The organism is Thalassospira povalilytica (genome assembly GCF_002844235.1).
Classification (GTDB): Bacteria; Pseudomonadota; Alphaproteobacteria; order Rhodospirillales; family Thalassospiraceae; genus Thalassospira; species Thalassospira povalilytica.
Genome location: NZ_PGTS01000002.1, coordinates 692,058 through 807,400 on the forward strand (window position 1 = coordinate 692,058; position 115,343 = coordinate 807,400).

A 115,343-nucleotide genomic window follows, 5' to 3' on the forward strand; every position below is an offset into this window, starting at 1 on the left:
AGCTCGCCGAATCTTCGGCCTTCTATGTTACTGACGGCGTATTGTCCGTTAACGAGAAAGCTCAGTCCCTGATCGATAGCGCACCTGAAGGTCTGTTTGCAGAATTGGCCAACAGTCTTGAAGCGCTTGAAAGCTGGACCGAAGAGAACGTTGACGCATGTGTTCGTGCAACTGCCGAGAAACTTGATCTTAAACTCGGAAAAGTTGCGCAGCCCTTGCGGGCGGTGCTTACCGGTTCCAATTCTTCACCAGGCATCTTCGAAGTAATGATCGTGCTTGGCAAAGAGCAAACGCTGAAACGCATTCGACATTTCGATGCATAACAACAGCGAATTATAAAAAACTAATAGTCTGTTTGCGCTTAATGCGCCGCAGCATTATGCTGCACCCAACTTGAAACCGTGTTCGTTCAAACAGGGAAGGAAAAATAAGTCATGGCTCAGAATTCCAAGACTTCCCACACCGTAACACTGACCGACAATGCCACTGGCAAGTCGTTCGAGATGCCGGTGATTGAGGGTAGCGTAGGCCCGTCTGTTATCGACATTCGCAAGCTGTACGCTGAAACTGGATATTTTACCTATGATCCGGGCTTCACTTCGACCGGCTCCTGCCAGTCCGAGCTGACCTATATTGACGGCGACGTAGGGATCCTGCGCCACCGTGGTTATGCGATTGACGATCTTGCAGAAAACTCCGACTTCCTGGAAGTCTGCCATCTGTTGCTGTACGGGGAACTCCCGAACGCCACCCAGAAGGCACAGTTCGAAAACGACATCACCATGCACACCATGGTGCATGAGCAGATGCGCAATTTCTATAACGGCTTCCGCCGTGACGCGCATCCGATGGCCATCATGTGCGGTGTCGTTGGCGCAATGTCTGCTTTCTATCATGACAGCACCGACATCAATGATCCGCAGCAGCGTCTGATCTCGGCTTATCGCCTGATTGCGAAAATGCCGACCATCGCAGCGATGGCATACAAGTATTCGATCGGTCAGCCGTTCCGTTATCCGAACAACAAGCTGGGCTTTGCTGAAAACTTCCTTCAGATGATGTTTGGCAACCCGTGCGAAGAATACGAAGTCAATCCGGTTCTGGCCAAGGCAATGGATCGTATCCTGATCCTGCATGCCGACCACGAACAGAATGCTTCGACTTCGACCGTGCGTCTTGCCGGTTCTTCGGGTGCGAACCCGTTCGCTTGTATTGCTGCTGGTATCGCGTCCTTGTGGGGCCCGGCACACGGCGGTGCGAACGAAGCGGTTCTGGTGATGCTTAACGAAATCGGCGATGTGAAAAACATTCCGGAATTCGTTGCAAAAGCAAAAGACAAGAACGATCCGTTCCGTCTGATGGGCTTTGGTCACCGCGTCTACAAAAACTACGATCCGCGCGCCAAAGTCATGCAGGAAACCTGCCACGAAGTTCTCAAGGAACTCAACATCAGCGATCCGCTGCTTGACGTTGCTCAGGAACTCGAACGCATTGCACGTGAAGACGAGTACTTCATCGAGAAGAAACTCTATCCGAACGTCGACTTCTATTCGGGCATCATCTTCAAGGCGATGGGTATCCCGGTCAGCATGTTCACCGTGCTGTTCGCGGTTGCACGTACCGTCGGCTGGATCGCCCAGTGGAAAGAAATGATCGAAGATCCGTCGCAGAAAATCGGTCGTCCGCGTCAGCTGTTTACCGGCGTCGCAGAACGTCCGTTCGTTCCGGTCGACAAACGCTAAGTCGTACCGACGACGATCTGAACAAGATCAAAAAAAGGCCCGGAGAAATCCGGGCCTTTTTGCATTTCAATTCAGGTGAACAGGTATTGGATGTTCACCGGATAAACTGTGTTACCAGCTGCCAGTATTTTCCATGCTTACCCATGGTTCGGCCGGCTCAAGGTTGCCGCCCTTCTGAAGGAACTCGATCGAAATTCCGTCAGGCGAACGCACAAACGCCATGCGGCCGTCACGCGGCGGACGGTTAATGGTAACACCGGCATCCATCAGCTTCTGACAGGTCGCATAGATGTCATCGACCTCATAGGCGAGATGGCCGAAATTACGCCCACCGGTATAGCTTTCCGGATCCCAGTTATAGGTCAGTTCGAGTTCCGGGGCCTTGGTTGCCTTGGCACTTTCGATATCAGCCGGCGGAGCCAGATAGATCAGGGTGAAACGCCCCTGCTCGCTCTCGATACGGCGGGTCTCTTTCATGCCAAGTAGATCGCAATAGAATTTCAGCGATTCATCGACATTTTCGACACGCACCATCGTGTGCAAATAACGCATAGCAATGTCTCCGTCATGGATTGATCAATGACCTGAAACTAAATGCATTTCACGACCGATGCCAGTCGTTAGCCATTATTTTTTAGCGATAATTGCCAGAATTTGTTCGGCTGCTTTTTCGCTGGGCGCGCGATCCCCGAAACCAAGCATCTGGCATGCCTCGTCAAATCCGGCCTTTTGCTCCTCATATGCCGGGGTCGCATTCAGCAAATCTTCCAGCGCAGGCAAAATCGCCTTTGCCCGGCATTTGTCTTGAAGAAACTCGGGGATCAATTTCCGCCCCAGGACAAGATTGACAATGGTGACGGTGTCAATCTTGATCAGGCGTTTGGCGATCCAGCCCGTAATCGCATTGACCTGATAGGCAATGACATGCGGCACACCGGCAATCGCCAGCTCCAGCGATACCGTGCCCGATGCGGCAAGGGCACAATTGGCCGCCGCAAACGCATCATGCCGTTCCTGATCGGTCGTAACGACAATCGGCGATAACGGCCAGTCTTGCATTTCGTCGGTTACCGTTTGCGCCACCTTGCTGACCGTCGGCACGACAATGCGGGTATCGGGATATTTTGCAGCGATGGCGTCGATGACCTCTCGGAAAATCGGCAACAGACGCTTTACCTCGGAATTGCGGCTGCCGGGCAATACCGCCAAAAGCCGTTTATCCGCGTCCAGATCGTGTTTGGCCCGAAACCGTTCAGCATTGCCGTCATGACGCTCTTCGACCGCTGAGTGGCCGATAAAGGTGGTTGGAAGACCTTCTTTTTCAAAGTATGGCGGTTCAAACGGCAATAGCGCGAGAAGATGGTCCAGAAATCCGGCAATCTTCTTTGCCCGTCCCTCACGCCAGGCCCACACCGATGGTGCGACATAATGGATCAGGGGAATGCCTTTGCCTTTCAGTTTTTTACCAACGCGAAAACTGAAATCCGGGGCATCTATGGTTACGACGGCGTCGGGCCTTTGTATTTTGGCAAATTCCGCCGTTTGCGATATCCGTTTAAGCAGATGCGGAATATGGGGCACGACCTCGGTCAGTCCCATGACGGACATCTCATTCATCGGAAAAAGGCTTTTAAGGCCCTCGCTTTCCATGCGCGGGCCACCGACGCCGATGAAACGGGCTTCCGGTTCCTGACGTTTAATTGCCGCCATCAGACGCCCGCCCAGCTGATCACCGGATGCCTCGCCCGCAACAAGCATGATTTTAGGCCCGGTTGCCGGGGCATCATCAATCATTTTCGGGGTCCCCGTCATGTTCCGGACGGATGCCGATGACAAACATCCCGAGCCTGTCCGCACGTTCAATCACAGCCGACCGGTCAATGATCATTGTCCCACCAGCCAGAAGCGCAATACCACGCAGGCCTGCCTTGTGGGCTTCTTCCACCGTCGTCAGACCGATGGCCGGAAGATCCAGGCGTTTGTCCTGCTGGGGTTTGGATGATTTGATCAGAACTCCGCCAACGCCGTCACGACGATAATTGGCTGATCGACGCACCATTTCATCCGTGCCCTCGATCGCTTCGAGTGCCAGAACAAGCCCCTGTTGCACGACACATCCCTGCCCGACGTCCGCCTGACCAAGGATCCGGGCAACCCGCAAGCCATGTCTGGCGTCGCTTAATGCCTGATCATCAGGTTTGATGGTGCCAAGAACGCCTTCTGAAACAGCAAGATCTTTCAGAATTTCGTGCGCACCAACCAGTCGAAAGCCCTCGCGTTCAAGCTCCTGACCGACCAGACGCAGCAATCCGTCATCGCCCAGCGCCTTCATGCCGACTTTCATCAAAAGCTTGGCCGCGCGCCAATCAGGCCGAATGGCCGTAAAACTTGGACGGGCGACCTTGCCGGCAAGGACGACATCCTGACAAGCATTGTCACGCATGGCGTCCAGAATCCTGGCAGCAGCCCCCAGTCTTGCCGTGATTCCTGGATATTGGTCGAGTTCGGGGTCATCGGCATGGCGGTCAAGTTTCACAACGAAAACAGCCCGCCCGGCCGTCTGCGCAGCAGAAGCCAAGCGGGCCGGAAGCGCCCCGCCCCCAGCAATAATCCCCAGTTTCGGTAGCGGATTATCCTGCGGAGCTGTCATATTTCGGCGTACACACGGAACGCATGCTTTCCGCTTTGAGGAAGTTGATGATTTCCATCACCGGACCAACGCCTTCGAAGTCTTTGGCAACTTCTTCTACGCGCTCGGCCAGCGTCCCTTCCTGGGCAAACAGCAAACGGTATGCCTTGCGCAGGGAATGGATGGTTTCACGATCAAATCCGCGCCGTTTCAGGCCGACAATGTTCAGGCCCGACAGATAAGCACGGTTACCGATCACCGACCCATAAGGGATCACATCGCTTTCGACACCGGTCATGCCACCAATCATGGCGTGTTTGCCAATGCGCACAAACTGATGAACGGCCGACAATCCGCCAACAATCGCGAAATCTTCAACCACAACATGCCCGGCCAAAGTGCCGTTATTGACCAGAATGCAATGATTTCCAACGTGACAATCATGCCCGACATGGGCCCCGGTCATCAGAAGGCAGTCATCGCCGATGGTGGTCTCCATCCCGCCACCTTCGGTACCGGGATTGAGGGTCGCACCTTCGCGAATTTTCGTGCGTTTTCCGACGATAAGGCGGCTTTGCTCGCCCTTGAACTTCAAGTCCTGCGGCGCATGACCGACCGAAGCAAACGGATAGACTTCGCATTCCTCGCCAAGGGTCGTGTGCCCGGCCATCGCAACATGGCTGTGCAATTTGACACGGTCACCCAAGACAACATTCGGACCAATAACGCAATACGGCCCGATTTCGACATCCTGACCAATCTGCGCGCCATCTTCGACAACGGCGGTTGGATGCACTTTTGACATTATCAGTTATCCCGGATCATCGCGGCGATGGTGGCCTCGGCAACGACCTGACCGTCAACCTTGACCTGGCTTTCGAACTTCCAGACCGGTCCGCGGCTCTGTTTTTTGGTGACATGAATATGCATGACATCACCCGGTGTAACCGGCTTGCGGAAACGGGCGTTATCGATGCTCATGAAATAGACAAGTTTGCCTTCGGCATCCGCACCCAGGGTCTGAACAACCAAAATGGCCGCAGTTTGCGCCATGCTTTCAACGATCAGAACACCCGGCATGATCGGCTGCTGCGGGAAATGACCGGTAAATTGCGGCTCGTTCATCGTTACGTTCTTGATGCCGGTTGCGGATTCACCCTCGGCAATATCGACAACCTTGTCGATCAACAGGAACGGATAACGGTGCGGAATCATTTCCAGAATGCGCTGAATATCAACACTTACCAATTCGGTCATGTGTGTAGCCCTTATTTCTTTTTTCGTATCAGACGGGACAAGGCCACCGTCTGTTTATGATATTCCATGACCGGAACAGCAGGACTTCCGCCAACTGTTTCCCCCGGCCCGATATTTTTCATGACACCCGATTGGGCAGCAACCTTGGCGCCATCGCCAATTTCAAGATGGCCGGTGATCCCGGCCTGCCCGGCAAGAACCACAAAATTGCCAAGCTTGGTCGATCCCGAAATGCCGACCTGGGATACGATAACACATCCCATACCCATTTCGACGTTATGGCCGATTTGCACCAGATTGTCGATACGGCAACCATTGCCGATAACGGTATCCGGGCCCGCACCACGATCAATCGTGGAATTCGACCCGACCTCGACATCATTGCCAATCACTACGCGGCCCAGCTGCGGTACTTTTACGTGCCCTTGCGGGCCCATGGCAAAGCCAAACCCATCCTGACCGATACGCGCACCAGGATAAATCAGGCAAAGATTGCCAATCAGGCTGTGACTGATTGATGCATTTGCCCCGATCCGGCATCCAGCACCAATAACCACACCCTTGCCGATTACCGCATTGGCTTCGATGATGGTTCCATCACCGATTTCACAATTCGCACCGATAACTGCGCCGGCATCGACCTGCACGCCTTTTCCAAGCTTGGCAGACGGGTCAACAACCGCGAATTCGGAAATGGAACCATTTCCGGTCTCGAACGGGTAAAACGCCGTCGCGGCCTTGGCATAGGCACGATATGGATCGTTGGTCGTAAACAGGACCATGTCCTTTGGTGCACGGTCGGCAAACTCGGGCCGGACAAAGCACGCGCCGGCTTTGCTGTTGATAAACGCATCAATGTATTTGCGGTTATCAAAGAAGCTCAGGATCGTGCTGTCGGCATTTTGCAGCGGCGAAACATCATCAAACACGCGGTCGCGATCAGGAGCATTTACAACATCTGCCCCCGTCAGCTCGGCGATTTGCGCGACGCTGAATGGTCCTTTGCGGCTAAAGAAACGGGAATCAGCCATCAGGAGCCTTCCTTGAACTCAACCTTGATCGTCGGCACTTTTTTATTGATCCGGTCAAACACTTCCTTGCTGGCATTCATTGCATTGGCAAAGATAATCACCTGAGCCTGATGCAGGACGAGAGTTGCGCGGCGCTCTTCGGCCAGACCGGCAATAACCTCGTTCAATGCTTTCTGGAAAGTTGCCTGGCTTTCGGCAAGAGCCTGATCAAGTACACGGCTGCGTCCCTGGGCAAACTTCTGGAATGCCGCGACCTTTTGCTGGAACTGCTTTTGCTTTTCCTGATAGACGTCAGCGGCAAGCAAAGTGCGCTGTTGCGCCAGTTGCTTTTCCTCTTCGCGCAGCGCCTGCTGACGCGTTTCGATATCCTGCTGATAGGTTACCTGACGCTCGCGAATTTGCTTTTTGACGTCCTGCATGGCCGATGCTTCACGCATGATGCCCGCATAATCGACAATCATGACCGATGCGACGGTTTCCGGATTTGGCGTTTCTTGCGCCTGGGCCTGCGGAACCATTGCGGCACCAAAAACGAGTGCGGACGCAACGAAAATTTTCTGGAACGACTTTTTCATCATTAGAATCTGGTTCCGAAGTTAAGTCGGAACACTTCCTCTTTGTCGTGGTCTTCTTTCAGGATGGCTTGGGAAAGATCGACACCGATCGGGCCGAACGGCGATTCCCAACCAACACCGACACCGACCGATCCGCGGATGGACCCGGTGTCATAAATTTCACCGGCACGCGCACCGTCAACGCCTTCGGATGAGCCGAAGTCACTGAATACGCGCCCTTTCAGGGCAAACTCGGACGGCAAACCAAGCGGGAAGTCCATCTGAACAGACCCGGTGTAATACATCTTGCCACCAAGGGAGTCACCCGTTGCGATATCACGCGGTCCTACACCGGCGGATTCGAAACCGCGAAGGTTGGAACCACCAACCATAAAGCGCTGGGAAATGCGGGTGTCATCACCGATACCAAAGATATAACCGGTACCGGCACGGGTCGAGAGAACCCATTCGTGCTCACGATCAAGGGGATAGTAATAACCGCCCTCAAGTCGGGTACGGAGATAGGTCTCGTCCCCACCAAGGCCCGCAAAATCGTTGGACAAGCGCCCAAAATAGCCCTCGGTCGGGGCGACGGCGCTGTCACGCTTGTCATAAGTCAGCGTGTGGCCAATTGCGGATTCAACGAACTCAGTTTCTTCTGCCAACAGCAGACGTGATGCTTCATCTTCGTCGATGTCGGAATAGCTGTTTTGCTCAAGCGTGTAGCGGAACGAATGAGACAGGTCTTCGGTATATTTGAAGCCGGCACGAAGGCGTCCACCAGTCTGCTCTTCATCGTACGAGCTTTCGTCCTGGTTATCCTCTTCACGACGATAAACATCGAAACCGGCGGCGACTTCACGATCCAGGAAATAAGGCTCGGTGAAGGACAAATCGATTTGCTGATCCGTGGAACCCAAAGTGAAGTTAAGTCGCAGATCCTGGCCTTTACCAAGAAGGTTGCGTTCACGAATACCCAACTGCCCGAAAGCACCGTTATCCGTGCCGTAACCTGCCCCGATCGAAAATTCGCCGGTCGATTTTTCTTCAACATCGACTTCAAGGATGGTTTGATCCGGCGTCTGGCCCGGAAGGGTTTTGACATCAACCGATTTGAAGAAGTTCAGGTTTTCAATACGCTGCTTTGAACGCTTCATTTTCGAACTGCTGAATGCGTCGCCTTCAACCAGACGGAATTCACGTCGAATAACTTCATCAAGCGTTCTGACGTTGCCGACAACATCAATCCGTTCGACATAGACCTTGGGTCCTTCGGCAATCGTGAAGGTCAGATCAATGGTACCGGTTTCGCGGTTGCGCTGAACACTCGGGCGGATATCAATAAAGGCATAGCCCTGATCGCCGACACTGTTGGTCAATGCATCAACAGCATCATCGACCATGGTCGCGTTATACCATTCGTCTTTTTCGATCTCGATCAATGGCAACAGGGAATCCGCATCGATTTTGTCGATCTGCGATACGATCTTTACATCGCCAAAGCGATATCGCTGTCCCTCACTCACCGTATAGGTGATGAAGAAATCGGAACGATCCGGCGTCAGTTCCGCCACAGATGACAGAACCTGAAAATCGGCATACCCCGCCGACAAATAGAAGCGACGGAGCAATTCACGGTCAAAGGTCACACGATCGGGATCGTAGTTGTCATCGGATGTCAGAATTTTCCACCACGCACTTTCGGTGGTACGGATGACATCGGAAAGCTCACCGTCATCAAACGCCTTATTGCCGACGAAATTGATCTTGCGAACACCGGTTGCTTCACCTTCATCAACTTCAAAGACCAGATCAACGCGGTTCTGGTCGAGTTGAATGACTTTGGGATCGACAGTTGCCGCAAAACGCCCGCTTCGGCGATACAATTCCAGAATACGCTGGACATCTGCCTGAACCTTGGTCCGGGTATAAACAACACGCGGACGCAACTGCAACTCGGCACTGAGAACGTCGTCTTTCAGACGATTGTTACCTTCAAATGCAATGCGGTTGATAATCGGGTTTTCAACAACGTTTACCTTCAACACACCCTGGTTGAAGCTGAACGACACGTCTGCAAACAGACCAGTCGAGAACAATGCCTTGAGGGAATCATTGATCTTGCGGGCGTCATAGGAATCACCGGGCGCAACGGTCAGATACGCGTTGACGGTACCGCTTTCAATTCGATTATTGCCTTCGACCTGAATTTCGCGAATCAGGCCGGAATTCTGTTGGGCATATGCTGCCACCGGAATAACAATTGGCGCTGTACCGCCAAGCAGTGCCGCAGCCAGTGCGGCCGCTTTTACCTTACGCAGCAAGTTAACCCCCCTGTTGCTGTCATTCATTAGCCAGCAAGTCCTTTGAGGAAACTGAAGACACCCAATTGCGTCAAATCGTTCCACGTTGCGAAAATGATTAAGCTGAATACCAAACCAGCGCCGATACGGAAACCATATTCTTGTGCTTTTGCCCCCAATGGCTTACCGCGAATTGCCTCGATCGCGTAAAACACAAGATGCCCGCCATCAAGAACAGGTACCGGCATCAGATTGATTAACCCAAGACTGATTGAAAGATAGCCCATAAAGAACAGAAGAGGTCCCAGGCCCCCTTCGGCCACCTGCCCCGACATCTGTGCAATCCGGATCGGCCCACCAAGCTCGGAGCTATCGCGGTCTCCGCTGATCATTTCACCAAGGGCGGCAAAAGTTTGCGTTGTCAGTGAATAGAATGTCTCAAATGCCCGGCTTACGGCATCGATCACACCGTCCCGACTGGTGTCAAAGGCCCCTGCTGTAATGCCCAAACGCCCAAAGGTCTGAGTTTGACCGTTTTCATCAGCAGTGATTGCCTCGGGCGTTACAGAAAGATCGATCTGCTGGCCATCACGAAGAACCGTAACCGAAAGTGTTTCCGCCGGATGGGCACGAACGATTTCCGACAGCTCAGAGAACCATTGAACGCTTTCACCATCAATCGCCGTGATCTGATCATCACGGAGCAAGCCGGCGGTCGCAGCCGGACTGTCGTCAAGCACATCCCCAACAACCGGCAGCGCGCGCTGCTGGCCAACAGCTGCAAACAAAAATGTAAAGACAACAATGGCAAAGATGAAATTTGCAAACGGCCCGGCGAACACGATGGCTGCGCGTGCAGCAACACTTTTGTGATGGAAGGCGTATTTTTCTTCTTCAGCATTAAGATCATCGCGCTGACCGGCACTTGCCGGGTTCATGTCGCCAAACATCTTCACATAACCGCCAAGCGGGATCAGGCTTACTTTCCAGCGCGTACCTTTTTTATCTTTCCAGCCGAACAATTCCGGCCCGAAACCAATGGAAAATGCTTCGACTCTGACCCCGTTCTTGATGGCGACCCAATAGTGACCGTATTCGTGAACGAACACGAGAACCGACAGAACAAAAAGAAAGGCAAGTAAGGTTTCCATCAAGACGTCCCTTGTCCGGAAAAACCGGAAATTTCAACTTAAACAGCAGCGATACAGGCAGCCGTTTCACGGCGCACCATCGCATCTGTCTCAAACACCTGGTCCAGATCGGTCAATCGATGACTGCCGATCTTGTTCATCACAGTCTCGACAATTCCCGCAACATCCAGGAACCCTATCTGATCGCGCAAGAAGGCCTCAACCGCAACTTCATTTGCGCCGTTCAGGACAGTAGGCAGTGTACCACCTTCCTGCAAGGCCTGGCGTGCCAAACGCAATGCAGGAAAGCGTTCTGTATCCGGTTGTTGGAAGTTCAACCCTCCGATCGTGGCAAAATCAAGACGAGGTACATCGACCTTGATCCTTTCCGGCCATGCCAAGGCATAGGCGATCGGGGTTCGCATATCCGGTGAACCGAGTTGCGCAAGTACCGAACCATCGCAATATTCGACCATACTATGCACAACCGATTGAGGATGAACAACAATTTCGATCTTGTCTTCCGGTACCGGGAAAAGATGCCAGGCTTCGATCAGCTCCAGCCCCTTGTTCATCATCGTCGCAGAGTCGATTGAGATTTTCGCCCCCATATCCCAATTTGGGTGGGCAAGCGCCTGTGCACGGGTCACCGACTTCATGTTGTCTAGGGACCATTCGCGAAACGGTCCGCCAGAAGCCGTCAGCAATATGCGATCAACCTGGTGTTCCGGACGGTCTTCTAGAACCTGGAAAATAGCACTATGTTCCGAATCAACGGGAATGAGTGTCGCACCATGTTGCGCGACTTCTGCCGTCATAAGGGCACCGGCGCAGACAAGGGTTTCCTTGTTGGCCAAACCGACACGTGCCCCGCGCCGGATTGCCGCCAATGTCGGTTTCAAGCCGGCAGCGCCAACAATAGCAGCAATAACAATATCTGACGGGCGTTGAGCGGCATCAATCAGGGCACTTTCACCTGCACCGGCTTCGATACCCGACCCGGCAAGCGCATCGCACAGTTCGTCATAGAGGTCGGGATCGCCAATCACCGCGAATTTTGCCGACAGATCCCTGGCGATTTGCGCCAAGGCCTCAACATTGCGGTGTGCTGTCACTGCATCGACGCTATATTTGTCCGCATGGCTTTTGAGAATATCAACCGTGCTGGTCCCGATTGAACCGGTCACGCCAAAAACACTGACGGATTTCTTCAAACTCATCAAACACCTGTAAAAAAAGCGGTCGCTGGTTCAACCGCCCTATCGCAGCGCAAGCCCTGCGAAACAGATAATAACAAAGGCAACCGGAAATACCGACAGCATCCCGTCAGCGCGATCAAGCAGGCCCCCATGACCCGGGATCAGGTTACTGCTGTCCTTGACTGCGAACCGACGTTTGAGCGCCGATTCACCAAGATCGCCAACCTGTGCGACCACAGCAAGCAACATGCTGACACCAACAATCATCCAATCGATTGCATCGGCACTGAAATAGGTGACAATTGCGCCAATCAAACCCGCACACACCATACCACCAATCAGCCCCGCCCACGTCTTTTTCGGACTGAAACGCGGTGCAAGCTTTGGCCCGCCGATCATCTTTCCAAAAGCGTAGCCCCCCGTATCGGTGGCCCAGACAAGGAAGAACAACCACATGATGGTCAGCAATCCGTCATGATCCTGATTGCGCAACCAAAGTGCCGCCAATGCCGCAAGCGACACATACAGGATACCAAAACCGGCAATGAACCAATTCTTGCCCGACCTGGCAGCGCCAATAATGACGCTGATGGCAAGCGGCATCACGATATATTCTTCCTGGCCGGTCATTTGCATCAACATCGCAACACCAAGTGCTACAGCTGCAACAACCGAAATGCCATTATAGTTTGCCGGCGCGCACATGCGCGACCATTCCCACATCATGCCCGCGCAAAAAGCAAACAGCAGAATATCGAAATATGGTGATCCAAACCACACAGCGGCAACAGCCACCGGGGTCATAACCAGCGCAGAAAGAATGCGCGGTTTCAATCCGGAATTATTATCTTTGAGACGTTCGGTTTCAGATGACTGCACCAAAACGCCGCTCCCGTCCGGCAAAGTTGTCAATGGCTTTTTCCAGATGGTTACGGTCGAAATCCGGCCACAATACGTCTTCGAAAACGAACTCTGTATAGGCGGACTGCCACAAAAGGAAATTGCTGATACGCTGTTCGCCACTGGTCCTGATCAACAAATCAGGATCAGGAATCCCGACTGTGGACAGGTTCTGTTCAATCAGATCTTCGGTAATCGCGTCCGCCGAAATTTCCCCGGATGCGACCTTTTTGGCAATTTCACGCATCGCCTGGGTCAATTCGGCACGCGCGCCATAGCTTAGTGCAATTGTAAGATTAAGCCGCGAATTGCCACTGGTTGCGCTTTCGGCCTTATCAAGCAAAGCACGGATATCATCTGCAAACCGCGACCGGTCACCGATAATCCGGATTTTCACACCATTTTTCTGCAAGGTGGAAAGCTCGCGCTTGATAAACAGGCGCAGCAAGCCCATCAGGTCACTTACTTCACTTTCCGGGCGTTTCCAGTTCTCGGTCGAAAAACCGTACAGCGTCAGATACTCGATACCGAGTTCGACAGATGCCTCGATCGTACGACGCACGGCCTCGACGCCTGCGCGATGCCCCATTGTACGAGGACGCCCGCGGCTACGCGCCCAACGCCCGTTGCCATCCATGATGATGGCAACGTGACGCGGGACAATTTGCGTATCTGACGGTTGGGTTTGCGAAGAAAGCACAGCCATAATCAGACTTGCATGATTTCCTGTTCTTTGTGCGACAGCGCTTCGTCGATCTCGCCGATGACCTTGTCGGTCAGCTTCTGGATCTCTTTTTCTTCGCTGTGCAGCTCGTCTTTGGAAATCTCGCTGTCTTTTTCCCATTTTTTGAGCTGGTCCATACCGTCACGACGGACGTTACGTACGGAAATCTTGGCCTGTTCAGCGTATTTGCCAGCAACTTTGGACAATTCAGCACGACGCTCTTCGTTCAGCGGCGGAATCGGCACGCGCACGAGCGTTCCGTCCGCAGCCGGGTTCAGGCCAAGCCCCGAATCACGAATGGCTTTTTCAACGGATTTGACCATGGTTTTGTCCCATACCTGAACCGAAAGCATACGCGGCTCGGGAACGCTAACAGACGCCACCTGGTTAAGCGGGGTCGGAACGCCATAGGCTTCAACCATGACCGGCTCAAGAAGGCTCACACTGGCACGTCCGGTCCGCAAACCGGTGAATTCCTTGTGCAACACTTCGACAGCCCCTTCCATACGGCGGGACAGGTCCTTTTTTAGGCCAGCAACGTCAGACACGTTCAGTCTCCATTCGAAATAATCGTAAACGTCCCCTTCGCAGTAACAACGTCTGCAAAGGCACCCGGATTATGCAAAGAAAATACGATAACCGGAATATCATTTTCGCGTGCCAAAGAAATAGCCGATGCATCCATCACACGCAAATCTTTGGACAAAACTTCCATATAGGTCAGCTGATCATAGCGTTCCGCAGTCGGGTCCGTTTTCGGGTCTGCGGTATAAACACCGTCAACCTGCGTCCCCTTAAGCAGGGCATCACAGCCCATCTCAACCGCACGCAAAGCCGCAGCGGTATCGGTGGTAAAGAACGGGTTGCCCGTCCCGGCAGCAAAGATGACGACGCGGCCCTTTTCCATGTGACGAACAGCACGACGGCGGATATAGGGTTCGCAAACAGAGGACATCGGGATCGCGGACTGCACACGGGTCTGAACCCCGTGGCGCTCAAGCGCGTTCTGAACCGCAAGCGCATTCATGATGGTCGCAAGCATGCCCATATAGTCGGCGGTTGCGCGTTCCATCCCTTGTGAGGCGCCCTTGACGCCGCGGAAAATATTCCCGCCGCCAATCACCATGCAAACTTCGGCACCCATGTCATGAACGGCTTTGATTTCGCTGGCAATCCGGTCAACCGTTTCAGGATCAATTCCGTATTGCTGTTTCCCTAATAGCCCCTCACCCGAGAGCTTAAGAAGAACGCGGCGAAATTTCAGTTGGCCGTTTTCTGCCATATCTCAATGCCTCTTAAATGCCGATGTAGCGCACTGCCCCGGATCGGGAAATGCAAAATTCAGATATAAAAAGACCGGCGAGTAACAGGGCGGATATGCGCTGCCGACCTCGCCGGTCTGGATCATACACGAAATGATGACGAACGCACCATTCCGATCAGATGTTTTATTTGTTCAGCTGCTCAGCAACTTCTGCAGCAAAGTCTTTTTCTTCGCGCTCGATGCCTTCACCGAGTTCGAAGCGAACAAAGCCCTTCAGGGTGATCGGCTTGCCAGCTTCTTTGGCAGCGTTTTCGATCACGGCTTTGACTTTGCTTTCACCGTCAATAACGAAGGTCTGTTCAACCAGAACGACCTGCTCGTAATATTTACGGATACGACCTTCGATCATCTTTTCGATGATTTCTGCCGGACGGCCGGATTCTTTGGCCTGCTCGGTCAGAACGGCTTTTTCACGCTCGACCAGTTCCGGATCCAGATCATCAACCGTTGCCGATGCCGGGTTGGTTGCTGCAATGTGCATTGCAATCTGTTTGCCCAGGCCTTCGAGAACAGCAGCATCAGCTTCGGATTCCAGAGCAACCAGAACGCCGATCTTGCCGAGGTTTGCAGCAACAGCCGAGTGGATGTAGGACGCAACAACGCCTTTTTCCACCGACAGGCCAGCCGAACGACGCAGGGACATGTTTTCGCCGATGGTGGCGATCATGTGGGTAACCTGCTCTTCGACGTTACGCGACGTACCCGGGAAAGCAGCAGCTTTAAGGGTATCGATGTCGCCATTTGCCGAAACAGCCTGTACTGCGATTTCGCTGACGAATTTCTGGAAGTCTTCGTTACGCGAAACGAAGTCGGTTTCCGAGTTCAGCTCGACAACTGCACCTTTGGTGCCGTCAACAGCAACAGCAACCAGACCTTCGGCAGCAACACGGCCAGCTTTCTTGGCAGCAGCAGCAAGACCTTTGGTACGCAGCCAGTCAACAGCTGCTTCAAGGTTACCATCGGTTTCAGACAGCGCTTTTTTGCAATCCATCATGCCAGCGCCGGTGGTTTCGCGAAGCTCTTTTACGAGAGCAGCGGTAATAGCCATTTTTTAAGCCCCTATTACGCGATCAGGTGAACACCTAACAAAACGGCGGCATGCTAGCCGCCGTTTCATCAGGTACAAAATGAAACTTATGCGGAAGCTTCTTCTGCAGCGTCAGCTGCGGCAGCTGCTTCGGCCGGAACTTCTTCCGCTTCGCCGAGATCTGCGCCAGAAGCAGTCATTTCTTCCTGGATACCGTCCAGAACAGAACCGACGAACAGGTCGCAATACAGCTGGATCGCACGGATCGCATCGTCGTTGCCCGGAACCGGGTACTGGATGTTTGCCGGATCAGAGTTGGAGTCGAGGATTGCAACGACCGGAATGTTCAGGTTCTTGGCATCCTGGATGGCAAGAGATTCTTTGTTGGTGTCGACCACGACGATGATGTCCGGAAGACCACCCATGTCCTTGATACCGCCAAGCGCGCGCTCAAGCTTATCGCGCGAACGGGTCAGGTTCAGGATTTCTTTTTTGGTCAGACCTTCTGCACCAGAAGACAGGATTTCTTCCTGTTCTTTAAGGCGCTTGATTGAGTTGGAAACGGTGTTCCAGTTGGTCAGCATGCCGCCGAGCCAGCGATGGTTCACATAGTACTGGCCGCAACGCTTTGCAGCGTCTGCGATGATCGGGGAAGCCTGACGCTTGGTACCGACGAAAAGAACACGACCACCAGATGCGGTAACGTCACGAACTGCCTGCATCGCGCGATGCAGCATCGGAACGGTTTCCTGCAGGTTCAGAATGTGGATGTCGTTACGTGCACCAAAGATGAATTTTTTCATCTTCGGGTTCCAACGGCGGGTGTGGTGACCAAAGTGGACACCAGCTTCCATGAGCTGGCGCATGGTAAAGGTTGGCAATGCCATAATAGTTCCTACCTTTTTCCGGTTAATACCTCCGCGAAAGGGAATCTCATGCCTCATGCATGAAACACCGGATGGACGAGTTGCCATATGACGGCAGTCGCCGCTCTTTCGCGTGCGATGTTCGGGGCGGGTTTTAATCCCGTCCCGACAAGAATGCAAGCCCTAAAGTACGCATTTCTGCGCGATCCGGGAACCTTTGCCCGACACGCGGACAGTTTCGACGTCAAATCATCAGATTTCTTCGGCGAATTCCACACCCGGAATTGCGCCAATCGCACCGATCAGTGACGGCCCGACCTTGTATTTGTCTTCAAGTTCAATTTCGGCCATGCGACCGTCATCGCAAACAGATGAAAGCGTCACGAGCCCCCGTCCCTTGCCGGCATCGGCAAGAAGCTGGCAAATTTCCGGCACGGGGTCAGGACGATTGAGGCGAATACGGATACCCTCGGCCGCGCCAGCAACAGCCTGTTCAAGATCCTCAACGCGCTGCCCTTGAATGCGCAACTGTCCTTCGCGCATTTCTGCTGCCACAATCAACAGAACGGGCCGCCCCGCATTGATGATTTCCTTATAAGCCGCCCATGCTTCTGCCCAGAAGGCAACCTCGAAGCTTCCGGTCGGGTCCGAGAACATGACAAAGGCAAACTTTGACCCGTTCTTTTTTGAAATCATTTCACGCGCATTGATCAATGTCCCGGCAAGACGAATGGCGCCCTTGTTCTGGGCACGCATGCGCGCGGGCAGCTCCTTGATCGGGGCAATACCGATCCGCTGGATGCTTTTGCCGAATGTATCAAGCGGATGCGCTGACAGATAGAAACCGATTGCGGAAAATTCCTCGGTCAGTTTTTCCATCGGCACCCAGTCACGATCATCAGGCAGGCGGATCTTGTCCTTGCCAAAGCCGCTGCTGTCACCAAACATCGAAATCTGGTCATCATTGCGCGCCTGCATTTCACGCTGCGCAACGGCAATCACCTTATCGACATTTTCAAACATGACCTTGCGGTTGGGCGTCAGACAATCAAGCGCCCCTGCCCGCACAAGGTTTTCAAGCAGACGTTTATTGACAGCACGGCTGTCGATGCGTGATGCGAAATCGGTAATGTCCTTGAACGGACCGTTGGCTTCGCGTTCGGCGACAAGGCTTTCCATCGCCGCATCCCCGACATTTCGAACTGCCGCCAGCGCGTACCGGATTTTGCGAACCCCGTCATGGTTTTCAACCGAAAACGCCACCTGGGAATTATTCACACATGGTGGCAGAATTTCGATCTCAAGCCGTTCGACCTCCTGCTTGAACACCGCCAGTTTTTCGGTGTTATGCATATCGAGCGTCATGAGAGCAGCCATGAACTCGACCGGATAGTTCGCCTTCAGATACGCAGTCTGATACGCCACGAGCGCATAGGCCGCCGCATGAGATTTGTTAAAGCCGTAGGATGCGAACTTTGCGACCTGATCAAAGATATCAGACGCCTGGGCACGATCGACGCCGTTCTTTTCGGAGCCATCTACAAACAGCCCACGCTGTTTTTCCATTTCCTCGGCGATTTTCTTACCCATTGCGCGACGCAACAGGTCAGCACCACCAAGCGAATAACCCGCCATGATCTGGGCAAGCTGCATGACCTGCTCCTGATAGATCATGATGCCATAGGTTTCTTCGAGGATCGGCTGCAACATCGGATGCATATAGTCAGGTTCTTCCTGACCGTGCTTACGCGCGATGTAATGGGGAATGTTATCCATCGGCCCCGGACGATACAGGGCCACAACAGCGATAATGTCTTCTAGGGTATCTGGCTTCAGGCCGCGCAACACGTCCTGCATCCCTTGGGATTCAAGCTGGAACACGCCAACCGTTTCGGCTGCAGACAAAAGCTTGAACGCCGCACGGTCATCAAGCGGAATTGCCCCGATATCAAAGTTTTGCGGGACATCCTTGCGCTGACGCATCAGGTTGACGGCCTCGATAATCACCGTCAGCGTTTTAAGACCCAGGAAGTCGAACTTCACCAAACCGGCATTTTCAACAAACTTCATGTTGAACTGGGTTACCGGCATGTCCGAGCGCGGATCACGATAAAGCGGGACCAGCGCGTCAAGATCGCGGTCACCAATCACAACACCGGCGGCATGGGTCGAGGAGTTACGATAAAGACCTTCGATCTGCATGGCGATCGACAGCAGTCGGTCAATGTCCGGGTCTTCGCGCGCAATACGCCGCAAATCCGGTTCCATATCAATCCCTTCCTTAAGCGGGATCGGTTTGGCCGGATCACCCGGGATCATTTTACAGATTTTATCGACATAACCATACGGGATGCTCAACACACGCCCGACGTCGCGCACGGCTGCCTTTGCCTGCAACTTACCGAATGTGATGATCTGTGCCACACGGTCATGACCGTATTTCTTTTGCACATATTCGATAACTTCGCCGCGCCGGTCCTGACAGAAATCGACGTCAAAGTCGGGCATGGACACACGTTCCGGGTTAAGGAAACGTTCAAACAGCAACGAGAACCGCAAAGGATCAAGGTCGGTAATCAAAAGTGCATAGGCAACCAACGAGCCGGCACCCGAACCACGACCCGGTCCGACCGGAATGTCATGGTCCTTCGCCCACTGGATAAAGTCGGCAACGATCAGGAAGTAGCCCGGGAACCCCATCTGGTTGATGATGCCCAGCTCATAATCCAGACGTTCCCAATACGGTTTGGCGATTTCTTCTTTTTCGGCATCCGACATGTCTTCGGTAAAGACATATTTTTCAAGGCGGCCTTTAAGCCCCTCTTCTGACATGTGGCGCAGTTCGTCGACCTCTGTCCGGCCTTCGCCACAATCAAATGGCGGCAGGATCGGGTCAATTTTTTCGACATGCCAGGAACAGCGTTTGGCGATCAGAAGTGTGTTGTCACAGGCTTCGGGAATATCGGCAAACAGTTCGCGCATTTCTGCTGCGGTTTTAAACCGATGATCGGGCGTCAGTTTCCAGCGATCTTCCTGGCCAACAACCGCCCCCTGCCCGATACAGATGAAGACGTCGTGGGCTTCATACATATCTGCCGACGGAAAGTAGCAGTTATTGGTCGCAACCAGTGGCACATCATGATCATAGGCAAGCTTGATCAGGCCCGGTTCCACCAGGTCTTCCAGTTCCTCGCCATGGCGTTGAAGTTCGATATAAAGCCGGTTGCCAAAAATATCCTTGAGCTGCGCAAGACATTCTTCGGCCTTTTCAACCTGTTCATCGGCCAGCAAGCGGGCCAGCGGACCAGTCGGCCCGCCTGTCAGACAGATGATATGTCCGGAATATTTCCGAATATGGTCATAAAGCGCCTTGGGCTCGCTCCCGGCTTCGGAGGTCATATGGGCGCGTGACACGATTTTCAGAAGATTGAAATAACCTTCCTTGTTCTGGGCAATCAGCACCAGTCGATCGGGCATCGGTTCACGGGCAATTTTGCCAACGGCCGGTTTGTCACCAAACCGCTCAACCCCCATCTGGACACCCAGGATCGGCTGCACGCCGCCGCCACTCAGTGCGCCGGCAAAGTCAAGAGCACCGAACATATTGTCGGTATCGGTCATCGCAACGGCGGGCTGGCCATCGGCTGCACAAAGTTTGGCAAGCTCCTTCGTCGTGATGGCACCTTCGGCAAGCGAATAGTTGGTGTGAACACGAAGATGGACGAAACCGTTTTCCATCGAAGTCTAACCCCGAAAAATAAGACAAAAGGCAGGTAAAGCGCCGCTTTGCAAGAATGCGAAGCGACGCTGGAAAGCAGCTTAAAGAATTTTGACCGATTAGGAAAGTTCAGCCCGGTCAAGTTCGATCAGATGACCGTCGCGCAGGGTCACAACCCGGTCCATCTGGCGCGCCAGTTCCGGGTTATGGGTCGCAATCAGCGACGCCAGACCGGTTTCACGCACCAGTGCCATCAACATGCCAAACACCGTATCGGCAGTATGCGGATCAAGGTTACCGGTTGGTTCATCAGCAAACAGCACATCGGGCACATTGGCCAGCGCACGCGCAATGGCAACACGTTGCTGTTCACCACCTGACAGGCGTGCCGGACGATGATCGGCGCGTTTTTCCAGACCAAGGCACCGCAGAAGTTCGAGACCGCGTTCTTCGGCCTCGGGCTGTTTCAGCCCATTGATCATTTGCGGCATGACCACATTTTCCAAGGCCGAAAATTCCGGCAACAGATGGTGGTACTGATACACAAAGCCGATATGGTTCCGGCGCATTTCAGTCCGCGCAAGGTCTGACAGATCCGTGCTGCGCTTTCCACCAATCGAAACCAGCCCGCCATCGGGTTTTTCCAAAAGTCCGGCAATCTGCAAAAGCGTTGACTTGCCCGCACCTGACGGACCGACAAGTGCAACAATTTCGCCTTGATGGATTTCAAGATCGACCGATTTCAGAATTTCAAGCTGATCCGGCCCCTGATTGAAAATGCGATCAATCTTTTCCAGACGCAGCACGACATTGCGCGAACGCTGTTCAGCAGTGGTTTTGATAAGATCACTCATAACGCAGGGCCTCCACCGGATCGAGGCGTGATGCGCGCCATGCCGGATACACGGTCGCAAGGAACGACAGGCTCAGTGACATGATGCAAACCATTACCACTTCGCCAACATCCATATCTGCCGGAAGCTGCGACAGGAAATAGATCTCGGCGTTAAACAGATCGGTTCCGGTCAGGCTCTGGATGAACTGACGGATATTTTCGATATTCAGACAGAACAGAACACCGATGATCAGGCCACTGATCGTACCCAAGACACCAATTGATGCCCCGGCCAGGAAAAAGACCTTCATGATCGACTGGCGGGTTGCACCCATCGTCCGCAGGATCGCGATATCGCGCCCCTTGTCCTTTACCAGCATCACCATGCCCGAAATGATATTAAAGGCCGCGACCAGAATGATCAGCGTCAGGATCAGGAACATGACATTGCGTTCCACCTGAAGCGCGTTAAAGAATCCGGCATTGGATTGCTGCCAGTTTACAAGGCGCAAACTTTCACCGGAAAGAGTTGTCAGCAACTGGTCCATGGTATCGTCAAGCGCCGATATATCATCAAGCATCACTTCGAAATGCGTGATCTTTTCGGGCAGACGGAAATAGACCTGGGCTGCTGATAGCGGCATGAAGATAAAGCCGCTGTCATATTCATACATGCCGATGTCAAACAGGCCGGCGACCTTGTATGCGCGCACCCGCGGCACGGCACCAAATGCCGTCACATTGCCCTTGGGCGATATCAGATTGACCGTATCGCCAACTCCGACCCCAAGTTTCATGGCAAGACGTGCGCCCATGATCACGGTGTCATCGCCCTTGAAATCATCAAGGGATCCGAAAACGATGTTGTCGGCAATGGTTTTGCGTTTCTTGACGTCTTCGGGGCGCATGCCGCGCACAATTGCACCCGATGCGCGACCATTCTTGGACGCCATAACCTGGCCTTCGACCACCGGCACCGTCATCATGACATTGCCGTTTTCAGCAATCTGCTTTTCGATCTTGGCATAATCACCAATGCCGCCATTGCCCTGGGCATAAACTGAAATATGCCCATTCAGCCCCAAAATACGGCCAAGCAATTCGGCGCGGAAACCGTTCATCACCGACATCACGATAATCAGCGTTGCAACACCAAGCATGATGCCAAGCAACGAAAAGATGGCGATGACGGAAACAAAGCCTTCCTGCCGACGTGGACGCAGGTAGCGGAAGGCCACCATACGTTCGAACGGACTGAACATGGGCAATCTATCCTTGTGGAAGCGGGTCGGGAAACGGTTTGAACAGGTTAAGATATATCCAGAACCGGAAATGGCAACGGGGCAGCAATCGCTGCCCCGCTTGAACAAGGTCTATCAGGCGCTGATCTGGTTCAGAGCCGCTTCGAAAGTGACTTCTGTTTTTTTACCGGTTCTGCGGTTTTTCAATTCGACAACACCGTTTTTAAGGCCCTTCGGACCGATCACGATCTGCCATGGCAGACCGATCAGGTCCATATCGGCAAACTTGCCGCCAGCACGGATATCGCGATCATCATAAAGAACCTCGATACCGGCATTGGTCAGTTTGGCATAGGCATCTTCACAGGCGGCATCGCATTCGTCATCGCCCGTACGCAGGTTGATCAGACCAACCTTGTAGGGTGCAACCGCATCCGGCCAGACGATGCCGTTTTCATCATGCGATGCTTCGATCAGCGCGCCAACCAGACGCGAAACGCCAATACCGTACGACCCCATCATGACCGGTACTTCCTTGCCATCCGGGCCCAGAACAGTCGCGCCCATCGGTTCGGAATATTTGGTGCCAAAATGGAAGATATGACCAACTTCGATACCGCGCGTCGCAATCAGGTCGTCGCCGGAAATCGGGCTGTTGTCCGCATCGTGCTTTTCTTCGGTCGCGGCATAGTCAACCAGCGTACCCTGCACCCAGTTTTCAAGTGCAGTACGGTCATTAAGGTCAACGCCCTTGCCGCTCAGATCTTTGTCCAGCCACTTCTTGTCGCAGAAGACTTCGCTTTCGCCGGTATCGGCAAGAATGATGAATTCGTGGCTCAAATCACCGCCGATCGGCCCGGTATCGGCCACCATCGGGATCGCCTTGACACCCAGACGGGTAAAGGTGCGGCAATAAGCCAGGAACATCTTGTTATAGGCGTGACGCGAACTTTCGTAATCGATATCGAAAGAATAGGCATCTTTCATCAGGAATTCACGACCACGCATCACGCCAAAGCGCGGGCGGATCTCGTCGCGGAATTTCCACTGAATATGATACATCAGTTGCGGCAGCTGCTTGTAGGAGCGGATATCCTTGCGGAAGATATCGGTGATCGCTTCCTCGTTGGTCGGACCAAACAGCATCTTGCGATCATGACGGTCGGTGATACGCAGCATCTCAAGACCGTAATCGTCATAACGACCACTTTCCTGCCACAGCTCGGCCGGCTGAATGGTCGGCATCAGCAATTCGTTGCAACCAACGGCGTCCTGTTCTTCACGAACGATCTGCTCGATCTTTTTGAGAACACGGTAACCAAGCGGCAACCATGAATAAATCCCGGCCGTGAGCTGACGGACCATACCGGCACGCAGCATCAAACGATGAGAAGCAATCTGTGCTTCTGACGGGGTTTCCTTCAGGGTCGGCAGGAAGAACTGGGAAAGACGCATCAATGCCTCGTGATGATCAAATCTGAATATTTGGGTGTTTGAATACCTTGCCCGGAAAATGCGACAGAGCTGCCCGAAACGCAAGCCGGAACTTCGGTTATCTGGTCCCCGCCCAAATAAGGTTCACATGCAATTGAATGCGGACCCTAATTTTCAATGATGGCAAAACTGCGATGACCAAAGTTCCAACATCGTCAGGTTACCGGAAACCCGCCGCACGGCATGCCGCAATCAATTCATCATCATAGGCATTATCGCCCAGCGGCTGGTCATTGAAATACACCCTGCCATTGCGATAGGTGATTTTGCCAACCGATTGCTCGCCGCTCATGCCGCTTGGTACTGCGATGCCACTATATTCAAAGAAATCCAGTGTAACCGGAAATTCGATCTGTTTGGGCAGGGATTTGGTGATGTCGCTGCCCCCGTCCAGATCGGCGCCGACAACCTTGTTGCCGTGAACATCGACGCCGGGTTTGTAGGCAACATCATCATCGGGAACATGCTGTACCAGGGCCTTGCAGGCTGATCGTGACACAATGATTTTGGGCTTTTCGGTTTCCGTACCGGCACCCGCGGGGTCGGCATCGCCCGATACCGGCTCATCCTGTTTGGTTGGCAGCGGGGATTCGGACTGCGCCAATGCCGAACATATCGGCCACGTCACCAACAATGATACGGCAACAGCCGCCAATAGTCTGATTTTATGACCAAAACCACGGCTTAACATAGGTTCGACCAATGGAATATTATGCATCTCTTAGTTTCACCCTATCTGTGTGCACTGCAGCATCGAAACATTTGTGAAGTTTGGTCAAAACAGCTTGCATAAAACTGAAACATGTGGCTTTTTAGTCCTCCGCTTTCGACGCAAGATCGTTGCGGAAGGCGTATCGCAGCCGCTCATAAAATTGCGGGAGGCTTTGTTGCCAATAAGCATACAAGAAGCAGGCGCGACGTCGAATTAAAACCTGTGCCAAGAAGCCCAGGTCTTAGGAGGAAGCATAAAAAGATTACGGGAAAACAGCTATAAAAATAGCATCTTAGCAAGATCCTTGTGATCTTGCTTTTTTTTTGCCCGCCGCTTTGATCCCGGTTCTCCTTGCAGCATAAAATGACAAAACCCCGCAGCATTTCGTGCGGGGTTTTCTGTTGGTGGGCCTGTTTTGGTGGTTTGACCGCACCCGGTATTATTTTGGCGGACGGACTTCGATCATGCCGCTGGTGATAACGAAAACCGCAACCACCCAAAGGATCGCGGAAATCAGGCTGGTTGCCAGCACCTTTTTCCACATATGGGCTTTTTGCGGGGCGCCGCTGTCATGACCCGGTTCAACATTTTCTGCCCGTTTCACACCAAACGGCAGCACCATGAACAGCACCAGCCACCAGATAACGATGTAAACCAGAAGTCCCGAAAACCAGTTCATGAAGATCTCTTTTGATGGTGGTGCGGATAGGACGGGCAGGATGGATGCGCCCTGCCCGATTGGTCGGATGATGTCAAATGATGATTTACGCGGGCTCAGACCTGTTCAAGTTCGACCAGTGTGCCGTTGAAATCCTTGGGATGCAGGAACAGTACCGGCTTGCCATGCGCGCCGATCTTCGGTTCCCCGTCACCCAGCACACGCGCACCACTTGCCTGAAGCTTGTCGCGCGCAGCCAGGATATCGTCGACTTCATAACACACATGATGAATGCCGCCCGACGCGTTCTTTTCCAGAAATCCCTTGATCGGTGAATTGTCCCCCAACGGATATAGCAATTCGATCTTGGTGTTGGGCAATTCGACAAACACAACGGTTACGCCGTGATCGGGTTCGTCCTGTGGCTCTGATACCTTGGCCCCCAGGACATCACGATATTGCGCGATCCCTGCTTCAAGGTCCGGTACGGCAATGGCGACATGGTTCAGCCGTCCAATCATGGTCTTGCTCCTGCGAATATGATCAGCCCGATCACCGACAATCTAGGATAGGCAGACGCCAAAAGACAATTCCCCATTTCGTCGCAAGGGTTATTATCCGCGCGCCCGCCCAATGAACTGTGATCAGGGTCGCATTGATTTGCCCATCAGCCCTTTTCGGTTACCCGCACCAGATGGACTTCGATCAATGGCCGTTTGCCAAGGCGCTGGCGTACCGGACGACGCAATGCCTGACGTACGGCAAGGATAACCGCCGCATCATCAAGGACCTCGTCATCATTAAGCTGATCAATCCGGTTGCCGATTTCCGCCGCAAAATGATCAAGCCGCGTCTGGTCATCGGGTTCATCAAACAGGCTGGGCGCGGTGATCATCGGATCGTTCACCATCTCGCCAAACTGGTTCAGGACCACGGTGACAAACATGACACCGTTCCAGACAATCCGGTTACGGTTGCGGATGGTATCGGCATCACGTTTCAGCAGCCGTCCGCCATCAAGGGCAAGAATTCCCGCATCCGCCACGCCAATCACATGCGCATTGCCCGGTGACAGCTGGATGACCGTACCGTCATGGGGAATGACCTGTTCGGGGATCTGGCATTCCGCCCCCAATGCCGCCTGTTCACACAGATGGCGGGTTTCACCATGCACCGGCACCAGAATTTGCGGGCGGGTCAATTGATACATCCGTGTCAGGTCTTCACGTCCCGGATGGCCAGATACGTGGATCGGCTCATCGCGGGCGGTAATGACCTTGATCCCGCGCCGGATCAAAAGATTCTGGATATAGCCGATGGATTTTTCATTCCCCGGAATTTCGCGGGCGGAAAACACAACCGTATCACCCGGATCAAGTTCCACTGTCGGATGGTCGCCCTTGGCAATCCGTGAAAGGGCCGCGCGCGGTTCGCCCTGCGATCCGGTACAAATCAAAAGCACCTGATCCTTGGGGACTTCCATTGCCTCTTCGTCGGACAAAAGGTTCGGATAGCCGGTAAGGTAACCGACTTCGCGGGCCGCTTCTGTCACGCGATTAAGTGATCGCCCGGCAAGTCCGACGCAACGGCCATTTTCATGCGCGGCTTCGATCACTGACTGCACGCGGGCAACGTTGGTCGCAAAGCAGGCAACCGCAATGCGTCCTTGCGGATGTTCGGCAAACAGGGTCGACAGGTTCTTGGCGACTTCACCTTCCGAACCGGTTTTGCCTTCGGAAAAGACATTGGTTGAATCGCACACCAGCGCCATGACGCCTTCGTCGCCCAGTGCTTCAAGCTTTTTGACGTCGGATGCTTCGCCGATCTGGGGATCGGGATCAAATTTCCAGTCGCCAGTATGAACGATCAATCCCTTGGGCGTGCGGATGGCAAGCGCATTGGGTTCAAGGATCGAATGGGTCATCGTGACAAATTCGATGTCAAAGCAGCCCAGCTTGAACCGGCCGCCAAGTTCGATCACATGGATCGGCACCTGATCGGCGAAATCGGTTTCGGCAAGCTTGGCCTTAAGGAATTCGGCGGCAAACGGCGTTGCATAGATCGGGCATTTCAGCCGCGGCCAAAGATATGGCACAGCCCCAAGGTGATCCTCGTGGGCATGGGTCAGAACAAGACCAAGCAGCTTGTCCTTGCGGTCCTCGATAAAGGACGGGTCGGGCATGACAACATCAACACCCGGAAGCCCTTCCTCGCCAAAGGAAACCCCCATATCAACCATCAGCCACTGGTCATCGTAGCCATAAAGGTTCAGGTTCATGCCAATTTCGCCCGAACCGCCAAGCGGCACGAACAACACTTCGTCTTTTGGCAAATACAAATCCACTGACCGTAATCCTTTATTTTCGACGCTCAGATCAGGGGCGTAAAACATGCCCGCCCCCGGCGCAAACCTGATCAGGTCTGATCAGGCCTGTTTGGCGATCTTGTCGCTGTTGCGACGATAAATCATCAAAAGACCCAACATGGTCAGATCGCCGTGCAAATGTTCAATTTCATCTACAGCCTTTGCAAATAGCGGCGCAAGTCCGCCGGTTGCCACGACTTTGATATAATCAAGATTTTGCTGTTTCCGGATCCTTGCCAACAGGCCTTCAATCATCGAGACATAGCCCCAATAGACACCTGACTGCATGGCTTCGACGGTGTTTTTCCCGACCACATTGCGCGGGGCTTCGATGGCAACCATCGGCAACTGGGCGGCTGCCATATGCAATGCCTTGATCGACAGATTGACCCCCGGGGCAATCACCCCGCCCAGATAATCACCATTGCCATCAACAACGTCAAAGGTCGTGGCTGTCCCGAAATCAAGCACGACCAGCGGCCCGCCAAACAATTGATGGGCGGCAACCGCGTTGACAAGACGGTCGGCACCGACTTCGCTGGGGCGATCCATGATGATCTTCATATCAAGATCAACCGCAGGATCGCCGACCACCATCGGTTCGACACTGAAATAACGGCGACACAGGGTCTTGAGGCTGAATTCCGCAGCCGGAACCACAGTTGCGATGATGGCACCTGTAATCGCATCAACCGGCACATTTGCCAGCGCAAACAGATGATGGAGCCAAACCCCCAATTCATCGGCCGTACGTTCGGTGGTGGTTGAACAGCGCCACTGCCCCTTGATGGTATCACCATCAAAAACAGCAAAGACGATGTTGGTGTTCCCGGCGTCAATCGCAAGCAACATGATGCTTACAGGCCTCCGCTAAATCGCAAGGTAATCATTCAGATCCGGTGGCAAAGAAAACTTCGCCCGCCCCGATACGGTGTTCGGTTCCGTTGTCTTCTCTTAGGACAAGTGAACCATCATCATCAAGTCCGACAAACGTTCCCGAAAGTTCGCGTTCGGTCAATCGTGCCACGACCGGCTGGCCAATCCCGTACCCACGCGACAGCCAGGCTTCCCGAACCGGGCCAAATCCCTTGTCTTCCCAGATTGGAAGCCAATGGGCAATCCGCGCCAGATAGGTCGATACAAGCTCGTCTACCGAAACCGGTGCGCCAAGCGCCGAAAGTGATGTCGCCGGTCGTTCGGCATCATCGGGCGCAAAGGCAACATTCACCCCGGTCCCAATCACCAGATAGTCGGTCGCCGATCCCTGATTGGATGCACTTTCCAGAAGAATACCGCAAATCTTGCGTCCATTGACCATCAGATCGTTTGGCCATTTGCAATCGGGGCGCACCTGATTGCCGGTCACAATTTCGACCGCCTCGGCCATCGAGACCGCAATCAGGAAGGTCAGCCGTGCGGCTTCGGCCAGCGAACAGGTCGGGCGCAACAACAGGGATGAATACAGATTTCCAACCGGCGATGACCATGCACGGCCGCGGCGACCGCGACCGGACGTTTGTGTTCTTGCTAGAACAAGGGCGCCACTCTGGGCGCCCTTGTCTGCGAGGCGCTTGGCCTCGTCATTTGTGCTGTCGATCGCTTCCAGTTCATGAAGGTAGAAACCTTCGGGAAGACGGATCGTCCGCGCTGTCATTCTTACATTCCGAACAGGGATGCCGCAGCAGCCGCTGCGCTGTCCATCAAAAGGTTCGGGAAGAAGACAAAGGCCAGGATGACGATCGTGGCAACAGCCATGATCACATTCATCTCGGTGCCATTGCGATCGAACCCTTCGACCGGCTCGTCGAAATACATGACCTTGATGATGCGCAAATAGTAATACGCACTGACAACCGAGGTCACGAGACCGATAACCGCAAGCGTCACAAGACCGGCATCAACAGCCGCCTTGAAGACATAGAACTTGCCAAAGAAGCCAGCCAGCGGCGGAATACCCGCCATCGAGAACATCAGGATCGCGGTGATAGCAGCCATCAGCGGCTTGGTTTTGGCAAGACCGGCAAGATCGGTGATCTCTTCGGCCATACGGTCGTTACGACGCATGCACAGGATAACGGCAAAGGTGCCCAGGTTCATGACAAGGTAAATGCCAAGATAAACCAGAATACCGGTAACACCATCCTTGGTGCCTGCTGCCAGACCGACAAGCGCAAAACCAACGTGACCGATCGACGAATAGGCCATCAGACGTTTGATGTTTTCCTGACGCAGGGCCGCGAACGAACCGACAGCCATCGACAGGATCGAAATCAGAACGATGATCTGCTGCCAGTCTTCAACAACACCGCCAAACGGGCCGATTGCGACACGGATGAACAATGCAAGACCAGCGATCTTCGGCGCAACCGCAAAGAAGGACGTGACCGGGGTCGGCGCACCTTCATAAACGTCCGGGGTCCACATGTGGAACGGAACAGCGGAAACCTTGAAGCACAGACCGGCAAAGATAAAGGCCATGCCGACCATCGCACCAACCGGCAGATTGCCTGCCGTCAGGATTTCTGCAAGGACGCCGAAATTGGTGGAGCCGGTGAAACCGTACACCATCGACATGCCATACAGCAGAATGCCCGATGCGATCGACCCAAGGATAAAGTATTTCAGGCCAGATTCCGTCGAACGCACGGTGTCACGGCGAATAGCAGCAACGACATAAAGTGCAAGCGATTGAAGTTCGAGACCAAGATACAGCGACAGCATGTCGGTTGCCGATACCATCGCCATCATGCCAAGGGTGGCAAGGGTGATCAGGATCGGGAACTCGAAACGTGCCATATTTTCACGTTCGGCAAAGTTCATCGCCATGATGATGCCGGTTGCAGAACCGATCAGGATCATGACTTTGCAGAACTTGGCAAATGCATCAGCACTGAACTGTCCAAAGAACGCGGTACCGCCCTCGCCCGTCATCACAAGGATGATGGCAACGACCTGAACGGCAACTGCCAGCCAGGAAACAGTACGGAACGCTTTGTCCTTGCCGGCGAAAACCCCAAGCATCAACAGCGCCAAGGCAGAAACTGCCATAAACATTTCGGGCAGTGCGGCCCCGAGGTTGAGCATAGAAACTCCCATGTTCATTCCCCTCAATTCGCGGCCAGCTGGGCGGCATGTGCCGCTGCAGCCTGTGCCGTTTCGACCTGGTTGACGAGGTTTTCAACCGAAACATGCATGATGTCGAGGAAGGAGACCGGATAGACCCCCATCCACAGAACGATGACCACCAGCGGCGCAAAGATCAGCCATTCACGCGGGCTCAGATCGAGGATGGTTTTCAGGTTCTCTTTGGTGAGTGCCCCGAAAATAATCCGGCGATAGAGATACAGCGCATAAGCCGCACCAAGGATCAGACCGGTTGCTGCAAAGAACGCAACCCAGGTGTTGGCTTCGAATGCACCAAGAAGTGCAAGGATTTCGCCAACGAACCCGCCCGTCCCCGGCAGACCGACAGACGCCATGGTGAAGAACATGAAGATCAGTGCGTAGCTCGGCATACGGTGAACAAGACCGCCATAGGCGTCAATTTCACGGGTATGGATGCGGTCATAGACAACACCAACGCAAAGGAAGAGCGCGCCCGAAACCACACCGTGGCTCAGCATCTGGAAGATCGAACCTTCGATACCATGCTGGTTAAAGGTGAATGCACCGATGGTCACGATACCCATGTGGGCGACCGACGAATACGCAATCAGCTTTTTCATGTCCTGCTGAGCCAGTGCGACCAGGGACGTATAGATGATTGCAACAATCGACAGCGTGAAAACAAGCGGCGCGAAGGTTTCAGATGCCAGCGGCATCATCGGCAGCGAGAAACGCAGGAAACCGTAACCACCCATTTTCAGCAACACACCAGCCAGAATAACCGAACCGGCAGTCGGTGCTTCAACGTGGGCATCCGGAAGCCAGGTATGAACCGGCCACATCGGAACCTTGACCGCGAAGGATGCAAAGAATGCCAGCCACAGCCACAGCTGCATATTATAGCTGAACCCGTGCTCCATCAGGGTCGGGATGTCGGTGGTGCCGGCTTCGAAATACATCGCAAGCAGCGCAACCAGCATCAGGACCGAGCCAAGAAGCGTATAAAGGAACAGCTTGAATGCCGCATAGACACGACGCTGACCGCCCCAGACACCGATGATGATGAACATCGGGATCAGGACGCCTTCGAAGAAGAGATAGAACAGCAGACCGTCAAGGGCGCTGAACATACCGACCATCATCGTTTCAAGAACGAGGAAGGCGATCATGTACTCCTTCACGCGCTTCTGGATTGCTTCCCATGCCGAAAGAATACAGATCGGCGTCAGGAAGGTCGCAAGCAGCACAAACAGAACCGAAATTCCGTCAACGCCCATGTGATAGGAAATGTTCAGACCCGGCATCCAGTCCGCCTGCTCGACGAACTGGAATTCTGCGGTCGTTGCATCGAAGTTCACCCACAGCATCAAGGAGACGAGGAAGGTGAACCCCGAGGTCCAAAGCGCAACCCAGCGGGAATTGCGGGCAACAGTCGCCTCATCCCCATTGATGCGGAGCAAGAACAATACCCCAATCAACGGTAAGAAAGTGACTAGAGAAAGAATTGGCACATCACTCATCGCCCGTTAACCCATCTTCCAAATTGTGTAGGAGACCAGCGCTGCAATGCCGATCAGCATTGCAAATGCATAGTGATAGACGAAACCACTCTGAATGGCGCTGACGCGACGTGCGATGTTACGGCAAGCAGCAGCGACCCCATCCGGACCGCAACCATCAATGATGGCACCATCACCCGATTTCCAGAAGCCATAGCCAAGTGCAAAGGCCGGCTTGACGAAAATCTTGTCATAGAGTTCGTCGAAGTACCATTTGTTCAGCGCGAAGCGATACAGACCGTTGAAGGTGTTCGCCAGGGTGCGCGGAAGCGACGGCACCAGTTTGTACATCACAAGCGCAATGGCAAAGCCGGTAACCATGGCAACAAACGGAGCCAGTTTGACCCAACCCGGAACATGGTGTGCATGTTCAAGCGCCTGGTGACCTTCGGCCATGAAGATGGCGCCATTCCAGAAGGACAGCATTTCTTCATAGTCGCCACCACCGAACCAGTCCTTGGCGAACCAGCCGGCAAAGACCGCACCAATGGTCAGGAACAGCAGCGGACCAGTCATGACAGCCGGGCTTTCATGAACATGTGCCATGGTCCGTTCATCGGCGCGCGGCGCGCCAAAGAAGGTCATGAACACCAGACGCCAGCTATAGAACGAGGTCATCAGAGCAGCAAGAATACCGGCCCAGAAGGCATAGAGACCAACACCGGTATGTGCTGCATAGGCACTTTCGATGACAAGGTCCTTGGAATAGAAGCCTGCAAGACCCGGGAAGCCGGTAATGGCAAGCGTACCAACCATCATCACAGCAAAGGTCAGCGGAACCATTTTCCAGATACCGCCCATCTTGCGCATGTCCTGTTCGTCCGACATCGCGTGGATGACAGAACCGGCACCAAGGAACAGAAGCGCCTTGAAGAAACCGTGCGTCATCAGATGGAAGACACCAGCCGAATATGCCGACACGCCGCACGCAAAGAACATATAGCCGAGCTGCGAACAGGTCGAATATGCGATCACGCGTTTGATATCGTTCTGAACACAGCCAACCGTTGCAGCAAAGAATGCCGTGGTCGCACCAACAATGGTCACGATCATCAGGGTGGTTTCAGCATATTCAAAGATCGGCGACAGACGTGCCACCATGAATACGCCGGCCGTCACCATGGTTGCCGCGTGAATAAGTGCGGAAACCGGGGTCGGGCCTTCCATTGCGTCCGGAAGCCAGGTGTGCAGACCAAGCTGTGCCGATTTACCCATCGCGCCGATAAACAGCAGGAAGCAGGTAATTTCCAGCGCCGAGAATTCATGGCCCAGGAACATCAGCGTCGTACCAGCGACTTCTTCGGCATTGCCAAAGATGACGTCGAACTGAACGCTGTCAAACAGCACATAGACGGCAAAGATACCAAGGGCAAAGCCAAAGTCACCAACACGGTTGACGATAAAGGCCTTCATCGCAGCAGCAGATGCCGACGGCTTGGAATACCAGAAACCGATCAGAAGATAGGATGCAAGACCAACGCCCTCCCAGCCGAAGAACAGCTGGATCAGGTTGTCGGCAGTAATCAGCATCAACATCGCAAAGGTGAACAGGCTCAGATACGCCATGAAGCGCGGCTTGTCCGGGTCATGCGACATATAGCCGATCGAATAGATGTGCACCATCGAGGAAACCCCGGTCACAACGATCAGCATCACACAGGTCAGCGTATCAATACGCAGGGCCCAGGATGCATCAAAGCTGCCCGAAGAAATCCAGGTGAACAGTTCGATCGTCTGCGGGTTGCCGCCAAGCGCGACGTCCACAAAGGCAAAGATCGAAATGATAAAGGCAATAACAACACCGCAAACGGTGACAAGCTGTGCCACACGATCAGCCGAAGAAACACCATGATGGTGGTGACCATGCGCGTCATGCGGGGCATCTTTGGCGGTCGACATGGCGCCAACCAGCGTGATGGTCCCGGCAATGGCTGCCGCGATCAGGGGCAGGAATACAATCAACGGATACATATCTGCCTTACCCCTTCATCATGTTAATGTCTTCAACCGCGATGGTGCCGCGGTTACGGAAATAGACGACCAGGATCGCCAGACCAATTGCCGCTTCAGCCGCAGCAACCGTCAGAACGAAGATGGTAAAGACCTGTCCAACGAGGTCGCCAAGGAACGACGAGAACGCGACCAGGTTGATATTGACCGCCAGCAGCATCAGCTCGATCGACATCATGATGATGATGACGTTCTTGCGGTTCATGAAGATGCCGAAGATCCCGAGTGTGAAAAGGATCGCCGCGACGGTCAGATAATGTGCAAGACCGATTTCCATCAGATCCCCCTTCCGACCGGAACTTTTTTGATTTCAAGCGTATCAGCGCGGGAACGCTTGACCTGCTCGGAGATTTTCTGACGGCGGACACCTTCACGGTGACGCAGCGTCAGGACAATTGCGCCAATCATCGCAACAAGCAGAACCAGACCAGCCGCCTGGAAGATGTATGCGTAATCGGTATAGATCAGATGACCGAGTGCTTCGACATTGGTCACCCCTTCCGGTGTTGGCTGTGCGAGAACCGCAACCGCCCCGTCGGTAAGGGTCCAACCAGCGCCAACCAGTGCCAGTTCGACGAACAGAACCACAGCGATCAGAACCCCGATCGGCAGGTAGTTCAGGAAACCCTGGCGCATTTCAACAAAGTTGATGTCCAGCATCATCACGACGAACAGGAACAGGACTGCAACCGCGCCGACATAGACGACGACCAGCAGCATGGCGAGAAACTCGGCACCCAGCAGGACGAAAAGTCCGGCTGCGTTAAAGAATGTCAAGATCAGCAACAGTACCGAATGCACCGGGTTGCGAACGGTCACAACCGCAGTCGCGGACAGGACCGCGACGGTAGCAAACAGGTAAAAAGCCAAAGCCTGTACGACCATAAGGTACCCCCTTGGCGAACCGTTGCCGCCCTTCTGGCTGACAACGGCCCATGAACTCTCTTTCTAACGATCAGACGCGACACTTACCGGTAAGGTGCGTCTGCCTCCAATCGTGCAGCAAGCTCGGCTTCCCAACGCTCGCCGTTTGCCAGCAGCTTGTCCTTGTCATAGAACAGCTCCTCGCGGTTTTCGGTTGCGAACTCGAAGTTCGGACCTTCGACGATCGCATCTACCGGGCAGGCTTCTTCGCAGAAACCACAATAGATGCATTTCGTCATATCAATGTCGTAGCGGGTTGTACGACGCGAACCGTCGTCACGCGGCTCTACCTCGATGGTAATGGCCTGTGCCGGGCAGATTGCTTCGCACAGCTTACACGCAATGCAGCGCTCTTCCCCGTTCGGGTAGCGACGCAGCGCATGTTCGCCACGGAAACGCGGGCTCAGCGGGCCTTTTTCATACGGGTAGTTCAGCGTCACTTTCGGCTTGAACATATATTTCAAGGTGAGCGCCATACCCGATACGAGTTCCGCGAGCAGGAAGCTCCGGGCCGTCCGATCAATAAATGACATCGTTTACCTCTCTCTTTCCGATGCGCGGCGATCAGGCCGGGACCTTGTCAAAAACAACGAGGAACGTGGCAACCAGCATGACCCATGCGAAGGACAGCGGCAGGAAGATTTTCCAGCCCAGACGCATCAGTTGGTCATAACGGTAACGCGGGAAGGTTGCACGGACCCACAGGAAGATGAACAGAACGAAGCAGATCTTCAGAATGAACCAGATCGCGCCCGGGATGAATTCGAGGAACGGCAACGGCGCGCTCCAGCCACCCAGGAACAGAATGGCGCACAGGCCACTCATCAGGATCATGTTGGCGTATTCACCCAGGAAGAACAGCGCAAAGGTCATGGCCGAATAATCGACGTTGTAACCCGAAACCAGTTCTGCTTCCGCTTCGGGAAGGTCAAACGGTGCGCGGTTGGTTTCTGCCAGAATGGACACGATGAAGATGATGAACATCGGGAAGTGATAAACGAAGTTCCACTCCCAGATACCGCCGGTCTGACCACGGACGATGTCGCTCAGGTTCAAGGAGCCGGTGGTCAACAGGACCGAAATGATGATCAGGCCGATCGAGATCTCGTACGAAACCATCTGCGCGCCGGAACGCAGCGCACCAAGGAATGCGTATTTGGAGTTCGATGCCCAACCGGCCATCACGATGCCGTAAACACCCAGCGAAGAAATCGCGAAAATATAAAGAATACCGACATTCAGATCCGCCAGAACCATGCCTTCGTCGAACGGAATAACCGCCCAGGCAATGATCGCGAGAATGAAAGTCAGCATCGGGGCAATGATAAACACGCCCTTGTTCGCGCTGCTTGGAATGATTGTTTCTTTCAGAAACAGTTTCAAACCATCAGCAAGCGGTTGCAAAAGGCCAAACGGCCCCACAACGTTCGGGCCCTTGCGGAGCTGGATCGCACCAATAACCTTACGCTCGGCGTAGGTCAGATAGGCGACAGCACCCAACAGCGGGAGGACAATCGCCAAAATCTTGGCGACGATCCAGACCAGCGGTTCAATATATCCGTCCCAAAGAAGTTCCATCGGTCAAACCGTATCTTTTGCGTTTCGTCCCAGAATTGGGACACCCCCTTGTGGGATAGGCGACGACGGTGCGTCGCCTATCTTACTCAGGCAACCTTCTCGGCAGCCGCATCCTTGACGAAGGCCTCGGTACATTTGGCCATCGTCACCGATGCACGGCTGATCGGGTCGGTCATATAGAAATTGCGAACCGGTGATGCGAAACCTTCCGGTTTCATGTCACCCGCTTTACCGAAATCGGTCCATTCCGCCTTGGTCGGAACGTTCAGCGACGCGAAGGTCGGGCTGAGTTCGACCATCCGCGAGCGAACGGCATCGATGTTGTTGTACGGCAGGGTCTGGTCAAGCGCACCCGAAAGAGCACGAACAATCGCCCAATCCTCACGCGCGTCACCAACCGGGAAGATCGCACGCCAGCCCTGCTGAGCGCGGCCTTCGGTATTGACATACGTGCCGTTCTTTTCGGTATAGGCCGCACCGGGCAGAATAACATCTGCTGCCTGTGCACCGGCATCGCCCATGGCACCCTGGTAAATGACGAATGCCTTTTCCAGTTTGCTCATGTCGACTTCGTCTGCACCAAGAAGGTAGACAACCTCGACGTCGCCTTTGGCAGCGGCATCAAGAATGTCATTGGTTGCAAGACCGCCCTCACCCGGGACAAAGCCCAGATCAAGGCCGCCGACGCGCGATGCTGCGGTGTGCAGAACGTTGAAACCGTTCCATTCACCGGCAACCATGCCGAACTTCTCGGCAATTGCGCGGGTGGTTGCCAGAACGGCGTCGCCATCTTCACGGTTCAGCGCGCCCATACCGACGATGATCATCGGCTTTTCAGCGGCTTCGAGAATTTTGGCGAACTCGTTCTTGCCTTCGAGAATTTCCGAAAGGGTGTCCGGGCCTGCGCCAAGATACTCGTTCTTGTAGGTCGGATCCCATTTTTCGCCAATGATACCGACTTTGAAATCACCGGCGGTCGAACGCCAGCGTTTGCGAAGACGGGCATTGATGATCGGCGCTTCGGCGCGAACATTGGCACCAACGATCAGGCAGGCATCTGCCTCGTCGATACCGGCAATCGTGCTGTTGAAGATATAGGAAGCACGCGGGCCGCCAATCTTCGAACCGTCCTGACGGCAATCAAGGTTCGGTGAGCCAAGCTTGCCCATCAGATCCTTGAGCGCAGTCATGGATTCACAATCGACCGTGTCACCGGCAAGAGCGGCAATTTTCTTGCCATCAAGGCCTGAAACCTTTGCCTTGATCGCAGCAAACGCTTCGTCCCAGCTTGCCGGGGTCAGTTTGCCATTCACGCGAACATACGGACGATCCAGACGCTGACGCTTCAGACCATCAATGGCGTAACGGGTTTTGTCCGAAATCCATTCTTCGTTGATGTCTTCGTTCGTACGCGGAAGAACACGAAGAACTTCGGCAGTACGGGCATCAATACGAATGTTCGAACCAACCGCATCCATCACATCGATGCTGTCGGTTTTCTTCAGCTCCCACGGACGCGCGGTGAACGCGTACGGCTTGGACGTCAGGGCACCGACCGGGCAAAGATCAATCAGGTTGCCCGAAAGTTCGGAGTTGATCGAAGCTTCGATATACGGTCCGACCTCGGTGTCCTCGCCACGATAGACAGCACCCATGGTGCCGACACCGGCGACTTCCTCGGAGAAACGAACGCAACGGGTGCAGTGAATGCAACGGGTCATGATCGTCTTGACGATCGGGCCCAGTTCCTTGTCTTTCACTGCGCGTTTTTTCTCGGCGTAACGCGATGCATCAAAACCATAGGCCATGGCCTGGTCCTGAAGGTCACATTCACCACCCTGGTCACAAATCGGGCAATCCAGCGGATGGTTGATCAGCAGGAATTCCATCACGCCATTGCGTGCCTTTTTGACCAGGTCGGAATCGGTTTTGATCACCATTCCGTCTGCCGCAGGCATGGCACAGGATGCGACCGGCTTGGGCGCGCGTTCCATTTCAACCAGGCACATACGGCAGTTGCCGGCGATTGACAGGCGTTCGTGATAGCAGAAACGCGGGATTTCCTTACCGGCCTCTTCACAGGCCTGAAGGACTGTCGCCCCGGCTTCTACTTCAACTTCAATACCGTCAACTGTTAGTTTCGGCATGTCTCAATCCCTCTCAACAGGCCCCTCTCAGGCCGCGATCCGTGCGCGATATTCCTTGATCCGACGTTCCATTTCGGGACGGAAATGACGGATAAGGCCCTGAATCGGCCATGCAGCAGCATCGCCAAGCGCACAAATGGTGTGGCCCTCGACCTGTTTGGTCACATCCCACAACAGATCAATTTCATCAAGCGTGGCTTCGCCGCGGACCATGCGTGCCATCATACGCATCATCCAGCCGGTACCTTCACGGCACGGCGTGCACTGGCCACAGCTTTCATGCTTGTAGAATTCCGAAAGACGCGCGATCGCGTAGACAATGTCGGTCGACTTGTCCATGACGATCACAGCAGCCGTCCCAAGACCCGACCCCACTTCACGCAGGCCGTCGAAATCCATCAGGACGTCATCGCAAATGTCTTTGGGCATCAACGGAACCGACGAACCACCCGGAATAACCGCCAGAAGGTTGTCCCAGCCACCACGGACACCGCCGCAATGCTTTTCAATCAGTTCACGCAGCGGAATGCTCATCGCTTCTTCGACCGTGCACGGCTTTTCGACGTGACCGGAAATGGCGAACAGCTTGGTACCGTGGTTGTTTTCACGGCCAAAGCTTGAGAACCACGAACCGCCACGACGCAGGATGGTCGGAACCGCTGCGATACTTTCAACGTTGTTCACCGTGGTCGGGCAGCCATAAAGACCGGCATTCGCCGGGAATGGCGGCTTGAGACGCGGCTGACCTTTTTTACCTTCGATACTTTCGATCAGGGCGGTTTCTTCGCCACAGATGTAGGCACCGGCACCAAGATGCAGGTAAAGGTCAAAGTCCCAACCCGAACCACACGCGTTTTTACCGATCAAACCGGCATCATATGCCTCGTCAATCGCACGCTGAAGGTTGGAGGCCTCGTGATAGAACTCACCACGAATATAGATGTAAGCCGCATGTGCATTCATCGCAAAACTGGCAAGAAGGCAACCTTCGACCAGGGTATGCGGATCATTGCGCATGATTTCGCGGTCTTTACAGGTACCCGGTTCGCCTTCGTCGGCATTGACGACGAGGTAGCTCGGGCGACCATCGGATTCCTTGGGCATGAACGACCATTTCAGGCCGGTCGGGAAGCCAGCGCCCCCGCGACCACGCATACCGGATGCTTTCATCTCGTCGATGATCCAGTCGCGACCTTTTTCGATCAACGCCTTGGTACCATCCCAGTTGCCGCGGGATTGCGCGCCCTTAAGGCCGAAATCCTGGAAACCGTACAGGTTGGTAAAGATACGATCCTTATCCTGCAGCATATCAGGCGTCCCCTTCGCTTGCATCAGCGTCCTGCGGAGCTGCGCCGCAGCCACAGAATGCCTTCAGAACCTTCGGACCGCCCATCGGTTCGCAACCTTTACGGCCGCTCTGCGGACCGGCTTTCGGCTTCTCGCCCTTTTTAAGGGCATCAAGGATCGCCTTGGTCGTTTCCGGGGTCAGGTCTTCGTAGTAATCGTCGTTGATCTGCATCATCGGTGCGTTGACACACGCGCCAAGGCACTCGACTTCGATCATGGTGAACTGACCGTCTTCGGTCGTTTCACCAACGCCGATGCCAAGTTCCTTTTTGCAGGTATCTACAACGTCGGCAGAACCGCGAAGCCAGCACGGCGTCGTGGTGCAAACCTGGATGAAGTTCTTGCCCACCGGGGCAAGGTTATACATCGTATAGAAGGTTGCGACCTCGTAGACGCGAATGGCCGGCATTTCGAGCATGTCGGCAATGTAATCCATTGCGACGGTCGGAACCCAGTTACCTTCGGTCTGACGCTGTGCCAGATCAAGCAGCGGCATGACCGCGCTCTGCTGGCGGCCTTCCGGGTACTTGGCGATGATCTTCTTTGCCTTTTCCAGGTTTTCCGGAGTGAAAGCAAAGCTGACAGGTTGAAGCTCTTTCGGAGCTGGTCTTCTCAAATGGCTCATCGGTCAATCTCACCGAACACGATATCTAGCGACCCGATATTGGCAACGACGTCGGCCAGCATGTGACCTTTGGACATGAAGTCGATACCCTGGAGGTGCGGGAACCCGGGTGCGCGAATTTTGCAGCGATACGGACGGTTCGAGCCATCCGAAACAAGATACACACCAAACTCGCCCTTCGGTGCCTCGACCGCGGCATAGCATTCGCCAGCCGGAACGTGGAAACCTTCGGTAAAGAGTTTGAAGTGATGGATCAGGGCTTCCATCGAACGCTTCATTTCGGCGCGCGACGGCGGTGCCACTTTGTTATTTTCAACAATAACAGGACCATCAGGCATATTCTTGATGGCCTGCTTGATGATTTTCAGCGACTGCCACATTTCTTCAAAGCGGACAAGGAAGCGGTCATAGCAATCGCCGTTCTTGCCTACCGGAATGTCGAAGTCGAAATCTTCGTATGAATCATAGGGCTGCGATTTACGCAGATCCCATGCCAGACCCGATGCACGGATGTTCGGGCCGGTAAAGCCCCAGTCAAGCGCCTCTTCCGCGCTGACGGTACCGATATCAACCGTACGCTGTTTGAAGATACGGTTGCCGGTCAGAACGCGGTCAAAGTCCTTGAGGAACACGTCATACTGATCAGCCCAGGCATCAATGTCTTCAAGAAGACCAGCTGGCAGATCGGCCGCAACACCGCCCGGACGGAAATAGTTGGCGTGAAGACGGGCGCCACAGGCGCGCTCATAGAATTCCATGAGCTTTTCACGTTCTTCAAAGCCCCACAGAAGCGGGGTCATCGCACCAACGTCCAGTGCGAACGCGGTCAGGTTCAGAATGTGGTTCAGAATACGACCGATTTCCGCATAGAGAACACGGATATACTGACCACGTTTGGGAACCTCGATCCCCATAAGCTTCTCGATAGCCAGGCAATATGCATGTTCCTGGTTCATCGGCGCGACATAGTCGAGACGGTCGAAATACGGGGTCGCCTGAATATAGCTCTTATATTCGATCAGCTTTTCCGTACCACGATGCAGAAGACCAATATGCGGGTCCGAACGTTCGACGACTTCGCCGTCCATTTCCAGAACCAAACGCAGAACGCCGTGCGCCGCAGGGTGCTGCGGGCCGAAGTTCATGGTCATATTTTTGATTTTTTGTTCGGACATCAGGCGTTGCCCTCCGCCTTTTCATCACCCGGAAGAACATGCTGGATGCCTTCCCACGGGCTTTCGAAATCGAAATTACGGAAATCCTGAACCAGTTTTACCGGCTCGTAGACAACGCGCTTCTGCTCATCATCGTAACGAACTTCAACATAACCGGTCAGCGGGAAATCCTTGCGCAGCGGATGACCTTCGAAACCGTAGTCGGTCAGAATACGGCGGGGATCCGGATGGTCGGCAAAGAAGATACCGTACATGTCCCATGCTTCGCGCTCGAACCAGTCGGCGGCGCTGAAAACAGGTACACAGCTTGGTACCGGGGTTTCTTCGTCGGTGCGGACCTTTACGCGGATACGCAGGTTATGTTTGAGCGACAGCAGGTGATACACAACATCAAAACGCTCCGGGCGTTCCGGGTAATCTGCACCACAAACGTCGATAAGCTGCTTGAACAAGCAGCCGGTATCATCCCGAAGGAAGGTCAGAACTTTAAGAATATCATCGCGCTTTGCGACGATGGTCAGCTCGCCGTAACGAATCTCGCTTTCGAGGATTTCGTTGGCCAGCTGGGACACCACAAGATCTTTAAGATCATTCAATGCGGCGCTGTTATCGCTGAGCAGTTCGCTCATGCAAGCCCCCTATTACGGATCAGCGTGTCAGGACACCAGTACGGCGGATTTTCTTTTGCAGCTGCAATATGCCGTAGATCAGCGCTTCGGCTGTCGGCGGGCAACCCGGTACATATACGTCAACCGGGACAACGCGATCACAACCGCGCACCACCGAATAGGAATAGTGATAGTAACCGCCGCCATTTGCGCACGAACCCATCGAAATAACCCAGCGCGGTTCTGCCATCTGGTCATAGACCTTACGCAGTGCCGGGGCCATCTTGTTGGTAAGCGTACCAGCAACGATCATCACGTCTGACTGACGCGGGCTTGGGCGGAACACCAGACCGTAACGGTCAAGGTCGTAACGCGACGCAGCCGAATGCATCATTTCAACAGCACAGCAGGCAAGACCGAACGTCATCGGCCAAAGGGAACCGGTGCTTGCCCAGCTTGCCAGCTTGTCGAGATTGGCAAGGACAAAGCCCTTGTCATTCATCTCGTCAAACACGCCCTTAAGCAGTGCATCCTGATCCGTACCGGGTGCCAGGGGTGCGCCTGTATTGGTGCTCACTCCCATTCCAAAGCTCCCTTCTTCCATTCATAGATAAATCCGACCGTCAGAACAGCCAGGAAGATCACCATCGATACAAAGCCGAAAGTCCCGATATCACCAAGGGTAACAGCCCACGGGAACAGGAAGGCGACTTCGAGGTCGAAAATAATGAACAAGATTGCGACCAGATAGAACCGGACGTCGAACTTGATACGCGCATCTTCAAACGGCGCGAACCCGCACTCGTATGCGGACAGTTTTTCAACATCCGGTGCCTGCTTGGCAAGAACCAGCGACGCGATGACGATTACCGCCGAAAGACCGACGGCGATCCCGATGAATACCAGGATCGGAAGATATTCCGAAAGAAGCTCTTGCATCTCTCTGACCTCTCAAGAACAGGCCTTGTGACCCGACCAGGTCCCCACCTGGCCCATTACGGCGCACCATAACGTATGCACCGCACAAGTTCCAGTCCTCAAGCAGGATTAAGCTGCTCTAAGACCGGAAACTTTCTAATCTTTTTACCGTTTACTACCGTCCGATATCGGGGCGCATGTCGAGATGATCAAGACCCTGCCCTGCGATGCAGTGTAAGCAACACATGAAAAGGCGATCGCGGAAAAGACGAAACGCCCGACAAAAGACAACAGATGATGGGTCATGGCGCGAGCGACGGGACTTGAACCCGCGGCCTCCGGCGTGACAGGCCGGCGCTCTAACCAACTGAGCTACGCCCGCAAAATGACCATCAATCGGCGGGCCTTTGTTAGACCACCCCCCAAACCAAGTCAAGCAGCTAGCAGTGTTTTCAACCCTTTCGACAATTGCGCCAGTCAACATCACCCGCTGAAAGGCAATTTCGGCCCGAATTTGTACCGATTTCACCCATTCTGTACATTTTGGACATCAAGGTGCGGTCGGTCTTTGCAAAGACGCGCCGGCTTTTATAGAATTGTTGACAAATTCCCCCTATCTTACGGTGCGATAGGGGCACGTTCTTGCATTGTCGGTTCAATGAAAGACAGAGTCATTACGACGGAGAAGACCACCCGTGGGGCGCGTTAAAGAAGAATACAGATCACTGGCCGGACCGGAAAAGGCAGCGATTCTCATGCTTGCTCTTGGGGAAGAGCACGCGACCAAGATGTTCAGCATGATGGATGACGAGGAAATCAAAGAGATTTCCCAAACCATGTCCGGGCTTGGCACCATCAGCGCCAACATCGTTGAACGTCTGTTTGTTGAATTTGCCGACCAGCTTTCATCGACCGGCTCTCTTGTCGGTTCGTTTGACACGACCGAACGACTGCTGTCGAAAGTTCTTCCCGAAGACCGCGTTAACGGCATCATGGAAGAAATCCGCGGCCCGGCGGGTCGCACCATGTGGGACAAGCTGAATAACGTCAACGAAGCGGTCCTTGCCAACTATCTTAAAAACGAATACCCGCAGACCGTCGGCGTGGTTCTGTCAAAACTCAAGCCGGGTCACTCGGCTTCCGTGTTGTCTTTGCTGCCGGAAAACTTTTCGATGGAAGTCATCATGCGTATGTTGCGCATGGAAGCTGTCCAGAAAGAAGTTCTTGATAATATTGAGAAAACCCTGCGCACCGAGTTTATGTCGAACCTTGCGCGCGGATCGCGCGGCGACAACCATGAACTGATGGCAGATATCTTCAACAGCCTTGACCGTCAGAGCCAGGATCGCTTCCTGACCGCACTGGAAGAACGTAACCGTGACTCGGCCGAGAAGATCAAGGCCCTTATGTTCACCTTCGAGGATCTTGCCCGTCTCGACAATAACGGCGTTCAGACCCTTCTGCGTCAGGTCGAAAAAGACAAGCTTGCCCTGGCGCTTAAAGGCTCCACCGATCAGATGCGCGATCTGTTCTTCAAAAACATGTCCGAACGTGCCGGCAAGATGATGAAAGAAGACATGGATGCGCTTGGCCCGGTCCGCCTGTCGGACGTCGAAGAATCGCAAATGATGATTGTCCAGCTGGCCAAGGAACTTGCCGCACAGGGTCAGATCGTCATTTCCGAAGGCAGCGGCGAAGACGAAATGGTCTACTAAATCGCCAGCACGGCATGCCAACCATCCAAATTCAAAGGGACAGCAAAAGCTGTCCCTTTTTTCATGTGCCGTCTTGATCCCTGCCCTAACCGACAATCACATTGGGGACGGGATCGGTGATTGATCTGATTTCCCAGCGTAGCCGGTTCTGGCCGCCGACTTCCTTGAACTCGGCGGCGTTATGGCTGCGGATCCCCGCTGTGGTCCGGAACTCGATCTTGCCGGTCATCTGATAACCCAGCGCATTCAGACGGTCCTGATACTGGTCGGGCACAAAGCCGCCGCGAATTTCGACAGTATTACGATCCTTGTGAAAGAACATCTCAAGGATGCGGGACTGCCGACGCACAAACACGAAGCTTTTTTCACGTATGATATTGCCGCGACGCTCATAAACCATGTTGAAGACGCCCCGGCCGCTATAGGTCAGCTGACGCACACCCGAATCGCGTTTCAGATCGGCAAGAACCTTGGCGACCTTTTCCATTTCACCGGCTTCATCAAGACTGTTGTCCAACAGGCCCTGGGTAATGTTTGGCTGCACCAGAAGCCCGCGATAGCTCAGGCGATAGTCACCATTACGTTCCATCGAAATGTCGATATTGAAGGATTCCGGCAGATAGCAACTTGCCAGAACCAACGGCAGAAACAGCACAAGCATCAAACGGCGAATTCGTCTGACAAGATTTGAAACGCGTTCAGCCGGGGAAGCATTCATGGTGCAGGTTCCGATTCTTTTATCCAGTGGCTGGTGCCTTGCTGTTAACACTGCCCGGCAGATGCCCAAGCGTCAACTTTTACAGATATTTACCACGCCACCACAATGGGACCGATCACACCTGTCAGCCGCCCTGCCCGGCAGACAAACCCGGATGCCGATAACAACAGCCGTCAACAGCTGCACAAACCCGCAACAGAGCCCCGTTGCATACGCAGCAATCCACTTTGTCATGACACAGCATATGCGCCACACAGGGCCTTTTCACACCCTGTAACGCAGCGCAAAATCACCTCGCATGCAAACGCGCAGATGACGACCTTGATTTCATGTGTATCAGGGAAAACCGGCAAAGAAAAAAGGCAGCCTTTAGGGCTGCCTTTTTCATGGTGGGTGATGAGAGATTCGAACTCCCGACCCTCTCGGTGTAAACGAGATGCTCTAACCAGCTGAGCTAATCACCCGTTGCGTATCCGCGCTGTTTTCTGCGGAAGCGGGCGGAACTTACCATGGTTTTTTCAAAAAGCAATGCCCTGATTGCAGAAAAATGTAACTTCTATTTCAAGGGTATTTATCCATGGCAACTGGTCAACCTGAACCCGCCAAAATTCCCCGTAAACATCACTGAACGCCCGATAATTTCGGCAAAACAATGCCGTGCAAGATTTCGCAGTGATTCGGAAATGATTCGCCCAGATTCGCAATCGGCCCAGATACGAGAAAAGGCAGCCTTTAGGGCTGCCTTTTTCATGGTGGGTGATGAGAGATTCGAACTCCCGACCCTCTCGGTGTAAACGAGATGCTCTAACCAGCTGAGCTAATCACCCATTTGTTTCCACGCTGTTTCCTGCAGAAGCGGGGCGGAACATAACACGGTTTTTACAAAAAGCAATGCCGGTGACGTGTGTCACCGGCATTTTTTCTAAGAACTTCGTCAAACTTAGTTGACGGCATCCTTAAGGCCTTTGCCAGCCTTGAACTTCGGCTGTTTCGATGCCGGGATGTCGATTTCTTCACCGGTGCGCGGGTTGCGACCTTTTGAAGCAGCGCGAGCAGCGACAGCGAAGGTACCGAAACCAACCAGACGAACTTCGTCGCCGGATTTCAGAGAATCGGTGATGGAATCGAAAACAGCGTCAACCGCTTTAGCAGCGTCAGCTTTGGACAGATCAGCTTTAGCAGCTACACTTCCAACGAGATCGTTTTTATTCACTTCCTGGCCCCCTTGTTTGGACGTTCGGAGTTATGAGGAAATTTGGTTTGCCCCAAACCTGTTGCATGGGCAGTGTAAGCAGGTAGCAAACAGCTCGTCAATGCGAGAGACGCAGTTTTCTGCGGTTTTTGACGTTTTTTTCCTTTTTTTGCGCTTTACACCAATCTCGACATGGCCCTTCGTCGATTCTTGGGCAAAGTTATCCACAGAAAAAGGGGAGCGACATGGTCGCTCCCCTTGTTTTCTGCCGGTTGTGACGGACCTTAATGAGTCGTCACACCGCCGATTTCCGATTCTTCACCGTCCTTTGATTTGACGGCAACATCATCATCGGGCTCTTCCCACTCGATCGGGACCAGCGGATTGACCAAAGCATGGCTCAGAACTTCGTCAACATGGGACACCGGAATGATTTCCATGCCACGTTTGACGTTGTCCGGAATCTCTTCGAGATCCTTTTCGTTCTCCTGCGGGATCAGAACGGTTTTGACCCCGCCCCGCAATGCCGCGAGAAGTTTCTCCTTCAGACCACCGATCGCCAGAACACGGCCACGCAGCGTAACTTCGCCGGTCATTGCCACATCCTTGCGCACCGGGTTTCCGGTCAGAACCGAAACAACCGAAGTCACCATGCCCACGCCGGCTGACGGACCGTCTTTCGGGGTCGCACCTTCGGGCACGTGAACGTGAATGTCGCGTTTCTGGAACAGGGTCGGCTTGATGCCGAATTCCGTTGCACGCGACCGCACGAACGAGGTTGCCGCCTGGATCGATTCCGTCATGACTTCACCGAGCTTGCCGGTGGTTTTCATGTTGCCCTTGCCCGGCACGGTAACGGCTTCGATCTGAAGCAGATCACCACCGAATTCCGTATAGGCAAGACCGGTAACAACACCGACCTGGTCTTCACCCTCGGTCTCGCCATAGCGGAACTTGCGGATACCGGCATATTTGCCAAGCGTCCGCGGCGTCACACGCACGGTCTTGATATTTTCAAGCATGATGCGTTTGGTCGCCTTACGCGCCAGACGGGCCAGTTCGCGTTCAAGGTTACGCACACCGGCTTCGCGGGTATAGAAGCGGATCAGATCACGAAGCGCTTCGTCAGAAATGCTCCATTCACCTTTGCGCAGACCATTATCCTTGATCTGTTTCGGGATCAGGTGACGTTTGGCAATTTCGACTTTCTCGTCTTCGGTGTAACCGGAGATCCGGATGATCTCCATACGGTCGAGCAGCGGCTGCTGCATGCGAAGCGAGTTGGCCGTGGTCACGAACATCACATCCGAAAGATCGTAATCGACTTCAAGATAGTGGTCGTTAAAGGTCGAGTTCTGTTCCGGATCAAGCACCTCAAGCAGGGCCGATGCCGGGTCGCCACGGAAATCCGAACCCATTTTTTCGATCTCGTCGAGAAGGAACAACGGGTTGGAATATTTCGCCTTTTTCATGCCCTGGACAATCTTGCCCGGCATGGAACCGATATAGGTCCGGCGATGACCGCGGATTTCGGATTCGTCGCGCACACCACCAAGCGACATGCGGATAAAGCTGCGGCCCGTGGCATTGGCCATCGATTTACCAAGCGAGGTCTTGCCAACGCCCGGAGGACCAACAAGGCACAGGATCGGGCCTTTGACTTTTTTGGTACGCGCCTGCACCGCAAGATATTCAAGGATGCGTTCCTTGACCTTCTCAAGACCGTAATGTTCCTTATCAAGGACCTTCTTGGCCTTTTTCAGATCATGGGAAACACGCGACCGCTTGTTCCACGGAATCGACACCATCCAGTCAAGATAGTTGCGCACCACGGTGGCTTCTGCCGACATCGGGCTCATATTGCGCAGTTTCTTGAGTTCTGCCTGGGCCTTTTCCTTTGCCTCTTTGGGCATTTTGGCCTTGTTCAGCTTCTCTTCGATTTCAGAAGCTTCATCCTTGCCGTCTTCGCCTTCGCCAAGTTCTTTCTGAATGGCTTTAAGCTGCTCATTCAAATAGTACTCGCGCTGGGTTTTCTCCATCTGGCGTTTGACGCGGTTGCGGATTTTCTTTTCGACCTGCAACACGCCGATTTCGGATTCCATGAAACCGAAAATACGCTCAAGACGATCGCCAACCAGCTTGGTTTCCAGCAATTCCTGCTTTTCGGAAATCTTCAATGACAGATGGGATGCCACCGTGTCAGCAAGCTTTGCCGGTTCTTCGATCTGATTGACCGAAACCAGGACTTCTGGCGGAATTTTTTTGTTGAGTTTGATGTACTGTTCGAACTGTGTGACCACAGAACGTGCCAGTGCCTCAAGTTCGCTGTCATCTTCGTCAGCGTCCTCGCGCACGGCACCATAAGCCTGGAAGAAGTCCGGGTTATCGACATAACCGGAAATCTCGGCACGCTTGCCGCCTTCGACCAGCACCTTGACGGTGCCGTCCGGCAGCTTGAGAAGCTGCAAGACAGTTGCGACAGTACCAACTTCATAGAGATCTTCGACGGCCGGGTCATCAAGACCGGCGTCCTTCTGGGTAACAAGCAGGATCTGCTTGTCTTCGCGCATCACATCTTCGAGTGCACGCACCGATTTCTCTCGTCCGACAAAAAGCGGAACAATCATGTGCGGGAACACGACAATGTCGCGCAACGGCAGCACCGGGTAAATTTCGCCACGCGCCAATTCGACCATTATGTTCTATTCCCTACTCTGAGCCAAAAACGTTGCTGGGGTCCTGCCATAGGCCCCGCCAGTAACGCGAACATTTCTTAGATAAGCTGAAATTCCCGCACCGCAATGGATGCCGGTGCGGGATTTAAGATCAGGCGGTATTTTCGACACCTTCATGGCGCTCCGAATGGATCAGCAACGGTTTTGCCTTTCCTTCGACAACGTCATTATTGATGACGATTTCCTCGACACTTTCCATGGTCGGCAGATCGAACATGGTATCAAGCAGGATGCCTTCCATGATCGAGCGCAGGCCACGTGCACCGGTCTTGCGTTCGATTGCCTTGTCGGCAATCGCCTTGAGCGCGTCCGGCTGGAAGGTGAGCTTCACGTCTTCCATGTCAAACAGGCGCTGATACTGCTTGATCAGCGCGTTTTTCGGCTCGGTCAGGATTTTGACCAGAGCATCATTGTCGAGGTCTTCAAGCGTTGCCAGAACCGGCAGACGACCGATGAATTCCGGGATCAGACCGAACTTCAGAAGATCTTCCGGTTCGACTTCACGCAGAACTTCACCCGTACGGCGGTCATCGGGGCTGCGAACATCGGCACCAAAGCCGATTGCGCTGCCCTTGCCACGCTGTGAAATCACCTTGTCCAGGCCGGCGAACGCGCCACCGACGATGAACAGGATGTTGGTGGTGTCGACCTGCAGGAATTCCTGTTGCGGATGCTTGCGGCCGCCCTGCGGCGGAACCGATGCAACAGTGCCTTCCATGATCTTGAGCAATGCCTGCTGCACGCCCTCGCCCGAGACATCGCGCGTGATCGACGGGTTGTCGGATTTACGCGAAATCTTGTCGACCTCGTCAATATAGACGATGCCGCGCTGGGCGCGCTCGACATTGTAATCCGCAGCCTGCAGCAGCTTGAGAATGATGTTCTCGACATCTTCACCCACATAACCGGCTTCGGTCAGGGTGGTGGCATCCGCCATGGTGAAGGGCACATCAAGAATACGGGCCAGGGTCTGGGCCAGAAGCGTTTTACCGCAACCGGTCGGACCGACCAGCATGATGTTGGACTTCGCCAGTTCGATGTCTTCATTCTTGCTGGCGTGATGCAGGCGTTTGTAATGGTTGTGAACCGCGACCGAGAGAACTTTTTTCGCATGGCCCTGACCGATGACATAGTCATCAAGGACCTTGCAAATCTCTTGCGGAGAAGGCACCCCGTCTGCCGATTTGACGAGATGGGTTTTATGCTCTTCGCGGATGATGTCCATGCAAAGCTCTACGCATTCATCACAGATGAATACGGTTGGACCGGCGATGAGCTTGCGAACCTCGTGCTGGCTCTTTCCACAGAAAGAACAGTACAGAGTGTTCTTGGAGTCCCCGCTATTCGATTTGCTCATACAAACCCCAATTACGTTTGACGTTATCTTTTATCGCCATGTTAGCCGGTAAACGATACCGATCTCAACGTTTAATCTGCGCTTTTCGACGTTATGGCGTCATGTTTGATATGGGTCCGCCATCGTGGTTGCGAAACCCCTTGCATTAATCACCCAAACGTTCGAGCGACCCACAAGTTCCAGACATCGGCCTGTCGCACGCGCTAATTACCTGTCTATGACTTAAAACTGCCATGAGGCAAGACATAAAAAAAACGCCCCGGCCATTGACCGGGGCGTTTTCACCGATTGCGATATGGCAATCAGTCTTTCTTTTCATCGCCTTCCGGCTTCGGACGCGAGGTCACCACTTCGTCGATCAGACCGAATTCCTTGGCCTGATCCGGGGTGAGGAAGTTGTCACGCTCCATCGCATCTTCAATCGTCTTGAGATCACGGCCGGTATGTTCGACATAAATCTCGTTAAGACGCTGACGCAGTGCCAGGATTTCACGGGCATGGATTTCGATATCCGATGCCTGGCCCTGGAAACCGCCGGACGGCTGGTGGATCATGACGCGTGCATTCGGCAGGCAATAACGCTTGCCCTTTGCACCGGCCATCAGAAGAAGCGATCCCATGGATGCCGCCTGCCCCATGCACACCGTCGAAACATCGCAACGGATGTATTGCATGGTGTCATAGATGGCGAGACCCGAGGTCACAACACCGCCCGGAGAGTTGATGTAAAGCGAAATATCCTTGTCCGGATTTTCCGATTCGAGATGCAGGAGCTGCGCACAGATCAGCGACGACATGCCGTCATGGACCTGGCCGTTGATGAAAACGATACGCTCCTTGAGCAAACGCGAAAAGATGTCGTAGGCACGCTCGCCCCGGCTGGTCTGTTCAACCACCATCGGTACAAGCGAATTCATCTGTTCTCTAATCATCAACTGCAACTCCCTGCATTATCCTAAACCGTGTCCGGTCGGATTACTTCTCGTCGGATTTGTCAGCTGCTTTTTTCTTCGCAGCCGGCTTCTTGGCAGCAGCTTTCTTGGCCGGAGCCTTTTTCTCTGCGTCCTTTTTCGCCGGTGCTTTCTTGGCAGCCGATTTCTTCTTCGGAGCTTCGTCTTCCTCTTCCGGCTTCAGAAGTTCTTCGACCGTAACGGTCTTTTCTTCAACCTTGGCGAGTTCGACGATGTAATCCACGACCTTGTCTTCATATACAGGGCCCTGAAGCGCCTGCAAGGCCTGCGGGTTATTTTTATAGAATTCAATAACCTGCTGTTCCTGGCCCGGGTACTTCTGAGCTTCGGCAACGAGGACCTTGTTCACGTCTTCCTGGGTAACCTGGATGTCGTTTGCACGGCCGACTTCTGCCAGCAGAAGACCCAGAAGAACGCGACGTTCTGCGATTTCGCGGAACTCTTCGGTCAGCTCTTCTTCGGACTTGCCTTTAGTTTCGTCATCTTCCTGACCAGCTTCACGGGCCTGTTTGATCTGACCAATGATGCCTTCGAGTTCGTTTTCAACGAGCGAGGTCGGAAGTTCGAAGCTGTGGTTTTCTGCAAGGGCGTCAAGCAGTTCACGCTTCAGCTTCTGACGGGAAACCGATTCGTACTCGCGGCCGTAATCCTTGCGGATCGCGTCCTTGAGGGCTTCGAACGATTCCTGACCGAGTTTCTTGGCCAGTTCGTCATCCAGCTCAGCCGGTTTCTTTTCTTTGATTTCCTTGACGGTTACGTCGAACTCGGCGTCTTTGCCTGCGAGTTCAGCCGCACCGTAAGCTTCCGGGAATTTCACTTTGACGACAACTTCGTCACCAGCGTTCACACCGGTCAGCTGATCTTCGAAACCATCGATGAACGAGCCCGAACCCAGTTCGAGTTCGTAATCTTCGGCTTTGCCGCCGTCGAATGCTTCACCGTCGATTTTGCCGAGGAAGTCGATGACAACAACGTCACCTTTTTTCGACTTGCGCTTGCGTGCGAGCGGCTCAGTGGTGCCCTGTGCAGCAGCAATACGCTCAAGCGTTTCGGTAACCTTGGCTTCGTCAAGTTCAACAACTTCACGGGTCAGCTTCAGCTTTTTGAAGTCCATGGCTTCGATTGCCGGGATAACTTCAACAGCGATATCGAACTCGAGATCACCACCTTCGTCGAATTTGGTGACTTCGATTTTCGGCTGAACAGCCGGACGCAGGTCATTGTCGGAAAGAACTTTGCCGGTGTTTTCGTTCACAGCAGCTTCAAGAACTTCACCCATGACGGCCTGGCCATAACGCTGACGCAGGAGTTTCGCCGGAATTTTGCCCGGACGGAAGCCCGGCAGGCGAACCTGGTCTTTGATCTCGTCAAGCTTGGCGACGACTTTTTCTTCGATTTGTGCGGCGGGCACGACGACTTTGAACTCGCGCGCCAGGCCTTCGTTTTTGGTTTCAGTAACCTGCATAGATAACTCTTTTGCTTGGTTCGAATAATGTCCGTTACGCGACGCAGTCCGGACGTCAGAAAGTCAATATGACTAAACGAATATAAAACCTGATCTAATTTTAAAGCCTGCAAGTGGTACGGGCGAAGGGACTCGAACCCCCACGGATTGCTCCACTGGAACCTAAATCCAGCGCGTCTACCAGTTCCGCCACGCCCGCACACAAGCACGCAAATCACGCCGGTAAGACCGGAATGAGTGCGCCTTAATACAAACTTCGCTCACCTCATGCAAGCATCGCCTTTTCGACAAATGCATTCTTGTCGAAATTAACCGGCAAACGGCGGCGCTATCGCGCGACTTTCAACGGTTTGCGTCAAAAAAGAAACTAGCGCAAAAGACGTTTGACCGCGCCAGATGCGGCAATTTTGCCCTGCCCGACATAGCTTTCGTGATTTTTTTCGATCATCGAAAGGTCGTAAAGATAGTTCACCATCACCCCGAATGACTGTAGCCAGCCGTTTTCCTTGCCATTGCCGTTCCAGTTAAGCCGTTCGACCCGGGCCCCGTTGGTCAGGTGGAAATGCGCCACCGGATCAAATGCCGACCCGGTTTCCGGGCGTCTGGCATTCAACAAATACCATGCGGCAAGATATTCGATATTGGCACGCGTGCGTTCGCTGACCTCGTCGGGATGTTTGGCAGGCGGCTTTGGCCCCATCAGGTCATCACAATCACGCAAGGCCGCCTCGATCGCCTTGGGCAGGCCGGTTTCCTGTTTTTGCGCCATTGCATCAAGCTGTTTGTTCATCCAGCCACGCAGTGCCGGGATCGGTGACAGGGTGCTGAACTGTTTAAGATCGGGCAAATCGCGCTGTAATTCACCCACCACCCGTTTGATCAGGAAATCGCCAAAACTGATCCCTGCCAGTCCGGCCTGTGCGTTCGAGATCGAATAGAAAATCGCGGTATCGGCCACCGCGCCCGCTTGATCGTCCTGATGTTCATGTGCGTCCTGATCGCCCTGGATCAGGGCATCGACATTTCCGGCGATGCCGTTAACCAGTGCGACCTCGACAAAGATCAGCGGTTCATCGGGCATTCCCGGATGGAAAAAGGCAAAACATCTGCGGTCCGGGGCCAGCCGGCGCTTAAGATCATCCCAACTCTGGATCGCGTGAACGGCCTCATAGGCGATCAACTTTTCCAGAAGGGCTGCTGATGAATTCCACGTAATGCGCTGCAATTCCAGAAAACCGATATCAAACCAGCTTGCCAGCAATTCCTTGAGATCACGTTCAAGAATCGCAAGTCCCGGTGCCTCCTTGCGCCAACGCAAAAGATCAGCCCGCAGATCAACCAGAAACTTCACCCCCTGAGGCAAGGAATTGAATTCCTTAAGGATCATGCGAAATGGTGGCACAAGTGCGGTTCTGAGCTCCGCCTCCAGAAGCGCCTGTTCAGCCAGATCATCAGCCATGTTCCAGTCTGCCATGATCGCTGACACATGATCGCGATCCACGCCAAATTCATTGACCAGCAAATGCAGAAACGCACGTTTGCCAGCATCATCAAGGCGCAGAAAATCATGCCCAAGTTCCGCCGCACGTGATCGCGCCGATACCGCACCACCGCGCCGGGCCAAACAATCTGCGATCTGACGGCGCCAACGATCCTGACGGCTTTGGCCTTCATCAAGACCAAGACTGCGCACAACCGAACTGTCGCGCAATTCACGCCAGGCCAGACGAAGATTATCGATGGTTCTGTCAAGAAAGGTCTGAGACATGATTGTCCCCCACATCCAGCAGTTTTACAGCCCGGCCATGATCCGGGCAGACCACGACTGACCGTTGTTTTTTTTCACACCACGTAAGACATGCAGGAGATGTCGTTGGCATCACTTTTTATGCGGCTTTATGCGGCCTGTCTGACATTTATATCGGAAGGTCGGCACCAAACATCCAGCACCTGTTGGTACTTGTCACAAATTTGGTGCAAAACGCGCTTTGCGCAATCACTGGGATCAATGGCGAAATGTTCAGGCTTTCTTCCGCGAGGCCAGCCACAATTCGCGCAGAATGACGGGAAGATGGTCCGGAATATCTTCGGCGATCAGCCCCGGGCCAATATCCGCACCGCACCGGCCATGCAACCAGACACCCATGCAGGCCGCATCAAACATTTCCATGCCCTGCGCCATCAGCCCGCAAATAATCCCTGCCAACACGTCGCCAGAACCGGCCGTTGCCAGCCAGGGGGCTTCAATGGCGCTGATGGCCGCGCGCCCGTCCGGGGCGGCAATGACCGTATCGGCACCTTTGATCAGAACCGTCGCACCACTTCGTTTCGCCGCCGCCCGCGCCCGGGTCAGTTTGTCACCTTCGATGTCGGGGAACAGGCGACCGAATTCCCCTTCATGCGGGGTCAATACCGTCGGCCCCTGAACCGCAAAACATAATGTAGACGGATCATCGGCAAAACTTGTGAGCGCATCCGCATCCAGAACCGTTGACCGGCACTGATGCAAAAGTTTGAGAACAAGGCTTCTTGTATCGTCGCCAACCCCGTATCCGGGCCCGATGACAAAGGCGTTATGCCGGCAATCATTCAAAAGAGTTTCGATCTGACCGATCGGTGCGGTCATCACGCCGGGGCTATCGGCCCCGTATATCGGCAAGACTGAGGGGTCGGATACCACCGTCAACAATCCGACACCGGACCGCCGTGCGGCCCGCGCGACAAGGCGGGTCGCCCCGGTCATGGCAGCCCCACCAAAAGCCAGAAGATGACCACGATGATATTTATGCCCGTCAAGACCGGGCCAATGGATGCCCGCCCGCCACAAGACAGGATCATTGCGCCAGCAATTCGGCCGGATTTCCGAGATGATCTGATCAGAAATCCCGATATCGCGAATGGCCAGTTCACCGCACATCAACCGCCCCGGCAAAAGATAGTGCCCCGGCTTGGCCCGGCAAAACGTCACCGTCAGATCCGCTTTGATCGCACATCCGCGGATCATGCCGGTATTGCCATCAACGCCTGAGGGCACATCAACCGAAACCACAGAAGCCGTACTTGAATTGATCGTGGTGACAAGCACCGCAATATCGTCCGTGATGTCACGGGCAAGCCCGGCACCAAAGATACAATCGACAACAAGATCCGCCCCGACAACCAGCGCCGGCGAAAGGCGTTCGGATGCGCCTTCCCAGCGCGCGGCATGATCTGCGGCATCCCCTTTAGGGGCCGCGACATCCCCCATCAGCCCAAGCCTTACAGACCAGCCTGCCTCGCGCAGCAAACGCGCAATGACAAAACCGTCCCCGCCATTATTGCCCGGCCCGCACAGAACCGATACCGATCGTGGTGACCAGTGGCGCACGATTTCTTCGTACACCGCACGTCCGGCATTCTCCATCAGCACATCACCGGCAATCCCGCCATCGATGGTGCGACGATCTGCTTCATACATCTGGTCTGTGGTCAGAATTTCGAACATTTCACCCCGTCAGCTTTGCGCGGCAGCATCAACCCGCATGGCGGAATTCCCGCCTGCCCGTCCCGTCACCAGACATGGCAAGTCACCGGTAGCCATTTCCCTGATGTAACAGTATATTGCACCAAAATTCGCACATCAGACAGTTAGCACATAGGGTTATCTTTCTGGTCTGCAAAGATCACGCACTTTCCGCAACAAGGCTTTGCCCACATGCATGTTGTCGTTATGGGTGCTGGCGTCATCGGGACGACAGCGGCCTGGTATCTTTTGCAAAATGGTCATCAGGTCACGGTAATTGACCGCCAACATGCCAGTGCGCAGGAAACCAGCTTTGCCAATGGCGGTCAGATTTCTGCATGTCATGCCACCCCGTGGGCCAACAAAGGTACGCCGGGGCAAATCCTGAAATGGCTTGGTCGCGAAGAAGCGCCGCTTCTGATCAGAATGCGCTTTGACCCGCAACTGTTTGCCTGGGGATTGCGGTTTTTGGCCAATTGCACGGATAAACGTGCGCAGATCAATCTTGAAAAGGCCTTGCGGGTTGCGACCTATAGCCGTGATTGCCTGCGTGCGTTGCGCGGTCAGCTTGACCTGCAATACGATCACAGCGAACGGGGGATCCTGCATATTTGCCGCGATGATGGCGAAATGGCTGCGGTTGCGCGTGCGACCCAACAGATGCAGGAACTCGGTCTTGGCCGAAAACTGGTCAGCACGCAGGAATGTTACGAAATTGAACCTGCCTTGCGTCAAAGCACGGCCCCGATTGTCGGTGGCAGCTACACCCCCGATGATGAAAGTGGCGATGCCCGAAAATTCACCGAACATCTGACCGGCCATTGCCGTGCCCGTGGTGCCGACTTCAAATTCAACACCACGATTGACCGACTGATCCATGACAATGGCAAGATCACGGCAGTCCAGACCAATCAGGGGCAGATTAAAGCTGATGCCTTTTTGGTCTGTCTTGGCAGTTACAGTCCGCTTCTGGTCAGGCCGCTTGGCATCGATTTGCCGATTTACCCGTGCAAGGGCTATTCGATCAGTATCGATACGACCGGCTATGACGGCGCACCGCACACCGCCCTGATCGATGACAGCGTTAAAATGGTGTATTCAAAGCTTGGCGACCAACTTCGGGTTGCAGGCACTGCCGAGCTTGACGGGTATAACCTGCGCATGTCGCCGCGCCGAAATCAGTTGATCGTTGATAAGGCATTAGAATTGTTTCCAAATTGCGGGGACCGGTCCAGCATCGCCTTTTGGTCGGGATTGCGCCCGGTGACGCCTGATTCTGCCCCTATTCTTGGCGGCACAAAATATGGTAATCTGTTCCTTAACACGGGGCATGGGACGCTGGGCTGGACGATGAGTTGTGGATCGGCAAAGGCAATCGCCGACGTTATAAGCAATCGCACACCTGACATCCCACTTACAGGGCTGGGTATCGAACGTTTTAAACGAGCGTTACTGTAAACCATGGGACCAGGGGCTGATATGACCAGCAATACACCGATTGGCACAACCAGTGTGCCATTGGCCGATCAGGTTGTCTTGAACGCCCTGCCCTATGCGGCTGTCATCTGTGACCGAAACGGTATTGTTCTTCAGTGTAACGAGGCCATCGCGCGCCTGATTGGTGTGTCGCGCGACCGCATGATGGGCCGCAAGGCCGGCTTTCTTTCCAAGGGCCTGATCAACGATATCGAAGACGTGTTCGCATCGGGCCGCACGTGGCGCGGTGATATTGTTCTGGTTGGTGCATCACGCGAAAGCCATGTTTGCGATCTTTCAATCGCCCCGCTTGAATATTTCCAGAACAATGAAACACGTACTGCGGTTTTGATGACGCTTCTGGAAAATGATCGTCAGCAACAAGCCGAACGATCCCTGATGGAACAAACCCGCCATCAGGCCGACGCAAATGCATCAAAATCCGACTTCATCGCCAATATGGGCCATGAATTGCGTACACCGCTTAATGCGATCATCGGCAATTCCGAACTGATCGCCCAGGCCGTTCTGGGGGATATTCCCGATGGTTATCGCGACTGCGGACGCGATGTGTATGAAGCAGGCAAGCACCTGCTTGAACTTGTGAATAATGTGCTTGATGTGTCCAAGCTGTCGGCCGGGTCCATGACGCTTCAAGCCGAAGACGCCGATCTTGGCATCGTCATCAATGAAGCCGCCAAACTGGTTCGTGACGACATCACCCGTCGCAAGCACCATCTTCGGATCAACTTGCCGCAGGATGGGTTTGCCCTTCGCTGTGACAAGCTGAAGCTCAAACAAATCCTGATCAATATTCTGAGCAACGCCGCGAAATTCACCCCTGATGGCGGCACGATCACGATCAATCTGACATCCACCGATGATGACGTCACTATTGCGATTGCCGACAATGGCGTTGGCATGAGCCCGAATGACATTCCGCGCGCACTTGCCCGCTTTTCACAGCTGCACCCATCCGGGGTCAAGGAAAGTGCCGGGACCGGACTTGGTCTTCCGCTGGCAAAGCTTCTGGTCGAACTGCATGGCGGCAATCTCAGCATAGAAAGCGCGCCGGGCAAAGGAACAACCGTGCGCATCACGCTGCCGCGCGGATAACCCCGCATCCCGAATATCAACACAAAAGCCCCGCATCGGCCGTCCGGTGCGGGGCTTGGTGTTTCAAGCAGCCGTGCTGAACGCACCAGTCTGCTCTGCATACTATTGCTGTTGAGCTGCTGACTGGTTGATCTGGTCGTGGCGTTGTCTGACCTCCTTGGGCCAGCGACTTTTGATATAGGACAGGCTGGCGATGATTTCTTCATCACTCAGGACATCCTCAAACCCCGGCATGGCCGAGGTGTAACCATCCCCTGCCATCGCGGCCGGACCATATTTGGTCAAGGCAAATAGCAGGGCATCGGGGTGATGCCAGGTGTGACCGGTCTCATCATGCGGCGGAGCCGGCAGCAAACCGTCTTCACCCCGTTCGCGCCAGTTGGCTTGCCCTTCCAGTTTTACGCCATGACAGGACGCACAATTGGCGTCATAGATTTTCTTGCCAAGGGCCACGACCTTCAGATCATCGGGGAGCAATTCCACGTTCTGTTGCGGCCCGGCCTGCGGGACGAAAAAGGAAACAATTCCATACATGATGGCGGCCCCGACAGCGGCCCCCAGCACCATAACACCTTTATTTTGCACGCTTTGGTCTCTCTCTTTTCTTTTTTGGTTCACGGGCCGCGCTTCAGCGCGCCAGATCGTTGATGATCGGACAATGCGGACGATCATCGCCGTGGCAGGCATGCACAAGGTCGGAGAGTGTTTTCTGCAAGCTTTGCAGTTCCGAAATCTTGCGTTCGATTTCACTCAGATGGGCCTTGGCGATTTCCTTTACGTCGGACGATGCGCGGTTGCGATCCTCGTAAAGCGACAACAGGACCCGGCAATCCTCGACCGAGAATCCAAGCCCGCGCGCACGTTGCAAAAACCGCAATTTGTGCAGGTCATCGTCACTGTAATCGCGATATCCGTTTTCAAGCCGCCCTGGCGTAACCAGCCCGATATCCTCGTAATAGCGGATGGTTTTCGCCGGAAGCCCGCACCGGGTTGCTGCATCGGAAATATTCATAACTGTCTCCCCGCCTTACCGCCGGACTTTCCAGCCGCGCAACGTCAAAGAGTTGCCGACCACCGAAACAGAACTGAGCGCCATGGCCGCCCCGGCAATCGCAGGGCTCAGAACGCCAAGAGCGGCAAGAGGCACACCCACCACGTTATAGGCAAAGGCCCAAAACAGGTTCTGTGCGATCTTGCGGCGCGTGGCGATCGAGATATCAATAGCAGCCGACACCAGTGCCGGATCCGACCGCATCAGGGTGATACCCGCGGTCTCCATGGCAACATCGGTACCGCCGCCCATGGCAATACCAACATCGGCCGCCGCCAAGGCCGGGGCATCATTGATGCCATCGCCAACCATGGCGACATGACGGCCCTGCTTGCGCAGTTTTTCGACCTCGCGCGCCTTGTCCTGCGGGCGAATACGTCCTTCCCCGCGCTCCAATCCCAATTCACGGGCAACATGGGTTGCGACATCCTGACTGTCACCAGACAACATGATGGATGAAATGCCGCGCGCCTTAAGATCGGCAATTGCCTGTTTGGCGCTTTCACGAATGCGGTCTTCAAGGGTGATGTAGCCCGCAAACGCACCGTCAATCGCCACCAGCACAACAGTGCGGCCTTCGCTTTCATGCTGTTTGATTTCATCGGCAATCGCCTGTTGGGGCAATGCGATACCCTGATCCTGCAACAGGGCCTCTGTCCCGATTGCAACCGAATGGTTTTCGACACTGGCCAGGACACCGGCCCCGGTTTTGCCTTTGAAATCGGTGATATCGGGGATCTGCATTTCCTCGTCACGGGCCAATGACACAATCGCACGCGCAAGCGGATGTTCGCTTGCCGCCTGCACCGCTGCAACCAGACGCAACATGTCATTGCGTTCGACATCTTTTACCGCACGAACATCACGGACCGTCGGTGTGCCTTCGGTCAGGGTTCCGGTTTTATCAAAGATCACGGTATCAACGTTATGTGCCTGTTCAAGGGCTTCGAAATTGCGGATCAGGATCCCGTTACGCGCGGCACTGCCCGTCCCCGCAACAAGGGCGGTCGGGGTTGCCAGACCAAGCGCACAGGGACATGCGATCACCAGCACCGAAACTGCGGCAACGATGGATGCCTCTGCCCCGTAACCCATCAGCAACCAGACCGAAAGGGTCACAAGGGCGATCGCAACCACGACCGGCACAAACACCGATGAAACACGATCCACCAGTTTTTGCACCGGCGCCTTGCCGGTCTGGGCCTTTTCGACCAATCGAATGATCCGTGAAAGCGTGGTGTCATCGCCAACGGCACGTACTTCGATATCTAGTCGGCCGGTGCCATTGACAGCACCGCCAACAACGGCATCGCCGGGCATGCGGGCCACCGGCCGGGTTTCACCGGTAATCAGGCTTTCGTCCAGTTCGCTTTCACCGGCATGCACAGTGCCGTCGACCGGAACGCGTTCGCCCGGCAGTACACGGACAATATCCCCCACCGTCAGACTTTCGATGGCGACATCCTGTTCACCGGCACCATCAACCAGTTTGCGTGCACGCCGCGGGCGCAATGCCATCAATTCACGGATCGCCGCGGACGCACCGCGTTTGGCGCGTTCTTCCATGATCTTGCCAGCCAGGATCAGGGTAATGATCGCTGCTGATGCCTCGAAATACAGATGCATGTCGCCGGGCTTGCCGACCACCATGTTATAGACACTCAGGAAATAGGCCGCCGACGTTCCCAGTGCGACAAGAACATCCATATTGGCACTGCGATGGCGCAAGGCTGCCCAGGCACCTTTGTAAAACCGCTGACCAATGATGAACTGCACCGGTGTGGCCAGAACCAGTTCAAGCCAGGCCGGCAGGTGATAATTCACACCCAAGTTCATCCACACCATCTGCAACACCAGCGGCGCGGTCAGAAGTGCCGATACCGCAAGCATCACAAGTGATTTGTCAAACCGGCGCGCCTGCCCATTGTTGGTGGCGGATTGCCCGTCGGTCGCATCGTTATCGCCGGTCGCGGATGTGTTGCGCGACGTTGCATGATACCCGGCATCCTCAATCGCACGGATGACTGCTGCATCATTGACCTTGCCGGGCAACGCGTCGATATCAGCACGTTCCAGTGCGAAATTGACGCTGGCCGATGTGACGCCGGGCATCGCGGCCAAAGCCTTTTCCACGCGCAATGCACAGTTCGCACAGGTCATGCCATCAACATCAAAAGACAGCTGCTGTTGCGGAACGCTATAACCGGCATCCTTGATGGTATCTGCAATCTTTGCCGTATCAAGCTTGTTACCGTCAAAGCGGATATGGGCGGAATTCAGTGCCAGATTGACATCGACCCCGGTCACGCCATCAAGACCGGCAATCGCCTTTTCCACGCGCCCGGCACAATTGGCACAGGTCATGCCCTCAATCGGCAAACTGACCTCGTCCTGTTGCGCGGACGCTGCCTGTGATCCACTGCCTGTGCTTTCCTGGGTAGTGCCTTCTTGAGCAGCACTTCCTTGGGCGGTGTGATCGGTTGTTTCGATCCGGCTATCCATATCTTGTCACCTCAATCCGGGTTGACGGGGGGCGCATGGCTTCAATGCCGTTTGGCGCACATCCCTGTTTGATATGGTGGAAGATAGACCTTCCAGCAACTGGAAGGTCAAGCCGAAAAGTTCCGATGCGAAAAAAGACTGGAAAGCTTTGAATTATAATAAAAAAGCCCCGGACGAATTCCGGGGCTTTTGAAGCGTTGATCGCAAATTCGATCAGCCGTGCGGGTTCGGTTCCCCGGCCGCGCGGAACTGGATGTAGTTTTGCAAGCCCATCATATCGATCAGGCGGATCTGCTGTTCGATCCAGTATGCGTGATCTTCTTCGCTGTCATCAAGCAAACCAACCAGCATCTGACGGGTCTGGAAGTCGTCTTCCTTTTCAGCGATTTTGATGGCTTCCTTAAGCAGGTTGATCACGTGATATTCGTGCTCGAGATCGTTTTTCATCATCTCGGGCACGGTTTTACCGATCTTGATCGGTTCACGCGATGCGGTGTCGGGCACGCCTTCAAGGAACAGGATACGCTCGATCAAACGTTTGGCGTGTTCAAGTTCCTCGTCCTTTTCATGGTGCATGCGCTCATACAGCGAATGCAGGCCCCAGTCGGCATACATTTCGGCATGCGTGTTGTACTGGTCGGCCGCAGACAGCTCGGCAGTCAGCTGTTTGTTCAGTGCGGCAATAACCTTTTTACTACCCTTCATGGCGTTAAGCTCCTGATCTGGTTAGTCGCCGTCGCCTGAACGGCTTTGAATGTAATTTGCGATACCGACATGTTCGAGTTGCCATTCCTCGGTCTCAAGCCAGTCGACATGTTCTTCCTGTTCTTCAAGGAATTTGACCAGCAGATCACGGGTGACGAAGTCTTCGGCTTTTTCGCATGCAGTGATTGCTTCGCGCAGCAGCGGCAAGGAGGCCAGCTCGAACTTCATGTCGCAACTGACGATTTCCTCGACATTTTCGCCGATCATAAGTTTATTGAGGTTCTGAAGATTGGGCAGGCCTTCAAGGAACAGAATGCGCTCGATCGTGTCATCGGCACGTTTCATTTCCTTGATGGAAAGCTTGTACTCATATTCGCCCATTTCTTCGACGCCCCAGTCGCGCAGCATCCGGGCATGCAGGAAATACTGGTTAATCGCAGTCAGCTGATTGGTCAGAATGCGATTAAGATATGTGATGATCTTGGGATCACCTTTCATCATGGCTCTCCTGATGGGTTGGGCTACCAAGATATTGGGAACAGCCCCCACCCGTTTCAAGAGAAAAACGCGCCTTTGATTACCATTATCAATAATTTAGGCGATTTCCTTAAAATTCTTCATTTACACTGCTTGATTAAAAATCATTCGCAGATTTGAGCCTGCGAATGAAAATCGCTTCGCCAAAAAATCACCCGAATGCGATCTTTTACCGTCCCTGATCCGTACGACTCGTAACCGCATTCACGCAGCCTGTACCGGGATCAAAATGCCTTCTTGTCAGACCATTCGTTTCGTATTGGGCGATCAATTGACGCGCTCTGTTTCAAGTCTTGCCGATGCAGACCCGCAGACCGACGTCATTGTCATGGCCGAACCCCGTCAGGAGGCCACCTATGTCCCCCATCACAAACAAAAGATCGTCCTGATCCTGTCGGCAATGCGCCATTTCGCAGATCAACTGCGCCAAGAAGGCTTCATTGTCGACTATCATGACTATCAAAGCCGCCCCTGCGACAGCTTCAGCAAAGCACTGCGGTCATCCCTTGATCAGTATAATTGCCGGAAAGTCATCATCACCGAGCCCGGAGAATGGCGGGTTCGCAAGAAAATAGAGGGCTGGAAAACGCAATTTAATGCGGAACTTGAAATTCGCCCCGATGACCGGTTCTTTGCAACACTTGGCGCGTTCGAGGATTTTGCACGCAATCGCAAAGAATTGCGGATGGAATATTTCTATCGCGGACTGCGGCGCGAAAGCGGCATTCTGATGGAACCCGATGGCAAGCCGGTCGGTGGCAAATGGAACTTTGACCACGACAATCGCAAACGCCTGCCCGACGATGTGACACCGCCTGAACCAAAATCCTTTGCACCAGATCAGATAACCCGCGATCTTCTTGAATGCGTTGACACAGATTTCCCCGATGCCATCGGAGAGGCCCGTTCATTCGGATGGGCGGTGACACGCGATGATGCGCTGGCTGTACTTGATCATTTCATCACCACCCGCCTGCCCCGCTTTGGTGATTATCAGGATGCGATGACGGTCAAAAGTGCGACCGTTTATCACGCCCTGATCAGTCCCTATCTCAATATCGGATTGCTGTTGCCAGACGAAGTCTGCCGGGCGGCAGAGCGTGCCTATCATGACGGCACAGCGCCCCTGAATGCGGTCGAAGGCTTTATTCGGCAGATTCTGGGCTGGCGGGAATATGTGCGCGGTCTTTACTGGTTCATGGGCCCGGATTACGCCACGCGTAATCATTTCAATGCCAGCCGGGCACTGCCGGCCTTTTTCTGGGACGGGAACGTTTCACTGAACTGTTTGCGTCATGCAATCGGCGAAACGCTGGACAATGCCTATGCCCATCATATTCAGCGCCTGATGGTGATTGGTAACTTTTCCCTGCTTGCCGGTCTGTCCGTCAAGGACGTGTGCGATTGGTATCTGGCTGTTTATATTGATGCTTTTGAATGGGTTGAATTGCCAAACACCCTGGGCATGGCACTTTATGCCGATGGCGGGGTCATGGCGTCCAAACCCTATGCGGCCAGCGGAAAATATATTGATCGCATGTCGGACTATTGTCAGGGATGCCAGTTCAATCCGCGTAAAAACACCGGGCCGGACGCCTGCCCGTTCAATGCGCTTTACTGGCATTTTCTGGACCGCAATGCCGATACACTTGGCAACAATCCCCGCCTTGGCATGCCTTATCGTAACTGGGCCCGAATGAAAGACGAGACAAAGCGTGACCTGATCACGCAGGCAGAACAGTTCCTGAACCGTCTAGATAAAGGTGATTTTTCCAATCATCCCAAACAGGCAACACTGTTTTAAATCCCGGAAATCCCCCGAAATCCGGGCGGCTTTCCCCGGCCGAACCAGAACGGCCAGCTGATCGCAGGACAGGCTGCCCTGGACCAAACGCCAAAAGGCAGCATTGCCAAAAGACGAAACTGTCGCCCAAAACACAAAAAGCCGGACTGATGTCCGGCTTCCGCATTGGCAATCCCGATAAACGGGTGCCTAAAGTGCGCTGGCGTTATGCAATCGCGTCACGAGCTGCTTTACGAGCAACGTCTTTGATCTGCCAGTGAGAAATACCGACATCATCAAGATCGCGCTTATCGAGGCCGTAAAGTTCATTCGCAACCGAGCGTGCATAGGCCCAACGGCGAACAGCAACAAGAATACTGGACAGGAACATGTTGAACCTCCTTGGGTTACAAAATTCGAATGCTGCCTTGGAGCTCACCTCCAACTGTCTGGCGCATTCACCTCAGTAGTTTCGCAATGCAATATGCCCAAGGGCCACTCAATCCTCAATTGCCAAAGTTTGCATATCATCTGTTCCATTTTGTCACATATAAACCCGTGACCACGGCTGATCGGCCACGAAACCCCGAAGTTATGCATATTTCACAGGTGTTTTCAGCCAACGGACGCCCCACCAAAACGTGCCGCGGCGCGGCAAAACACCGGCGATCACGGGCAATATCAGCTTAATTTTGACGGAAATGACGTCTGTTTTCGCGAAATTGATGACCGATTTGACGTCGGACAAACAGGATCGCCCGTTTTGTCGACAGACAACAGACCAGTCAAAACCGCCAAATGTCGTAAAACAGGTTTCATTTGTGCCGGATCACATCGTAAACCATATCAATATGCTTGAATTTTCTGTTACTTGTGACGGTCCGGAACATCTTTGATGCTGACAAACGCTCTAATTGTTTTTGCTGCCCTGCAATATGGTGATTGGCTACCAAATTATTTTTGTAACAGATTGTTTCAGTTCGCATTCTGGAAACGCCCTGTTACAGTTTTGTGGATGCATTGAACGGTCTCTCACAGCATGTTGTCGCTGCAAATGGTTCAAAGCCAGGGAGGAAACCTAAATGTATCTGCGCAAAACCATCCTCGCCACCGGTGTGGCGATTTCTGCACTTGCAACTGCAAGCTTTGCACATGCAGAGCCGACCGCTGAAGTTCTGCACTGGTGGACTTCGGGCGGCGAAGCGAAAGCTGTTGCTGCACTTAAAGAAGATTTCGAAGCCAAAGGCGGCAAATGGGTCGATAGCCCGGTTGCTGGTGGTGGCGGCGATGCGGCCATGACCGTTCTGCGTTCGCGCGTTCTGTCTGGTGACGCACCGGCTGCTGTTCAGCTTAAAGGTCCGGCGATCCAGGATTGGGCCGAACAGGGTGCGCTTGCTGATCTCAATGACGTTGCCGAAGCAGAAGGTTGGGACAAGGTTATCCCGCCGGCGATTCAGGACGTCATGAAGTATGAAGGCGACTATGTTGCTGTTCCGGTAAACATTCACCGTGTTGACTGGATCTGGGCAAACCCGACCCTTCTTGCAAAAGTCGGCGCGACCGAAGCCCCGAAAACCTGGGACGAGTTCAACGCTCTTGCTGACAAGCTCAAAGCTGCCGGTATTACCCCGGTTGCTCATGGTGGTCAGCCGTGGCAGGACGCAACCGTCTTTGAAACCGTCGTTCTTGGCCTTGGCGGCCCGGAATTCTTCCAGAAAGCCCTGGTTGATCTCGACGAAGACGCTCTGAAATCCGACACCATGAAAGCGGTGTTCGACCAGATGCGTAAAATTCGCGGTTATGTCGATGCCGACTTCCCGGGTCGTGACTGGAACCTTGCAACCGCAATGGTCATGAATGGCGAAGCTGCCATGCAGATCATGGGTGACTGGGCAAAAGGCGAATTCCTTGCTGCTGGCAAAGTACCGGGCAAAGACTTCATCTGCTCGGCAACCCCGTCTGAGCACGGCTACCTGTTCAACGTTGACAGCTTTGCAATGTTCAACGTTTCGGGTGACGACAAGGTCGAAGGCCAGAAACTGCTTGCTGAACTGATCGTTGGCGAGAAGTTCCAGGAAACCTTCAACCTTCTCAAAGGTTCGATCCCGGCACGTCTTGGTGTTTCGCTCGACAAGTTCGACGATTGCGCCAAGAAATCCGAAGCTGACCTTCTGGCAGCCCAGGAAGCTGGTGGCTTCCTGCCGTCCATGGCACACGGCATGGCACTTCGCGGCCACCTGTCCGGTGCGATCGTTGACGTTGTCACCGCCCACTTCAACTCCGACATGTCGTCTGACGAAGCCGTCTCGCGTCTGGTCGAAGCTGTTGAACTGGCCAAAGACTAATCTCACCTGATCTGAACAGTCTTATCGACTGAATCGTATGCAGGCCCCGGTTTCCGGGGCCTGCTTCCCGCTACTTTAACTTTTGAGGCAAAGGGTATGGGGGCTTCTCAAAGCACCGAAAGCAACCTGACGGCCCGCATCCAGCGTCATCTTTCCAAGATCGTTGTTGCACCGTCCTTTGCTGCGTCCCTGTTTTTCGTTTACGGGTTCATCCTGTGGACGGGCTATATGGCGTTTTCCAAGTCGCGCATGCTTCCTGTTTGGGATTGGGCAGGCCTGCGACAGTATGAACGCCTGTGGCAAATGGAACGCTGGCATGTTGCCATTGAAAACCTTCTGGTCTTTGGCGGTCTGTTTATCGTGACCTGCCTGATCATCGGGTGCCTCTTGGCAGTTCTTCTTGATCAGCGTATTCGCGCCGAAGGCGCACTTCGCACGATCTTCCTGTATCCGATGGCCCTGTCCTTTATTGTGACCGGTACCGTCTGGAAATGGCTTCTGAATCCGGGCCTTGGCCTTGAAAGCATGATGCATGATTTTGGCTGGACGAGCTTCAAGTTCGACTGGCTGGTCAATTCGGACATGGCGATCTACACGGTTGTGATCGCAGCTGTCTGGCAGGCATCGGGCTTTGTCATGGCAATGTTCCTTGCGGCATTGCGCGGCGTCGATCAGGACATCATTCGCGCAGCCTATATGGACGGTGCCAGCCTGCCCCGTATCTATTTCGGCATTATCATTCCGTCGATCCGCCCGGTTTTCCTGAGTGCGATCGTCGTTCTGGCCCATCTGGCCGTCAAAAGCTTTGACCTGGTCATCGCCCTTACGGGTGGCGGTCCGGGTTACGCATCGGATCTTCCGGCAACCTTCATGTACACCATGGCATTCCAGCGCAACCAGCTTGGTGTTGGCGCGGCCAGTGCAATGATGATGCTGGCAACTGTTATGGCAATCATTGTGCCGTACCTGTATTCCGAACTGCGCGGAGGCAAGAAAAATGGCTGATCTTCAGACCTATAGCCACGACGCAGGCTGGAAAAACACGGTGCTGCGCGGCTTGCTCTATCTCGTTTTGATCCTGTTCGCAGCCTATTATCTGTTCCCGCTGATCGTCATGATTTCAACATCGTTGAAGTCGCTTGACGAAATCCGCGAAGGATCACTGATTTCGCTGCCGCGGGTGGTGACGTTTGATGCATGGAATTATGCATGGAACGAAGCCTGCGTCGGTGTGGAATGCACCGGGATCAAAGTCTATTTCTGGAACTCGGTCAAAATGGCGATCCCCGCCGTTCTGATTTCGACCTTCCTTGGTGCGATCAACGGATATGCACTGACCAAATGGCGGTTCAAGGGTGCCAACATCGTGTTTGCGCTTCTGCTGTTTGGGTGCTTCATTCCGTTCCAGGTCGTTCTGCTGCCGATGTCACAGGTTCTTGGCAAGCTTGGCCTTGCCAGTTCGACCCCGGGCCTTGTTATGGTCCATGTCGTTTACGGCCTTTGCTTCACCACCCTGTTCTTCCGGAACTATTACGTATCGATCCCGGATGAACTGGTAAAGGCAGCCACCATTGACGGTGCGGGTTTCTTCACCATTTTCTGGCGCATCATTCTGCCGATTTCGACCCCGATCATCGTGGTTTCGGTCATCTGGCAGTTCACCCAGATCTGGAATGACTTCCTCTTTGGCGCGTCCTTTGCCTCTGGCGAAAACGCTCCGATGACAGTCGCACTCAACAATATCGTCAACACCACTACCGGCGTGAAACAGTACAATGTCGATATGGCAGCAGCCCTGCTGACCGGTCTTCCGACATTGCTGGTTTATGTCCTGGCAGGCAAATACTTCGTCCGCGGCCTGACCGCCGGTTCGGTGAAGGGATAAGCAAATGGCATCACTCACCCTCGATAAAGTTCGCAAGGCCTTTGGCCCTGTCGAAGTTCTCAAGGAAATCAATCTGGCAATCGAAGATGGCGAGTTTCTCGTCCTTGTCGGTCCGTCGGGTTGCGGTAAATCGACCCTTCTGAACCTGATTGCCGGTCTGGAAAGTTCGACCGGCGGGGAAATCCGCATCGGGGATCGCGTCATCAACGACGTACACCCCAAAGACCGTAACATCGCCATGGTGTTCCAGTCTTATGCGCTGTACCCGAACATGACGGTTCGCAAGAACATCACCTTTGGTCTGGAAATCCGCGGTGTGTCGGCACAGGAACGTGACAAGGCCGTTGCCGATGTCGCCAAGCTGCTTCAGATCGAGCCGCTTCTGGATCGCAAACCGTCCCAGCTTTCGGGTGGTCAGCGTCAGCGCGTTGCCATGGGCCGTGCGCTTGTGCGTGATCCGGACATCTTCCTGTTTGACGAACCGCTTTCCAACCTTGATGCCAAGCTGCGCGTTGATATGCGGACCGAAATCAAGAAACTGCATCAGCGTCTTGGTTCGACCATCGTTTACGTGACCCATGACCAGATCGAGGCCATGACACTTGCATCTCGCATCGCGGTCATGAAAGGCGGCATTCTTCAGCAGTTCGATACGCCGCAGAACATCTATGAGCGCCCCAACAACATGTTTGTTGCCGGCTTCATCGGTTCGCCGTCCATGAACTTTGTCGATGCGACCCTGATCGACAATGGTGGCAAGCTTGCCGTTTCGATCGAACGTGATGGCGGTCCGATTACCCTGCCGCTGTTCGAAGCACCGGAAAGCTACAAGGCCTATGTCGGCAAGAAAGTCGTCTTTGGCATCCGCCCGGAAGGCCTGACACACAAGCGCACCGGCTCAGACGAACCGGGCAGCCAGTATGTCAACTTCGACAGCAAGGTCGAAGTGATCGAACCGACCGGTGCCGACACCATGACGGTGATCGACATTGCCGGCAAAGAAATCGTCGCACGTGTCCGTCCGGACCGCGCACCGACACCGGGCGAGAGCATGACCTTCTCGGCCGACATGTCTCAGATCAGTCTGTTTGACCCGGAAACCGAGTTGCGGATCTGATCTGACTGGCGGGTGGTTCTGGGGGCCACCCGCCATTCTTCTTTTACCGGTGCGTCAAACCTGCCGGTCATGAAAAAAGCGGCCCGAATATGCGGGCCGCTTTTTTTTGTTTCTGCCATCCGGTTCAGTTGGGCGCGATGATCCGCCGTGGCAGCGATATGGTGACCTCAAGCCCCTTGCCCGGCATATTGCGCAGGCTGATCCGTCCGTCATGGGCGTCAATCACGGTTTTGACAATCGACAGTCCAAGCCCGCTGCCCCCGGTACTGCGCGCACGCGATCCTTCGACGCGATAGAATGGCAGGAAAACCTTGTCCTGATGTTCGACCGGAATGCCCGGCCCCTCGTCACGGATGGTCACCAGAACATTGTCCGCTGTTGCTTCCAGACTGACCTTGGCGCGATGGCCATATTTCAGGGCATTTTCAATCAGGTTGGTAAAGGCGCGTTTCAATGTCCCCGGTCGGCAGGTCAATCGAATGCTGCGTTTGCCATCAAATGAATGGGGCTCATCCCCACCACCAAATACCGTATGAACCGATGAAAACTGCAATGGCTGCGGACCGTCGAAACTGACAGGACGGCCAAGATCGGCATAGTCATCACAAATCGCTTCAAGCACGGAAACGAAATCAACGGTGCGTTCTTCTTCTTTCTGAATCCAGTCGCCCAGAAAATCGAGCGCATCATTCAAAAGACCGTCCATTTCATCCAGATCACGCAGAACGGTTTCGCGCAATTCATCATTTTCAATGAATTCGGCGCGCAGTCGCAGGCGGGTACTCGGTGTGCGCAAATCATGCGAAATCGCTGCCAGCATACGGGTACGATCGCCCAGCATGCGCGAAATCCGTTCGCGCAAATCGTTATAGGCCGCGGCCATTGACCTGGCTTCGGTCGGGCCGCGTTCTTCGACCGGCGGGCCATCGACTTCGTCCCCATGGGCAATGATCGCTGCGGTCAGCTTTTTGAACGGTCCGGCCAGCAAATCGGCAAGGGCGGCAAAGACGGCCAAAACCGCAACCACCCCCATCAGAAACATCAGAAACACAAGCGATGGCGATGAATAGCTGGCCCATAATTCATCATGACTGATCAAAAGCCGCTTGCCCGACGGCATCATGATTTCAAGCTGGGCTTCCAGTCCCAGACGCGCCATTTCGCGCGACAATTCTGCAAAAAACAGGCTGGGATTTTCGGTTGCCTCGATGGTGGCACGTTGTTCGGAACTCAGGCGCCCGCGCAGGAAATGGACCTTGACCGATGTCGGCCAACCGGTATTGGCCAGTCGCACCGGCATGGCGATATGTTGTGCCGGCCTTGAAAACAAAAGCAACGTGCCAAGATCATCGGCTGGCAAGATGCGCAATGCCATGCCATCGCGCGCCGCAATATCGACGATATTGGCTTCGAATTCGGGATTGTCGGCAATGCGGGCCAGCTCACGAATGGTAAAGCCCAGCGTATAGGCCCGGCTGATCCGCTCGTTGCGTTCAATGACATAATAGGATGCCAGCGCACTCAGCACGGCAATGATCACGCCGCCCAGCATCATCAGCATAAAGATCCGCCCACCCAAGGTACGCGGCTTGTAGCGTCTTAGATAATCACTGAACTGTGCGAACATGTCCGCCATCACACAGTCCTAAAGCGTCTGTGTATCGGCGCAGAACTGATACCCAATCCCGCGAACGGTTTTGATCAGTTTGGGATTTTTTGCATCTTTCTCGATCTTGCGCCGCAGACGGCTGATCTGGATGTCGATGCTGCGATCAAATGGCAGTGAACTTTGCCCGCGGACAATATCAACAAGCTGTTCACGCGACAGTGCCCGCTTGTTGTTTTTCACCAGCGCCAGCAACAATGAAAATTCACCGGTCGACAGATGAACCGCCACATTATCGGCATCGCGCAATTCACGCGATCCGATATCCAATGTCCATTCACCGAAAATAATACGCTGGGTCGGGGCAACTTCATTGTCGGTCGGCCCCACCGCACCGGTTTCAAACCGGCGAAACACCGCCCGGATACGGGCCAGAAGCTCGCGGGGATTGAACGGTTTGGTCAAATAGTCATCCGCACCAAGTTCAAGTCCCAGAATACGGTCGGTATCCTCACCCACCGCTGTCAGCATCACAATCGGCACCTTGGATGTGCGCCTGACATCCCGGCATAACGCAAACCCGTCTTCGCCCGGCAGCATGATGTCCAGAATGACCAGATCAATCTTCCAGTCGCGCAAGGCACGGTGCATCTCGTTGCCGTCCGAAACGGTCGTGATGCGAAAACCATGCTGCAGCAGGAACTTTTTCAAAAGCTTCTGGATTTCCTGATCATCATCGACAACCAGAATATGAGGTTCACGTCGCGTAGTCAGAGTCCCGAACTCCCCTTTATCAATCGGTCATGTTCCTGACCGTGCGCGGAGTTTAGTCCATATTGCCTTCGGATTGAAACATTTTACCATGACCTGATCATAAAAGAAAAAGCCGGGCTAAACCCGACTTTCCCCTGTGTCTGCCCGATGCGTCTCATCGGGTTTTATTTCAGGTCATAGACCTTGGTGCTGCCCGATACTTCGGACGCAATCACCAGTATGGCATTCCCGGTCGGGCTGTCCTTGGCATCAACGAACTGCATGCCTTCGGGTGCCAGTTCGCCTGCGGTGTCGGCTTCGGGATTGCCCGAGAAACGGCGATCACTGTGATAGGTGACAAATTGCGGGTTGGCCGGATTGGTCAGATCATAGACCATAAAGCCACCCTGCCGTTCCAGTCCGATAAAGGCATAGGGAACGCCGTTGACATACCCCGCAGCAATGCCTTCGGGTTCCGGGCCTTTGTCGTCGGAACGATTGTCGCGGCTGTAATTTTCGGTGTCCGAGGAGTTAAAGACATTGGCGTATTTCGCCGCCAGCACCTGCTCGAACGCATCGCCGCTATCAAAGACCATCTCGCCACTGGCATTCAGAACCGAGAATGACCGCGCGCCATAGCTGTAAATAACGTCAACATCCCCGTCACCATCGGTGTCACCCTGTGCGGTTGTCGTTTTCAACCGGCCAAGATTTTCGTCTTTCTGAAGGGTGTCGGCATTCGGGAAGGCCACCGGGTCAAGGGTCAGTTTGCCAACCCGGGTTTCTTCGCTGTAACCGTCATAGTCACGGGAATCGCCTTCGTTGGCGATCAGGATCCAGTCCTTGCCGCCAATTTCAATCGCATCAATGGTATCGGGCATATACATGCCCATCACCGGCCAGGTACGGATATTGATCTTGCCGTCCTTGTCACTGGCATCAAAGGCATGAACCGAATGATCCTTGAAACCAAGACCGGCCACATGTTTGACCGTCGCGGTTTCGATATCGATGATGGCGACTGCATTGTTTTCCTGAAGCGACACATAGGCGGTCTTGCTGTCGCCTGAAACAGCAATGTATTCCGGCTCGATATCCTGGGCGACGCTTGACGTACCCGGGTTGGATGTCCGCATGCCGTATGGCAGTTCCGCATCATTCAGGAACCTGAAATCGACGGTGCGCACATCGGCATCGCTCAAACCATCGACGCCACCGGCAATCGAAATGATTGAAACGCTGCCTTCCGGGTCGTTGGTGAATGCGTCATTGGGTTCGCCTTCATTGGCAACAAGGACATATTTTCCATCGGGTGAAAACTTGATCATGTCGGGCAATGCACCGACCGTTACCGATGCGATAAAGTTGCCTTCGGTATCAAAAAACACCGCCTTGCCCGGGGCCTGCTTGTTTTCATTCTCGACCGCGACGGCAAGGACCCCGTTTTTCACCGCAACACTGTTTGCCCCCTTGCCCCAGGTCGCAAGTTCAAGTGCACCAAGCTTGGAAAGCTTGTCGGGGTTTGACATATCAAGGATATCAATCGCCTTGTCCGCGCCATTGACGACAAAGATGCGTTTGGACAACGGGTCAAATGCCGGGATTTCTGCGGCACCCTCGTCGAGCATGCCGGTGCGATATTCGCCCATCGGCACAATCGTGATCGGGTGTGCGCCCGCGTTGGTAACACTGTTGGTCATCATCGCGTGATCTGGTGTAGTACCGGCACAGGCCGTCAAAAGTACGGAAATAGCAGCAGTTGCCATCAATGAAGAACGCATAATTCCCCCTTGGTAAATGGTTCGACAGATCAGACAACCTGCTGATTTGTTGTAACGGTTTGATGACCCGGGCGTGACAGTTTCATAAATATCTTGTGGCAGTGACTGCTCCAACCCGCCCCGTCTTGCGTATCAGAATCAAACCGCTGAATTGTCGCAACACCACATCATCGGGGCTGTCAGATGAAATCAATCCGCATCGCCATCATCGGCGCAGGCATGACCGGACTGAAAGCTGCAAGTACTTTGCACAAGGTCGGAATGGACGTCACCGTCTTTGAAAAAAGCCGTGGTCTGGGCGGGCGACTGGCATCACGGCGAACCGATTTCGGTCATTTCAATCACGGTGCGCAATATGTTACCGCCCGTCACCCCGGTTTTGCCGCCTATCTGGAACAGGCCGCATCGCATAACGCCGCCCAAAACTGGAAACCGAACCTGCATCGTGGCGACATTCCCGCCATGCAAAGTGCCGGAAACCTTGCGCTTGATCACTGGTATCAGGGCGCGCCGCAAATGAACAAACTGATCAGCCCGCTTGTCGATGCCTTTACCATTCACAAACAGCACCGCATCACCCGAATTGAACAGCTTGATCGCAAAAGCTTTGTCCTTCATGACGATCTCGACGGCGAATTCGGCCCGTTTGACGGGGTTATCGTAACGGCCCCTGCCCCGCAGACGGCTGAATTGTTGCGGCCACTTTCAGCGCGCTATGACGCGATTGGTGACGTGGTCACCGCACCTTGCTGGGCGGTGATGGCGGCCTTTGAACAGCCACTTCCGACGGCATTTGATGCCATGCTGCATCCATCCCCGGCAATCAGTTGGGCAGCACGCAGCACACAGTCAGATGATCTGTTCCACCGGCGCCGTCCCGACCCCTGGGTTCTTCATGCCAGTCCGCAATGGTCGCGCGACCATCTCGAAGATGACAAGGACCGCGTGATTGAAAACCTTTTGGCTGCCCTGCGCGATGTGAGTGGCGTCAAACTGCCGCAATTGCATTCGGTGCAGGCCCATCGCTGGCGCTATGCGCGCACCGAACAGCCACTGGGCTCAAGCCATCTGAACGGTATGAACGGGCGCGTGATCGCCGCCGGGGACTGGTGTCTTGGTGCCCGGGTCGAAGCCGCATGGCGCAGCGGTCAGTCTGCCGCCCATGCGATGATTGAAACCCTGATCGGATAAATACGACCCGGTAATGCCATGCCCCGCAATGCCAATGGATCATTCCGCGCCAAGGCGCATTTGCCGTCAAAGACATGCCTATCCTGCGGCCGGCCATTTTCGTGGCGACGCAAATGGAAAACCTGTTGGGAAGACGTCAAATACTGTTCCGACCGATGCCGCAACAGCCGTCCGCACAAAAGATCCCCTGAGCATGATGGTGCAGGGTCATGATCGTTGATGATATCGAAGAAACCCGGCCAACCTATGCGGTTTTGCGCCAAAGAATGCTGTCACTTGCAGCCCGGCGCGGTGCGGACAAATCCTTCTGCCCGTCCGAGGTCGCCCGATCATTTGGCAACAGCTGGACCGAGCTGATGCCGCGCATTCATCAGGTGGCCGAACAGCTCTGCGCCGAACGGCTGGTTGAATATCAGAAGGGCGGCATCAGCCATGGCCAAAACCGCCCTTCCGGTGCCTATCGGCTTTGTCTGGTCCCCGATGACGGGGACTAAAATTCACCCGCGCAAATCATGCAGACGCTTGATCAGACCTGCTGTTGATGCGTCACGCGCACCGGCGTCTTCCTTGCCTTCGACCATTGGCAGCAACTCCTTGGCAAGCTGCTTGCCAAGTTCGACCCCCCACTGGTCATAGGAATTGACGTTCCAGATGATGCCCTGAACAAAGATTTTATGTTCATACATCGCCACCAAGCGGCCAAGGGTAAATGGATCAAGCTGCTTATACAGGATCATGGTGCTGGGCTTGTTCCCGGCAAATACCTTTTGCGGGGCAAGAACATCAATCTCGGCCGGGGAAAGGTCACTTCCGGCCAGTTCGGCCCGCACTTCATTCTCGGTCTTGCCACGCATCAATGCTTCGGCCTGTGCCAGACAGTTTGACACCAGCTTGTCGTGATGGTTACCAAGCGGATGGAGCGCATTGGCTGCAACAATGAAATCAACCGGGATCAGTTCGGTGCCCTGATGGATCAGCTGATAAAACGCATGCTGCCCGTTGGTGCCGGGCTCGCCCCAGATGATCGGACCGGTTTCATAGGCAATCGCCTTGCCATCGCGGGTGACCGATTTGCCGTTACTTTCCATATCGGCCTGCTGCAAATAGGCTGGCAGCCGTGAAAGATGCTGATCATAGGGCAAAATGGCCTGGCTCGATGCGCCCAGAACATTGCGATACCACACCCCGATCAGGGCCAGGATCATTGGAATGTTGGTTTCCACCGGTGCGGTTTTGAAATGGTTATCCATTGATTGCGCACCGCGCAGAAGGTCTTCGAACTTGTCATAGCCGACTGCCAGAATGATCGGCAAACCAATCGCCGACCACAGGCTGTAACGCCCGCCGACCCAGTCCCAGAACCCGAACGCATTGTCGGTATCAATTCCGAATGCCGCGACCTTATCAAGGGCGGTTGAAACCGCCACGAAATGTTTGGCGACCGCACTTTGATCCCCCAGCGCCTTTACCAGCCAGTCACGGGCGGAATAGGCATTGGTCAGCGTTTCATCGGTCGTGAAAGTCTTGGACGCAATGATGAAAAGGGTCGTTTCCGCATCAAGATCCTTGAGCGTATCGACAATATGCGCGCCATCGACGTTTGAAACGAAATGGCAGCGAATGCCATCAATATGGAACGGGCGAAGCGCCTCATTGACCATCACCGGGCCAAGGTCGGATCCGCCAATACCGATATTGACCACATCGGTTATTTTCTTGCCTGTATGGCCCTTCCATTCGCCGGAATGAACACGCGCGGCAAATGCCTTAAGCCGTGCCAGCACTTCCTTGACGGCGGGCATGACGTCTTCGCCGTCAAGCTCGACCGGGCCACCATCAAGATTACGAAGGGCCGTGTGCAAAACAGCACGGTTTTCCGTGACATTGATCCTGTCACCGGCAAACATCCGGTCGCGCCATTCTTCGACATTCGCAGCCTTGGCAAGGCGCACAAGGGCGGCCATCACATCATCGGTGATCAGGTTTTTCGAATAATCGACAAACAGGTCGTTAAGCGCGGCGCTATAACGTTCGAACCGTGCCGGATCATCGGCAAAAGCCTGGCGCAGGTTCAGTTTCCCTGAAACCTCCGCGCCCAATTGATCCAGTTCTTCCCAGTTTGCAGTCAGTTTGTCAGCGGACATCACCACCCTCGGCCTTGTTCAACGTATTACACACCAAAACAGTGCAGTCGCGATCCCGCAGACTAGCATCTTGTTCAAACGATGTGTGGGACAGTTTGCAGAATGTCGTGGCAAGATTATGCGAATACCACGACATTCCTGTTGCTGGCGCCTTAGCGCGCTGAAAGAAAGTCTTCGACTTCCTTTTCGGTCGGAAGCGCATTGATGGCCCCGCGTTTGGTGGCGGTAATCGCCCCCACCGCATTGGCAAAGCGACATGCCGCAATCAGCTTTTCCTCGGAGCCCAGAAGTTCGGGGTCTTTCAGCAAACGCGACAGGAAGCCCGCCGTGCATCCGTCCCCCGCACCTGTGGCATCCACCGCCGTTACGTCAAACGACGGAACGAAACCGTCAAATTCCGGCGTGATAAAGCGCGATCCTTTGGGGCCATAGGTCACGACAAGTGCACGCCACTGGTCACACCAAAGATCCTTGATGCCGTCTTCCAGGTCTTCCTTGCCCGATACAAAGATGATTTCTTCGTCCGACATCTTGACGACATCGGCCTGACTGATCGCGAGACGCAGGATTTCACGCGCCTTTTCCACACTCGGCCAAAGCGGCAGGCGCAGGTTCGGGTCACATGAAATGATCGCCCCGTTTTCGCGCGCGATACGGATGGCCTCAAGGGTGGCGGCGCGCGGATCATCATCGATCATGCACAGGGTTCCGTAATGGAACAGATCGGTTGATGTCAGCATATCCCGATCAAGATCGGCCGGGCACAGCAACATGTCCGCCGACGGGCTGCGATAGAATGAAAATTCGCGTTCGCCATCGGCACGAAGCGACACGAATGCCAATCCGGTCAACGCTTCCTTGGTCAGAACAATACCCGATGTATCAACATTATCGGCCTTAAGCGTATCAACAAGGAAATGCCCAAAGGCATCATCACCAAGTTTGCCGATAAAGCCGGTATCAATGCCCAGACGTTTCAATCCCACAGCCGCATTGCCCGGTGCACCGCCCGCGGCCTTGGCAAAGGCAGGCGCATCGGCAAGGCCGGTACCGGTCACAGTCGGAACAAAATCAATCAGCAGTTCCCCAAGACAAACAGCTTTGGCTGTCATGACGTTTCTCCGTTCGGATTGTCCGCAAACAAATGCGGACCCGTTATCAAATTCATGTTGCGATCTGTGGGACCGACGGGCTTTTTAAATCGATTCAATTTGACGTGCAAACCAAAATCGGAACGAATGATAGCACATCACTGTGTGGATGCCTTTTGGCGGGCCAGTGCGCGGCCAAATTCGATCTCGCGCGCACGTTCAAGTTCGGTCATCCAGCGTTCAAACATGTCATCACGTTCCAGCTGAATGGCATAGTGACGATGCAAGGCGGCGGTCAGTCGCCCTTCGCGCCCCAGCATGTCATCGGCAAACGCAATCATTACCGAATTCGGCCAGGCAATTGGGCGCATTTCGCGAATGGTGGTGAAAATGCTGTCTTCGTCACGATCCGGTTCGATTTGCGCCATCAGGGTAATCATGGCCGCTGTCGACCGTGAAACTCCCATATGGCAATGCACCAGCAAGTGACCATCACGGCGATCTGCGTGGCTGGCTTTCAGGGCCTCGCCAAAGGCCAGAATGGCTTCGACATCCTGACGGGTCGGTGCCGGACGGCCTTCCTTGTCGTCAATCACGTCATGAAACCGCAAAACGGTCCGTTCATGCGGCGCAAAATCGCCAAAGATGGCCGGATCTTCCCGGTCAGGATCAAGAACTGACAGGATATGGGAAACCCCGTGATTACGATGGGTTGGCAATTCATCAATGCCACAGATGGTCAAACGGGTAATCGCGATCGGTTTCATTTTTCATTTCCTGTCATGTTTCATTTCTTATTCGGCCCTATCAGAGCACAAGAAAATGAAAAAACAAGGGCCGGCGCCTGTTAAAAGCACCAGCCCTTGAATAATTCCAGTGCGCGCAACTGATTGCGTCGCCCTGACCTATGAGCAGAACCGTTATTTCGCGCGGTTTACCGCATGAATATTCAGCATTTCCCACGCCATGGTCGCCCCGGCAAGGGATGTGATGTCTGAAACATCAAATGGCGGGGATACTTCAACCACGTCACTGCCGATCAGGTTCACATGACCGGCAAGACCGCGCAGGATCGACACCGCCTGATGGCTGGTCAAACCGCCCAGAACCGGTGTACCGGTCCCCGGTGCATAGCACGGGTCAAGGCCATCAATGTCAAAGGTGATATAGGCCGGGTTATTGCCAACCGTTGCCTTGATCTGTTCGACAATGGCGTCAATCGACATCGACTGAACTTCCGGCCCATAGATGATGTTATAGCCGTGCGTCGATTCATTGTGGGTACGAATACCGACCTGAATGGATTTCGACGGATTAACGATGCCCTTTTTCGCCGCGTGCCAGAACATGGTGCCGTGATCGATACGGTCACCATCATCTTCCCAGGTATCGGAATGGGCATCAAACTGGATCAGGGAAATACCATCACCGTATTTCTCGGCATGGGCTTTCAGGATCGGATAGGTGATGAAGTGATCGCCACCAATCGTCAGCATCTTCGCACCCGACTGCACGATATCGCGTGCGTGATCTTCGATCATGTCGGGCAGTTTTTCCGGATGGCCCGGATCGATCACCATATCGCCGTAATCAATCACCGCCAGTTCGGCAAAGATATCACGCCCGGACGGAAAATGCGGTGCCCATGCAAGATTGGTCGATGCACGACGCACCCCCTGCGGGCCAAGGCGGGTACCCGGACGGCTTGATGTCGCAAGGTCATAGGGAATGCCCGTCACGGCGATGTCGATACCGTTAAGATCACGCGAATAGCGGCGGCGCATGAATGACAGCGCACCGGAATACATCGGCTCGCTGGTATTCTGATGCACAGATTTCGCCGTAAAGGCGTTATCACCGCCCTTGGTGTCAATGACGCCAGTGCTGCTCATTTTTCTTCCCTTATCTCCGAATGAGAACCTGCTTGTAATCAGGCGTCGCCCAGCGCAATCCAGGTCGACTTGATTTCACAATATTTATCGAGCGCATGCAGCGAACGATCGCGACCGGTACCGGACTGCTTGTAACCACCAAACGGCATGGTGATTGATCCACCGTCCCAGCAATTGACCCAGACAAGACCCGAACGCAGTTTCTTTGCGGTCATGTGTGCCTTGTTGATGTCGCGCGTCCAAACCGCTGCTGCGAGACCATATGGCGTATCATTTGCCGTCTGAACAGCCTCTTTCCAGTCCTTGACCGAAATAACCGACAGAACCGGGCCAAAGATTTCTTCCTTGGCGATTGTCATATCGTTTTTGATGCCATCAAACACAGTCGGTTCGACATAATAGCCACCGGACTCGGTGCGTGCGCGTTTGCCACCGGTGCGCAGAACGCCACCTTCGGCAGAACCTTTTTCGATATAGCCCAGAACACGGTTCATCTGGTTTTCATCGACAATCGCGCCCATCTGGCTTTTCGGATCAAGCGGATCACCCGGCTGCATTTTTGCACCCGCTGCAATGACCTTTTCGATGAATTCATCCTTGATGCTTTCTTCGACAATCAGACGCGAACCGGCTGTGCAAACCTCGCCCTGGTTATAGAAAATACCACCGGCTGCGGCCGCGGCTGCGGCATCCATATCCGGGCAATCAGCCAGAACAATGTTCGGGCTTTTGCCACCACATTCAAGCCAGACGCGCTTCATGTTCGACTGACCGGAATATTGCAGGAACAGCTTGCCGACCTCGCCCGACCCGGTAAAGGTCACGCAATCGACATCTTCATGCAGGCCAAGCGCCTTGCCCGCCGTCGGACCGAAGCCCGGCACAACGTTCAGAACACCTTCGGGGATACCGGCCTCAACCGCGATTTCCGCGACACGAAGGGCGGTCAGCGGTGATTGTTCTGCGGGTTTCAGGATGATCGAATTTCCCATCGCCAAGGCCGGGCCAAGCTTCCAGACCGCCATCATCAGCGGGAAGTTCCACGGCACAACAGCGGCAACCACGCCAAGCGGCTCACGGGTGATCATGCCGATTTCATTGGTGCCCGACGGCGAGATTTCATCATAAATCTTGTCAATCGCCTCGGCATACCAGCGGATGCACTTGTAAGACAACGGAATGTCATCGCGGGCAGCAAGCGTGATCGGCTTGCCCATATCAAGGCTTTCAAGCAATGCCAGCTCGGCTGCATTCTTTTCAAGAAGGTCCGCGAAATGAAGCAGGATCGCCTTGCGCTTGGCAGGTGCGGCTTCGGACCAGCTGCCTTTTTCAAAGACGGCGCGGGCCGATGCCACCGCACGGTTGACGTCTTCGACATCACATTCGGCAACCTTGGTCAGAACCGACCCGTCGCGCGGGCTGATGCAATCGAATGTCTTGCCCGATGCGGCATCAACATAGGCACCGTTGATGAACGCCTTGTTGCGAATATCAAGGGCGGCGGCCTGTGCGGTCAGTTGTTCAAAATTCAACGGATTGGTCATCGGAAGTCTCCTGACGGATGGCGCTTTTGGGGCCTTGTTCAATATCGGAATTCAGGTCGGGTCATATGCCCGATACTTTACGCGATCAGTATGACGGCGGTGTGGCAGCACTGACGACTTCGCATTCCCCGTCCCCGACATTGCGGAAACGGTGCGGAATTTCTGCATTGAAGTAATAGGCATCACCAGGGCCAAGCACCTTGACCCGCTCGCCCACTGTCACTTCAAGTTTGCCGCGGATAATGACACCGGCTTCCTCGCCCTTCTGAACGATAAGATTGTCACCGGTATCGCCACCCGCCGGATAGGTTTCATGCAGCACGCGCAATTTGCGATCCTTGCGCGATGCCCCGACAAGACGCATTGACATCGTCCCGTCGGAAAGTTCGACAAGCTCTTCTTTTTTAAAGAAAATTTCTTCACCATTGTCGAGATCAATGGTGAAGAAATCAATCAGGCTCATCGGGATGCCTGCCAGCACTTTGGCAAGACTGTCAACAGACGGGCTGACACGATTTTGTTCAATCGTTGAAATCGTACTGTTCGTGACACCGGCACGTCGTGCCAGTTCACGCTGCGACAGCCCGTACATGCTGCGCACAGCTTTCAGACGATCCCCGACCTTTTGCGACATTCCCGGTTGTTCCCTATTGAATGTTTTTATTTTTACCTGCGGTCAGACCGCATCAAGGTACCAGCGATATTCAAGCTGGGTAACCTCGGCAAAGAATTCGTCATATTCGGCCCGACGGCAGATATCAAAGACCTCGACGAAGCGTTCACCAAGATATTCCTTGACGATCTTGCCATCCACGAAACGATCAAGAGCAGAAATCATGCTGCGCGGAACAATCCGCCCGCCATGCTGTTCATAACCGTTACCAACGGTCGGCTCGCCCGGATCAAGCTTGTTTTTCATGCCGTAATGCATCCCGGCCAGAACACAGGCCAGCACCAGATACGGGTTGGCATCCGCACCCGACACGCGATGTTCGACACGGGCGGCCTTGGGGCTGCCAGCCGGAATACGCAACGCGACCGTACGGTTGTTCAAACCCCAGTTCGGCGACATCGGCGCATAGGCCTTGTTCTGGAACCGGCGATATGAATTCGGGTTCGGCGCGAATACCGCCATGCTTTCAAACATCGCTTCCTGCAAACCGCCAATCGCAAAACGCAGATTTTCGGAAACTTCCTCGCCCGCGACCGGCGACAGCACGTTATTGTCATCCTTGTCCCGCAAGGACACATGAACATGCAAACCGTTGCCCGCCTGATCGGAATAGGGTTTGGCCATGAAAGTCGCGGTCACACCATGGTCCCACGCAATGCCCTTGACCACGCGTTTAAGCTGCATCGCATGGTCCGCGGCCAGCATCGGATCGGTCACATGACCAAGGTTGATTTCAAACTGACCGGGTCCGGCTTCGGCAACGATGGTGTCGGCCGGAATGCCCTGACGGTTCAGTTCGGCAACCGCGTCATGCAGGACCTTTTCAAAGTCTTCGATCTGCTGAAGGCCGTAAACCTGCACACCGTCCGATGCGATCCCGCCGCCAAGCGGCTGGGGCGGAAGCGGTTCGGCGGTCTTTTCGTTCTGATCTGCCAGATAGAATTCAAGTTCAAGGGCGACGGTCGGATACAGACCATCGGCTGCCATGCGATCAACAACGCCCTGCAACACATTGCGCGGATCGGCAAAGAACTTGGTACCATCCAGGTTATGCAGGCTCATCATGACCTGCGCCAAGGGCAATTCGCCATACGGAACAAGACACAGGGTTCCCGGGATCGGTTTTGCCAGATTGTCCTGGTCACCGCTCGACCAAAGAAGCCCCGTTCCTTCCGGGGTGTCACCGGTAATATCGACCAGGCACATGGAGCCCGGCAAAGTCACACCTTCGGTGAAACTTTTGAGAAACTTCTGCTTGCTGATTCGCTTGCCGCGAAACACGCCGTTAATGTCGGGAATGAGCAACTCAACAAGTTCGACATCAGGGTTTTCTTCAAAGAATCGTTGGGCTTCCGCCCTACTGTCTTCGACGAACGACTTGTTCATCGTCTTATACTCCCAGAAAAGGCCTTTTATTAAAGGAATTGTGCCTGTGTTCCATCGTGCCGCGCCGGAATGCCCCGGTCAAGCCCATTCGTTCGATATATCGTGCAAATCATGCAGTGCAAAAGAATTCACCGGTCGAAACAACTCTTTAACAATGGCCGTCCCGAACCAACCACTGGATAACAAAAACCGAGTTGGATAGCCGAAAAATTTTGTCGAAAAATCCTCTTGCAAAGGTGTTCAAAAAAACGAACACTGATTACAGATGTTCAACATATCGCACAAAAGCAGACAAACTGCGCTGTCAGGAGACGTTATGAATAATTTCGACAAAACCGCCTATTGGCAGGACATCGACCAGGCACACCATATTCATCCGTTCACCGATACAGCGGATCTGAATAACCGTGGCACCCGGGTGATCACCCGTGCCGAAGGCGTGTTTATCGAGGACTCGAACGGCAAACGCTATCTTGATGGCATGGCCGGTCTGTGGTGCGTCAATGTCGGCTATGGCCGTAAGGAACTGGCTGAAGTCGCTTACAAGCAGATGCTTGAACTGCCCTATTACAATAACTTCTTCCAGTGCGCGAATACCCCGGCGATCGAGCTTTCCAAAGTTCTTGCCGAAATCACGCCAGACGGCCTGAACCACGTATTCTATGCCAATTCCGGTTCGGAGGCGAACGACACGGTTGTCCGTATGGTACGCCAATACTGGAAACTCAAAGGTACGCCGGAACGTTCGGTGATCATCAGCCGCAAGAACGCCTATCACGGGTCGACCGTTGCCGGTTCGTCGCTTGGCGGGATGGCCGGCATGCACGCCCAGGGCGGCCCGCTTCTGCCGGATGTGGTTCATATTGATCAGCCATACTGGTACGGCGAAGGCGGCGATCACACCCCGGAAGAATTCGGCCTGATTGCGGCGCGCAAACTCGAAGAAAAGATCGAGGAACTTGGCGCGGATCGCGTTGGTGCCTTTATCGGTGAACCGATCCAGGGTGCTGGTGGCGTCATCATTCCGCCGTCAACCTATTGGCCGGAAATCCAGCGCATCTGCAAGAAATACGACATTCTTCTGATCGCTGATGAAGTTATCTGCGGCTTTGGCCGGACCGGTGCATGGTTCGGCTCCGATACCTTTGACATCAAGCCGGACCTGATGCCGATGGCAAAAGGCATGTCATCGGGTTACCTGCCGATTTCAGCCGTTATGGTCGGTGATCGCGTGGCGGATGTACTGATCAATGAATGTGGTGAATTCACCCATGGCTTCACCTATTCCGGTCATCCGGCATGTGCGGCCGTGGCCCTTGAAAACATTCGCATTCTGCGCGACGAAAAGATGGTTGAACGCGTCAAGGATGACATTGGCCCCTATTTCGCCAAGGCCCTTAAAACCCTTGAAGACCATCCGCTGGTCGGTGCGGTTGAAACGGTTGGCCTGATTGCCGGCATGCCGCTGGTTGATGACAAGAAAACCCGCAAGATGTTCGACAAGCCGGGCACGGTTGGCACCATCTGCCGCGATGCCTGTGTTGCCAATGGCGTGATCATGCGTGCCTGTGGTGATCGCATGGTACTTTCCCCGCCGCTTTGCATCACCAAGGAAGAAATTGACGAACTGGTCAAACGCGCCCGCGCCGCCTTTGACGAGACAGCGAAGAAAATCGGCAAAATGTAATTTCTGATCGATTTCAGAACCTTAACGAAATACCCGGCATGCATTATCATCGCCGGGTATTTTCATTTTACGGCCATCGCGCCAAGCCCCGACCACCTGACAGATAGGACGCCCCGGCCTCTGATCAACTTTGATCAACTTTTGACCAACTTTTGACCGCCGTTCGACCAACTCTATCACGTGACTGTCCGCCCCGTTCTTTCGACCTGACTTTTGCCCCGACTTTTACCCCACGCCACCATGAGACGCCCCATGCTCAAACGCATTTATCAGCCGGCCGCCTATCAGACGCACACCCTGCCTGACAGCTTCTGGGTACAAAGCGCATCCCCCCTTCCCGATTGCCAACAATTGCCGCGTGATGCGGTCATCAAGGCCGATGTTGCGATTATCGGGGGCGGATATTGTGGCCTGTCAGCGGCACTTGAACTTGCCAAAAACGGGGCTGATGTCGCGGTCTTTGATGCCGGTCGCAGTGGCTGGGGGGCTTCGGGGCGCAATGGCGGTTTCTGCTGCATGGGCGGCAGCGGCAAGGGATATGGTGAACTTGCCAAACGGTTTGGCGACGATGCCGTGCGTCACTTTGCCCGCATTCAGCGCGATGCCATCAATCTGGTTGATCAGCGCCTGCGCGACTGGAACATTGATGCCGATCGTCATTCGGATGGCGAAGTTGTTCTGGCCCACAAACCCAACCGCGTGCACGACCTTCATCACGAAGCTGACGAGATCGCCCATTTCACCAGCATTCAGACCGAATTTCTTGACAAGGATGCCCTGATCGAACGCGGGCTGAATGCCGGGGATACCTATGGCGGCTTGCACGTCAAAGAAGGTTTTGGCCTTAACCCCATGAAATATCTGGCGGGTTTGCATGAAAAATGCGTTGCGGCAGGTGTTCGGATATTTGAACAGGCCCGCATCGACCGCTTTGTTGAAGATGGTGAAAACTATCGTCTTTATGCCGGCGACAGCCAGATCACCGCAGGCAAGATTGTCATTGCAACAAACGGATACAGTGCCGAAAATCTTCCTGACTGGCTTGGCGGGCGCCTGATGCCGGTCTTTTCGGGCATTCTTGTCACCCGCCCCCTAAGCGATGCGGAACTGGCCGCACAGGGCTGGACAAGTGATCTGATGGCTTTTGACAGCCGCATTCTGCTGCATTATTTCCGCAAGCTGCCTGATAACCGGTTCCTGTTTGGCGGACGTGGCGGCATTACCGCGACCGAGGCCGCCTTTGCCGCGGGCAAGCAGGACTTGCTTGATAATTTCCATCGCATGTTCCCGGCCTGGCGCGACATTGAACTGACCCATCACTGGAACGGGCTTGCCTGTCTGTCGCAAAGCTGGCGTCCCTATATCGGGCGCGTGCCCGGTCATCATGATGTCTGGACCGCACTTGCCTGGCATGGCAATGGTGTGGCGCTGGCCAGTTTGGGCGGCAAGATGCTGGCGGAATGCATGCTGGGCATCAGCGATCAGGAAGATCTGGGTGCTGTTCTTGCAACACCGATGCAGCGTTTCCCGCTGCCAGCCCTTCGGCGCGTTGCCCGGTCGGTTGCCTATCGCTATTACGGTTTGCGCGACCGTTACGCATAACAGGTCTGCCCGGTCGGAGCCGTGATCTGTTTGCGCCCCGGGTCAAAGTGACATATGTCATATTCCAACATCGCGGATTTGCGTAAAACTGCGGTCTATCCAGCGAACCACGGGCCATGTGACATGTCTGAAAAACAGCCTACCCTTGCCGAAATCAAGGAACGCCGCGAAATCGCCACCCGCCGTATCAAGGAAGATACCGGGATCGATCACGACATGATCAAAAACATCGTTCACGGCTTTTATGCCAAGGTTCGTGAAGATGAAATGCTCGGTCCGGTATTTGCCGAAAAGGTCGAAAACTGGGACCATCACCTTGATCGCATGGTGATGTTCTGGTCATCGGTTGCCCTTGCCACTGGCAATTATGACGGCCGCCCGATGCAAAAGCACCTGCCGCTTAAAATCACCCGCCATCATTTTGATCGCTGGCTGCAACTGTTTGCGCTGACCCTTTCGGAACATTGCAATGAACCCGCCGCACGGCATTTCATGGAACGTGCGCTGCGCATTGCGTCAAGTTTTGAAATCGGGATTGCCGCCCATAACGGCGTGATCCTTGGCAAGGGCGAACGCTATGACCCGGTGACAAGCTGGTCACCCGGGAACGGCGAAACCTGACCCCGTCAGCCAGCCCATCCGGAGTTGCCCGAACCGATCACAGCTTGTCGCGGATCGAATACCACAACATGGCCGCCACCAGCATCGGGAACCGCAATGCCTTGCCACCCGGGAAAACCGGGGTCTTGATATTGGCCATCACATCGAACCGTTCCATAGTTCCGCCCACTGCATCGGCCATGATCTGACCGGCAAGGGTCGCCATCGCCACCCCGTGCCCGGAATAGCCGCTGGCGGTAAAGATATTATCCTCGATCCGGCGGAAGAACGGCATGCGGTTCATGGTGATCGCCAATGTCCCGCCCCAGCCATAATCGATTTTAACGTCTTTAAGCTGCGGATAGACTTCCAGCATATGGGGCGCGACAAACGATTTGATGTCTTTGGGGAAGGTATAGCCATAAGTCTCCCCGCCGCCAAACAGCATGCGTTTATCGGCACTCAGCCGGTAATAGTTGATCACGAACTTTGAATCTGCGACCGCCACATCGTCGCGGATCAATTCACGCGCCAAATCATCGCCCAGCGGTTCGGTCGCGATGATGAAATTGTTGATCGGCATGACGCGTTTCGCGACACGATCATCAAGCGCATCAAGATACCCGTTACAGCCAAGGATCAATTTGTTAGCGCTAACAACGCCGCCATCCCTGGTTTTCACCGTTACCTTGCCAGCCTGACTTTCGTAGGACGTCACAACGGAATTTTCAAAAATCCGCGCCCCGGCTGCACGTGCCGCATCGGCAATCCCCAATGCGAAATTCAGCGGATGAATATGCCCAGCCCCCATATCCAGTGACCCGCCGTGATAAAATTCCGATCCCAGCATGGCGTGCATTTCATCACGATCCACGGCCCGGATCTGGTCATAGCCATATTCGGATTGTAGTTTTTCAACATATTCATGGGTTTCCGGGACAAAACGCGCCCGGTGGTCGGCATGGAGGATGCCCGGTTTCCAGTCGCATTTGATATCGTGTTTGGTGATCAGGGATTTGACGATATCCTTTGACTGTTCGGCGATATCCCAAAGTTTGCGGGCATCATCGCGCCCGACCATTTTTTCAAGATCATCCTGTTCGCGGCGCTGGCCAGACCCGACCTGCCCGCCATTACGCCCCGATGCGCCCCACCCCACACGATGGGCTTCAAGCACGATCACATCAAAGCCGCGCTCGGCCAGATGCAGTGCGGACGACAACCCGGTAAAGCCCCCGCCAATCACCACAATGTCACAGGTTTGATCGCCTTCCAGCTTGGCAAACGGGTCGGTCGCATTCGCCGTTGCCGCGTAATAGGATGCCGGATAGGTGCCGTCCCGGTCATTGGCGGTCAGCAGGTTCGGGGTAAACATGAGGAATCCTCATTTTCGTTGAATATTGTGGCTCTATCCTGCCCGATCAGGGGCAGCTATCAAGGGAAAACTGCCTGTTTCTAATGACTTTGACCGGATTTCGCGGATTATGCCAAAACAGGCAACCATCGGGATAAAGGATTGCGTCAACCCGCATCCGCAACGCGATATCTGTCAGCAGAAATCCGTCAAAACCATCCAAAACAGGCAGGATGACAAATCCCGCCCGCTGTCATGGACGGAGTCCTGTCCTATTTGCCAAGACTTGCGGCTTCGACCATGCGCAAGGCGGTCTTGGTCGCAGCACAGCCACCGCGCGCCGTACAGCGCAAATCGGGATGCATCATTGCCCCGATCTTGACGGTTTGATCAACCAGTTCGTCATAGCCAAGAACCGCATCAAACCCGGCCAATACCGCCATCGCCGATGAAAAGGCATGCGAAACACCGGCCACATTGCGGGCATGGCACGGGATTTCAACGTCCCCGCCGACCGGATCACAAACCAAACCAAGCGTATTCATCAAACACATGCTGGCCGCATCAAAACATTGCTGTGCCGTCCCGCCATAGGCCTGGGTCACACCAGCCGCCGCCATTGCCGCCGATGCCCCGGTTTCAACCGAACATCCCCCGCATTCTGCGGCGAATGTCCCGCGTGCGGCAAACACCGCCCCGATCAATGCCATGACCTGAAGGGCGTCGGTTGCACCTTCGATATCAATGCCATGACGGATCAAACCATACAGCGTTCCGGGCACCACCCCGGCACTGCCCGCCGTCGGGGCAGCACAGACCAGCCCCCGATTGCTGTCACGTTCCATTGCCGAAAGCGCACCGGCAATCGCATCCTGCAACACCGGACCGCCCAGACCATCGGGCAAATTGGCATCGCGCACCGTGCGCGCCCGAAGGGTCAGGAACCGCATCACGTTATCTTCAGGTTTGGCATCAAATCCCTCGGCCACGACGCGCAGCATCAATTCGCACCGCTCACGAAACAGATCGCGGGTTGCTTGGCGCGACAGGCCAAGACGTTTGGCTTCAAGTGCCAGGGCCGCATCGGCAATCGATCCGCCTTCCTGCTGATCGGCAATCGCAATTACCGCATCGCTGGTTGAAAACAGATCATCCATCGCACAGACCGGATATTGCGATGCATCGGCAAAGCGCAGATCGGTCACGCCATCGCGTTTGGCAACTTGCCCCAGAATGTCCAATGCGGGCACGGATTGCAGGGAAACTTCAATGCGTGTGTGTTTCTGATCGACAGCCACCCCCAGCAACATGTTGCCACCACCGGCCAGCATTTCGGCAATGGTGTCGGCATCCGTTACCGCCGCCTCACCCCAGACAAAGACGCTTGCGGTTTTCCCGGTCAGAAACAGGGCCTCGCCATTGCGGCTGTCGATGTAATACATGCCACCGCCAACCGACGCCCCGGTATAAAGATCGGTGTGCTGCCCGCCTTCTTGCGTTTGCAGGGTCAGTTCAAGATCAACCCGGTTGGGATGGTTGTTGTTATCAAGTTCGGTAACCTCGATTGCGAAATGGAACCCTTCGCCGCGCTCCACACGCCCCAGAATGTCACGGTAATCCGCATCGGTCAGCTTGGCCCCAAAAAGACCGGCGGCAAAGTTTTCATCCGAACTTTGCGCCTTGTAGCACGGGGCGAACGAGCCGCGCGGATCGAACCGCACCACCGCCCTTTGCAGGATCTCGCCATTAGAACATGAAAGTTCGCGCACAAGCTTTGCCATCATATAGGGCGCGGCACAGTGCGAACTTGACGGCCCGCGCATCACGGGGCCGATCACGGAATTAAGCAGACTGATTTCTTGCATGGCGGGACTTCGGATGATTGCGGGAAACAACATGCGCATTGCATACAATATTCCATGATGATCACCCGCCATTGCGGCAATTGCAATCTACTTATCTTGCAAACCGGTTCGCGCTTGCGCATTATTGCCCCTTAATCTCACCCTTTGCACAGCGGATGATCCGGTAATGTCGATGTCAATTTGCCTGCTTGTCGGGACGCTTTCGGGTACTGCTGCCGGTATTTTTCTGGGCACAGTTACCGGAAACCATGCCCCATATATCGCAATGGGAACAGCCATGGGCAGCGCGATCGGCACCGCCATCGGTGCGGGGTTGCACCACAGACTGCGTGATGGTGTTGGTGGTGGCAATGGTGATCGCCCGGTCCAGCGGCGTGACCTGCCCCGTGCCCGATCGCGGCGGCGATAACATCGCACCAGATAAAAAAAGCCCCTGACCAATGATCAGGGGCTTTGACGTTGTGGCTGTTAACGTTGCTTTGTTTCCCATTCGGGATGGACAAAGAACGGCGCGTTTGATGGCGGCAACGGATCGCGTCCGCGAATAATGTCGGCAGCCTTTTCACCGATCATGATCGTTGGCGCATTCAGGTTACCCGTGGCAATCGACGGCATGATCGAACTGTCGACCACACGAAGGCCTTCGATGCCATGCACGCGGGTCTTTTCGTCGACCACGGACATATCATCGCTGCCCATCTTGCACGAACAGGACGGGTGATAGGCACTTTCGGCGTGATCGGCGACCCAGGCGTCAATCTGCTCGTCCGTCTGGATATCCTTGCCCGGTGCGATTTCCGCCCCGCGCAGATCGGCGAAGGCGTCCTGACCAAAGATTTCGCGGGTCAGACGCACCGATGCGCGCATTTCTTCCCAGTCTTCCGGGTGGCTCATATAGTTCGGATCAATGATCGGGCGATCTTTGGGATCGCTTGATGCCAGTCGCACAGTGCCGCGCGACTTGGATCGCATCGGTCCGACATGGGCCTGGAAACCATCCTTTTCAGCGGCCTTTGACCCGTTATAGTTAATCGCCGCCGGCATGAAGTGATATTGCAGATCCGGGTGTTTGACACCGGCTTTGGACCGGATAAAGCCACCCGCTTCAAAATGGTTGGTGGCACCAAGACCGGTTTTGAACAGATACCATTCCAGACCGATTTTGAATTTGCTCCACGGATCAAGCTTGCTGTTGAGGCTGATCGGTTTGGTGCATTCCATCTGAACATAAAGTTCGAGATGATCCTGAAGGTTCTCACCAACACCTGGCAGATCATGGACAACATCAATGCCATGTTCGCGCAGATGGGCCGCCGGACCAACACCAGACAGCATCAAAAGTTTCGGCGAATTGATCGATCCGGCAGATACGATGACTTCACGGTCAACAAGTACGCGTTTGAGCTCACCCTGATGAACGAAATCAAGTCCGATCGCACGTTTTCCTTCAAAAACAATGCTTTGGGCAAAGGCCTTGTGATAAACGGTCAGGTTCGGGCGTTTCATTGCCGGATGCAAATAGGCGCGTGCCGTGGACCAGCGCCGGCCCTTATAGACCGTCATATCCATGGTTCCCAAACCTTCCTGGCGATAGCCGTTCTGATCCGGGGTGAATTCATATCCGGCCTGTTGCCCGGCCTTGATCCAGGCTTTGTGCAAATCGTTCCGGCACGCACCGGTGGTCACATGAAGCGGCCCGTTGCCGTGATATTCGTCACCGCCCGGGTCTTCATTGCGGGTATCGGCCTTGCGGAAATAGGGCAGACACCGCGCATAGTCCCAATCCTTGAGCGCCGGGTCTTCTTCGGCCCAGCGATTATAATCCAGCGCATGACCACGCACATAGGCCATGCCATTGATCGAACTTGAACCGCCAAACACCCGTCCGCGCGGGGTTTCCATCCGGCGATTGTTCAGATTGGGCTGCGGCGTTGTCCAATAGGCCCAGTTATAGGTTTCCGACTGCATCGGATAGGAAAGTGCGGTCGGCATATGAATACGCCAATCCCACCAATGATCCTTGGGTCCGGCTTCAACCACCAGCACCTTGACGTCGGCATCTTCGGTCAGCCGGTTGGCAAGCACGGCACCGGCAGAACCGGAGCCGACAATCACATAATCGAATTTTTCAGTCGTCGTTGGGGTCGTCATATCTGATCCCTTGTTTCTTCAAGCAGTGTGGGCAGCCCGTCACATCAATAATGATGGTGATCAATAAGGCGCCTCGACATCGCCGGTTTCGACATAAACCGACTTGATACGGGTGTAATGTTCGATTGCCGCCCGGCCGTTTTCACGTCCGACACCGGATTTCTTCACCCCGCCAAACGGCATTTCGATCGGCGTGATGTTATAGGTGTTGATCCAGCAGGTGCCGGCCTCAAGACGGGCAACAACGCGGTGACCACGCGACAGGTCCCTGGTGAACACGCCTGCAGCAAGGCCATACTGGGTATCGTTGGCGCGCGTGATGACTTCGTCCTCGTCACTAAATGTCAGGACCGACATGACCGGACCAAAGATTTCCTCGCGCACGATGGTCATATCGTCGCGGCAGTCGGTAAAGATCGTCGGGGCGACAAAAAGCCCGCCTTCGGGCATGCCATCGGTGACAGCATGGCCACCCAGAACGCATTTTGCCCCTTCCTGCTTGCCCTTTTCGATATAGGACATGACCTGATCGAACTGGGTTTTGGTCACAATCGGACCAACCTGGGTTTCCGGCTTTTCCGGATCGCCAAGAACAAGGTTTTTCGACCGCGCGATCAGTTTTTCAATGAAGGCATCGGCAACGCTTTCATGGACAAAAACCCGCGTCCCGTTCGAGCAAATCTGGCCTGACGAATAGAAATTCGCCATCTGCGCACCGGAAACCGCGTTATCAAGATTGGCATCTTCAAACACGATCATCGGCGATTTGCCACCAAGCTCCATGGTCACGGCCTTCATTCCGCCCGCCGCAACCGATGCAACCTTTGCCCCGGTCGCCGCCGAACCGGTCAGCGACACCTTGTCCACCCCCGGATGTTCGACAAGCGACGCACCACATTCGCGTGCGCCCTGCACAACATTATAAACCCCGTCGGGAAGACCGGCTTCCTGCAAGGCTTCTGCCACCGCAATCGCCGAAAGCGGCGTTACCTCGGATGGTTTGTAGACAACCGCATTGCCACAGGCCAAAGCCGGTGCCGCCTTCCAGCAGGCGATCTGGATCGGATAGTTCCAGGCACCAATGGCAGCACAAACACCAACGGCCTCGCGCCGTGTATAGGCAAAGTTCCCGGCAAGATCGATATGTTCCCCGGCAAGGCTTCCGGCGACACCGGCAAAATATTCCAGGCATTCGACACCGGAAATCACATCGACAATTTCGGTTTCCTGGATGGCGCGACCGGTATCACGGGTTTCAAGCAAGGCCAGTTCATCATTGCGATCACGCAAAATCTGGGCGGCCTTGAACAGAATGCGGGCGCGTTCGGCAGCCGGGGTATTTTTCCAGATTTCAAACCCGGCGCGCGCAGCCTTTACAGCGGCATCCACGTCACCCGCCGTGCTTTCATGTCCCTTGGCAAGAACCGTATTGGTTGCCGGGTTCAGGGTCACCATCTCGGCCCCGGAACCGGTGGTTTTCTTGCCATTGATGAAATTCTGAATCTGGTAAAGGCTCATTTCAAAACTCCTGCGGGCCGCACCGGATCCGGGCAGCCCAAAACTTTGTGTGTTTGCTTGTCTTCAGCGCGCGGGCGAATTGGCCAGATAAAGGCGCATCATATCGAGCACCATTTCGCGCGCCCCTTTGACATCGGCACGTCCGTCCGACAGACCGGAACGCACCCAGATGCCATCAATCATTGCCGCGATTGCAGTCGCGATTTCATCTGCCCGCTGCACAGTGGTCAGCTGACGCAGCTCGTGGCGCAGATTGGACGCCAGTCGCTGAAAATAGATATTGTTGATACGGCTCAGCGCCTTTGAAAACGGCACCTGCGCCCAGAAGGACAACCACGCCACAGTGACCTGCGGGGTGAACTGTTCTTCGTTGAAGTTGGTGTTCACGATCGCTTCGAGCCGTTCATGCGGGGTCTTTGCCTTGGCCAGGCGCGACAGATAATCCTTGCGCAATTCCTGCATCAAAAACCGCATGGTGGCTTCGAGAAGTGCGTTCTTGCCGCCGAAATAATGCGAAATGATGCCCGACGACATACCCGCCGCATTGGCGATACGCGCAATTGTCGTATCGGCAAATCCGTGACGATGAATGGTTTCAATCGTCGCGTCGATCAACTGCCTGCGGCGCACAGGCTGCATACCAACCTTGGGCATTCACATCATCCAATTCAAAGCGATCCAAAGGGTTAAGCACGATCACAACAAGCTGCGATGCAGTTTTTAACCCTTCGCAATTGACGTCCGACGAATATGCTGTATTTTAATTGAACAATCAATCAATAAAAACACGTCGTCTTTCGCGGCGCGTTCAGCAAAGGACAGGATCCCTTGTTGCGCAGCATTGCGACCGTTTTTGTGATTATTCCGGTCCATACCAACAGGTTCGAGGGAGCCTGATGGCGTGGCTCTGGGCGAGTGTTAGCGACCTTTTACATTACGTTGATGTTCGTCTGGCCTCCGGAACCGAGAGTCTGATGACCGCTTGTTCGCAGTCATTAGTAACCGTTAGGTCCACACAAGGGAGAACCAGAAACATGACCAAACTTTCCACTTTCGGCCGCCTTCTTGGCAGCACCATCGTTGCCACCACCCTTCTGGGTGCCGCATCTGCCAAGGCCGCCGATAGCGCAGCCTGCAAAACCGTGACATTTTCCGATGTTGGCTGGACCGACATTACGGCCACCACGGCAACCGCATCTGTCATTCTTGAAGCACTGGGCTATGACGCAGAAACCGAATTGCTGTCTGTTCCGGTCACCTATACCAGCCTTGCCAATGGCGACGTGGACGTCTTCCTTGGCAACTGGATGCCGACCATGGCAGCAGACATTCAGCCCTATCTCGACAAGGGAACGGTTGTTTCGACCGGTGCCAACCTTGAAGGTGCGAAATACACCCTTGCGGTCAGCAAGAATGCCTATGATGCAGGCCTGAAAGATTTCGCTGACATCGCCAAATTCAAGGACGAACTTGATGGCGAAATTTACGGCATCGAGCCGGGCAACGACGGCAACCGCCTGATTCAGGACATGATCGATGGCGACCAGTTCGGTCTGGGCGAATTCGAACTTGTTGAATCCTCCGAACAGGGCATGCTGGCCGAAGTCAAACGCAAGTCCGCACGTGATCAGTTCATCGTCTTCCTTGGCTGGGAACCCCATCCGATGAACGCGAAATACGACATGGCCTACCTTGATGGTGGCGATGATGTATTTGGCCCGAACTTTGGCGGTGCCACGGTTCACACCAACCTGCGTGCCGGTTACACCGACGACTGCCCGAATGCCGGCAAATTCGTCACCAACCTGAAATTCAGCCTCGCCATGGAAAACGAAATCATGGACGCGATCCTGAACGAAGGCACCGACCCGGCAAAAGCAGCCGCAACCTGGATCAAAGCCAATCCGGATGCTGCCTATGCATGGCTTGACGGCGTCACCACCTTTGACGGTGGCGATGCAAAGGCCGCGCTCAAAAGCGAACTTGGCCTTTAAGTCCAGCAAATGACCGGGCCCTGCCCGATTTTGCTATAATGCTGATACGCCCGCGCCCCGCATGGGCTTTGCGCGGGCGTATCGCATCTTTATTTACTTTGAAAACAACGGAAATTTTCCCATGGAATGGCTCACGGAAACAAAGATTCCGCTGGGACAGTGGATATCGTCCTTGATGGATGGTCTGAACGAACATGCTGATTTCGTTTTTTATACCATCTCGGATGTTCTTGAATTCATTATTGAAAACACCATCGATTTTCTGGTGTGGTTGCCGCCGCTGTTGATTATTGCCGGTTTTGGCGCCCTGGCGGCTGTTTTGCACAAATCCTGGAAGCTGACGGCTTTCACCGTTCTGTCCCTGCTTTTGATTGTCAATCTGGGCTATTGGGAAGAAACGATGGAGACGCTGGCGCTGGTGATTTATGCGTCGCTGTTCTGCATGGTGATCGGCGTGCCGCTTGGCGTGGCATCGGCCCATCGGCCGTGGCTTTATCAGGCCATGCGCCCGGTTCTTGATCTTATGCAGACGATCCCGACGTTCGTGTATCTGATCCCGACCCTTATTCTGTTTGGTCTGGGGGTTGTTCCGGGTCTGATTTCAACCGTGATCTTTGCCATCGCCGCCCCGATCCGCCTGACCCATCTGGGTATTTCAAGCACGCCCAAGGCATTGCTTGAAGCCGGTGAAAGTTTCGGCTGCACCCCGCGCCAGCTTCTGTTCAAGGTCGAATTGCCATCGGCGATGCCGTCAATCATGGCGGGCCTGACCCAGTGCATCATGCTGTCGCTTTCCATGGTTGTGATCGCAGCCCTGGTCGGTGCCGACGGCCTTGGCAAACCGGTGGTGCGTGCACTTAACACCGTGAATGTCGCCCAGGGTTTCGAAGCGGGCCTTGCAATTGTGATTCTGGCCATTGTGCTTGATCGCATTTGCCGTCGCGAAAACACCGAAACAACGGGGCAGTGATCATGACCAATGCTGTTGAATTCGATAATATTGATGTGATCTTTGGCGACCGTCAGGCTGAATCGCTCAGACTGCTGGATGAAGGCAAAACGCGTGCTGAAATCGCCGAGGCAACCAACAACGTTCTTGGCGTCGCCGATGTCAGCTTCAACGTTCCCGAAGGCGAGATTTGCGTTCTTATGGGGCTTTCGGGGTCTGGCAAATCATCGCTTCTGCGCTGTGTGAACGGACTGAACACCGTGTCGCGCGGATCGTTGCGGGTGCGCGATGGCGACTGGATGGCCGATGTCACCAAATGCGATGGTCCGACATTGCGCAAATTGCGCCGTGAATGCGTTGCCATGGTGTTCCAGCAATTCGGGCTGCTGCCATGGCGCACGGTTGCGGAAAATGTCGGCTTCGGGCTTGAGCTGCGCGGTATGGGCAGCAAGGAACGCCGTGACATCGTCAATGAAAAGCTGGCACTGGTCGGGCTTGATGAATGGGCAGACAAATATGCCCATGAATTGTCCGGTGGCATGCAACAGCGTGTCGGCCTTGCCCGCGCCTTCGCGACCGATGCACCGATCCTTTTGATGGATGAACCGTTTTCGGCCCTGGATCCGCTGATCCGTAACCGGCTTCAGGACGAGTTGCTTGATCTTCAGGAAAAGCTCAACAAAACCATTCTGTTTGTCAGTCATGATCTTGACGAAGCCATGAAGCTTGGCAATTCGATCGCGATCATGGAAGGCGGCTATGTGGTTCAGCACGGCACCCCCGAAGACATCGCATTGCGCCCGGCCAATGAATATGTTGCCGACTTTGTCGCGCATATGAACCCGGTCAATATCCTGCGCGGTCGCGCCATCATGCAGCGTGTTGCCAAGGATCAGCGCAACGGTTCGGGTGATCTTCAGATCGAAGATGAAAACATCCGGATCACTCTTGAAAACGGTGTTGTGCGTGCCGCGACCAATGGTGCGCGCGGGGAGCTGAAGCTGATCAATTATGATGGCAGCCTTCCGGCCGATCTGGATCCGACCGACAATGCGATTATCTTTGTCGCCAAGGATGAAGTGCTGCTTAAGGATCTGATTGATATGCGGTCCATCACCCAGAACCCGGTCATTCTGACCCGCGAGGGCAAGATTTCCGGAACGCTTGGCCGCAAGGAATTCTTTGACAGTCTGACGCAGACGGCATCGGTTCACGACTGATCGTTTTTAGACAGAAATCCACAACAAGAAGGCGACCAATCATTGGTCGCCTTCTTTGTAAAGAGCCCCCAAACACTCAATCATTTTCTCGTTGAGGCCACCACTTTAAGTTGAGTTTTTTAAATTAGTAAAGCATAATTTCACAATAATTATCTGTTTGAGAAAAGGTAAATGGCAGTATGGTTCACTTCATAGACAATGATCGCATTCGTTACGAAGCATTCTGCCGCTATAACTATTTCCCAAACCAAAAATCTGCTTTTTCCGAGATACCACCCAGTATCTCATCAAGACAGTTCACACCGGAAGTATGCGAGGAGGTTGCCTCCCTTGAAACGCCAAGGTCTAGAAAGCGGCATGGCTATGACCTTGTGGAGTATAGATCTACCCGCTTTAACAACGTACCGAGAATTCTCTCGATCCCTCACCCCAAACCCCAATCTGAACTGACTAAACACATCTGTGATAATTGGGATAAAATTTCTCACATAGAAGAAAACGAAAATAGCATGGTGAAACCAGAACTCCATGCAGATCGCAGAATCCTAGTAATGAACTACGAAGACCCTGCAACAAAACGCCTCCGGAATCACACTTCAAGTTTTGCGAATTTTTTCCGGGTTAACAGTGACATTTCGAACTGCTTTAACAGTATCTATTCGCATTCACTTCCATGGGCAATCGTTGGCCTTACAGCAGCAAAAGAAAACAGGAACCAACAAGAGTGGTTCAACAAACTCGACACTCTTCAGAGAAATACAAAACGCCAAGAGACGCAGGGCATTCCAATAGGCCCCGCCACTTCGAACATATTCGTCGAACTAGTACTAAACTCTGTAGACCAGAGCTTGCGCGAAGGCGGTTATCGGTTTCACCGATACATAGATGACTACACCTGCTTTTGTCACACAAACGAAAATGCTGAAGGTTTCATTCGCGACCTCAGCAGCGAGCTCTCAAAGTACCGCCTCTCACTCAACCTCTCAAAAACCAAGGTGACCCCTCTACCACACCCCGCAGACGATTCATGGGTACTTGAGCTTCATAGCTACCTTCCGAACCGTTATGCTCAGCCAGAAGGTCTAGAGGAGAAACTTAGTGCAAATGAAGTGGTCTCGTATCTTGGAAAGGCGCTCCTCCTAAACCAAACTACTCCTGATGGGAGCGTGCTAAAATATGCAATTCATTTAATTATCGATCATGTTCATGCATCATCAAAATCAGAGGTCATGCTAGCAGTTCTAGAACTCGCTTTTCATTATCCGGTTCTAATTCCTTACGTACAAAGGTTGACCGACGAGGACTTCACACTGCACTTCTACAACGCAGCTGACGCCATTGAGAAAATTGCTTTTGAGAACCTCAAAAAAAGAAGGTCAGACGGTGTCGCTTGGCCTCTACATATCCTGAAGTGCGCAGAATTGGCGCCCAGCCAAAAGCTAGCTGAAGCAATCGTCGCCAGCTCTGACAGCTTGGCAATCACTCTGCTTTCAGATTTTGAGATCGACAGGACTTCAATCGTTAACTTTAGCAAGGAAGTTGCCAAGGCAGACAACTACAGCAAAGATAACTACTGGCTGCTACTTTACCAAATGTACATTAGGGATGAATTGAAAAACCCTTATGAAGATCAGGTTTTTCCGACCATTCAAAAACATGAAGTGAACTTTATTCCAAACGATACCATCAGCCAATCAGAACAAATATGCTCTGAACTCGAGACCGAAGCAGTTGCAGAAATGTTTAAAGGACTAGACTTACATTTTCCCACTGCTGATGAGTAGCAGCTTAACCGCCTGTGACCGGCGGAAACAGCGCGATCTCGCGGGCTTTGGTCACATCGGCATCGGATGTTGCATATTCCTGATCGACCGCAACACGGATGATTGCGGGATCGGCAAGGGCATTGGCGAAATTTTCGCCACGTTCGGGAAGCCAGGTCAAAAGCCCGCCAACGGTTTTGACATGATCAGGCAGATCAATGTCTTCTTCGCCAAAACCGATGCGGTCCTTGACCCACGAAAAATAGACCAGTTTCATAAGTGTTCCTGATGGCAAGATTGAATTTGGCGCCATGCTTGCGCAATCGCCCCAAAGACGCAAGTCCCGAAGCCGTGAACGATCCCGTCAGGGATAGACAAAATATCCATCGGGCGCATTTTCAAGGCGCGCGGTCAGGTTATCGATGAAAAACCGTTCTGCCCGGCTGAGCGACATGCGCGGGTTGGTTACAAGATAGATATCAATAGCAGGCGGCGCGTCATAAGGGGGTAAACGCCACAACTGACCGCGTTCGGTGGCGTTTTGCACCACATGGATCGGCAGTGGCCCGATGCCAAGCCCCGCATTGATCAGACGCCGGACTTCTTCAAGATGGGGACTTACCGCAACGACCTTCCCCTTCATCCCCTGCTGGGCGCGCAAAATGGCCACCGGGGCCAGTGCATCCGTCAACTGGTCAGTGGAAAACGACACGAATGCTTCGCTGCGCAAATCGGCAAGCGTCAGGTCGCTTTTTCCGAACAAATGATGGGTCGGCCCACAGAAAAAGCCGAAATGTTCGCGGTACAGCCTGCGATATTCAAGTCTGGGATGCTGTTCCTTGACCAGGCAGATGCCAAAACTTGCCTGTTGTGAAAGCACTTGATCAATCACATGCATCGAGGTCGCGACATTGATTTCATAGGTCACTTCGGGATGGGACCGGTTGAAATCAAACAGCGCATCATCAAGGGGCGGGAACACCACATGACTGGCCAGCCACAAATGCAGATGCCCGGTCAATTGATTGCCGCTATCAGACATCACATCGGACAATCGCCCGATCGCCCCGCAAATTTCCCGGCATTCATGATAAAGCGCCAAGCCCTGCTCGGTGACTTCAAACCGCCCGCGTTCGCGGTCAATCAGGCGCGCACCGATTTGATCTTCAAGCCGTTTCAGGGCGTTACTGACACTGGGCTGTCGCAATAAAAGCCGGTTGGCCGCCCCGGTAATCGAGCGTTCTTCGACAATGACGGTGAATGTGTGCAACAGGTTCCAGTCAAACTGGCGGCGCATCAATTCGTTCATTTCATCCCCCGGACCGGTAGTATGGTCAGCCATCCCATAGTTACTGGCTATGGGATCTATTCTACTTATCTATTTGCGCTATGCGCAAGTCTGGGGTGAAATGGTTCCAGAAAATATTTCAACGGCCAAATAACCGCGCACGGCATCGCCGGAGCACAATAACGGGAGGCATAAATGGCCGCAGATATCGCCGGGGCGCGTCGCGCACCCTGGATGCTGTTATCGCCATCATTGGCAACAGTCGGGCTGCTTTTGATCATCCCGATGCTGTTTATCGTCGTCTATTCGTTCTGGTTGCGCACCGCGACCGGAGCCGATCAGGTCGGCTTTTATCTTGATAACTGGATCGAGGTCCTTGGCGACCGGTTCTATCGCGATATTCTGTTTCAAACCTTTGCCATTGCCTTTTACACCACGGTGATCTGTGCACTGGTCGGGTATATCCCGGCTTATTTCGTGGCCAACACACCGATGAAATCAAAGGCGTTTCTGCTTTTGATGCTGATGCTGCCATTCTGGATCAGCTACATCATCCGCACCATGTCGTGGATCAATATTCTGGGCACGTCGGGCGCGCTTAATACCGTGATGCTGTCAATTGGCATCATCGATGAACCGATCCAGATGCTTTATAACCAGACCACGGTTGTGCTGGGTCTGGTGCATTATCTGCTGCCTTTCATGATCCTGAATGTCTATGTCAGCCTTGATGGCATTGACAAGAACCTTACCGAAGCGGCCCAAAGCCTTGGCTGCACCGGATTTCAGGCCTTTCGCGAAGTCACCTTGCCACTCTCGCTTCCCGGTCTGGCAGCGGGGTCGCTTCTGTGCTTTGTGCTTGCGGCGGGCACCTATATCACCCCGATTGTTCTGGGCGGCCCACGCGATGCGATGTTCGCCAATCTGGTGTTTGAAGCCATCGTCACCCAGTTGAACTGGCCGCTTGGATCGGCTCTTTCACTCGTCCTGCTGGCCCTTCTGGGCGCGCTGGTCGTCATTTACACCCGCTATCTCGGCATCGATCAGATCGCCAAGAGCTTCAAGTAAGGGAGGTATATGACAATGTCCGGCTGGTCGATGATCCGTATTGCCACGATCCTTGTTTATCTGTTCCTGTTTGCCCCTGTTGCCGTGGTAATCCTTCTGGCATTCAACGCCAATCAGTTTGGCGGATTTCCGATCGAAGGGTTTTCACTGCGCTGGTTCGAAGCGCTTTGGAACAATGATGCCATCGTAAGGGCGTTCAAAACATCCCTGTTGCTGGGCCTTTTGACCAGTGCGGTGTCAACAACGCTTGGCACCATGGCAGCCCTTGCCATGGTGCGCTATGACTTCCCCGGAAAACGGACGATCTCGACCTTGCTGGTTGCGCCGATCCTGATCCCCGAAGTGGTTCTTGCGGTTGCGTTGCTGTTGTTCCTTCAGGCGCTTTCCATGCCCAAAAGCTTTGGCCTGCTTTTGATGGGGCATGTTGTCTTTACCCTGCCCTTTGTGGTGCTGGTGGTTCAGGCACGTCTGGTATCGATCCGCCGCGACGTTGAAGAAGCCGCCATGAGCCTGGGTGCCACCCCGGTTCAGACATTCTTTGAAATCACCCTGCCGCTGATGCTGCCGGCTGTGATGGCCGGGATGCTGTTTTCCTTTACGATTTCCTTTGATGACATCACCGGCACCCTGTTCTGGAAACCGGGTGGTGTGGAAACAGTCCCGACCCAGATTTTTGCCATGTTGCGCAATTCCATCAGCCCGGAAATCAACGCGCTTGGTGCGGTCATGGTGATCTTTACCATCGCCCTTCCGCTGATTGCCGCATCGATTGCGCGGGTCATGTCCGCACGCAAGCTTCGGGCATCAAACCGCAAGACACAGACTGCCTAGTGGATTTCGAATATCGCGGGTAACCGCCAAAACCAACAACAAGACCAAAAGACCAACGACCAAGAACAAAACCGATAACGGAACAAATTGTTTTATCAGGAGGCCTTAAATGGACGATACGAAACGCTATGAACGCCTGCTTAATCGTTACCGTGATGGCGATATCAGCCGTCGCACATTCCTGACCGCCCTTGGCGCGGCCGGTGTTGTTGCCGGTGTCACCGGTGGCCCGATGGGCATGCTTGCCAAAAATGCGCGCGCAGCCACCCCCGAACAGGTCCGCTTTGACGGTTGGGGCGGCGTTGTTTCCGAGGCATTCGAAAAATATGCCTTCGCGCCCTATACCCAGAAAACCGGCATCAAGGTCATTTCCGGCACCTTTGGCGGGGCCGATGAATATATCGCACGCGTCAAGGCCGGCCAGCCGGGCGAATTCAACCTTGCTCACCTGTCGGGTGTGTTTGACTATGCGCGCTATCACGGTCTGGAACTGACTTCGGAATTGAACGAAGCCAATATCCCGAACCTTAAAAACGTGATCCCGACCCTGATTGATCCGCTGCGCAAGATCAGTGGCGGCACGCTTTCGGCGGTTCCATATGATTACGGCACCACGGGCATTGCCTATAACCGCAAATATATCAGCGACGACGAAGCCAAGGCCAAGGGTGCCAAGCTGATGGTCGATGAAGCCTATAAAGGCAAGATCGGCGGTTGGGGTGAATGGAAAACCCGTATCTGGTACGGCGCGCTTCAGTCCGATCAGGACCCGAACAATATCAAGGATATCGATGCGGTTTGGGACATGATCCGTTCGCACCGTGATCTGGCCCTTAAATACTGGAGTTCGGGCGCGGAATTGATGAGCCTTCTGGCCGAAGAAGAAATCTATGTCACCGAAGGTTGGTCGGGCCGTATCAAGGCGCTTCAGGATCAGGGCCATGACATAGGTTATCTTGATCCGGCTGGTGGTCTTGGCTGGCAGGAATGTCTGTTTGTGCTGCGCGGTAGCCCGATGGCCGCCTGTGAAGAACTTCTGAACTTCATGCTTGAACCGGAAGTCGCGATTGCAGTTGCCGAAGGTCAGAGCTACCCGCCGGCCCTTGACCCGAACAAGGTCGATCTTGGCAAAATCATCCCGACCCTGCCAGCGTTCGACCCGAAAGGCACGCTTGCATCGCTCAGCTTCTTTGATCCGGCATACTGGAACGAAAACGAAGCGGACTGGTCGAAAACCTTCTCTCGTGTGCAGCGCGGCTATTAAGGCCCGATTGCACACCTGAACCTGTGTCCTGGCCTTCGCACAACCGGCCAGGACACATCTGCCCCGTAATGGCGGCAGGCACATTTATTCTGACAGGGTATCTAACAATGGCAGACACAACCAACGCTGTTGAACTGCAAAATGTCGTGAAACGTTACGGGGAATTCACTGCGGTCAAACGCATGGATCTGACCGTACCTGATAACAGCTTTGTCACCTTCCTTGGCCCGTCGGGCTGTGGCAAGACGACAACCTTGCGCATGATTGCAGGTCTGACCGACGTTACCGAAGGTGATTTGTTGATCCGGGGCAAACGGGTCAACAGTCTTCCGATCCATAAGCGCAATCTTGGCCTTGTGTTTCAGAACTACGCCCTGTTCCCGCACAAGACGATTTTCGACAATATCGCCTTTGGCCTGAAATACCGCAAAGTCGCCAAGGCCGACATTGCCAAGAAAGTTACCGACGCGCTTGAACTGGTGCAGCTTCCCCATGTCGCGGACCGGTATCCCAATCAGCTTTCCGGCGGCCAGCAACAGCGTATTGCGCTTGCGCGTGCGATTGTGATCGAACCCGATGTGTTGTTGCTTGATGAACCGCTATCCGCCCTTGATGCGAACCTGCGCGAAGAAATGCGGGTCGAGCTTAAACGCATTCAGCGCGAACTGGGCGTTGCAACCGTCTTTGTCACCCATGACCAGTCAGAGGCCCTTGCCATGTCTGACAAGCTGGTGGTGATGAATAACGGCATCGTCGAACAGGAAGGCGCCCCGGAAGATGTTTATAACAATCCGGCATCCGCATTCGTTGCCGACTTCCTAGGCCATTCCAACATTATTGCCGCAAATCTTGGCAGCCCGGATGCGGCCTTTACCAGTGTTAATCTGCAAAGTGGTGAAACGCTTTTGACCACAGCGGAACAAACCGCCAAGGCCAACGGATCAAAGGATGTCCGTGCGGTCATCCGTGCGGAAAAGATTGAACTGTCAGATCAGAACAGCGCCAAGGATGGCAGCATCGCCATTCCCGGCAAGATCAAGACAGTCGATTATCTTGGTCAGCAGGCCCGATATTTCGTTACGGCCAATGGCCGCGACTGGCAGGTGATCAATCCGATTGATGCCCGCCCCCATCAGGAAGGTGCCGATATCTTTATGCATATCGCGGCACGTAATTGTGTGTTGTTGCCCGGTCATCAGGACTAAGGATCGCTGATACCGGTTCAGGAGAGCCACCATAAATGACGCATGATAAGAAAAATCCGGTCGGTCATAACCGGGAATCCCGCCTGTTTTATCAAAGCCGGTCGCGCCGCCCGCTGATTGACCGCGCCGAAGGCGTTTATATGTGGGACGTCGATGGCAAACGCTATATCGATGCGTCCAGCGGGGCGATGGTCAGCAATATCGGCCATAGTGACCCGCGCGTGATTGCCGCGATGAATGCACAGCTTGAAAAAGCAAGTTTCGCCTATCGCCTGCATTTTGAAAATGACGCGGCCGAAAACCTTGCCTGGCGGTTGGCCGAACGTGCACCAGGCGATCTTGAACGGGTGTTCTTTGTTTCGGGTGGGTCCGAGGCGGTTGAAAGCTGCATCAAGCTTGCCCGCCAATACGCACTGGCCAAGGGTGAACCCCAGCGCACCAAAGTCATTTCACGGTTCCCAAGCTATCATGGCTCCACCCTTGGTGCGCTTGCCCTGACCGGCTATACGCCGATGCATGCGCCGTTCGCGCCGATGATGGTCGACCAACCGAAAATCCCTGCCCCGACCTGTTATCTGGATCGTGATGATCTGTCCGATCATGATCGCGGCATCAAATATGCCAATATGCTCGAAGCAGAGATCATCAAACAGGGTCCGGAAACAGTTCTTGGTTTCATCATGGAACCGGTTGGCGGGGCGGCCACCGGCGCGCTGGTTGCACCGGATAGTTATTATGGCCGCATCCGCGAGATTTGCGATCAATACGGTATTCTTCTGATCTATGACGAGGTCATGACAGGGGCCGGTCGGACCGGGAAATATTTTGCCTGCGAACATTGGGGCATCACGCCCGATATCCTTGCTGTTTCCAAGGGGTTGGCCGCGGGTTATGCGCCGCTTGGCGCGATGATTGCGCCCGATCGTATCGTCGGGCCGGTTCTTGATCATGGCGGGTTTATCCATGGCTATACCTATGCCGGGAACCCGCTTGCCTGTGCGGCGGGGAATGCGGTTCTTGATGTGATTGACGAAGACGGTTTGCTTGAAAATGCCGCAACAAGCGGTGCGGCCCTAAAAGCCGAACTTTCCAAGCTGTCAGATGAATTCACCATGATCGGTGATGTACGCGGCAAGGGATTGTTGCTTGCGGTTGAGCTGGTCAAGGATCGCAAATCCATGGAACCGCTTGATCCCAAACATATGGCGGCCGCCCGACTGGTCGATATCGCCTATGACAAGGGATTGATCATTTACTGGCGTCGCACACGCGGCGGATATCGGGGCGATCACGTGATGGTCTGCCCGCCCATGACCATCAAGTCCGAACAGTTCGACGACATTATGGTGCCATTGCGTGCCGCCCTTGCCGAACTTCAGGATGAACTTCTCGTCGCCGGAGCCTTTTCATGAGCCGGAAAGTTATCATCACCTGCGCGGTTACCGGATCGGTTCACACCCCGTCCATGAGCCCGCATTTGCCCATCACACCCGATGAAATCGCCAGGCAGGCGATTGATGCGGCCAATGCCGGTGCATCGATCCTGCATCTGCATGCCCGTGATCCCAAGACCGGCTTTCCAAGCCCGGATCCCGACCTGTTCATGGACTTCCTGCCAAAGATCAAGGCCGCAACCGATGCAGTGATCAATATCTCGACCGGCGGTGGCATGACCATGACGGTCAAGGACCGCATTCGTGCCGCCACCCATGCATCACCGGAAATGGCGTCGCTCAATATGGGGACGATGAATTTCGGCCTGTTTCCGGCCCTTGCGGGACGCAGCGAATGGAAACATGACTGGGAACCGGAATTTCTTGAAAGCAGCCGCGACTTTGTTTTCAAAAATACGTTTTCCGACATCGAGACCATTCTGGCCGATCTTGGCGAAGCCAACGGCACGCGGTTCGAATTTGAATGCTATGACGTTGGTCATCTTTATACCCTTGCCCATTTCGTTGACCGCGGCCTGATCAAGGGCCCGATCTTTATCCAGTTTGTGCTGGGTGTTCTGGGCGGGATCGGGGCTGATCCCGATAACCTTGCCCATCTGAAACGCACCGCCGACAAGCTGTTTGGTGATCAATACCAGTTCTCGGTTCTGGGGGCCGGTCGTCATCAGATGCCGCTTGCCAGCATGGCCGCCGCGATGGGTGGCAATGTCCGGGTCGGACTTGAAGACAATCTTTATCTGCGCAAGGGCGAACTTGCGCCGGACAACGCATCACAGGTTCGCAAAATCCGCGAAATCCTGGACGGGTTGTCTCTTGAAATCGCAACACCGGACGAGGCGCGTGCGATTTTGGGGCTTAAAGGGGCTGACAAGGTCGCCTTCTAGCCCGCCTGAAACGACGAACCAGTTGATACGACAACCGTTTATCCACGTAACAGTGAAAGGCGGCAGCGATGATGCGTGCCTATTTCTCAGACGATCAGTTACGCCACCACGGCAAGACATTCATTGTCGCGGGCGAGAAAAAACCGATCCCCGAAGTCCCTGAACGCGCCGAAATCCTGCATACGGCGATTGCGCGGCTGGGGCTTGAGGTCTGTGCACCATCAGATGCCGGTATGGCCCCGATTGCTGCCATTCACGACAATCAATATCTGAATTTCCTACAAACCATTTACCCGGAATGGATTGCCGCAGGCGGGTCGGAGCTGGTGATCCCGAACATTCATCCGTTTGATCGTAATGGCCCCTACCCGCGCCATCATGCCGGCAAGGCCGGTTTTCATCTGGGTGATACATCCTGCCCGATATCGGAAACCACGTGGCAATCGGCCTATGCCAGTGCGCAAACCGCGATTTCAGCCGCCCGTCATGTCCGTGATGGCGGCGCGCAATCGGCCTATGCGCTGTGTCGTCCGCCCGGACATCACGCCAGTTCCAACCTTGCCGGTGGGTTCTGTTATCTGAATAACAGTGCGATTGCCGCACAGGAATTGCGCGAAAAATATGACCGGGTGGCGATCCTTGATGTCGATCTGCATCATGGCAACGGCACCCAGCATATTTTCTATGAACGGTCCGATGTCCTGACCCTTTCGATCCATGCCGACCCGATGGATTTTTATCCATTCTTCTGGGGCAATGCCGAAGAAACCGGGGCCAAGGACGGGGTTGGTTTTAACAAGAACTATCCATTGGCACTGGGCAGTGGCGATGACGTGTTCCTCGCCGCACTTGACCGGGCGATGGCAGCGATTGACGAATTCGGGGCCGATGCGGTGGTGGTCGCACTCGGTCTTGATGCATCGCGGGATGATCCGTTTGGCGGCCTTGCTGTCAGCCCGGATGGTTTTTCCAGGATCGGTGAAAAAATTGGCACCCTTACCTGCCCAACCGTGATAGTGCAGGAAGGTGGTTATGTTAGCGTCACGCTGGCGGAAAACCTGTATCAGTTTCTAAGCGCCTTTGGCGCCACCAACAAAAACATTTCGATATCAGAAGGCCCCAAATGACCCATTCAGACATCCTGATTATTGGCGGCGGCATCGCCGGTATGTCGGCCGCATATTTTCTGGCCAAGGCGGGTAAATCCGTCACCGTTCTGGAGCGCGAAGATCAGCCGGGCTATCACAGCACCGGCCGGTCCGCCGCCCTTTATAGCGAAACCTATGGCCCGAAAATCATCCGCAAGATGTCGACGGCAAGTCGCGATTTCTTTTTGAACCCGCCAGCCGGTTTTACCGAAAACCCGATCCTGACCCCGCGCGGGATCATCATGTATGCCGGGCCGGGCGAAGAAGCCGAACTTGATGCCCTGATTTCCGAAGGCCGGGCGAACGGCGCGAACTTCACCGAACTGACCCCGGATGCGCTTAAGGAAATCGTGCCGATCCTTAATACCGATCTGATCGCCAAGGGTGCGCATGAACCCGATGCGATGGACATTGATGTTCATGCCCTTCACTGGGGCTTTATCCGTCAGTTCAAGGCCGTGGGTGGCAACCTTGTCATCAAGGCCGATGTCAGTGCGATTGCCAAAGCCGGTGACAATTGGCAGGTCACCCTTGCCAATGGCGACGTTCATAGCGGTGCAATCCTTGTCAATGCCGCAGGTGCCTGGGCCGATGACATCGCCAGCAAGGCCGGTGTCAAACCGCTTGGCATTGTGCCAAAACGCCGGACTGCCGTGATGGTGGATGCGCCCGATGGCATGGATATTCATGGTCTTCCGATGGTCGCGGCCCTTGATGAAAGCCTGTATTTCAAGGAAGACGCAGGCCGGTTGCTGGTATCGCCCGCCGATAAAACCCCGACCGAACCCCATGATGTCCAGCCCGAAGAACTTGATATCGCCATTGCGATTGATCGTCTGATGACCGCGACCAGCGTTGTGGTCCGTCGCCCGGGTGAATCCTGGGCCGGGTTGCGCAGCTTCTTTGCCGATGGCGACCCTGTTTCAAGCTTTGATCCGCAAGATGACAGCTTCTATTGGCTGGCCGGCCAGGGTGGCTATGGCATTCAGACAGCCCCCGCCATGGGTGAATATGCCGCAAGCCTGATCTGTGGCAACGGCATTCCGCCCCATATGGAAAAGCTTGGCGTACGCGAAGATGCCCTGTCGGCAAGCCGCCCGACACTTGCATCTGGCAAATGATCAAATATCGGCAGGGATAAAAGCCCCCTGCCTGATGGAGAAAACAGCATGACCGGTTTTGATCGCGCCACCCTTCGCAAGGCGGTTGCCGACCGTACATCACAGGCGATTGATGATCTTTGCGCACTGGTGCGTCATGACAGTCTTTTGGGCAATGAAGCATCGGCGCAAGACTGGATCGCCGATCAGTTTGCCAAGATGGGACTGGATGTTGAACGTGTGACGATTGACATCGACGCATTGCGCGATCAGCCGGGTTTTTCCCCGCCGGTGATTGAAGATTATGACGGGCGGGAAAACGTTGTCGGCTTGCACCGCCCGAAAAACCCGACCGGTCGCAGCCTGATCCTGAACGGGCATATGGATGTTGTGCCGACCGGACCGGTTGATCAATGGCGGCGTGGTCCGTTTGATCCGCATGTCGATGGTGACTGGCTTTATGGACGCGGTGCCGGTGATATGAAGGCCGGTATCATTGCCTATTGCCATGCCCTTCGGGCACTTCATGATATCGGGCTTGAACCCGCCGCCCCGGTCACCCTGCAATCGGTGATCGAGGAAGAATGCACCGGCAATGGTGCACTTGCCTGTCTGCATGCCGGGTATCGTGCCGATTGCGCGATCATTCCCGAACCGTTCAACCAGACACTTATGACCGCGCAGCTTGGCGTGATGTGGTTCCAGATCCATGTATCGGGAAGCCCGGCGCACGTTCTCGATACCTCGGCCGGAAGCAACGCGATTGAGGCGGCCTTTGGCTTTTTTGAAGTTCTCAAAGAAGTCGAGGATATCTGGAACCATCCGACCGACCGGCATTGTGCATACGGGGCGCATGTTCACCCCGTAAACTTCAACCTTGGCAAGATCGAAGGCGGTGAATGGGCATCGACCGTGCCGCCGGTATGTACGGCCGATATCCGTGTCGGTTTCTATCCGGGGATGGAGCTTGCAAAAGTGCGCGAAACCATCGAGATGGTCAGGCAAAGCGCGCTTGATAATCATCCGGCCTGCAAGGGTGCAAAGATCGACATCATCTATCGCGGTTTTCAGGCCGAAGGATGCGAGATGGATACCAATCATCCGATGATGACGATGATTGGCGATATCCATCAGGAAGTGACCGGAAACACGATTAAAAACTATGCCTCGACCGCGACCACGGATGCGCGTTTCTTCCAGATTTACGGCAATATCCCGGCCACCTGTTACGGGCCCAAAGCCGAACGGATTCACGGCATTGATGAACGGGTTTCAATCGCATCGATGATGGAAGTCACCGAGGTCCTTGCGCTGTTCATTGCAGACTGGTGCGGTGTGCAAAAGCGTGATAGCTAAACCCGAATAAATTATTCAATTTTGTCACCAAAGGAGAGCTTCATGAGCGTTCAACGTTTCCACACCGGCCCGCGTATGAGCCAGGCCGTTGTTCACGGCAACACCATCTATCTTGCAGGCCAGGTTGGCGATCCCAAAAGCGACGTGACCAACCAGACCAAAGAATGCCTGGCAAAGGTTGACGCACTTCTGGCCGAATGCGGTTCGAGCAAGGAAAACATCCTGTCGACCACCATCTGGCTGGCTGACATGAAAGACTTCGCTGCCATGAACGAAATCTGGGATGCATGGGTACCGCAGGGCCACACCCCGGCACGTGCATGCGGCGAGGCAAAGCTTGCCACCCCGGAATACCTTGTCGAATTCATCGTGGTTGCGGCAAAACCGTAATCGGATCGATCCGAACACAAAAGCCCGGCATATCCCCATATGCCGGGCTTTTTGTTTGGGATGCCTCGGGTCAGGCCCCGTGTTCCCGGGTCACAATCACGGAACTGGCTTCTAGTGTCCGGTGGACCGGGCATTTATCCGCGATTTCAAGCAGCCGCTTGCGCACGTCATCGGTAAAATCACCATGCAGGGTGATCAGGCGTTCAAACCGGTCAATCTTGCCCGACTTGCCGATTTTTTCCGACGCACATTCCGCGCAATCATCCGCGTGAATTTTCTGATGGCGGATTTCAACCCGGATGCCATCAACCGGTATTTGTTTGTGATCGGCATACATGCGAAGCGTCATGACCGTGCAGGCCCCAAGCCCAGCCGCAAGAAAATCATAGGGTGACGGACCGCTGTCAAACCCGCCGACATTTTCCGGCTCATCGGCAATCATGCGATGGTGCCCGGCAATGACCATTGACTGGAATTTGCCAAGACCGGTTTCGCGCACCACCACGCCTTCGGCCGGTTCCGGAATGTCTTCCACGGCTTTTGGAATATAACGCGTCGCCCATGCGGCAATCACCGTTGCCACATATTGGGCATCATCGGGATTGCGCAGCAAATGGTCCGCATCATCAAGGGAGACAAAGCTTTTGGGATGTTTGGCCGCATCATAAATCCGCCCGGCATTTTCAATCCCCACCGTCTGATCCATCGGTGCAT

Annotated in this window: 103 protein-coding genes and 4 tRNA genes (2 of these 107 cut by a window edge); 31 read left to right on the forward strand and 76 right to left on the reverse strand. The window is 54.3% G+C overall.

The features are described from left to right. Together gltX and CU041_RS07520 are read left to right on the forward strand one after the other, a co-directional pair. Positions 1-323 carry the final stretch of a glutamate--tRNA ligase gene (gene gltX / locus CU041_RS07515; RefSeq protein ID WP_101246312.1) on the forward strand. The gene continues 1,084 nt to the left of window position 1, outside the view, so the window shows 323 of its 1,407 coding nt (coding positions 1,085-1,407); its start codon lies beyond the left edge, outside the window; its stop codon occupies positions 321-323. A gap of 111 nt (positions 324-434) precedes the next feature. Continuing rightward, positions 435-1,742 (forward strand): citrate synthase, encoded by a 1,308-nt coding sequence (locus CU041_RS07520; protein ID WP_068518946.1) that lies wholly within the window; start codon positions 435-437, stop codon positions 1,740-1,742. 111 nt (positions 1,743-1,853) lie between these two features. On the opposite strand, the gene CU041_RS07525 is transcribed toward CU041_RS07520, so the two are convergent. The 41 genes from CU041_RS07525 to CU041_RS07725 form a co-directional block, all read right to left on the reverse strand. Continuing rightward, complete coding sequence (locus tag CU041_RS07525) at positions 1,854-2,294, reverse strand: VOC family protein (RefSeq protein WP_068518945.1); 441 nt, start codon at positions 2,292-2,294, stop codon at positions 1,854-1,856. Between the two features lie 75 nt (positions 2,295-2,369). Further along, positions 2,370-3,536, reverse strand: coding sequence for a lipid-A-disaccharide synthase (gene lpxB, locus CU041_RS07530; protein WP_101246465.1), 1,167 nt, complete (start codon positions 3,534-3,536; stop codon positions 2,370-2,372). Beyond that, positions 3,529-4,392 carry an LpxI family protein gene (locus tag CU041_RS07535; RefSeq protein ID WP_101246313.1) on the reverse strand — a complete coding sequence of 288 codons (864 nt, stop codon included), beginning with the start codon at positions 4,390-4,392 and terminating at the stop codon, positions 3,529-3,531. The genes lpxB and CU041_RS07535 overlap by 8 nt, the downstream gene beginning before the upstream one ends. Beyond that, complete coding sequence (lpxA, locus tag CU041_RS07540) at positions 4,373-5,176, reverse strand: acyl-ACP--UDP-N-acetylglucosamine O-acyltransferase (protein ID WP_101246314.1); 804 nt, start codon at positions 5,174-5,176, stop codon at positions 4,373-4,375. Before lpxA ends, CU041_RS07535 begins: the two co-directional genes overlap by 20 nt. A gap of 2 nt (positions 5,177-5,178) precedes the next feature. After that, the gene (gene fabZ, locus CU041_RS07545) at positions 5,179-5,628 is read right to left on the reverse strand and encodes a 3-hydroxyacyl-ACP dehydratase FabZ (protein ID WP_068518941.1); all 450 of its coding nucleotides are present in this window, start codon (positions 5,626-5,628) and stop codon (positions 5,179-5,181) included. A gap of 11 nt (positions 5,629-5,639) precedes the next feature. After that, entirely contained in the window at positions 5,640-6,659 is a 1,020-nt protein-coding gene (lpxD, locus tag CU041_RS07550) for a UDP-3-O-(3-hydroxymyristoyl)glucosamine N-acyltransferase (protein ID WP_101246315.1), read from the reverse strand. Continuing rightward, complete coding sequence (locus CU041_RS07555; RefSeq protein WP_233433036.1) at positions 6,659-7,237, reverse strand: OmpH family outer membrane protein; 579 nt, start codon at positions 7,235-7,237, stop codon at positions 6,659-6,661. Before CU041_RS07555 ends, lpxD begins: the two co-directional genes overlap by 1 nt. After that, positions 7,237-9,537, reverse strand: a complete 2,301-nt coding sequence (bamA, locus tag CU041_RS07560) for an outer membrane protein assembly factor BamA (protein WP_324788940.1) — start codon at positions 9,535-9,537, stop codon at positions 7,237-7,239. Before bamA ends, CU041_RS07555 begins: the two co-directional genes overlap by 1 nt. A gap of 26 nt (positions 9,538-9,563) precedes the next feature. Further along, positions 9,564-10,667: an RIP metalloprotease RseP gene (gene rseP, locus CU041_RS07565; RefSeq protein ID WP_101246317.1), complete on the reverse strand. Its 1,104-nt coding sequence runs from the start codon at positions 10,665-10,667 to the stop codon at positions 9,564-9,566. Between the two features lie 38 nt (positions 10,668-10,705). After that, positions 10,706-11,866, reverse strand: coding sequence for a 1-deoxy-D-xylulose-5-phosphate reductoisomerase (locus CU041_RS07570; RefSeq protein ID WP_101246318.1), 1,161 nt, complete (start codon positions 11,864-11,866; stop codon positions 10,706-10,708). A 39-nt stretch (positions 11,867-11,905) separates the two neighbouring features. Beyond that, the gene (locus CU041_RS07575) at positions 11,906-12,724 is read right to left on the reverse strand and encodes a phosphatidate cytidylyltransferase (protein ID WP_233433037.1); all 819 of its coding nucleotides are present in this window, start codon (positions 12,722-12,724) and stop codon (positions 11,906-11,908) included. Next, complete coding sequence (locus CU041_RS07580; protein ID WP_101246320.1) at positions 12,711-13,451, reverse strand: isoprenyl transferase; 741 nt, start codon at positions 13,449-13,451, stop codon at positions 12,711-12,713. Before CU041_RS07580 ends, CU041_RS07575 begins: the two co-directional genes overlap by 14 nt. Before the next feature lie 2 nt (positions 13,452-13,453). Further along, on the reverse strand, positions 13,454-14,017 hold the full coding sequence (frr, locus tag CU041_RS07585; RefSeq protein ID WP_101246321.1) for a ribosome recycling factor: 564 nt from the start codon (positions 14,015-14,017) through the stop codon (positions 13,454-13,456). Between the two features lie 2 nt (positions 14,018-14,019). Beyond that, entirely contained in the window at positions 14,020-14,751 is a 732-nt protein-coding gene (gene pyrH, locus CU041_RS07590) for a UMP kinase (protein ID WP_068518933.1), read from the reverse strand. 166 nt (positions 14,752-14,917) lie between these two features. Then, the gene (gene tsf, locus CU041_RS07595; protein ID WP_068518932.1) at positions 14,918-15,841 is read right to left on the reverse strand and encodes a translation elongation factor Ts; all 924 of its coding nucleotides are present in this window, start codon (positions 15,839-15,841) and stop codon (positions 14,918-14,920) included. 86 nt (positions 15,842-15,927) lie between these two features. Further along, positions 15,928-16,707, reverse strand: a complete 780-nt coding sequence (gene rpsB, locus CU041_RS07600; RefSeq protein ID WP_068518931.1) for a 30S ribosomal protein S2 — start codon at positions 16,705-16,707, stop codon at positions 15,928-15,930. A gap of 231 nt (positions 16,708-16,938) precedes the next feature. Further along, the gene (gene dnaE, locus CU041_RS07605) at positions 16,939-20,424 is read right to left on the reverse strand and encodes a DNA polymerase III subunit alpha (protein ID WP_068518930.1); all 3,486 of its coding nucleotides are present in this window, start codon (positions 20,422-20,424) and stop codon (positions 16,939-16,941) included. 99 nt (positions 20,425-20,523) lie between these two features. After that, positions 20,524-21,258 (reverse strand): ABC transporter ATP-binding protein, encoded by a 735-nt coding sequence (locus CU041_RS07610; RefSeq protein WP_101246322.1) that lies wholly within the window; start codon positions 21,256-21,258, stop codon positions 20,524-20,526. Next, positions 21,251-22,501, reverse strand: coding sequence for a lipoprotein-releasing ABC transporter permease subunit (locus tag CU041_RS07615; protein ID WP_068518928.1), 1,251 nt, complete (start codon positions 22,499-22,501; stop codon positions 21,251-21,253). Before CU041_RS07615 ends, CU041_RS07610 begins: the two co-directional genes overlap by 8 nt. Positions 22,502-22,615: 114 nt before the next feature. Continuing rightward, on the reverse strand, positions 22,616-23,935 hold the full coding sequence (proS, locus tag CU041_RS07620; protein ID WP_101246323.1) for a proline--tRNA ligase: 1,320 nt from the start codon (positions 23,933-23,935) through the stop codon (positions 22,616-22,618). Between the two features lie 199 nt (positions 23,936-24,134). Next, a complete protein-coding gene (locus CU041_RS07625; RefSeq protein ID WP_233433038.1) occupies positions 24,135-24,578 on the reverse strand; it encodes a hypothetical protein in 444 nt (147 codons plus the stop codon). Positions 24,579-25,125: 547 nt separating this feature from the next. Further along, positions 25,126-25,365, reverse strand: a complete 240-nt coding sequence (locus CU041_RS07630) for a DUF1467 family protein (RefSeq protein WP_068518925.1) — start codon at positions 25,363-25,365, stop codon at positions 25,126-25,128. A 95-nt stretch (positions 25,366-25,460) separates the two neighbouring features. Beyond that, positions 25,461-25,865 carry a methylmalonyl-CoA epimerase gene (mce, locus tag CU041_RS07635; RefSeq protein ID WP_008891215.1) on the reverse strand — a complete coding sequence of 135 codons (405 nt, stop codon included), beginning with the start codon at positions 25,863-25,865 and terminating at the stop codon, positions 25,461-25,463. A gap of 146 nt (positions 25,866-26,011) precedes the next feature. Then, a complete protein-coding gene (locus CU041_RS07640; protein ID WP_170310168.1) occupies positions 26,012-27,688 on the reverse strand; it encodes a ribonuclease J in 1,677 nt (558 codons plus the stop codon). Positions 27,689-27,769: 81 nt separating this feature from the next. Further along, entirely contained in the window at positions 27,770-28,561 is a 792-nt protein-coding gene (locus tag CU041_RS07645) for a type III pantothenate kinase (protein WP_068518924.1), read from the reverse strand. A 34-nt stretch (positions 28,562-28,595) separates the two neighbouring features. Then, positions 28,596-29,363 (reverse strand): biotin--[acetyl-CoA-carboxylase] ligase, encoded by a 768-nt coding sequence (locus CU041_RS07650; protein ID WP_068518923.1) that lies wholly within the window; start codon positions 29,361-29,363, stop codon positions 28,596-28,598. A gap of 2 nt (positions 29,364-29,365) precedes the next feature. Beyond that, positions 29,366-30,805, reverse strand: coding sequence for an NADH-quinone oxidoreductase subunit NuoN (nuoN, locus tag CU041_RS07655; protein ID WP_324788949.1), 1,440 nt, complete (start codon positions 30,803-30,805; stop codon positions 29,366-29,368). A gap of 11 nt (positions 30,806-30,816) precedes the next feature. Beyond that, the gene (locus tag CU041_RS07660; protein ID WP_101246325.1) at positions 30,817-32,334 is read right to left on the reverse strand and encodes an NADH-quinone oxidoreductase subunit M; all 1,518 of its coding nucleotides are present in this window, start codon (positions 32,332-32,334) and stop codon (positions 30,817-30,819) included. Between the two features lie 6 nt (positions 32,335-32,340). After that, positions 32,341-34,344: an NADH-quinone oxidoreductase subunit L gene (gene nuoL / locus CU041_RS07665; protein WP_101246326.1), complete on the reverse strand. Its 2,004-nt coding sequence runs from the start codon at positions 34,342-34,344 to the stop codon at positions 32,341-32,343. A gap of 7 nt (positions 34,345-34,351) precedes the next feature. Continuing rightward, positions 34,352-34,660, reverse strand: a complete 309-nt coding sequence (gene nuoK / locus CU041_RS07670; protein WP_007089416.1) for an NADH-quinone oxidoreductase subunit NuoK — start codon at positions 34,658-34,660, stop codon at positions 34,352-34,354. Beyond that, positions 34,660-35,268 carry an NADH-quinone oxidoreductase subunit J gene (locus CU041_RS07675; protein ID WP_068518919.1) on the reverse strand — a complete coding sequence of 203 codons (609 nt, stop codon included), beginning with the start codon at positions 35,266-35,268 and terminating at the stop codon, positions 34,660-34,662. Before CU041_RS07675 ends, nuoK begins: the two co-directional genes overlap by 1 nt. Positions 35,269-35,351: 83 nt before the next feature. After that, positions 35,352-35,840 (reverse strand): NADH-quinone oxidoreductase subunit NuoI, encoded by a 489-nt coding sequence (nuoI, locus tag CU041_RS07680; RefSeq protein ID WP_068518918.1) that lies wholly within the window; start codon positions 35,838-35,840, stop codon positions 35,352-35,354. A gap of 31 nt (positions 35,841-35,871) precedes the next feature. Beyond that, positions 35,872-36,885, reverse strand: coding sequence for an NADH-quinone oxidoreductase subunit NuoH (gene nuoH, locus CU041_RS07685; protein ID WP_068518917.1), 1,014 nt, complete (start codon positions 36,883-36,885; stop codon positions 35,872-35,874). 86 nt (positions 36,886-36,971) lie between these two features. After that, complete coding sequence (gene nuoG, locus CU041_RS07690) at positions 36,972-39,032, reverse strand: NADH-quinone oxidoreductase subunit NuoG (protein ID WP_068518916.1); 2,061 nt, start codon at positions 39,030-39,032, stop codon at positions 36,972-36,974. Between the two features lie 27 nt (positions 39,033-39,059). Further along, the gene (nuoF, locus tag CU041_RS07695) at positions 39,060-40,340 is read right to left on the reverse strand and encodes an NADH-quinone oxidoreductase subunit NuoF (RefSeq protein WP_068518915.1); all 1,281 of its coding nucleotides are present in this window, start codon (positions 40,338-40,340) and stop codon (positions 39,060-39,062) included. A 1-nt stretch (position 40,341) separates the two neighbouring features. Continuing rightward, positions 40,342-41,004: an NADH-quinone oxidoreductase subunit NuoE gene (gene nuoE, locus CU041_RS07700; protein ID WP_068518914.1), complete on the reverse strand. Its 663-nt coding sequence runs from the start codon at positions 41,002-41,004 to the stop codon at positions 40,342-40,344. Further along, positions 41,001-42,179 carry an NADH-quinone oxidoreductase subunit D gene (locus tag CU041_RS07705; RefSeq protein WP_068518913.1) on the reverse strand — a complete coding sequence of 393 codons (1,179 nt, stop codon included), beginning with the start codon at positions 42,177-42,179 and terminating at the stop codon, positions 41,001-41,003. Before CU041_RS07705 ends, nuoE begins: the two co-directional genes overlap by 4 nt. Then, positions 42,179-42,808, reverse strand: coding sequence for an NADH-quinone oxidoreductase subunit C (locus tag CU041_RS07710; RefSeq protein ID WP_068518912.1), 630 nt, complete (start codon positions 42,806-42,808; stop codon positions 42,179-42,181). Before CU041_RS07710 ends, CU041_RS07705 begins: the two co-directional genes overlap by 1 nt. A gap of 19 nt (positions 42,809-42,827) precedes the next feature. Continuing rightward, positions 42,828-43,370, reverse strand: coding sequence for a NuoB/complex I 20 kDa subunit family protein (locus tag CU041_RS07715; RefSeq protein ID WP_068518911.1), 543 nt, complete (start codon positions 43,368-43,370; stop codon positions 42,828-42,830). After that, positions 43,361-43,726 (reverse strand): NADH-quinone oxidoreductase subunit A, encoded by a 366-nt coding sequence (locus CU041_RS07720; RefSeq protein ID WP_008891231.1) that lies wholly within the window; start codon positions 43,724-43,726, stop codon positions 43,361-43,363. Before CU041_RS07720 ends, CU041_RS07715 begins: the two co-directional genes overlap by 10 nt. A gap of 284 nt (positions 43,727-44,010) precedes the next feature. Next, positions 44,011-44,087, reverse strand: a tRNA-Asp gene (locus CU041_RS07725). A 313-nt stretch (positions 44,088-44,400) separates the two neighbouring features. Between CU041_RS07725 and fliG the strand changes: the two genes are divergently transcribed. Then, on the forward strand, positions 44,401-45,420 hold the full coding sequence (fliG, locus tag CU041_RS07730; RefSeq protein ID WP_068518909.1) for a flagellar motor switch protein FliG: 1,020 nt from the start codon (positions 44,401-44,403) through the stop codon (positions 45,418-45,420). Positions 45,421-45,505: 85 nt separating this feature from the next. Here the strand turns inward: fliG and CU041_RS07735 are convergent, their stop codons facing one another. The 11 genes from CU041_RS07735 to CU041_RS07785 form a co-directional block, all read right to left on the reverse strand. Beyond that, positions 45,506-46,138, reverse strand: coding sequence for a hypothetical protein (locus tag CU041_RS07735; RefSeq protein WP_233433039.1), 633 nt, complete (start codon positions 46,136-46,138; stop codon positions 45,506-45,508). 387 nt (positions 46,139-46,525) lie between these two features. After that, positions 46,526-46,602, reverse strand: a tRNA-Val gene (locus tag CU041_RS07740). A gap of 286 nt (positions 46,603-46,888) precedes the next feature. Continuing rightward, positions 46,889-46,965, reverse strand: a tRNA-Val gene (locus CU041_RS07745). A 113-nt stretch (positions 46,966-47,078) separates the two neighbouring features. Then, positions 47,079-47,351: an HU family DNA-binding protein gene (locus CU041_RS07750; RefSeq protein ID WP_008891813.1), complete on the reverse strand. Its 273-nt coding sequence runs from the start codon at positions 47,349-47,351 to the stop codon at positions 47,079-47,081. Between the two features lie 263 nt (positions 47,352-47,614). Next, positions 47,615-50,026, reverse strand: coding sequence for an endopeptidase La (gene lon / locus CU041_RS07755; RefSeq protein WP_068518908.1), 2,412 nt, complete (start codon positions 50,024-50,026; stop codon positions 47,615-47,617). Positions 50,027-50,156: 130 nt separating this feature from the next. Beyond that, positions 50,157-51,422 carry an ATP-dependent Clp protease ATP-binding subunit ClpX gene (clpX, locus tag CU041_RS07760; RefSeq protein WP_068518907.1) on the reverse strand — a complete coding sequence of 422 codons (1,266 nt, stop codon included), beginning with the start codon at positions 51,420-51,422 and terminating at the stop codon, positions 50,157-50,159. 302 nt (positions 51,423-51,724) lie between these two features. Beyond that, entirely contained in the window at positions 51,725-52,354 is a 630-nt protein-coding gene (gene clpP, locus CU041_RS07765) for an ATP-dependent Clp endopeptidase proteolytic subunit ClpP (protein WP_068518906.1), read from the reverse strand. Between the two features lie 43 nt (positions 52,355-52,397). Continuing rightward, positions 52,398-53,858 carry a trigger factor gene (tig, locus tag CU041_RS07770; RefSeq protein WP_068518905.1) on the reverse strand — a complete coding sequence of 487 codons (1,461 nt, stop codon included), beginning with the start codon at positions 53,856-53,858 and terminating at the stop codon, positions 52,398-52,400. A gap of 114 nt (positions 53,859-53,972) precedes the next feature. After that, positions 53,973-54,057: transfer RNA gene (locus tag CU041_RS07775), tRNA-Leu, on the reverse strand. A gap of 168 nt (positions 54,058-54,225) precedes the next feature. Further along, on the reverse strand, positions 54,226-55,626 hold the full coding sequence (locus tag CU041_RS07780) for a malonyl-CoA decarboxylase (RefSeq protein WP_212733776.1): 1,401 nt from the start codon (positions 55,624-55,626) through the stop codon (positions 54,226-54,228). 252 nt (positions 55,627-55,878) lie between these two features. Then, on the reverse strand, positions 55,879-57,342 hold the full coding sequence (locus CU041_RS07785) for an NAD(P)H-hydrate dehydratase (protein ID WP_101246328.1): 1,464 nt from the start codon (positions 57,340-57,342) through the stop codon (positions 55,879-55,881). A 210-nt stretch (positions 57,343-57,552) separates the two neighbouring features. Between CU041_RS07785 and CU041_RS07790 the strand changes: the two genes are divergently transcribed. Both CU041_RS07790 and CU041_RS07795 read left to right on the forward strand, forming a co-directional pair. Continuing rightward, positions 57,553-58,818 (forward strand): D-amino acid dehydrogenase, encoded by a 1,266-nt coding sequence (locus CU041_RS07790; protein WP_101246329.1) that lies wholly within the window; start codon positions 57,553-57,555, stop codon positions 58,816-58,818. Positions 58,819-58,839: 21 nt separating this feature from the next. Continuing rightward, positions 58,840-59,952, forward strand: a complete 1,113-nt coding sequence (locus tag CU041_RS07795) for a PAS domain-containing sensor histidine kinase (RefSeq protein ID WP_101246470.1) — start codon at positions 58,840-58,842, stop codon at positions 59,950-59,952. A gap of 102 nt (positions 59,953-60,054) precedes the next feature. On the opposite strand, the gene CU041_RS07800 is transcribed toward CU041_RS07795, so the two are convergent. The 5 genes from CU041_RS07800 to bfr (CU041_RS07820) form a co-directional block, all read right to left on the reverse strand. Continuing rightward, positions 60,055-60,639 (reverse strand): c-type cytochrome, encoded by a 585-nt coding sequence (locus CU041_RS07800; RefSeq protein WP_233433040.1) that lies wholly within the window; start codon positions 60,637-60,639, stop codon positions 60,055-60,057. After that, entirely contained in the window at positions 60,581-60,964 is a 384-nt protein-coding gene (cueR, locus tag CU041_RS07805) for a Cu(I)-responsive transcriptional regulator (RefSeq protein ID WP_068518899.1), read from the reverse strand. Before cueR ends, CU041_RS07800 begins: the two co-directional genes overlap by 59 nt. Positions 60,965-60,979: 15 nt before the next feature. Further along, entirely contained in the window at positions 60,980-63,505 is a 2,526-nt protein-coding gene (locus tag CU041_RS07810) for a heavy metal translocating P-type ATPase (RefSeq protein ID WP_101246331.1), read from the reverse strand. A gap of 213 nt (positions 63,506-63,718) precedes the next feature. Beyond that, positions 63,719-64,210 (reverse strand): bacterioferritin, encoded by a 492-nt coding sequence (bfr, locus tag CU041_RS07815; RefSeq protein WP_068518898.1) that lies wholly within the window; start codon positions 64,208-64,210, stop codon positions 63,719-63,721. A 21-nt stretch (positions 64,211-64,231) separates the two neighbouring features. Continuing rightward, a complete protein-coding gene (gene bfr / locus CU041_RS07820; RefSeq protein ID WP_068518897.1) occupies positions 64,232-64,708 on the reverse strand; it encodes a bacterioferritin in 477 nt (158 codons plus the stop codon). Between the two features lie 268 nt (positions 64,709-64,976). On the opposite strand from bfr (CU041_RS07820), the gene CU041_RS07825 reads away from it, so the two are divergent. Beyond that, positions 64,977-66,551 carry a cryptochrome/photolyase family protein gene (locus CU041_RS07825; RefSeq protein ID WP_101246332.1) on the forward strand — a complete coding sequence of 525 codons (1,575 nt, stop codon included), beginning with the start codon at positions 64,977-64,979 and terminating at the stop codon, positions 66,549-66,551. Positions 66,552-66,756: 205 nt separating this feature from the next. On the opposite strand, the gene CU041_RS20595 is transcribed toward CU041_RS07825, so the two are convergent. Beyond that, positions 66,757-66,921, reverse strand: coding sequence for a DUF1127 domain-containing protein (locus tag CU041_RS20595; protein WP_114097336.1), 165 nt, complete (start codon positions 66,919-66,921; stop codon positions 66,757-66,759). Between the two features lie 691 nt (positions 66,922-67,612). On the opposite strand from CU041_RS20595, the gene CU041_RS07835 reads away from it, so the two are divergent. The 4 genes from CU041_RS07835 (at position 67,613) to CU041_RS07850 (ending at position 71,877) form a co-directional block, all read left to right on the forward strand. Then, entirely contained in the window at positions 67,613-68,875 is a 1,263-nt protein-coding gene (locus CU041_RS07835) for an ABC transporter substrate-binding protein (protein WP_068518894.1), read from the forward strand. Positions 68,876-68,971: 96 nt separating this feature from the next. After that, positions 68,972-69,880 (forward strand): carbohydrate ABC transporter permease, encoded by a 909-nt coding sequence (locus CU041_RS07840; protein ID WP_068518893.1) that lies wholly within the window; start codon positions 68,972-68,974, stop codon positions 69,878-69,880. After that, on the forward strand, positions 69,873-70,760 hold the full coding sequence (locus CU041_RS07845; RefSeq protein ID WP_068518892.1) for a carbohydrate ABC transporter permease: 888 nt from the start codon (positions 69,873-69,875) through the stop codon (positions 70,758-70,760). The genes CU041_RS07840 and CU041_RS07845 overlap by 8 nt, the downstream gene beginning before the upstream one ends. A 4-nt stretch (positions 70,761-70,764) precedes the next feature. Beyond that, on the forward strand, positions 70,765-71,877 hold the full coding sequence (locus CU041_RS07850; protein ID WP_068518891.1) for an ABC transporter ATP-binding protein: 1,113 nt from the start codon (positions 70,765-70,767) through the stop codon (positions 71,875-71,877). A 124-nt stretch (positions 71,878-72,001) separates the two neighbouring features. Here CU041_RS07850 and CU041_RS07855 read toward each other — a convergent pair whose 3' ends face one another. The 3 genes from CU041_RS07855 to CU041_RS07865 form a co-directional block, all read right to left on the reverse strand. Next, positions 72,002-73,513 (reverse strand): sensor histidine kinase, encoded by a 1,512-nt coding sequence (locus tag CU041_RS07855; protein ID WP_101246334.1) that lies wholly within the window; start codon positions 73,511-73,513, stop codon positions 72,002-72,004. Positions 73,514-73,522: 9 nt separating this feature from the next. Beyond that, the gene (locus tag CU041_RS07860) at positions 73,523-74,257 is read right to left on the reverse strand and encodes a response regulator (protein WP_068517415.1); all 735 of its coding nucleotides are present in this window, start codon (positions 74,255-74,257) and stop codon (positions 73,523-73,525) included. A gap of 164 nt (positions 74,258-74,421) precedes the next feature. Next, positions 74,422-76,017 carry a choice-of-anchor I family protein gene (locus CU041_RS07865; RefSeq protein ID WP_101246335.1) on the reverse strand — a complete coding sequence of 532 codons (1,596 nt, stop codon included), beginning with the start codon at positions 76,015-76,017 and terminating at the stop codon, positions 74,422-74,424. 183 nt (positions 76,018-76,200) lie between these two features. On the opposite strand from CU041_RS07865, the gene CU041_RS07870 reads away from it, so the two are divergent. From CU041_RS07870 to CU041_RS07880, 3 genes are read left to right on the forward strand one after another with little or no spacing between them, the layout of a single operon-like run. Continuing rightward, positions 76,201-77,208 (forward strand): NAD(P)/FAD-dependent oxidoreductase, encoded by a 1,008-nt coding sequence (locus tag CU041_RS07870; RefSeq protein ID WP_101246336.1) that lies wholly within the window; start codon positions 76,201-76,203, stop codon positions 77,206-77,208. Between the two features lie 18 nt (positions 77,209-77,226). Continuing rightward, positions 77,227-77,421 (forward strand): DUF2256 domain-containing protein, encoded by a 195-nt coding sequence (locus tag CU041_RS07875; protein WP_101246337.1) that lies wholly within the window; start codon positions 77,227-77,229, stop codon positions 77,419-77,421. Further along, entirely contained in the window at positions 77,418-77,702 is a 285-nt protein-coding gene (locus tag CU041_RS07880) for a DUF3253 domain-containing protein (protein ID WP_170310169.1), read from the forward strand. Before CU041_RS07875 ends, CU041_RS07880 begins: the two co-directional genes overlap by 4 nt. Before the next feature lie 3 nt (positions 77,703-77,705). Here the strand turns inward: CU041_RS07880 and pgi are convergent, their stop codons facing one another. The 7 genes from pgi to CU041_RS07915 form a co-directional block, all read right to left on the reverse strand. Continuing rightward, entirely contained in the window at positions 77,706-79,352 is a 1,647-nt protein-coding gene (gene pgi, locus CU041_RS07885) for a glucose-6-phosphate isomerase (protein ID WP_101246338.1), read from the reverse strand. 152 nt (positions 79,353-79,504) lie between these two features. Next, the gene (locus CU041_RS07890; protein ID WP_101246339.1) at positions 79,505-80,464 is read right to left on the reverse strand and encodes a PfkB family carbohydrate kinase; all 960 of its coding nucleotides are present in this window, start codon (positions 80,462-80,464) and stop codon (positions 79,505-79,507) included. Positions 80,465-80,601: 137 nt separating this feature from the next. Further along, the gene (locus tag CU041_RS07895) at positions 80,602-81,210 is read right to left on the reverse strand and encodes a tyrosine phosphatase family protein (RefSeq protein ID WP_068517410.1); all 609 of its coding nucleotides are present in this window, start codon (positions 81,208-81,210) and stop codon (positions 80,602-80,604) included. Between the two features lie 153 nt (positions 81,211-81,363). After that, entirely contained in the window at positions 81,364-82,335 is a 972-nt protein-coding gene (speB, locus tag CU041_RS07900) for an agmatinase (protein ID WP_068517409.1), read from the reverse strand. A gap of 38 nt (positions 82,336-82,373) precedes the next feature. Next, positions 82,374-83,879, reverse strand: coding sequence for an aldehyde dehydrogenase (locus CU041_RS07905; protein ID WP_101246340.1), 1,506 nt, complete (start codon positions 83,877-83,879; stop codon positions 82,374-82,376). A gap of 85 nt (positions 83,880-83,964) precedes the next feature. Then, positions 83,965-84,513 (reverse strand): cupin domain-containing protein, encoded by a 549-nt coding sequence (locus CU041_RS07910; protein WP_068517407.1) that lies wholly within the window; start codon positions 84,511-84,513, stop codon positions 83,965-83,967. A 42-nt stretch (positions 84,514-84,555) separates the two neighbouring features. Continuing rightward, positions 84,556-85,938, reverse strand: coding sequence for a glutamine synthetase family protein (locus tag CU041_RS07915; protein WP_068517406.1), 1,383 nt, complete (start codon positions 85,936-85,938; stop codon positions 84,556-84,558). A gap of 316 nt (positions 85,939-86,254) precedes the next feature. Between CU041_RS07915 and CU041_RS07920 the strand changes: the two genes are divergently transcribed. From CU041_RS07920 to CU041_RS07930, 3 genes are all read left to right on the forward strand, one after another. Beyond that, the gene (locus tag CU041_RS07920; RefSeq protein ID WP_068517405.1) at positions 86,255-87,625 is read left to right on the forward strand and encodes an aspartate aminotransferase family protein; all 1,371 of its coding nucleotides are present in this window, start codon (positions 86,255-86,257) and stop codon (positions 87,623-87,625) included. 252 nt (positions 87,626-87,877) lie between these two features. Continuing rightward, positions 87,878-89,227, forward strand: a complete 1,350-nt coding sequence (locus CU041_RS07925) for an NAD(P)/FAD-dependent oxidoreductase (protein ID WP_101246341.1) — start codon at positions 87,878-87,880, stop codon at positions 89,225-89,227. 123 nt (positions 89,228-89,350) lie between these two features. Next, entirely contained in the window at positions 89,351-89,848 is a 498-nt protein-coding gene (locus tag CU041_RS07930; protein WP_101246472.1) for a group III truncated hemoglobin, read from the forward strand. Positions 89,849-89,885: 37 nt separating this feature from the next. On the opposite strand, the gene CU041_RS07935 is transcribed toward CU041_RS07930, so the two are convergent. Further along, positions 89,886-91,202, reverse strand: a complete 1,317-nt coding sequence (locus CU041_RS07935) for an NAD(P)/FAD-dependent oxidoreductase (RefSeq protein ID WP_101246342.1) — start codon at positions 91,200-91,202, stop codon at positions 89,886-89,888. A gap of 251 nt (positions 91,203-91,453) precedes the next feature. Next, positions 91,454-93,046 (reverse strand): L-serine ammonia-lyase, iron-sulfur-dependent, subunit alpha, encoded by a 1,593-nt coding sequence (locus CU041_RS07940; protein ID WP_101246473.1) that lies wholly within the window; start codon positions 93,044-93,046, stop codon positions 91,454-91,456. A 166-nt stretch (positions 93,047-93,212) separates the two neighbouring features. On the opposite strand from CU041_RS07940, the gene CU041_RS20600 reads away from it, so the two are divergent. After that, positions 93,213-93,455, forward strand: a complete 243-nt coding sequence (locus CU041_RS20600) for a glycine zipper domain-containing protein (protein ID WP_068517402.1) — start codon at positions 93,213-93,215, stop codon at positions 93,453-93,455. Between the two features lie 59 nt (positions 93,456-93,514). Here the strand turns inward: CU041_RS20600 and betA are convergent, their stop codons facing one another. The 3 genes from betA to betI all read right to left on the reverse strand — a co-directional run bounded on the left by betA (position 93,515) and on the right by betI (position 97,369). Beyond that, positions 93,515-95,197, reverse strand: a complete 1,683-nt coding sequence (betA, locus tag CU041_RS07950; protein ID WP_101246344.1) for a choline dehydrogenase — start codon at positions 95,195-95,197, stop codon at positions 93,515-93,517. Positions 95,198-95,257: 60 nt separating this feature from the next. Continuing rightward, on the reverse strand, positions 95,258-96,715 hold the full coding sequence (betB, locus tag CU041_RS07955) for a betaine-aldehyde dehydrogenase (protein WP_101246345.1): 1,458 nt from the start codon (positions 96,713-96,715) through the stop codon (positions 95,258-95,260). Between the two features lie 63 nt (positions 96,716-96,778). After that, positions 96,779-97,369: a choline-binding transcriptional repressor BetI gene (gene betI / locus CU041_RS20905; RefSeq protein WP_068517399.1), complete on the reverse strand. Its 591-nt coding sequence runs from the start codon at positions 97,367-97,369 to the stop codon at positions 96,779-96,781. Between the two features lie 380 nt (positions 97,370-97,749). Here betI and CU041_RS07965 point away from each other — a divergent pair, with 380 nt between their 5' ends. The 4 genes from CU041_RS07965 (at position 97,750) to drt4 (ending at position 102,662) form a co-directional block, all read left to right on the forward strand. After that, complete coding sequence (locus CU041_RS07965; RefSeq protein ID WP_101246346.1) at positions 97,750-98,709, forward strand: choline ABC transporter substrate-binding protein; 960 nt, start codon at positions 97,750-97,752, stop codon at positions 98,707-98,709. Positions 98,710-98,830: 121 nt separating this feature from the next. Beyond that, positions 98,831-99,679, forward strand: a complete 849-nt coding sequence (gene choW / locus CU041_RS07970; RefSeq protein ID WP_068517433.1) for a choline ABC transporter permease subunit — start codon at positions 98,831-98,833, stop codon at positions 99,677-99,679. Positions 99,680-99,681: 2 nt separating this feature from the next. Beyond that, the gene (choV, locus tag CU041_RS07975) at positions 99,682-100,878 is read left to right on the forward strand and encodes a choline ABC transporter ATP-binding protein (RefSeq protein ID WP_101246474.1); all 1,197 of its coding nucleotides are present in this window, start codon (positions 99,682-99,684) and stop codon (positions 100,876-100,878) included. A gap of 179 nt (positions 100,879-101,057) precedes the next feature. Beyond that, positions 101,058-102,662, forward strand: a complete 1,605-nt coding sequence (gene drt4, locus CU041_RS07980; RefSeq protein WP_101246347.1) for an antiviral reverse transcriptase Drt4 — start codon at positions 101,058-101,060, stop codon at positions 102,660-102,662. A 4-nt stretch (positions 102,663-102,666) separates the two neighbouring features. On the opposite strand, the gene moaD is transcribed toward drt4, so the two are convergent. Together moaD and CU041_RS07990 are read right to left on the reverse strand one after the other, a co-directional pair. Continuing rightward, complete coding sequence (moaD, locus tag CU041_RS07985; protein WP_101246348.1) at positions 102,667-102,918, reverse strand: molybdopterin converting factor subunit 1; 252 nt, start codon at positions 102,916-102,918, stop codon at positions 102,667-102,669. An 87-nt stretch (positions 102,919-103,005) separates the two neighbouring features. Further along, on the reverse strand, positions 103,006-103,983 hold the full coding sequence (locus CU041_RS07990; protein WP_233433041.1) for a LysR family transcriptional regulator: 978 nt from the start codon (positions 103,981-103,983) through the stop codon (positions 103,006-103,008). 141 nt (positions 103,984-104,124) lie between these two features. On the opposite strand from CU041_RS07990, the gene CU041_RS07995 reads away from it, so the two are divergent. The 10 genes from CU041_RS07995 (at position 104,125) to CU041_RS08040 (ending at position 114,629) form a co-directional block, all read left to right on the forward strand. Next, positions 104,125-104,997: an ABC transporter permease gene (locus tag CU041_RS07995; RefSeq protein WP_101246349.1), complete on the forward strand. Its 873-nt coding sequence runs from the start codon at positions 104,125-104,127 to the stop codon at positions 104,995-104,997. A 15-nt stretch (positions 104,998-105,012) separates the two neighbouring features. Then, on the forward strand, positions 105,013-105,828 hold the full coding sequence (locus CU041_RS08000; RefSeq protein ID WP_101246350.1) for an ABC transporter permease: 816 nt from the start codon (positions 105,013-105,015) through the stop codon (positions 105,826-105,828). 109 nt (positions 105,829-105,937) lie between these two features. Beyond that, complete coding sequence (locus tag CU041_RS08005) at positions 105,938-107,092, forward strand: ABC transporter substrate-binding protein (RefSeq protein ID WP_101246351.1); 1,155 nt, start codon at positions 105,938-105,940, stop codon at positions 107,090-107,092. 107 nt (positions 107,093-107,199) lie between these two features. Continuing rightward, a complete protein-coding gene (locus CU041_RS08010; RefSeq protein ID WP_101246352.1) occupies positions 107,200-108,297 on the forward strand; it encodes an ABC transporter ATP-binding protein in 1,098 nt (365 codons plus the stop codon). Positions 108,298-108,332: 35 nt separating this feature from the next. After that, positions 108,333-109,709 carry an aminotransferase family protein gene (locus tag CU041_RS08015; RefSeq protein ID WP_101246353.1) on the forward strand — a complete coding sequence of 459 codons (1,377 nt, stop codon included), beginning with the start codon at positions 108,333-108,335 and terminating at the stop codon, positions 109,707-109,709. Further along, the gene (locus tag CU041_RS08020) at positions 109,706-110,635 is read left to right on the forward strand and encodes a BKACE family enzyme (RefSeq protein WP_101246354.1); all 930 of its coding nucleotides are present in this window, start codon (positions 109,706-109,708) and stop codon (positions 110,633-110,635) included. The genes CU041_RS08015 and CU041_RS08020 overlap by 4 nt, the downstream gene beginning before the upstream one ends. A gap of 68 nt (positions 110,636-110,703) precedes the next feature. After that, complete coding sequence (locus tag CU041_RS08025; RefSeq protein WP_101246355.1) at positions 110,704-111,762, forward strand: histone deacetylase family protein; 1,059 nt, start codon at positions 110,704-110,706, stop codon at positions 111,760-111,762. Continuing rightward, entirely contained in the window at positions 111,759-112,904 is a 1,146-nt protein-coding gene (locus CU041_RS08030; protein ID WP_101246356.1) for an NAD(P)/FAD-dependent oxidoreductase, read from the forward strand. Before CU041_RS08025 ends, CU041_RS08030 begins: the two co-directional genes overlap by 4 nt. A gap of 48 nt (positions 112,905-112,952) precedes the next feature. After that, the gene (locus CU041_RS08035; RefSeq protein ID WP_101246357.1) at positions 112,953-114,239 is read left to right on the forward strand and encodes a M20 family metallopeptidase; all 1,287 of its coding nucleotides are present in this window, start codon (positions 112,953-112,955) and stop codon (positions 114,237-114,239) included. Positions 114,240-114,281: 42 nt separating this feature from the next. Then, positions 114,282-114,629 (forward strand): RidA family protein, encoded by a 348-nt coding sequence (locus CU041_RS08040; RefSeq protein ID WP_068517389.1) that lies wholly within the window; start codon positions 114,282-114,284, stop codon positions 114,627-114,629. Positions 114,630-114,699: 70 nt separating this feature from the next. On the opposite strand, the gene CU041_RS08045 is transcribed toward CU041_RS08040, so the two are convergent. Beyond that, positions 114,700-115,343: the 3' portion of a bifunctional alpha/beta hydrolase/OsmC family protein gene (locus tag CU041_RS08045; protein ID WP_101246476.1), read on the reverse strand. The gene runs 589 nt beyond the window's last position; the window shows 644 of its 1,233 coding nt (coding positions 590-1,233); the start codon falls outside the window, past its right edge; it ends in the stop codon at positions 114,700-114,702.

Excerpts from the sequence above, each read along its gene's own strand:
- CU041_RS07520 (WP_068518946.1), top strand. The coding sequence starts at position 435 with ATGGCTCAGAATTCCAAGACTTCCCACACCGTAACACTGACCGACAAT.
- CU041_RS07525 (WP_068518945.1), bottom strand. The coding sequence starts at position 2,294 with ATGCGTTATTTGCACACGATGGTGCGTGTCGAAAATGTCGATGAATCG.
- lpxB (WP_101246465.1), bottom strand. The coding sequence starts at position 3,536 with ATGATTGATGATGCCCCGGCAACCGGGCCTAAAATCATGCTTGTTGCG.
- CU041_RS07535 (WP_101246313.1), bottom strand. The coding sequence starts at position 4,392 with ATGACAGCTCCGCAGGATAATCCGCTACCGAAACTGGGGATTATTGCT.
- lpxA (WP_101246314.1), bottom strand. The coding sequence starts at position 5,176 with ATGTCAAAAGTGCATCCAACCGCCGTTGTCGAAGATGGCGCGCAGATT.
- fabZ (WP_068518941.1), bottom strand. The coding sequence starts at position 5,628 with ATGACCGAATTGGTAAGTGTTGATATTCAGCGCATTCTGGAAATGATT.
- lpxD (WP_101246315.1), bottom strand. The coding sequence starts at position 6,659 with ATGGCTGATTCCCGTTTCTTTAGCCGCAAAGGACCATTCAGCGTCGCG.
- CU041_RS07555 (WP_233433036.1), bottom strand. The coding sequence starts at position 7,237 with ATGATGAAAAAGTCGTTCCAGAAAATTTTCGTTGCGTCCGCACTCGTT.
- rseP (WP_101246317.1), bottom strand. The coding sequence starts at position 10,667 with ATGGAAACCTTACTTGCCTTTCTTTTTGTTCTGTCGGTTCTCGTGTTC.
- CU041_RS07570 (WP_101246318.1), bottom strand. The coding sequence starts at position 11,866 with ATGAGTTTGAAGAAATCCGTCAGTGTTTTTGGCGTGACCGGTTCAATC.
- CU041_RS07580 (WP_101246320.1), bottom strand. The coding sequence starts at position 13,451 with ATGGCTGTGCTTTCTTCGCAAACCCAACCGTCAGATACGCAAATTGTC.
- pyrH (WP_068518933.1), bottom strand. The coding sequence starts at position 14,751 with ATGGCAGAAAACGGCCAACTGAAATTTCGCCGCGTTCTTCTTAAGCTC.
- tsf (WP_068518932.1), bottom strand. The coding sequence starts at position 15,841 with ATGGCTATTACCGCTGCTCTCGTAAAAGAGCTTCGCGAAACCACCGGC.
- rpsB (WP_068518931.1), bottom strand. The coding sequence starts at position 16,707 with ATGGCATTGCCAACCTTTACCATGCGCCAGCTCATGGAAGCTGGTGTC.
- dnaE (WP_068518930.1), bottom strand. The coding sequence starts at position 20,424 with ATGGAAAACGGTTTCGTCCATCTTCGTGTTCACACCAACTATTCGCTT.
- CU041_RS07610 (WP_101246322.1), bottom strand. The coding sequence starts at position 21,258 with ATGAGTGATCTTATCAAAACCACTGCTGAACAGCGTTCGCGCAATGTC.
- CU041_RS07615 (WP_068518928.1), bottom strand. The coding sequence starts at position 22,501 with ATGTTCAGTCCGTTCGAACGTATGGTGGCCTTCCGCTACCTGCGTCCA.
- proS (WP_101246323.1), bottom strand. The coding sequence starts at position 23,935 with ATGCGTCTTTCCCAGTTCTTCCTGCCGACCCTGAAGGAAACCCCGTCA.
- CU041_RS07630 (WP_068518925.1), bottom strand. The coding sequence starts at position 25,365 with ATGAACTGGTTTTCGGGACTTCTGGTTTACATCGTTATCTGGTGGCTG.
- mce (WP_008891215.1), bottom strand. The coding sequence starts at position 25,865 with ATGATTGGACGGCTGAACCATGTCGCCATTGCCGTACCGGACCTTGAA.
- CU041_RS07645 (WP_068518924.1), bottom strand. The coding sequence starts at position 28,561 with ATGTTGCTTGCGATTGACGCCGGGAACACCAACATCGTCTTTGCTGTT.
- CU041_RS07650 (WP_068518923.1), bottom strand. The coding sequence starts at position 29,363 with ATGACAGCGCGGACGATCCGTCTTCCCGAAGGTTTCTACCTTCATGAA.
- nuoN (WP_324788949.1), bottom strand. The coding sequence starts at position 30,805 with ATGGGAGTTTCTATGCTCAACCTCGGGGCCGCACTGCCCGAAATGTTT.
- CU041_RS07660 (WP_101246325.1), bottom strand. The coding sequence starts at position 32,334 with ATGAGTGATGTGCCAATTCTTTCTCTAGTCACTTTCTTACCGTTGATT.
- nuoL (WP_101246326.1), bottom strand. The coding sequence starts at position 34,344 with ATGTATCCGTTGATTGTATTCCTGCCCCTGATCGCGGCAGCCATTGCC.
- nuoK (WP_007089416.1), bottom strand. The coding sequence starts at position 34,660 with ATGGAAATCGGTCTTGCACATTATCTGACCGTCGCGGCGATCCTTTTC.
- CU041_RS07675 (WP_068518919.1), bottom strand. The coding sequence starts at position 35,268 with ATGGTCGTACAGGCTTTGGCTTTTTACCTGTTTGCTACCGTCGCGGTC.
- nuoI (WP_068518918.1), bottom strand. The coding sequence starts at position 35,840 with ATGTCATTTATTGATCGGACGGCCCGGAGCTTCCTGCTCGCGGAACTC.
- nuoH (WP_068518917.1), bottom strand. The coding sequence starts at position 36,885 with ATGGAACTTCTTTGGGACGGATATATTGAACCGCTGGTCTGGATCGTC.
- nuoG (WP_068518916.1), bottom strand. The coding sequence starts at position 39,032 with ATGCCGAAACTAACAGTTGACGGTATTGAAGTTGAAGTAGAAGCCGGG.
- nuoF (WP_068518915.1), bottom strand. The coding sequence starts at position 40,340 with ATGCTGCAGGATAAGGATCGTATCTTTACCAACCTGTACGGTTTCCAG.
- nuoE (WP_068518914.1), bottom strand. The coding sequence starts at position 41,004 with ATGAGCCATTTGAGAAGACCAGCTCCGAAAGAGCTTCAACCTGTCAGC.
- CU041_RS07705 (WP_068518913.1), bottom strand. The coding sequence starts at position 42,179 with ATGTCCGAACAAAAAATCAAAAATATGACCATGAACTTCGGCCCGCAG.
- CU041_RS07710 (WP_068518912.1), bottom strand. The coding sequence starts at position 42,808 with ATGAGCGAACTGCTCAGCGATAACAGCGCCGCATTGAATGATCTTAAA.
- CU041_RS07715 (WP_068518911.1), bottom strand. The coding sequence starts at position 43,370 with ATGGGAGTGAGCACCAATACAGGCGCACCCCTGGCACCCGGTACGGAT.
- CU041_RS07720 (WP_008891231.1), bottom strand. The coding sequence starts at position 43,726 with ATGCAAGAGCTTCTTTCGGAATATCTTCCGATCCTGGTATTCATCGGG.
- CU041_RS07735 (WP_233433039.1), bottom strand. The coding sequence starts at position 46,138 with ATGAATGCTTCCCCGGCTGAACGCGTTTCAAATCTTGTCAGACGAATT.
- lon (WP_068518908.1), bottom strand. The coding sequence starts at position 50,026 with ATGGTCGAATTGGCGCGTGGCGAAATTTACCCGGTGCTGCCGTTGCGC.
- clpX (WP_068518907.1), bottom strand. The coding sequence starts at position 51,422 with ATGAGCAAATCGAATAGCGGGGACTCCAAGAACACTCTGTACTGTTCT.
- clpP (WP_068518906.1), bottom strand. The coding sequence starts at position 52,354 with ATGATTAGAGAACAGATGAATTCGCTTGTACCGATGGTGGTTGAACAG.
- tig (WP_068518905.1), bottom strand. The coding sequence starts at position 53,858 with ATGCAGGTTACTGAAACCAAAAACGAAGGCCTGGCGCGCGAGTTCAAA.
- CU041_RS07780 (WP_212733776.1), bottom strand. The coding sequence starts at position 55,626 with ATGTCTCAGACCTTTCTTGACAGAACCATCGATAATCTTCGTCTGGCC.
- CU041_RS07785 (WP_101246328.1), bottom strand. The coding sequence starts at position 57,342 with ATGTTCGAAATTCTGACCACAGACCAGATGTATGAAGCAGATCGTCGC.
- CU041_RS07790 (WP_101246329.1), top strand. The coding sequence starts at position 57,553 with ATGCATGTTGTCGTTATGGGTGCTGGCGTCATCGGGACGACAGCGGCC.
- CU041_RS07795 (WP_101246470.1), top strand. The coding sequence starts at position 58,840 with ATGACCAGCAATACACCGATTGGCACAACCAGTGTGCCATTGGCCGAT.
- CU041_RS07800 (WP_233433040.1), bottom strand. The coding sequence starts at position 60,639 with ATGCCTGCCACGGCGATGATCGTCCGCATTGTCCGATCATCAACGATC.
- cueR (WP_068518899.1), bottom strand. The coding sequence starts at position 60,964 with ATGAATATTTCCGATGCAGCAACCCGGTGCGGGCTTCCGGCGAAAACC.
- CU041_RS07810 (WP_101246331.1), bottom strand. The coding sequence starts at position 63,505 with ATGGATAGCCGGATCGAAACAACCGATCACACCGCCCAAGGAAGTGCT.
- bfr (WP_068518898.1), bottom strand. The coding sequence starts at position 64,210 with ATGAAGGGTAGTAAAAAGGTTATTGCCGCACTGAACAAACAGCTGACT.
- bfr (WP_068518897.1), bottom strand. The coding sequence starts at position 64,708 with ATGAAAGGTGATCCCAAGATCATCACATATCTTAATCGCATTCTGACC.
- CU041_RS07825 (WP_101246332.1), top strand. The coding sequence starts at position 64,977 with ATGCCTTCTTGTCAGACCATTCGTTTCGTATTGGGCGATCAATTGACG.
- CU041_RS20595 (WP_114097336.1), bottom strand. The coding sequence starts at position 66,921 with ATGTTCCTGTCCAGTATTCTTGTTGCTGTTCGCCGTTGGGCCTATGCA.
- CU041_RS07835 (WP_068518894.1), top strand. The coding sequence starts at position 67,613 with ATGTATCTGCGCAAAACCATCCTCGCCACCGGTGTGGCGATTTCTGCA.
- CU041_RS07840 (WP_068518893.1), top strand. The coding sequence starts at position 68,972 with ATGGGGGCTTCTCAAAGCACCGAAAGCAACCTGACGGCCCGCATCCAG.
- CU041_RS07845 (WP_068518892.1), top strand. The coding sequence starts at position 69,873 with ATGGCTGATCTTCAGACCTATAGCCACGACGCAGGCTGGAAAAACACG.
- CU041_RS07850 (WP_068518891.1), top strand. The coding sequence starts at position 70,765 with ATGGCATCACTCACCCTCGATAAAGTTCGCAAGGCCTTTGGCCCTGTC.
- CU041_RS07855 (WP_101246334.1), bottom strand. The coding sequence starts at position 73,513 with ATGGCGGACATGTTCGCACAGTTCAGTGATTATCTAAGACGCTACAAG.
- CU041_RS07865 (WP_101246335.1), bottom strand. The coding sequence starts at position 76,017 with ATGCGTTCTTCATTGATGGCAACTGCTGCTATTTCCGTACTTTTGACG.
- CU041_RS07870 (WP_101246336.1), top strand. The coding sequence starts at position 76,201 with ATGAAATCAATCCGCATCGCCATCATCGGCGCAGGCATGACCGGACTG.
- CU041_RS07875 (WP_101246337.1), top strand. The coding sequence starts at position 77,227 with ATGCCCCGCAATGCCAATGGATCATTCCGCGCCAAGGCGCATTTGCCG.
- CU041_RS07880 (WP_170310169.1), top strand. The coding sequence starts at position 77,418 with ATGATCGTTGATGATATCGAAGAAACCCGGCCAACCTATGCGGTTTTG.
- pgi (WP_101246338.1), bottom strand. The coding sequence starts at position 79,352 with ATGTCCGCTGACAAACTGACTGCAAACTGGGAAGAACTGGATCAATTG.
- CU041_RS07890 (WP_101246339.1), bottom strand. The coding sequence starts at position 80,464 with ATGACAGCCAAAGCTGTTTGTCTTGGGGAACTGCTGATTGATTTTGTT.
- CU041_RS07895 (WP_068517410.1), bottom strand. The coding sequence starts at position 81,210 with ATGAAACCGATCGCGATTACCCGTTTGACCATCTGTGGCATTGATGAA.
- speB (WP_068517409.1), bottom strand. The coding sequence starts at position 82,335 with ATGAGCAGCACTGGCGTCATTGACACCAAGGGCGGTGATAACGCCTTT.
- CU041_RS07905 (WP_101246340.1), bottom strand. The coding sequence starts at position 83,879 with ATGACCAATCCGTTGAATTTTGAACAACTGACCGCACAGGCCGCCGCC.
- CU041_RS07910 (WP_068517407.1), bottom strand. The coding sequence starts at position 84,513 with ATGTCGCAAAAGGTCGGGGATCGTCTGAAAGCTGTGCGCAGCATGTAC.
- CU041_RS07915 (WP_068517406.1), bottom strand. The coding sequence starts at position 85,938 with ATGAACAAGTCGTTCGTCGAAGACAGTAGGGCGGAAGCCCAACGATTC.
- CU041_RS07920 (WP_068517405.1), top strand. The coding sequence starts at position 86,255 with ATGAATAATTTCGACAAAACCGCCTATTGGCAGGACATCGACCAGGCA.
- CU041_RS07925 (WP_101246341.1), top strand. The coding sequence starts at position 87,878 with ATGCTCAAACGCATTTATCAGCCGGCCGCCTATCAGACGCACACCCTG.
- CU041_RS07930 (WP_101246472.1), top strand. The coding sequence starts at position 89,351 with ATGTCTGAAAAACAGCCTACCCTTGCCGAAATCAAGGAACGCCGCGAA.
- CU041_RS07935 (WP_101246342.1), bottom strand. The coding sequence starts at position 91,202 with ATGTTTACCCCGAACCTGCTGACCGCCAATGACCGGGACGGCACCTAT.
- CU041_RS07940 (WP_101246473.1), bottom strand. The coding sequence starts at position 93,046 with ATGCAAGAAATCAGTCTGCTTAATTCCGTGATCGGCCCCGTGATGCGC.
- CU041_RS20600 (WP_068517402.1), top strand. The coding sequence starts at position 93,213 with ATGTCGATGTCAATTTGCCTGCTTGTCGGGACGCTTTCGGGTACTGCT.
- betA (WP_101246344.1), bottom strand. The coding sequence starts at position 95,197 with ATGACGACCCCAACGACGACTGAAAAATTCGATTATGTGATTGTCGGC.
- betB (WP_101246345.1), bottom strand. The coding sequence starts at position 96,715 with ATGAGCCTTTACCAGATTCAGAATTTCATCAATGGCAAGAAAACCACC.
- betI (WP_068517399.1), bottom strand. The coding sequence starts at position 97,369 with ATGCCCAAGGTTGGTATGCAGCCTGTGCGCCGCAGGCAGTTGATCGAC.
- CU041_RS07965 (WP_101246346.1), top strand. The coding sequence starts at position 97,750 with ATGACCAAACTTTCCACTTTCGGCCGCCTTCTTGGCAGCACCATCGTT.
- choW (WP_068517433.1), top strand. The coding sequence starts at position 98,831 with ATGGAATGGCTCACGGAAACAAAGATTCCGCTGGGACAGTGGATATCG.
- choV (WP_101246474.1), top strand. The coding sequence starts at position 99,682 with ATGACCAATGCTGTTGAATTCGATAATATTGATGTGATCTTTGGCGAC.
- drt4 (WP_101246347.1), top strand. The coding sequence starts at position 101,058 with ATGGTTCACTTCATAGACAATGATCGCATTCGTTACGAAGCATTCTGC.
- moaD (WP_101246348.1), bottom strand. The coding sequence starts at position 102,918 with ATGAAACTGGTCTATTTTTCGTGGGTCAAGGACCGCATCGGTTTTGGC.
- CU041_RS07990 (WP_233433041.1), bottom strand. The coding sequence starts at position 103,983 with ATGGCTGACCATACTACCGGTCCGGGGGATGAAATGAACGAATTGATG.
- CU041_RS07995 (WP_101246349.1), top strand. The coding sequence starts at position 104,125 with ATGGCCGCAGATATCGCCGGGGCGCGTCGCGCACCCTGGATGCTGTTA.
- CU041_RS08000 (WP_101246350.1), top strand. The coding sequence starts at position 105,013 with ATGTCCGGCTGGTCGATGATCCGTATTGCCACGATCCTTGTTTATCTG.
- CU041_RS08005 (WP_101246351.1), top strand. The coding sequence starts at position 105,938 with ATGGACGATACGAAACGCTATGAACGCCTGCTTAATCGTTACCGTGAT.
- CU041_RS08010 (WP_101246352.1), top strand. The coding sequence starts at position 107,200 with ATGGCAGACACAACCAACGCTGTTGAACTGCAAAATGTCGTGAAACGT.
- CU041_RS08015 (WP_101246353.1), top strand. The coding sequence starts at position 108,333 with ATGACGCATGATAAGAAAAATCCGGTCGGTCATAACCGGGAATCCCGC.
- CU041_RS08020 (WP_101246354.1), top strand. The coding sequence starts at position 109,706 with ATGAGCCGGAAAGTTATCATCACCTGCGCGGTTACCGGATCGGTTCAC.
- CU041_RS08025 (WP_101246355.1), top strand. The coding sequence starts at position 110,704 with ATGATGCGTGCCTATTTCTCAGACGATCAGTTACGCCACCACGGCAAG.
- CU041_RS08030 (WP_101246356.1), top strand. The coding sequence starts at position 111,759 with ATGACCCATTCAGACATCCTGATTATTGGCGGCGGCATCGCCGGTATG.
- CU041_RS08035 (WP_101246357.1), top strand. The coding sequence starts at position 112,953 with ATGACCGGTTTTGATCGCGCCACCCTTCGCAAGGCGGTTGCCGACCGT.
- CU041_RS08040 (WP_068517389.1), top strand. The coding sequence starts at position 114,282 with ATGAGCGTTCAACGTTTCCACACCGGCCCGCGTATGAGCCAGGCCGTT.